Origin of the sequence: Pseudomonas sp. 31-12 (assembly GCF_003151075.1) — a bacterium.
Classification (GTDB): domain Bacteria; phylum Pseudomonadota; class Gammaproteobacteria; order Pseudomonadales; family Pseudomonadaceae; genus Aquipseudomonas.
Map to the genome: position 1 here is coordinate 3,311,827 of NZ_CP029482.1, position 115,343 is coordinate 3,427,169.

A 115,343-nucleotide genomic window follows, 5' to 3' on the forward strand; every position below is an offset into this window, starting at 1 on the left:
GGCCATGGTGGCGCTCCTTTGTGCTTATTCTTTGAGGGCTATTTCACGGCGCCAAACGACAGGCCGCGGACCAGTTGTTTCTGGCTGATCCAGCCGAAGATCAGGATCGGTGCGCAGGCCAGCGTCGAGACCGCCGACAACTTGGCCCAGAACAACCCTTCGGGGCTGGAATACGAGGCGATCAGCGCGGTCAGCGGCGCGGCTTTCGACGAGGTCAGGTTCAGCGACCAGAACGCCTCGTTCCAGCACAGGATCAGTGACAGCAGCACCGTGGACGCCAGTCCGCCCTTGGCGATCGGCAGCAGCACCCGGACCATTTCCTGCCACAGGGTCGCGCCGTCCAGGCGTGCGGCTTCGAGGATGTCTTTGGGGATGTCCTTGAAGTAGGTGTAAATCATCCAGACCACGATCGGCAGGTTGATCAGCGTGTAGATCACGATCAGCGCAATCCGTGTGTCCAACAGACCGAAACTCTTGGCCAGCAGGTAGATCGGCATCAATACGCCCACCGGCGGCAGCATCTTGGTCGAGAGCATCCACAGCAGCGTGCCTTTGGTGCGCTGGGTTTCGTAGAAAGCCATCGAGTACGCCGCCGGCACCGCGATCAGCAGGCTCAGGGCCGTGGCGTTGAAGGAAATCACCACCGAGTTCCAGGCGAAGCTGAAGTAATCGCTGCGCTCGTTGATGTGCAGGTAGTTCTCCAAAGTCGGCGTGAAGATGAACTGCGGCGGCGTGGCGAAGGCGTCGATTTCGGTCTTGAAACTGGTCAGCACCATCCAGAAGATCGGGAAGAAGATCAGGATCGCGATGGCCCAGGCCAGGGTGCCGAGCAGCAGGCTTTGCAGGCGGCGGGATTGTTGAAGGGTCATGGCGCAGGCCTCAGGTCTTGTCGGTCAGGTTTTTGCCGATCATGCGCACCAGCACGATGGCCGCGATGTTGGCGATCACCACCGCGATCAAGCCGCCGGCGGACGCCATGCCGACGTCGAACTGCACCAGCGCCTGGTTGTAGATCAGGTACGCGAGGTTGGTCGAGGCATAGCCGGGGCCGCCGTTGGTGGTGGTGAAGATTTCGGCGAACACCGAGAGCAGGAAGATGGTTTCGATCATCACCACCACCGCAATCGGCCGGGCCAGGTGCGGCAGGGTCAGGTGCCAGAAAATCGCGATCGGCCCGGCGCCGTCGAGGCGTGCGGCTTCCTTCTGTTCCTGGTCGAGAGACTGCATGGCGGTCATCAGGATCAGGATCGCGAACGGCAGCCATTGCCAGGACACGATGATGATGATCGACAGCAGCGGGTAATGCGCCAGCCAGTCCACCGGCTGCGCGCCGAACAGTTTCCAGACGTAGGCCAGAATCCCCGACACCGGGTGGAAAATCAGGTTCTTCCAGATCAGCGCCCCGACCGTGGGCATGATGAAAAACGGCGAGATCAGCATCACCCGCACGATACCGCGGCCGAGGAATTCACTGGCTTCCAGCAGTGCACTGATCAGCACACCCAGGACCACGCTGATCAGCAACACGCTGCCGACCAGCAACAGGGTGTTGGTGGCGCCCGGCATGAACCCCGAGTCGGTCAGGAAATAGGTGAAGTTCTCCAGCCCGACGAACTCGTTTTCACCGGGGTAGAGCAGGTTGTAGCGGATCATCGAAAAGTAAACGGTCATGCCCAGCGGCACGATCATCCACAGCAGCAACAACGCCACCGAGGGGCTGACCAGAAACCAGCCGGGATTGGCCAACCGGCTTTTACGCACCGGTTGGGGGATGTCCATGTGAGCTTTGGCAGTTGAAATATTCATGGCATTTAACCGATTAGGACAGACAGACGAAGATCAAAATGTGGGAGCGGGCTTTTGTGGCGAGGGAGCTCGCTCCCGCTCGACTGCGCAGCAGTCGCAGAGCTTTTGGGGGCGCTTCGCACCCCAGCGGGAGCAAGCTCCCTCGCCACAATTTGGATGGCTAGGGGTTATTTGGGATAACCGGCGCGCTTCATCTCGCGTTCAGTGGTTTGCTGGGCGGCCGCAAGCGCCTGGTCGACCGTGGTCTGGCCGATCAGCGCCGCCGAAAACAGCTTGCCGACCTGGGTGCCCACCGCCTGGAATTCAGGAATGGTCACCAACTGAATGCCAATGTAAGGCACCGGCTTGAGGGTCGCCTTGCTCGGGTCCGCCGCTTTCAGCGATTCCAGCGTGACCTTGGCAAACGGCGCTGCACTCATGTAAGCCTCGCTGTAGGTCGAGGCCCGAGTGCCGGGCGGCACGTTGGCGATGCCATCTTTTTCAGCAACCAGCGCGCCGTATTCCTTGGAGGTCGCCCAGGCACTGAAGGTTTTCGCCGCGTCCTTGGCCTTGGAACTGGTAGGGATCGCCAGCGCCCAGGAGTACAACCAGGCCGAACCTTTATCGGTTGTCTCGTGCGGCGCGTAGGTGAAGCCGACGTGCTCGCTGACCTTGCTTTGGGTCTTGTCGGTGACGAAGGAGCCGGCGACGCTGGCGTCGACCCAGATCGCGCACTTGCCGCTATTGAACAGCGCCAGGTTCTCGTTGAAGCCGTTGCTGGACGCGCCCGGCGGGCCGGACTTCTTCATCGTGTCGACGTAGAAGTTCAGCGCGTTTTTCCACTCGGGACCGGTGAATTCCGGCTTCCATTGCTCATCGAACCAGCGCGCACCGTAAGCATTGGCGACGGTGGTGATCAGCGCCATGTTCTCGCCCCAGCCGGCCTTGCCCCGCAGGCAGATGCCGTACTGTTCTTTGTCCTTATTGGTGAGTTTGCTGGCGAATTCACCGATCTGGGTCCAGGTCGGGTGCTCGGGCATGGTCAACCCGGCGTCCTTGAACAGGTCGGTGCGGTAATAGGTAATGGAGCTTTCTGCGTAAAACGGCAGGGCGTAGAGCGAGCCCTTCACCGAAAGGCCTTCACGCACCGAAGGGAATACGTCGTCGAGAGCGTAAGTCGCAGGCAAATCCTTCATCGGCTCCAGCCAGCCCTTGGCGCCCCACAGTGCGGCTTCGTACATGCCGATGGTCAGCACATCGAATTGCCCGCCTTGGGTCGCGATGTCAGTGGTCAGGCGTTGACGCAGGACGTTTTCTTCCAGCACCACCCAATTGAGCTTGATGTCCGGGTGCTCGGCCTCGAAGGTTTTCGAGAGCTTTTGCATACGGATCATGTCGCTGTTGTTGACGGTGGCGATGGTCAGGGTCTGAGCGCCGAGGCTGACGCTGCTGAGGGTCATGCAGGTGAGGGCAAGCAGAGCTTTTACAGAAGGTTGCATCGTGCACTCCTTTTCTGCACCCGATGGGGGACAGAAGGACAGTTATTGTTTTTGTGTCTTCCGACGGCAGGAAGAATGTGCACTGATTACAGCCTTCAATTGAGGATGAGACAAATCATCCATCGCACTTGAATCGATACTATTTTGCACTGGAGTTTTCAGCAGAAGGCACAGGAAAGCGCCTCTTCTTGATAGTGTGACATCGGATATGTACAGGTTTCAGGCCGTAAATACAGCACTTGTGGGAGCGGGCTTGCTCGCGACAGCAATGTCAGCCACATCAATTATGAATGTGCCGAGGCCATCGCGGGCAAGCCCGCTCCCACAAGAATTGTGTTTTTAACCTAGATTCTGTTCAGTCAACCGCTGTACCGCCAACCGCCGGTAATGCGAAGGCGTCATGCCCTTGAGCTGCTGAAAACGCCGATTGAAATTGGAAATATTGTTAAAGCCGGATTCGAAACACACATCGGTCACCGGCTTGTCGCCATCGGCCAGCAACTCGCAGGATTTGCTGATGCGCAGGCGATTGACGAACTCGATGAAGCAGCGGCCGGTAGCCTGTTTGAACACCCGACTGAAGTAAGTCGGCTTCATGCCCAAGTGCTCGGCGACTTCTTCCAGCGGCAAGTCGCGGGCGTAATGCGCAAAAATGTAATCCACCGCCCGGTTGGTGCGGTCGATGTTGTGTTCATCCGCCAGTTGCGGCGTCGTGGCGCCCGACAGTAATTGAAAGTCGTCCGACGCCGCGAGCAGCTCCAGCAGAATGAAAAAGTGCCCAAGCCGGGTCACGCCTTGAGTGTCGGCGATGCGTTGCATCAACGTCGTCGCCTGGCGGATGGTGTGCTTGCATCGAAATTCGATGCCGTATTGCGCACGCTCCAGCAAAGGGGCCAGGGATTTGAGTTCAGCGAACACCTGATGACCGCTTTCGAACAACTCATCCGTAAAGTTGACCAGCATGTCGCGTTTGGGCACGACCTCATCCTCGGCCACCTGACTGATCCAGTTGTGAGGCAGATTAGGCCCGGTCAGGAACAGGCTTTGCGGGTAAAAGTTGCCAATGTAATCACCGATGAACACCTTTCCGGAACTGGCGACGATCAGGTGCAGTTCGTATTCCTTATGAAAATGCCAGCGCACCAGCGGGCAGGGGAATCCATGCTGGCGATAGATGATCGACAACCCGTTGTGGTCGTCCATCAGTTCGTAGGAGGGGTCGGTGACTCTGGCGGTTCGGGTCATGTCAGGGCGCTTCTTATTGTCATTGCACCCTGATCATGCCTCTTTCCGGGTAAGGAATGCCAGCGTACAGCGACCCGGTGTCAGGCGGGTTCCCGATCATGCAAGGCTTCGCCGTAAACAGCTTTCATGCTGTTGGCGCTCCAGCAGTAGCGGACTATTTCCGACTCCTCGAAGAAATCCGTGCTGATGACGCTGCAGCGGGTGACCCAGTCGCGGGTGGTGTGAAACCAGTCGTTGATCTGGGTCTTGATGTGCTGGGGCCCGCCCAGCAGCGAATAGCATGTCGCCGGCAACGACCACAGAAATGTCGTATAGGGCGCGTCTATGAGCGTGGTGCGGATATGGGAATGCAGGTCGCTGGCGTCAGTGAATACCTTGCCATTCCACTTATGCGTGATTGATGGCCAGAAATTATCGCTGTACACCGCGAGATTCGGCGGTGCGGCTAGGACAATACGGCGCTGTGAACTGTCGCTCTTGAGCTGCTCGATGGTCCTGAATGCACCCCAAGCAGAGATCAGGCGCAAACGCAGGCGGCGCATCAGCAAATCATAGAGTTGCGAGTGGTCGAAAGGTTTTGACGCATCACCCAGCTGATGGAAATCGAAGAGGATGAACTCGTCGGGATTTTCATCGAGGAAAGCCGTCACCGCGTCGATCAACTCATCAAGAATGCGGTGGGATTGGTAGCCGTTGTGATGGAAATAGAACACCGGGTCTTGTGGGCCGGCGGTATAGCCGAGCCGAATATCGAACGCTCGTGCGCCATTAGCCAATTGCCAGGCAAATGAATCGTTCTGGCAGGTCGTCCAGTTACCGAGCACCACCTCGTAGTTGGGTGCCTTTTTGTCCATACCGGCATTGTGCGTGCCGGGCCAGACAAGATCGGTCAGCTTCAACCGGCCGATGTCGAGTACGTTACTCATCCACCGGCGTTTATCTAATGTGATTGCTGTATTGCGGGTCATGACAGTTCCTTGTCGTTGATTCGCTCCATCCGTGAGCGAAACCGTTCAGGTGAGGATGTGGCGACGTGCCACATCCGTATTGATCGCCTGCGTATAAAGGCTTTCATGACCCAGCATAGAACGGTGCGACAGCATTGCCAGTCGCGGAAATACTTGCTTAAAAATTGCCAATTAATGGCGCTGCAGCTAATGGGCTCATTTGGCGGCTTTACTTAAATTCACCGCTCGGCAGTACGAAACAATCTTGCTCTCTTCAATAAAATCGACGTTGATAATGTTGCACCGGGTCGCCCAGTCGCTTTTATTCGGGTCAAACCACACGCCAAGTTCATCGTGAATATCAACCGGGCCACCGAGCGCGCTGTAACTCGTCGCGGACAGAGACCACGGTGCCCATGTGCCTGGCGGATATTTCATAACTTTTATAATGTACTGTTCCAATTCGGTGGCGCTCGTAATGCCGTTGCCAGACCATTTGTGCTCGACCTGTTCAATGAATACGTTTTGATCCAGTGCCTTATTCCTGGGGGCCGCCACCAAAATGCGTTGCTCGGAACTGATTTGTCTCAGTTGACGGAGGTTGAAAGTCCGATTCTTTGCAGGGATCAATCGCCATCCCAACATGTGGACAATCATTTTGTTGAAGTAAGTAAAATCAAACGAGTCCCCACTTAACTCATGAAAATCGAGAATGATAAATTCATCGGGGTTCTGCGTCAGAAAGTTCCGGACATCGGTCACAAGGTGTCCCAAGGTGCGACCATTGCGGTAACCATTGTGATGGAGGCAGAATTTCCCAAGCCCTGGGGCGTCGGCGTCGTATGTCAATCGGATGTCCAGCGCGCGGGAACCATTGCGAAGCTGGGAGTAAAACGAGTCGTGCTGACAGGCCAGCCAATGGGCACCGGGGATAAGCGGCCAGGACGCTTTCCAGTCGCTACCGGCATTATGGGTGCCCGGCAGTGTCATCTCGAAGAGCGACAACGTATCGATGGCCGGTGTAGCGGCCATCCAGTTGTCCGTGGCGTAGTTATTCTGAACAATAGTGTCCATTTAATGCATCCTTGCATTGATGTGTTTCATTAAAATAAGTTGTGCCAAGCCTGTTGATCAAACTTGGGTTCGGCGTGTTATTTATAGAGCGGGTAACAGGCTTGGTCAATAATCGTGACGATGCAAAGTATGTATCGCCTGTGTGCCGCCGCTAAATCGGATTCCTGTTTTTAGCTTCAATCCATTGCCCCATGTATTGCGTACTTTTGTGGTGGTGATGACGCAACATGCTGCCCGTAAAGTTCTGGCTTCTTAGTTGCGACAGGTGTTGTTGGCAATGCAATAATTTTTCAATCAGGGCGGGGCCATGTTGCGACTGTCGATATCGATCAGCCAATAATACTTGCCCCCGGGATTGGGCCTCCCTCCAAAGCGCTTCTTCCTTGTAAAGCTGCACGGCGCAATCGGCGAATTCCTGCGCCGTGCGGGTCACGGCTCCAGGCCAGCGATGATCACCCTGCATGGCCTCGGCGCCGATGGGCGTCGTCACCGATGGCGTGCCACACAACATGGCGTCGACAATCTTGCCCTTGATCCCGGCGCCGAAGCGCAACGGCGCCAGGCACACACGTGCCACCGACATCACCTGCAAGGCGTCTTCTGCCCAGTTCATGATATGAAACCCTTGGGCCGGGTTATGCAGCGCGGTCGCTTTGGGCGGTGTGTAAGCGCCGTAGATATGCAACTGGGCCGAGGGCAGTTGCTCACGGATCAGTGGCCAGATGGCGGTTTTCATCCAGAGGACGGCGTCCCAGTTCGGCGCATGCCGGAAGTTGCCGATGCTCAGGAAATGCGCCCGTTGTTCGAACGGTAGCGGCGTCGAGTCCGGTACGTCGACCATCAACGGACACCAATGCAGCAAGTTGCGTGGCATTCTGAATTGCTCGACCAGCAACTCGATTTCCACTTCGGAGATCATCAGGTTCAAGTCGCAACGATACAGCGCGGCAATTTCTCGTTTGGCTAGATCAGTGTCTGCCATCAACTCGAACTCTTCGCGCAACGCTGGTACAAACAACTCGCTGAAATCATAGTTGTCGTCACTGGCCTTCAAGCGTTCCTTGAGCCGTTGATGCCGGGCATGGCGCAGGCTTTGCAAATCCGATGTTTCAAGCACACGCAACGCGTCAGGACAGTGTTTCTCTACACGCCAGCCAAATTGCTCTTCCATCAAAAACTGGTCGAACAACACGATATCCGGCGCCAGTTCGCTGATGAACGCGTCGAAGCTGCTGTTGTTCAACTCGACAGGCACTTCACGAATGCCCAGTGCTGTCAGATCAGCTCGATGCTCGCCGGTCCCGGCCGGGCTGCTGAACGTAATGTCCCAACCCTGCTGCAAGAACGTTTCGAGGATCTGCATGACATGCCCACTGGCCGCCGAAGAACGGGGCTCGGGCCAGACGTAACCAATAACCAATACTTTGGTTGCGCGGGGCTGACTCATTAACGGGTATTCCTTGGTGCGGGTAGAGGGCAGAGGAGAAACGGCAGGGCGAAACGACGAAATTCAGGCAAGCATGCCCTTGACCTTGTCCCGCAGTTGATCAATCGAGAACGGCTTGCCGATCACGTGCATACCTGCCGGCACATCAATGCTCTCGGCATAACCGCTGGCAAACAGGATCGGCAGTTCAGGGCGCAGCATCCGCGCTTGAGTTGCCAGTTCGCGGCCATCCATCACCGGCAAACCCACATCGGTCATCATCAAGTCGATGTACTGGTCTTCATCATTGAGAAACTCCAGGGCCTTTTCGCTGCCATCGGCCTCAAGGACCTTGAACTCCAGTTCCTCCAATACATCGACGATCAGCATGCGCACGATGGCATCGTCTTCTACTACCAGGATGATGGACGGGACGGAGGACATAAGAGGGCTCTCAAGTTAGGTTCAGGGGCGCCGGACGATCGAAATCGCCGGTCTCTTGCATGAGTAAGTGGCGGATCCCGACAAGTTCCCAACGCGGTGCAAAAAAGAATAGCTGCACAAGAACCGGCAAGGATAACCGCTCCCTTTGCTCCGGAGCAGCAAAATGCGGCAATTCGCACGCAAAGACATCAGAGTGTTGGATCAAGGTGCCACTTCTGGGGCAAACTCCCTGCTTTTCAACAGTTCGACAAGGCCTTCCCATGACCCCTGCGTCTTCGGTTGATGAGCAACGATTCCGTAAACTCCTGAGCCGCAACATCAGCCTGCCGCTGGGTGTCGGTGTGCTCAGCGCGGTGTTCTTTGTCTCGCTGATCACTTACCTGCTGTCGGTGATCCAGTGGGTCGAACACACCGACCGGGTGATCAATAACGCCAATGAAGCGGTGAAGCTGACCGTTGATCTGGAAACGGGGATGCGCGGCTTCCTGCTCAGTGGCGACGAACATTTCCTCGACCCTTACGAAACGGCCAAGCCGAGAATCGCGGTAGCGCTCAACACCTTGCTCGAACTCACTGCCGACAACCCGGTACAAACCGATCGTCTGCACCGGCTCCAGGCCTTGCAAAAAGACTGGGCCACCTACGCGCAGACGATGATCGAGTTGCAGCGTTCTAGCGGCGATTACCGTAGCGCGATCAAAGCGGGCCATGGCAAACGGCTGACTGACGAGATCCGCAAGCAATTCGAAGACGTGATCGACATGGAGCAGCAGTTGCGTACCACGCGCAACGAAGAAGTGCGTCGTACCACAATCTGGAGCATTTCCCTTTACCTGTTGTTCATTCTTGGTATCAGCGGGTTGCTGGCCTACATCGGTCGCCGTGACTTGCTCAATCTTTCCCAAAGCTACAGCGCCAACCTCGCAGCGCAACAGGCCAGCGCCTGGCGCCTGGAACAGCAAGCGTGGCTGCGCAATGGCCAGACTGAACTGGCCGAGCAGGTATTGGGTCAACTGTCTCTTAATGTGTTGGGGCGCAATATCCTGCAGTTCTGCGCCCAATATCTGGGCTCCGCCGTCGCGGCTATGTATGTGCGTGAAGAACATGGCGGCCTGACGCGAGTGGCGTCTTACGGTTTTTCTCGCGAGCAGGAAGAGCGTGAACAGCAAATCTACAGCGATGAGGGGATTGTCGGCCAGGTGGCGCGACTGGCTCGCTTGATCCGTCTGGATAACGTGCCCGGCGACTACTTCAAAGTCTGTTCCGGTCTCGGCGAAGGCCTGCCGCATAGCGTACTCGTGGTGCCGACCAGCGACGATGGTCGGGTCAACGGCGTGATCGAACTGGGCTTCCTGCGCCCCTTGGACGAACGCGACGTCGAGTTGCTTGAGCTGATTGCCGGCAACATCGGCACATCGATCGAGGCGGCTCGCTATCGTCAACGTTTGCAGGAAGTACTGGCCGAAACCCAGCAACTCAACGAAGAGCTGCAAGTCCAGCAGGAAGAACTCAAGACCGCCAACGAAGAACTCGAAGAGCAGTCGAGGATCCTCAAGGAATCCCAGGCTCACCTGGAAACCCAGCAAGTCGAACTGGAACAGACCAACGAGCAACTCGCCGATCAGGCGCAGATCCTGGCCGATCAGCGTGATGCGATGGACCTGAAAAACACCGAACTCAATCAAGCCCAGACCCAGCTTGAAGAGCGCGCCGAAGAGTTGCAGCGCTCAAGCAAGTACAAGTCCGAATTCCTCGCCAACATGTCCCACGAACTGCGCACGCCGTTGAACAGTTCGTTGATCCTGGCCAAGTTGCTGGCAGAAAACCCTCAGGAAAACCTCAGCACCGAGCAGGTGAAGTTCGCCGAGTCGATCTATTCCGCCGGTAATGACTTGCTCAACCTGATCAACGACATTCTCGATATTTCCAAGGTCGAGGCCGGCAAGCTGGAAATGCGCCCGGAGAACACCAGCGTTGCGCGACTGGTGGAAGGTCTGCGCGGGATGTTCGAGCCGATGGCCACAGACAAGAAGTTGAAGTTCGAAGTCGACTTGCAACCCGGTTCGCCGATGATGCTGTTCACCGACCGTCAGCGTCTGGAACAAGTCATCAAGAACCTGTTGTCGAACGCAGTGAAATTTACCGAAAAAGGCACCGTCAGCCTGACGGTGGCGTCCCAGCCAAACGACGGCATCGCCTTTATCGTCCGCGACTCCGGGATCGGTATCGCCTCCGACCAGCAGGAAAGTATTTTCGAAGCCTTCCGCCAAGCCGACGGCACTACCAATCGCCGGTATGGCGGCACGGGCCTGGGGCTGTCGATTTCCCGGGACCTGGCCGCGTTGCTGGGCGGTTCGATCAGCGTCACCAGCGAACCGGGGCAGGGCAGTGTCTTCACTTTGGTACTGCCTCAGCAATACGTTGAGCCGAACGAAGTGCCGGTCGCACCGATGCAGGCCACGCCAGTCGCCATGGCACCGAGAGCAGCAACGCCTGCGCTGGTGCCGCTGATTGCCGAAGTCGACATCCCGCGTTTCGACGATGACCGCAGCAAGGCGCCGTTCACCACCCGTTGCATCCTGGTGGTGGAAGACGAGCCGAATTTTGCCCACATCCTCTACGATCTGGCCCACGAACTGGGTTATCACTGCCTGGTTGCCCACGGCGCCGATGAAGGCTACGACCTGGCCAAGGAGTTCATTCCCGACGCCATTCTGCTGGACATGCGCCTGCCGGATCATTCCGGGCTGACCGTGCTGCAGCGCCTGAAAGAGCATGCCGAAACCCGCCATATCCCGGTGCACGTGATTTCGGTGGAAGATCGGGTCGAGGCCGCCATGCACATGGGCGCCATCGGTTATGCGGTCAAGCCGACCACACGCGAAGAGCTCAAGGACGTGTTCGCCCGCCTCGAAGCCAAGCTGACCCAGAAGGTCAAGCGGGTGCTGTTGGTGGAAGACGACGATTTGCAGCGCGACAGCATTGCGCGTCTGATCGGCGACGACGACATCGAGATCACCGCCGTCGGCCTGGCCCAGGAAGCCCTCGATCTGCTGCGTACGACCATCTTCGATTGCATGGTCATCGATCTTAAGCTGCCGGACATGCTCGGCAACGAACTGCTCAAGCGTATGTCCACCGAAGATATCTGCTCGTTCCCGCCGGTCATTGTCTATACCGGACGCAACCTGACCCGGGACGAAGAGGCCGAACTGCGCAAGTATTCGCGCTCGATCATCATCAAGGGCGCGCGCTCACCCGAGCGTTTGCTGGATGAGGTCACACTCTTTCTGCACAAAGTCGAATCCAGGTTGTCCCATGATCGCCAAAGGATGCTCAAGACCGCGCGCAGCCGCGACAAGGTCTTCGAGGGCCGCAAGGTGCTGCTGGTGGACGACGATGTGCGTAACATCTTCGCCCTGACCAGCGCGCTGGAGCAAAAGGGTGCGGTCGTGGTCATCGGCCGGAACGGTCGTGAAGCGATTGAAAGACTGAATGAAGTCGAGGACATCGATCTGGTGTTGATGGACGTGATGATGCCGGAGATGGATGGCTTCGAAGCCACCATCGAGATCCGCAAGGACCCGCGCTGGCGCAAGCTGCCGATCATCGCGGTGACGGCCAAGGCCATGAAGGATGATCAGGAGCGCTGCCTGCAGGCCGGCTCCAACGATTACCTGGCCAAGCCCATCGACCTGGATCGCCTGTTCTCGCTGATTCGCGTGTGGTTGCCGAAGATGGAACGCATTTAGTGGAACGTATTGATTCAGTGGAGCGAAGCAGCGAAATCGAATTGCGGTTGTTGATCGAGGCGATCTACCTCAAGTACAGCTACGATTTTCGCGATTACTCCGGCGCTTCGATCAAGCGCCGGGTCAATCACGCGTTGGTGCAATTTGAGTGCAATACCATTTCGGCACTGCAAGAAAAGGTGCTGCACGATCCCACCGCGTTCATGCAGTTGCTCCAATTGCTGACGATTCCGGTCAGCGAGATGTTTCGCGATCCTTCGCACTTCCTGGCTATCCGCAACGAAGTGGTACCGCTGCTCAAGACCTATCCGTCGATCAAGATCTGGATTGCTGGCTGCAGCACAGGCGAAGAGGTCTACTCGATGGCAATTCTGTTGCGCGAAGAAGGTTTGCTCGACCGCACCATCATCTACGCTACCGACATCAATCCGCGCTCGCTGGAAAAAGCCAAGCAGGGGATTTTCTCCATGGAGAACGTCCGCGCCTACACTCACAACTACCAGCAGGCAGGTGGCCAGCGTTCGTTCGCCGAGTACTACACGGCGGCATATGGCTATGCGATTTTCGACAAGACGTTATGTGAGAACGTGACCTTCGCCGATCACAGTCTGGCAACCGACAGCGTCTTTTCAGAAACCCAATTAATTTCGTGTCGTAATGTTTTGATCTACTTTAATAAAAAGCTGCAGGACCGAGCATTCGGTTTGTTCCATGAATCCCTTTGTCATCGTGGATTCCTGGTACTGGGCAGTAAGGAAACGCCGGATTTTTCGGCCTTCGGCAACCAGTTTGTGCCCTTGGTCAAACAGGAACGGATCTACCGTAAATCATGAACAGTGCAGCGGATTTGCCTTCTATAGAAGCTATTGTGATCGGCGCTTCGGCCGGTGGGGTGGAGGCGTTGCTCAACATCCTCAGCCCGTTGCGTGAAGGTTTCCTGCTGCCGATCATTGTGGTTCTGCACTTGCCCGATGAGCGTCGCAGCCAACTGGCCGAAGTCTTTGCCCGCCGGGTGGCGATGCCTGTTGTGGAAGCCAGCGACAAAACCGTCGTGGAAGCCGGAACAGTGTATTTCGCTACGCCGGGTTATCACTTGTCGGTGGAACAGGACCGCAGCTTTTCCTTGAGCCTGGAAGAGCGCGTGCACTATTCGCGTCCTTCCATTGATTTTCTGTTCGAGTCCGCTGCCGATGCCTACGGTTCAAGCCTGGCAGCCGTGTTGCTGACCGGCGCGAACCGCGACGGTGCGCGCGGGTTGGCTCAGGTCAAACACCGCGGTGGCCTGACCATCGTGCAGGACCCGGACGAAGCCCTGGTCGCGACCATGCCTCAGGCTGCGCTGGATTTGCATCAACCGGACCACATTCTCCCTTTACGCGGCATCGGCCGTCTGCTTGTCGAGCTGGAACGAATAGCATGCTGAGTAACATCCAAGCCAAACTGCTGATTGTCGACGATCTGCCGGAGAACCTGCTGGCGCTTGAGGCGCTGATCAAGCGTGAAGACCGCGTGGTCTACAAAGCCTTGTCCGCCGACGAAGCCTTGTCGCTGCTGTTGCAGCACGAATTCGCCATGGCCATCCTCGACGTGCAGATGCCGGGCATGAACGGCTTTGAACTGGCCGAGTTAATGCGCGGCACAGAGAAAACCAAGAACATCCCGATCGTATTTGTCAGTGCCGCCGGCCGTGAGCTGAACTACGCGTTCAAGGGCTACGAAAGCGGTGCCGTGGATTTCTTGCACAAGCCGCTGGATATTCACGCGGTCAAGAGCAAGGTCAATGTGTTCGTCGATCTGTATCGCCAGAGCAAGGCGATGAAGCAACAGGTCGAAGAACTGGAGCAGGCTCGCCGCGAACAGGAAGCGCTGCTCAAGCAATTGCAGACCACCCAGAACGAGCTGGAACAAGCGGTGCGCATGCGCGATGACTTCATGTCGATCGTCGCCCACGAAGTCCGTACGCCGCTCAATGGCCTGATCCTGGAAACCCAGTTGCGCAAGATGCATCTGGCCAGGAACAACGCGTCAGCGTTCACCCTCGACAAGATGCACGCCATGGTCGACCGTGACGAGCGGCAGATCAAAAGCCTGATCCGTCTGATTGAGGACATGCTGGATGTGTCACGCATCCGCACCGGCAAGCTGTCGATCCGCACGACAAAATTCGACCTCGTGCAATTGGTCAGTAACCTGTTGCAAAACTTCGCGCCACAGGTTGACGCCGCAGAGTGCTCCGTGACGTTTACCGCCGAACAGCCAGTGGTCGGCAACTGGGACGAATTTCGCATCGAGCAAGTGATTTCAAATCTGCTGACCAACGCCTTGCGTTATGGTGGCAAGAGCCGGATCGATGTGAGGGTCTACTGTCACGAGGGTCAGGCACGGGTCGAAGTGCAGGATCGCGGGATTGGTATCAGTGAAGAAAACCAGAGGCGTATTTTTCAGCAGTTCGAACGGGTGTCAGCCAAGACCGTGGTCGCGGGGCTGGGACTGGGGCTGTTTATTTCCGAACAGATCGTCGCCGCCCATGGCGGCTCCATCGCCGTCGAGAGCAAGATCAACGAGGGCGCCTTATTTCGCGTTTGTCTGCCGCTGTAGGAAATCAGCCGGATAAACGCAACCTCTGATCGACCCTATGGTCGTATCAGCAGCTATTGACCGAACAAAGGCTTCCCATGAGTGAAGATGCACAAGATGTAGTACTCATCGTCGAGGATGACCCCTCGATTCTGATGGTTTTGTCCGCTTACTTGTCGGGTGAGGGTTACCGGGTTCTGCAGGCCGAAAACGGCGAGCAGGCCTTCGAAATACTGGCGAGCAAGCCGCACCTGGACATGATGATCACTGACTTTCGCCTGCCTGGCGGGATCTCCGGCGTGCAGATCGCCGAGCCTGCCGTGAAGCTGCGACCGGAACTCAAAGTGATTTTTATCAGCGGCTATTCCCAGGAAATCCGCGAGACCGACAGCCCGATCACGCGCAAGGCGCCGATTCTCGACAAGCCGTTCGATCTGGATAAGTTGCAAGAGCTGATGCAGGACATGCTGTCGTAATCGACCCGCAGCCCTCGTCATGGGGGCTTTCAGATGCGGATCATCTCCCGCACCTTGGCCGTCAACAGGTCGAAGGTGAACGGCTTGGTGATCATCTGCATGCCAGGGTCAAGGAAGCCGCCGCGCACCGCCGCGTGTTCGGCATAACCGGTAATGAACAACACTTTCAGATCAGGCCGGTACTGCCGCCCGATTTCCGCCAGCTGCCGGCCGTTCATTCCAGGCAGTCCCACATCGCTGATCAACAGGTCGATGCGCTGGCCGGAGTCGAGAATCGGCACCGCGCTGTCGGCATCGCCTGCTTCGACGAACGCGTAGCCCAATTCACTCAATACCGCACTGACCAGCACGCGCACTGCCGGATCGTCTTCGACGATCAGTACGGTTTCACCGTCCTGGGCATGAGGCGCGTGGGCGATATTCACCCGTGTGTCCTCGACCACATCTCCGTTGTAGCGCGGTAGATACAGGCTCACTGTCGTGCCGTTGCCCACTTCACTCTCGATGGTCACGTGGCCATGGGACTGCTTGCTGAAACCGTAAATCATCGACAAGCCCAATCCGGTGCCCTGGCCAATCGGCTTGGTGGTGAAGAACGGATCAAAGGCCCTGTTGATGATGCCTTCCGGCATGCCGCTGCCTGTGTCGGTCACGCGTAGCACAACGTAATCACCCGGTTGCAGGTTGCTCTGGGCTTGGGTGAAGCTTTTGTCCAGATGTTGATTTGAAGTAGTGACCACCAGCTTTCCGCCTTCGGGCATGGCGTCGCGCGCGTTCAGCACCAGGTTGAGCAGGGCGCTTTCGAGCTGATTGGGGTCGGCCGCGGCCACCCACAAGTCCTCGCTCAACTGCATGTCCAGTTGAATGCTTTCGTTGATGCTGCGCTGCAAGAGTTCGCCCATGGACACCACCAGGGTGTTCATTTCCACGGGTTTGGAATCCAGCGACTGGCGGCGGGAAAACGCCAGCAGACGATGTGTCAGGCCCGCCGCGCGATTGGCGGAAGTCACCCCCAGATCGATCAGGCTGTCCAGGTCCTCGGTGCGGCCCCGGGCCAGGCGTCGACGCAGCAACTCGAGGCTGCCGATGATGCCGGTCAACATGTTGTTGAAGTCGTGGGCGATGCCGCCGGTGAGTTGGCCGACCGCTTCCATCTTCTGCGACTGCCTTAACGCTTCTTCGTTGTGGCGCAGTTGGGCGGTACGTTCCTCGACTTGTTGCTCAAGGGTTTCCAGAGTGTTTTGCAGCCGCAATTCGCTTTGGCTCAGGTCAATCAACCGGTCCCTGGCTTCATACTGTCGTCGTCGCCCACGCAACGCGGTGGTGACCAGGCTGATCAACGTCACCGGATGAAACGGGCGCTCGAGGAAGGTGACGTTACCCAATTGCGGGCCAAGGCGTGACGCGGGGTTCTGTTCCGGGCCGCCGTGGTGGGTCAGCAGCACGATCGGCAGGTCTGACCAGGCTGGTTGTTCCTCGATCAAGCCCAGCAGCGGTTCGAGATCGCAACCCAGCAAGGCTTCCGAAGAAATCACCAGCAGGCCGGCACCCAGCGCCAGCTCGCGGCACAGCGTGACCAGATCCCGGGTCACGATACCTTCGAATCCTGCTTCGTTGAGCATCATCAGCGCAATCTGGCTGTCGCGTCCCAGCGGCGCGAGAATGATCGCGCGCTCGGACATCGCCTCGACCGCATTCACCGGACATCATCCTGAAGGAGTGGCTGGCTGGCGCCCATATAGGTCGGTACGCCGCGCAATACGCCCTGGAACGCATCCAAAGGTTCACCGATGGTCATGCCCGTGCTGCCGATGCGGTATTCGCGAATGGTCGATTCGTGGCTGCCGGTGCGTTTCTTGATGATTGAAATGGCCCGGCGAACCTTGCCCAGGGCTTCGAAGTAACGCAACAGAATCACCGTGTCAGCCAGATAAGTAATGTCGACCGGCGCCTGCATGTCCCCGACCAGCCCATGTTGGGCGACCGTCATGAACGTCGCGGCGCCTCGGCGATTGAGGTACAGCAGCAACTCGTGCATGTGCAACACCAGCGCGTTTTCCTCGGGCATCGCCGCCTGATAGCCGTTGATGCTGTCGATGACCACGGTTTTGATATTGCGCTCATCGACACAACGACGAACCCGATGAGAGAACTCGCCGGGGGACAGTTCCGCGGCGTCGACTTGCTCGATCAAAAGGTTGCCGGTGTCTTGCAGCGCTTGCAGGTCGATGCCCATGTTTTTCATGCGCTCAAACAGCAATCCCAACTCTTCATCGAAGATAAACAGCGCGGCTTTTTCACCCCGGGCGACGGCGGCTGCAGCGAAGATCATCGAGATCAGCGACTTGCCGGTGCCGGCCGGGCCGAGAATCAGCGTGCTGGAACCAGTCTCGATGCCACCGCCAAGCAGGGCGTCCATTTCCTTGATGCTGCTGGTCAACTGCTGACGGACGTAACCGCCGCGGTGTTCTGCCGCGACCAGCCGAGGGAACACATGAACGCCATCGCCCATGATGGTGAAGTCGTGATAACCGCCACGGTACTTCTGGCCGCGGTACTTCACGACGCGGATACGCCGGCGTTCGGCGCCATAGTTGGGCGTCAGTTCTTCCAGGCGAACCACCCCGTGCGCCACACTGTGCACGGTTTTATCGAGGGATTCGGTGGTCAGGTCATCGAGCAACAGCACCGTGGCGTCATAGCGCACGAAGTAGTGCTTGATCGCCAGAATCTGCCGGCGATAACGCAGGGAACTCTGGGCCAGCAGACGGATTTCGGAAAGGCTGTCGAGGACCACCCGGGTCGGCTTGACCCGTTCGACCACTTCGAAAATCTGCTTGGTCGCTTCGCCCAGCTCAAGGTCCGAGGAATACAGGAGGCTTTGCTGATGCTCGGCATTGAGCAGACTTTCCGGCGGGGTCAGTTCGAAGATGTGGATGTTTTCATCCAGCTCCCAACCGTGGGACAAGGCCCCTTGGCGCAGTTCGCGCTCGGTTTCGGAAAGCGTGATGTACAACGAGCGCTCGCCGGCACGGGCGCCGGCCAACAGAAAATGCAATGCGACGGTGGTTTTGCCGGTACCGGGTTCACCCTCCAGCAAAAACACATGGCCGCGGGACAATCCACCGGCCAGGATGTCATCCAGACCTTCGATGCCGGTGGCGGCTTTTGCACTGAACAACTCGTTAGATGTAGACAAAAAAAACCCTCTCATGACTAGGGGAAGCGAGGCAGCAGGCCTGAAGTGCCTGAATGGACTGCCTGATCACTTGACCTTTTGCCGTGGCGACGGTTCAACCTTTTTGTTGGCGTAGCGGAGGGTGCTTTACAAGCCTTGTTGCAACGCCGGGTCGTCTGGGTTGAGCTGTTCCAGCTGCGCCAAAAGGATTTGCACGTTCTGCAGTTGTCCGCTTTCTTTCCAGTAATTGATCAACAGCAGCCGGGCCTTGCGATCGGCCGGGTGGCGCTGGACGATTTCCTGCAGCTGTTTTTGTGCCGCTTCCAGCTCTTGCTCACCGTGCAGTGTAGTCGCCAGATCGTAGCGATAGTCCTTGTTGTTCGGTTCGATCTCGACCGCTTTGGACAGACCGAGCAGGGCGAACTCGCTTTGCCCGTGATGCAGCAACCAGAGGCCCAAGGCATGTTGCAAGTAGGCCGAGTCGGGCTGCGCCTTCAACTGTTTCGCCAGCAACTGCCGCGCTGCGTCGCTTTGGCCCTGTCTGTCCAGGACATCAATCTGCATCACCAGCGCCGGCAGATTGCCCGGGTCCAGTTGCACCGTGCGTTCCAGCGCCTGCTGCGCCTCTTTCAGTTCGGCATTGTGCAGGTGCAGGCGGGCTAGTTGGTATTGGGTTTCGGCGCTGGCGGGTTGACTCTTCAGGACCTGTTCCCAGGCATCGATGGCTTGTTGCAGCGGTCCGAAATACAAGCCCAGGTCATCTGGCGACAGGCCCAGCAGTGCGTTGATCGCGGCAAACCGCACGCTTTGTTCGCTGTCATCGAGCAACGGTCCGATCAGCAGGCTGCGTTGCCCACTGGGCACCAGTCCGCTGATGCTTTTGATCGCTGCAATGCGCACGTCAGCCGAAGGGTTCTGCAGGTCTGCGTCTGCCAGTTTCAGTGCATGCGGGCTCGGGTAATTAGGCAGTTCGGCATGCAACCAGACACGGCGTTTGACCGACAGGTCAGGGCGACCCAGTTGCTGGTACAAAACTCGTGCGGCCCCCGGTTGCCCGGCGCGCGCCTGGGTCAACGCTTCGCTGTAGCCGCGCTTGATGGCTTCCGGCACCACGGGTGTCGTACTGCGCAGGAAAAACCAGGCAAGGGCGATGGCGAAAAGGACACAGAGGCTGATGAGGAAGTAACGGCGGGACTGGGGCATGCAGGAATCCGGGGGCTGGCGGCTTTTGCAAAGCTGTCAGCTTCGGTCAGGTAGGCGTGTGAGTCAAACCCTGACTCGGTTCAATGTCGACGATTTGGCCTACAGGTCGCGTCGACATTGAAACCCGTCTAAGCCCTGAAGCAGTGACTACGCTTGCTGGAGATGCCTCCACGAGTGTTCCCATGCAACCGCTGCTTCAGTACTTCAAGGCAATGCTCAACCCCGGGCAAGGGGTGCTGTTGTTCGCCTTGAGAACCATCACGGCCGGGCTGCTGACGTTGTACCTGGCTTTCCTGTTCGACCTTGACCAGCCCAAGTGGTCGATCATGGCAGTGGTCATCGTCAGCCAGCCATTGGGTGGCATGGCCCTGGCCCGCAGTTTCGGCCAGGTCATCGGTACCACGCTGGGTGCGGTAGTCGCGGTGTTGATCATGGCAATCTTTCCCCAGGCGCCGATGCCTTTCATTCTTACGCTGGCCTTGTGGCTGGCGCTCTGTACCGCCGGCGGCACCTTGTTGCGCTACACCAGTTCCCAAGCCTTTGTCCTCAGTGGTTACACCGCGGTCGTAGTCGCGTTGCTGGCGGTGCCTGATCAGGACGGCACGTTCCTGCTGGCCGTCACCCGTGTCACCGAGACGCTACTGGCGGTGGCCTGTGTTTGCGTCGTCAGCCTGCTGACCGCGCGCCCGGAGACGGTGGCCCGGAGTTACTTCGCCAAGATCGATCAAGTGATCAAGCTGCTCGCGACCCACGCAGCAGCGGTCATCCGGACCGAGGAGAGTGAGGGCGATTTCCACCGCAGGCAGATGCAATTGCTGGGTGAGATCAGCGCCCTTGACGGGCTGCGACGGCACTTGTATTTCGATGCGCCACGGTTGCGCAGTGCCAATGGTCTGGTGCAGTTGCTGGGCAATCAACTGGTGCTGCTGACCTCGCGGTTGACGGCGCTGCGCCACCAACGCGAACTGCTGGCCGAGCGCTGGAAGGGTGATCTGCCCGAAGAGATCCAGCTGCTGCGCGCGGAAGAACTGGCCTTTCTCGATGAGTTAGCGGTGAAGGGGCGCACCTTGTCGGCCGAAGCGCGGCACCATTTCACTGCGTTGCAACGGCGTTTCGATGACCAAGCCTACAAGGCCGAACAACTCACCGAGACGATGCCCGCCACCCTGCGTTCGCTGGCCTGGGCGTTGCGCTGGGAGCAGGCGCGGATGTTGGAGCAACTCGGGCAGATCCTGGAACTGAGCGACGCGATCCAGGACGGCCGCGAGGCCAGTTGCGTGTTCCGAGGCCAGGAGAATCCGCTGCATCTGGATTTCACGCTGGCGGCGATGAACGCGATTCGTGCATTTTCCGCGTTGCTGGTGGCCGGTCTGATCTGGATCGAGACCGCCTGGGACGGCGCCCGTGGCGGGATGATCGTGGTGGGGATTCTCTGTTCGCTGATGGCGACGTTCCCCCGGCCGTTGCTGGCCGCCCAGAGCTTTGCCAGGGGGTTGGGCCTGGCTTTGGTGGTGTCTGCGTTCTATCTGTTCATGCTGGTGCCGATGATCAGTGACTTCGAGTTACTCGCGTTGTTGCTGGTCCCCTTGCTGTATGCCGTCGCGGTAGGGCTTTCCAGCCCGGCCACCACCGGCACAGGCATTGGACTGGGCCTGACGACCATGTTGTTGCTGGGCCCGCAAAACGCAGGCGTCGGCCAAAACACCGCCATTCTGTGGTTCGAGTTTGCCGGTGCGTATATCTATGCCGCGGCGCTGGCGCTCAGTGTCTATGCGTTGATCTTTCCGTTCCGGCCGGTCTTGCGGATGCGCCGACTGTTCAACGAGAACTGCGAGCAGGTCTACGCCTTGCTGAAGACGCCAGCCACCGATGAGCAACAGTTTGCCTTTGAGAGCCGCATGGTCGATCGCCTTACCATGATGTTGGGCCTGTTGCCGGCCACCCACGACAAGCAATCCGGCGAACTGTTTGAAGTCAGTCTCGGCTGCATGGCACTGGGCGTAGCGTTGAACCAGCTCCGACAGCAGGGGCAAAGCAACACCTTGCTCAATACCGATCAACAAAACCGTTTGTTGGCCTCGGTCCGGGAGACCGGCAGGTTTGTCGCTGGGAGACCCGGTATTGACGTTGACCGGTTGCTCGGACACTTGCACACCTTGGGCGATGAAATGGACGACTTGCAGTTAGTCGTGCATGAACACTTGTGGTCAGTGTTCCGCATGCGGGTGGCGCTGCTGATCGTGGTGTCGTTTCTTGAACGTCATCGCAAACATTTTCAACCCGAAGAACCGGAAGGAGTGCCGGCCCTTGCCCATTGATCTGGAAATAGGTGGCGTCTACCTCCCGCCAATCGCCCAGGCCTTGCTGCTGGCCTTGCCGATTTTTCTGCTGCTGGACTGGATCCTCAGACGCATGGGTGTGCTGCGTTTCGTCTGGCATGAAGCCTTGTTCGAGGGTGCGTTGTACGCCTGCGTGTGCGCAACGCTGATCCTGGTCATGGGAGCCTGATGCCTTGAAGAAGATCCTTGCCCGACTCGCGACTGTTGCGGTGGTGTTGCTGGCCTTCGTGCTTGGCTGGTTCGCCTGGGAGCATTACACCCGCGCACCCTGGACCCGGGACGCTCGGGTTCGCGCCGATGTGGTGACGTTGTCCGCTGATATCTCGGGGCGTATCGTCAGATTGGGCGTGCAGGACAACCAGCATGTGGACAAAGGCCAGTTACTGCTGGAAATCGACCCCGCGCGCTACAACCTGGCGGTGGAGCATGCCAAACGCTCGGTCGAAGTGGCGAAAGCATCCCTCGGCCAGTCCGAAGCGACGATTGTCGCCAGCGGAGCATTGCTCAGGCAGCGTCAAAGCGAAGAGCGTCGACGCCGCACTCTCAAGGAGCGCGCCGCTATCTCTGGCGAAGAATGGGAAAAATCCAGCACGGACGTGGCGGTGGCCCAGGCCGAGTTGCTGCGTAATCAGGCCAACCTCGGTTTGGCTCAAGCCAATGTGCAACTCGCCATCGCTGCTTTGACGCAAGCTGAACTCGACTTGCAGCGCACCCGGGTCGAAGCGCCCGTCAGTGGTTATGTGACCAACCTGCTGACCCGGCAGGGCGACTACGCCACGGCGGGGGGCGCGTTGCTGGCATTGGTCGACAGCGATTCGTTTTATGTCAGCGGCTACTTCGAAGAAACCAAACTGCCGCGAATCAGGGAGGGCGACCGGGTCAGGATTGAATTGATGAGCGGCGAAACCTTCGGTGGCACCGTGCAGAGCATTGCTTTTGCGATTGCCGATCGGGAAAACCTGCCCGGTAACCGCCTGCTGGCCAACATCAACCCCAGTTACACCTGGGTCAAACTGGCGCAACGGGTGCCGGTGCGGATTCAGATAGATGCCGACTATGCCGCCAGGAACCGCTTGCGGGCCGGGACCACGGCCACCGTCACCATCCTGGAAAACCACAAATCTCAAGATCAACCCTAACCCTGTGGGAGCGGGCTTGCCCGCGATGACGGTCGAACATTCAACATTGATGGTGGCTGACCCACCGCAATCGCGGGCAAGCCCGCTCCCACAGGGATACGCGTTGCATTCGGAATGAGCAAAAAAAAGCCCCGCGACCGAATGAGGCGCAGGGCTAAAAAATTGGTTGGTTGCGGCCAACCAAAGGAGCTCTTTAAAAACTTACTTACTTGCTAGCGACCGTCTCTGGTTGCCAGCCACCGCCAAGGGTTTTGTAAATCGCGACAATGCCGCGATAGAGATCGGTTTCCGCCGAGGCTTGGGTATCTTCGGCCGCCAAGCGCTCACGTTGGGCATCCAGCAGGACGAGGAAGTCCACGGTGCCTTCGCGGTAGCGAATCTCGGCCAGGTCCGCGGCGGCACGGCTCGCTTCGCTTTGACGGATCAGCGAGATCAGTCGTTGCTGACGTTTGCCATAGTCGCTGAACGCGTTTTCCGACTCTTCCAGCGCAAGCAGCACTTGCTGTTCGTAAGTCGCCAGCGCGCCTTCGGCGTCGGCATCGGCGCCACGCAAACGGGCCCGCACGCTGCCCAGGTCAAACGCTGCCCAGGTAATGCTTGGGCCGAGCGCCCAGGCATTGGCCGCCGAGGAGCCGATTTGCGAACCTCGCCCGGCCGTAAAGCCAAGGAAGCCGCTAAGGCTGACCCGAGGGAACAAATCAGCCTTGGCCACACCGATACGGGCCGTGGCGGAGGCCAGTTTGCGCTCGGCGCTGAGGATGTCCGGACGACGTTGCAGCAACTCACCCGGATCACCGATCGGCAAAGCCTTGGCAATCGCCGGCAAGTCTTTTGGACTCAAGTCGACGGCCAGCTTGTCCGGACGCTCGCCCAGCAGGGTGGCGATACGGTTTTTCTGCCGAACCTGTTCGGCCTGCAATTGCGGCACGCTGGCTTCGACCGAGGCGAGGCGTGCATCGGCACGCTCCACGTCCAGTTGATCGCCGACGCCGGCATCACGCAGGCTTTCGGTGATCTTGCGCGATTCCTGCTGGTTGTTCAGGTTGGCCAGGGCAATCTTTTCCCGCAGTTGTGCACCGCGCAGTTGACCGTAGGCGTCCACCAGTTCGGCAATCATGGTGACTTGCAGTTGGTACAGATCGGCTTCGGCCGCTTGCTGCTCGGCGTCGCTGGATTCCAGGTTGCGCTGGATACGGCCAAACAGGTCCAGTTCCCAGGCCATGTCCAGGCCCAGGTCGTAGCGTTCGCTATTGACCCGTTTGGTGGTCTGGCCCGGAATCTGGCCTTTGCCCAAATCACTGCTGGCGCGGCTGGTGATGGTGGGCATGGCGTCATTGCTGACGTCATCGCGAATCGCCCGGGCCGCTTTCCAGCGGGCGAAGGCCACGCGCAGATCACGGTTGCCTTGCAGCGATTGAGTCACCAACTGGTTGAGGGTCGGATCTTCGAACTGCTGCCACCAGATGCCTTCGAAACGCGTGCGGTCGAAGTTTTTCTGACCGGCAGCGCCATCGGTGGCGGTGGTGATGTTTGCCGGTTCAGTCGCTGGAGTCTTGTAGTCAGGGCCGACGGCACAGGCACTCAGGGCCAGTACCAGAAGGCTCGGCAGGAAGGCTTTCAGGCTCATTGTTGCGCCTCCAGTTGCTTTTCCAGTTTTAGCGCCTTGGCCGCTTTGCGCTTTTCACCGCGCTCCACAAAGTTACGGATCAATACGTAGAACACTGGCGTCAGCAACAGGCCGAAGAAGGTCACCCCGAGCATCCCGGAGAACACCGCCACACCCATGGCGTGACGCATTTCGGCACCGGCACCGCTGGAGAAGACCAGAGGCACAACACCCATGATGAACGCGAAGGAGGTCATCAGGATCGGACGCAGACGCAGACGGCAGGCTTCCAGTACTGCGGCGAGCGGGCTGAGACCTTCGTCCTGCTGTTTATCCTTGGCAAACTCGACGATCAGAATCGCGTTCTTACACGCAAGTCCCACCAGTACGATCAAGCCGATCTGGGTGAAGATGTTGTTGTCGCCTCCCGAAGCAATGACACCGGTAATGGCCGACAGCAGGGTCATCGGTACGATCAGGATCACCGCCAGTGGCAGGCTCCAGCTTTCGTATTGAGCGGCGAGCACCAGGAACGCCAGCAATACGCAGAGCGGGAACACGAACAGCGCGGTGTTGCCGGACAGAATCTGCTGGTAGGTCAGGTCGGTCCATTCGTAGGTCATGCCGTTCGGAAGTTCTTCCTTGAGCAGTTTCTCGATGGCGGCCTGAGCCTGGCCGGAGCTGTAGCCCGGGGCTGCTGCACCGTTGATTTCAGCAGTGATGAAGCCGTTGTAGTGCATCACGCGGTCCGGCCCCGAGGTGTCGCTGACCTTGATGAAGGTCGCCAGCGGGATCATCTCGCCCTTGTTGTTACGCACTTTCAGCTGACCGATCTGGTCCGGCTCGAGACGGAACTGCTGTTCAGCCTGAACGTTGACCTGATAGGTGCGACCGAAGCGGTTGAAGTCGTTGGCATACAGCGAACCCAGGTAGATCTGCAGGGTGTCGAAGATGTCGCTGACAGCCACGCCGTGGGTCTTGGCTTTTTCCCGGTCGATGGCAGCATCGACCTGCGGCACGTTCACGGTGTAGCTGGTGAACAGGGCGGCCAGTTCCGGCACGTTGTGGCTCTTGGTGATGATGTTCATGGTTTCTTTGTACAGCTCGTCGTAGCCCAGGTTGCCCCGGTCTTCGATCTGCAGGCGGAAACCACCGATGGTCCCCAGGCCTTGTACCGGCGGCGGCGGGAAGATCGCCATGTAGGCTTCTTGAATCCCGGCGAACTGGCCGTTCAATGCACCGGCAATCGCACCGGCGGACATGCTCGGGTCTTTGCGCTCGTCGAACGGTTTCAGGGTCACAAACACGATGCCGGCGTTAGGGCTGTTGGTGAAACCGTTGATCGACAGGCCCGGGAAGGCCACCGCACTTTCCACACCCGGCTGTTTCAGGGCCAGGTCGGACATGCGCTTGATCACATCTTCGGTACGGTCCAGGCTCGAGGCGTCCGGCAGTTGCGCGAAGGCCACCAGGTATTGCTTGTCCTGGCCGGGTACGAAACCGGTCGGGGTGTGGGCGAAACCGAAGAAGGTCAGCACCATCAGGCCTGCGTACAGCAGCAGGGCGATACCGCTGCTGCGGATAACCCGCGCTACGGTGCCGACATAGCCATGGCTGGCGCGTTCGAAGAACCGGTTGAACGGACGGAACAGCCAGCCGCCCAGTAGTTTATCAAGCACTTTGGTAAAGCGATCTTTCGGCGCACTGTGGCTCTTGAGCAGCACGGCGGCCAGGGCAGGGGACAGAGTCAGCGAGTTGAACGCCGAGATCACGGTCGAGATGGCAATGGTCAGGGCAAACTGTTTGTAGAACTGGCCGGTGAGTCCGGAAATGAACGCCGCCGGGATAAATACCGCACACAGCACCAGCGCCGTCGCGATGATCGGCCCGGTCACCTCTCGCATGGCTTTCTTGGTGGCTTCGACGGGCGTTTCTCCCAGCTCGATGTGCCTTTCCACGTTCTCCACCACCACGATGGCGTCGTCCACCACGATACCGATGGCCAGTACCAATCCGAACAGCGACAGGGCGTTCAGCGAGAAGCCGAACAAGTGCATCACCGCAAATGTACCGATCAGCGAAACCGGCACCGCCACCAAGGGAATGATCGAGGCACGCCAGGTTTGCAGGAACAGAATCACTACCAGAACAACGAGGATCAGCGCTTCGAAGAGGGTGTGGACCACCGCCTCGATGGAGCCGCGCACGAAGATCGTCGGGTCATAGACGATGCTGAAATCCATGCCTTCCGGGAAGTTCCTCTTCAGCTCGGCCATTTTGTCGCGAACTTCGTTGGAGATCTCGATCGCGTTGGAACCAGGGCGCTGGAAGATCGGGATCGCCACCGCCGGCTGGTTGTTCAGCAGCGAGCGCAAGGCGTATTGGCTGGACCCCAGTTCAACGCGAGCGATGTCTTTCAGACGCGTGATTTCACCGTTGTCGCCGGAGCGAATGATGATGTTCTCGAACTCTTCTTCAGAAACCAGACGGCCCTGAGTGTTGACCGACAGCTGGAACGCAGTGGCATTCGGTGCAGGCGGTGCACCCAGTGCACCGGCAGCGACCTGACGGTTCTGTTCACGAATCGCGGTTACCACATCGGTGGCAGTCAGGTTACGCGAAGCGGTCTTGTTCGGATCGAGCCAGACCCGCAGCGAGTAGTCGCCCATGCCGAACAGTTGCACGTCACCGACACCGCCCAGACGCGCCAGCTCATCCTTGATGTTGAGCAAGGCGTAGTTGGACAGGTAGAGCATGTCGTAACGTTTGTCCGGGGAGGTCAAGTGCACAACCATGGTCAGGTCGGGCGACGCCTTGTCGACGGTGATACCGATGCGCGTCACTTCTTCTGGAAGTTTTGGCTCAGTCCGGGTCACGCGGTTCTGAACCTGTACCTGCGCGTTGTCCAGGTCGGTGCCCAGGGCAAAGGTGATGGTCAGGGTGATCTTGCCGTCAGCGGTGGATTGCGAGGACATGTACAGCATGTTCTCGACGCCGGTGATGGCTTGCTCCAAAGGAGCGGCCACGGTTTCACCGATGACTTTCGGGTTGGCGCCCGGGAAGTTGGCACGGACCACAACGGTCGGTGGCACCACTTCCGGGTATTCGCTGATCGGCAACTGGAACAGCGAGATGGCGCCGGCGATCAGGATCAGCAGCGAAAGCACCGCTGCGAAGATCGGCCGTGAGATGAAGAATTGGGAAAAATTCATCGGAGTTGTCGTCCCTTAACCGCGTGGAGTCGCAGCAGCCAGTTTCACAACCGAACCCGGCGCGACCTTGGCAGGTGCGACTTGGGGCAGGTTGCTGGCTTCCAGCGCTTGTCGTTGTTGTGCGAGTGCCGCGAGGGTTTGTTCGCTGGCCATCGGGATCACTTCAGGGGTGACCGGTGAGCCAGGGCGAACCCGTTGCAGCCCCTTGACGATGACGGTGTCATCCTTGTTCAGGCCGCTGCGCACGATGCGCAAACCTTCGATCTTCGGACCGAGCTCGACCGAGCGATAAACCGTCTTGTTGTCGGCATCCATCACCAGCACGAACTTTTTACCCAGATCGGTACCGACCGCTTCGTCGTTGATCAGCACGGCGGAGTAGGTGCCGCTACCGACCAGTTTCAGGCGAGCATACAAGCCAGGGGTGTACTGGCCGTCGGCGTTATCGAAGACCGCGCGGCCGCGGATGGTGCCGGTTTTCGGGTTGACCTGGTTGTCGACGAAGTTCATCACACCCTGGTGCGGGTTGCCGTCTTCGTTGGACAGACCGAGGTAAACCGGGGTGGTTGCACCGCGTTTGCCCTGACGCGCGAGCTGGGTGTATTTGAGGAACACGCGTTCGTCAGCGTCGAAGTAGGCGTAGACCTTGTCAGTGGAAACGACGCTGGTCAGCGCGGTGGTATCGGCGGTCACCAGGTTGCCGGCGGTGATTTCCGCACGGCTGACGCGACCACTGATGGGCGCGGTGACACGGGTGAAGCTCAGGTTCAGTTTGGCCAGGTCCAGTTGCGCCTGGAGGGCACCGACGGCGGCGCGGGCTTCTTGGGAAGCGCTGGTGCGCGAGTCAGCGAGTTCCGCGGAGATGGCGTTGCTCGCACGCAAGCGTTCACCGCGCTGGGCTTCGTTTTCGCTGCGAGTAGCGTTGGCGCGACCTTGGGCAACCAGTGCTTCGAGGCGGCGAACCTCAGCCTGGAAAGGGCGTGGGTCAATCTGGAACAGCAAGTCACCTTTCTTGACCAGTGCGCCTTCAGTGAAGGCCACTTCATCAATCTGGCCGGAGACCCGTGGACGAATTTCTACGGTTTCTGGCGCTTCAAGGCGTCCTGTGAATTCGTCCCACTCGTTGACCGGTTGTTCCAGCACCTTGGCGACACTGACTTTCGCCGCAGGCATGGTAGCGGCAGACTCCGGAGCCTTGCCGCAGGCGCTCATCACCAGTACGGCCAACATGGCCAATGGGAAGCGCAAATGTTTGAGTGACTGTTCCATGGATGCATCCGCCAATGTATTGAGATGGGCGGATGATGAGCGGCGGGGTGGTAGGGCACGAATCGAATGAAGCGAAGGTAACTATCATTCGGAATGATATAAGTCTGATGCCAGCCCTCTAGCATGCGCCTTACATTCGATGGGGATCAATTGGCTTGATGACAATTCTGTGTTGCGGGGAACGCAAAGAGCAATCTTGGAGACCGAGGTGCGGCCTTCGCGGGCAAGCCCGCTCCCACAGGGAATTGTGGTGCTAATTAAATCCCTGCAGGGGCGAGGCTTGCCCGCGAAGAGGCCATCAGCCCCCACAAAAGATCAGCATCACGCCAGGCTATCTGGATCCCCGAAGAACATCTGAATCCTGGACCGCAACCAACGCTCACCCGGGTCATTGTCCTGCGACCCACGCCAAGCCATGTGCAATTCAAAGCTGCGCACCGGCAACGGCGGGTCTTCAGCCCGCACACCGCCAGCCGCTGTCAAAGCATCGGCGGTGTAATCCGGCACCGTCGCGACAATATCGGTGCCGCTGAGGAGAGTGCTTAGCCCGTTGAACTGCGGCACTGCAAGCACCACATGACGCTTGCGACCGAGCTTTTCCAGTTCTTCATCTATAAAGCCGCTCAGGTCGCCGGCAAAGGACACCAACGCATGGGGACGGGCGCAGAAGTCATCCAGGCTCAACGGCCCCGGTACCGTGTCGGCACGCAGCAGCTTCGGCATGCTGCGGCGCAGCACTTTGCGCTTGGCGTTGGCCGGCAGGTCGGCGGTGTAGCTGACGCCGATGGAAATCTCGCCCGAGGCCAAGAGGCTCGGCATCAGGATGTAGTTGGCCCGGCGCACCACCAGCACGATACCCGGCGATTCGGCACGCAGACGCTTGAGGAGCATCGGCAATAGCGCGAACTCGACATCGTCCGACAGGCCGATGCGGAACACCGCCGTACTGGTCGCCGGATCGAATTCCGCCGCACGGCTGACGGCGGTAGAGATCGAATCCAGGGCCGGGGAGAGCAGGGCGAAGATTTCCACCGCGCGAGCGGACGGCTCCATGCTGCGCCCGGTGCGCACGAATAAAGGATCATCGAACAGCCCGCGCAGGCGCGACAGCGCCGCACTGATGGCCGGCTGGCCGAGGAACAATTTCTCCGCAGCACGGGTCACACTGCGTTCGTGCATCAATGTTTCAAAAACGATCAACAGGTTCAGGTCGACACGACGCAGGTCATTACGATTCATCTGGAGTCCTGGCAGAGTCATCAAGCTTGACGAGAGCGGCCATATGAGAACAATGGCCGGCATGAATATTACGGGGAAAGGCTGCTACTCTGCACCGAATAATTCAGTTTTCCTGGAACGGATCCTCCAGATTTTCAAGACAACCGTTGATCCAACGGATGCTGCGGAATCAATGACAGGCATGTCGACTATTAATAGCCACTGATAGTCTTGGGTAGAAAGCCCAGATAGAGTTCAGGGCATTAGAGGTTTCTTTGACGAGGTTTGCGATGTCACGCACGATCCGTTTTCACAAGTTTGGTCCAGCCGAGGTGCTCAAATGCGAAGAGCATGCGGCCGCTCTCCCTGCGCCGGGCGAAGTGCAGGTGCGCGTCGAGGCGATTGGCATCAGCTGGTACGACATTCTCTGGCGCCAGAACCTGGCCTCATCCCACGCTCGTCTGCCTTCTGGCCTTGGCCATGAAATGTCTGGCGTTGTGACCGCGGTCGGCGAGGGCGTCGATGATCTGGAAGTCGGTGACAAGGTCGCCAGCTTCCCGGCTGAAAGCCCGAACGACTACCCGGTTTACGGCGAGCAGATCGTTCTGCCTCGCTCGGCACTGACCCGTTATCCGGACGTGCTCAGCCCGATTGAAGCTGCCGTGCATTACACGCCGCTGCTGATTGCCTACTTCGCTTATGTCGACTTGGCACGGGTCAAGCCTGGCCAGTTCGCTTTGGTGACTGATGCCAGTCACTGTGCCGGTCCTTCGTTTGTGCAACTGGGCAAGGCATTGGGTGTGCGGGTAATTGCCGCCACCAAGACCGCTGAAGAACGTGAATACCTGCTGTCGCTGGGTGCCGAAAAAGTAATCGTCACTGAGGAAGAAGATCTGCTTATGCGGATCAACAAAATCACCGACAACCGCGGCGTGGACGTGGTGTTCGATGGCCTCGGCGGTCCGCAGATGTCACTGCTCGGTGATGTGCTCGCGCCTCGTGGCAGCCTGGTGTTGTACGGTCTGCAAGGCGGTAACCAGACACCGTTCCCGGCCTGCGCAGCGTTCCAGAAGAACATTCAGTTCTTCGTTCACTGCATCGGCAACTTCACCGGCAAGCCGGAACTGGGCATCATCCAGGACCAGGTCGCACTGCAACGTGCCTTGCGCGACATCAACCAGCTGACCGCCGACCGCGTGCTGCTGCCACTCAAGACTCGGGTCTTCCCGTTTTCCGAGTTTGTCGAGGCTCATCGCTACATGGACGAATGCCCGTGTCGCGAACGGGTCGCCCTGCAGGTCGAGCCGGCCTGACGTTCCTGAAAAAAGTCCGTGCTTGCACGGACTTTTGCATTGCCCCTCCGAAAATTCGAGACGTCCAGTCAATCTGCGACGAAACCGTTCAGCAACTGAACTGGTTTTTGCTCTCAATCTGTATCTTCTAATCACCTTATAAGCCCCGATAATTGAATGATTACTTTCATCTCAAGGAATGAGCTATGGCTGGGTATTGGATAGATACTTTTCATTGCGCTCCGGTAATACAAACTCAACAAATAGCGCGTTATCGATCATTTGCCGAAAAATTAATGACGACTTCTTTCTTTATTTCTCGTGCTACATGTCTGTGGGACTCTGTCGGATATTTCCTAGGACTCATCATTCAGTCGCAGGGTGCTTGCTCTGTGGGGCTTTGCAGCCATCGCAAACGAGTGGCGGCATAAGTAAGCTCGATTCATTTCAAATAATTACAGAAAACTAAGTGTTAGGATTTGATATCAAGCCCAGCACTTTAATCATGACAGGCAGCCGTTTGCGCAATGCATACAGTTGTTTGCGTGACATCGAACCTATGCGTAACAGGTAAACAATGATGACCCATACCCATGAACAGGCAATGAACTATGTTTATCAGCAAGTATTGCAGCGATTGCTGAGTTTTTTCTCTCGCGCCGAACGCACGGCATTGCAGCTGATGATTCAGCGTTTGGTGGTCGCGGCTGGGGGAATAGAGCGTATCGGAGAATACAAGGTGTTGGCGATCCAGTCCGGGGCCCGCGACAGTTGTTACACGCTTGCATTGCTGCGTGCCGCGCAACTGAGCATCGCCGGCCGAGCCCCTGCAACCTTCAAGCTGCGCGTGGCGACTTTGCGCACGAACGGAGCAAGCTCGACGGCCCTTGAAAACATCCATCGCAGTTTCAGCGCGTTGTTTCTCTACGACGATCCTCGGGTCGAAGTGGTGATGGTCGATAATCGTGAAGTCCTGCCATTCAATCATCTGGCGTCCGTCTCCGAGGCGGGCCGCGAGTCAAATCGCCTCAATCTGCTGATGGTTGGCCACCGAAGAGCCTGGACCGGGCCGCTCGATCTATGGGATGACGGGTACCTGGCAACCGGCGAGTTTTATGGGCAGATCTCTCGTTGGGATCGGGGCGTCGATGCATTGGTCAGCAGCGATACACCTCGTCAGCAAAAGCAGTTCATGGATGGGTTGGACCGTGCAGCGCAAAAGGCCGGTCTCAAGGCATCGAGTTACCCTGAATCCGGGTACGAAGAGCTTTTCGCGCGAGTGGATGAACTGGGCGGCGATTGCTATCGCGAGTTCTATGCCGGACATGGCCACGCCCAGTGGCGTCCGGCCGAATGTTTTGAGGCCTGTAGGCGCACGACCTTCATCGATATTCACGACATGCTGGTCAGCAACCTGGAAGATCGCTGGCCACTGCTCACCGATTTCCTTGGTTTTCAACCTGACGAACTGGCGGTCCAGCTCAGTGATAACGAATTCGTCAGCCTGTCGATTTTCGCGCACGTTCGGGGGCTGGAGGCTTGTTATGTTCACGGTCGCACGTATGAAGCGGGCGTTGCCGAATACGTGCAGCGGACCTTGGTGATGATGCGTCGCAAACAACTTCCCGAGCGCTTTTGCGAGCAGGCTCTGGAGAAGTTCAGCAATCCGACGACAATGTCTGACCAGCGAGCACGGGCATCAACCGAGGCCCAGAAAAACCTCGGTTTGAGCGAGGCTCAGCTCGTGTGTTTGCTGTTCGCACCCTTTGTCGAGAATGGCGCCTCGCTTGAGCGCTTTTTGCGCCAATGTCATCCCGGCATGCTTGTGGCGTTGCCCGACCTGCACCGGGCGATGCAGGGCAAGCCGGCACCCGAGCAGGTTCTGCAATGGATGGCCGACGTCAGCGGGCTGCCCGTCACTCTGATCGGCACGCTTTACCGCATGGGACCGGTGGCCCGGGGTGAGGTGCCTGGCCCTCAAGTCGGCGATACGCAAGTGCAAGCATTGGACATCGACGCGAGTACAGCTGCGAGTGGCGAACGGTCAACGGGGCATTGAGAGTGCCGGATTTTACCGCGTTCATCCGCAAGCGCCCCGTGCGTAGCGTGTTCGGTCGTTACCCATGAAAGGACCACGCGAAACCGACTTCGCCTATCAGGCGGTCTACCGTTACCTGACTAACCTCATCAACGAACCGGTCAGCGACACGCGGGTCCGCCTCCCTTCACTGCGGCAGTTGGCAGACCGATTGAGCGTGTCGATTTCGACCATCCAGTACGCCTATTCGCTACTGGAAAAGGAAGGCCGAGTGTACTCGGTCGCCAAATCCGGTTATTACGCATTGCCGGTGTCGTCCATTCGCCCGCTCAGCAGCGGCAATGACCTGCTCGAAACGGTCTATGTGAATGCCAGACGTCCGGGAATGCTGGTGTTGAGCGCGGATGAACCGGCGTTGCTGCAGCCCCTGGACAGCCCGTTACTGCTCCTCGAAAGAGAACTGCTGCGTCAATACCCGCGCCAGCCGCAAACGACTTCACAACCTTGCGGTGAACTGGAACTGCGCGCCGCCCTGGCCGCACGATATACCTCCTCTCCGGCACGCTGCTGGCACGCCGATGACGTCTATATCGGCGCCGATTTGCGTGGCGTCCTGGAGATACTGATCGCCGTGCTGTGTCTCAAAGACGCCACGGTCGTCGTCGAATCACCCTGCGACTGGACGATTTTGCGTTTGCTTCAGGACGCTGACGTTCAGGTCATCGAGCTCCCCCTGCTAAGCAATGGCAGCCTGGACCTTGAGCAGCTGACGCAATTGCTGGAGACCGAGCCGGTTCGGCTGGTCATGCTTTCATCCGGCCTCAACATGCCACGCGGTAGCGTGGCTCCTCAGAGCAACAGGCAGGCAGCCGCTCAGTTGCTGGAGCGTCATGGCAGCTGGGTGCTGGAGAACGACTGTTACGGCGAACTCGAATTCGAGTCCGACGGACTGCGGTTTCGCGATCTGCTGAACCCGGATCGGCTGATCGTCTTCTCCACCTTCGAAAAATCCATCGGGCCGGAGGCGCCTTATGGCTTTGTGCTCTCGCGGCAATTGAGCGTCGAACTGCAGCGGCACTTCTTGTTGCGCTCATTCCGCTTGTCGCCGATTCGCCAGAAAGCCATCGCACGGCTATACAGCAATGGGCGAATCGATCAGCACTTGCTGGTCCTGCGGCGGCTGCTCAAGGACCGCAAGGCGCACATGACCCAGCTGTTGCAGGAACGTCTGGGTGATGCCTTGCACTTCGTCGACCCCGTAGGTGGTGCGACGATCTGGGTGCGGTCTTTGCGTCAGGTCGATGTACGTCGGGTGTTTCAGCGTCTGCTCAAGCATCAGGTGGTGATTGCGCCGGGGGAACTGTTCAGCCTCCACGGATTGCACGCGCAACACTTGCGCCTGAGTCATACCTTCGGCGGCGACCACGACCTCCCGGCGGTCATGGGTTTGCTGGGCGATGCGTTGCGCCTGGAGTCCATTGACTGACCAGGGCCGGGGCGCGTTGGTGATTGATAACATTTCGCCCGGGATCGATAACGTCGCGCTGCGGTCAAACTGCCAGTAAACTGCATTCCTATTCCTGAACCACTCTATTCCAGAGGTTTTGCATGACACTCAGTCCTTTTGCGGGCAAACCGGCACCGGCAGAATTGTTGGTCGACATCCCGCGACTGGTAACGGCCTATTACACTGGCCAGCCTGATGCCGCTATCTCGACCCAGCGTGTTGCCTTCGGCACGTCCGGACACCGAGGCAGCTCGTTCGACCTGAGTTTCAACGAATGGCACGTTCTGGCGATCAGCCAGGCCATCTGCCTGTACCGTGAGGCCCAGGGCATCGACGGTCCGCTGTTTGTCGGCATCGACACTCACGCGCTGTCCACTCCGGCCGGCGTCAGTGCCCTGGAGGTGCTGGCCGCGAACGGCGTCACGGTGATGATTGCCGAGGGTGACGAATACACACCGACTCCGGCGATTTCCCACGCGATTCTTTGCTACAACCGTGGACGCACCTCGGGCCTGGCGGATGGCATCGTGATCACTCCGTCGCACAATCCGCCGCAAAGCGGTGGCTATAAATACAACCCCACCAACGGTGGACCGGCCGATACCCACATCACCAAGTGGATCGAAGCCAAGGCCAACGAACTGCTGAGCAACAAGCTGGCTGGCGTCAAACGCATCAGCTACGAGCAGGCGCTGAAGGCCGGCACGACCCATCGCCACGATTACCTCAACACCTATGTCGCCGACCTGATCAACGTCATTGACTTCGATGCCATCCGTGACGCCAAGCTGCATCTGGGGGTCGATCCGCTGGGCGGAGCGGGGGTGCGTTATTGGTCGGCGATTGCCGAGCATTACCGTCTGGACCTTGAGGTGGTGAACAAACAGGTCGATCCGACGTTCCGTTTCATGACCGTCGACTGGGACGGGCAAATCCGCATGGACCCATCGTCGAGCCATGCCATGCAAGGCCTGATCGGCCTGAAAGAGCGTTATGACGTCGCATTCGCCTGCGACCCGGATCACGATCGCCATGGCATCGTGACCCCGTCCGGTGGTCTGCTGGCGCCGAACAGCTATCTGGCGGTATCGATCGACTACCTGTTCCAGAACCGTCCGCAGTGGCGTGCCGACGCTGCCGTGGGCAAAACCGTGGTCAGCAGCGGCTTGATTGATCGCGTGGCCAAGCGGCTGGGTCGTCGTCTTTACGAAGTGCCGGTCGGTTTCAAATGGTTTGCTGATGGTCTGTTCGACGGTTCGCTGGGTTTTGGCGGCGAAGAAAGCGCCGGTGCCTCGTTTTTGCGCAAGGACGGCGGCGTCTGGTGCACCGACAAGGACGGCTTGATTCCGGCATTGCTTGCCGCTGAAATGACCGCTCGCACGGGTCGTGATCCGAGCCAGGCCTATCGTGCGTTGACCGATGAACTTGGCGAGCCGTTCTCGGTACGCGTCGATGCAAAGGCCAATCCTGAACAGAAAGCCTTGCTGAGCAAGCTGTCGCCAGATCAGGTCACCTCGACCCAACTGGCTGGCGAAGCGATCCAGAGCATCCTCAGCCATGCGCCGGGCAATGACCAGGCCATCGGCGGCTTGAAAGTCATGACCGAGAACGGCTGGTTTGCGGCACGGCCTTCGGGGACTGAGGACATCTACAAGATCTACGCTGAGAGCTTCGTCAGTGACGAGCACCTCAAGCAGTTGGTTGCAGAAGCTCAGACCCTGGTGGATGGCGCTATTTCTGCGAAGTGATTGAGGGACTTGTGGCGAGGGGGCTTGCCCCCGTTGGGTCGCGAAGCGGCCCCGGCATTTCCCCGGCTATACCGCGATATAGATCTGACGACTGCTTCGCAGCCGAACGGGGCGATGGGGCGTTCCGACAAGCCCCCTCACCACAAAGGTTCAGATGTAAAAAGGGGCGACCATCAACGGTCGCCCCTTTTTTTGCCCTGCATTTACCCGATCAAGCCAGATCCACCAACACAATCTCACTGTCTTCGATGGCAGTCACTCGCAACACCTGCTCATCCGCCACCGCCACACCGTCTCGGGCTTGGGCCCGCAAGCCATTGACCTCAATGACCCCGGTAGCTGGAACCAGATAAGCGCGACGACCACTGTCCAGGTGATATTCAGCGGATTCACCAGCCTTCAGGTTCGCCGCCACCAGCCGTGCATCAGCGCGGATTCGCAGGCTTTGATCATCGCCGGACTTGCCACTGGCCAGGGTCACGAAACCTTCGCGCTGACCTTTCGGGAAAGGCTTGGCGCCCCAGGAAGGGGCCAGGCCGGATTCATTCGGAATGATCCAGATCTGGAAGATCCTGGTTTCACCCGCCTCCAGGTTGTATTCGCTGTGGGCAATCCCGGTACCGGCACTCATGACCTGAACGTCGCCCGCTTCAGTGCGACCCTTGTTGCCCAGGTTGTCTTCGTGGGTAATTGCACCTTCACGAACATAGGTGATGATTTCCATGTCTCGGTGCGGATGTTTCGGGAACCCGGTGCCCGAGGCAATCACGTCGTCGTTCCATACCCGCAGGTTGCCCCAGTTCATACGTTCCGGGTCGTGGTACTCAGCGAACGAAAAGTGGTGATGGGCATCCAACCAGCCATGGTGGGCGCCGCCCAGGGATTTGAAAGGTCTGAGTTCAAGCATGATCGTCTCCTGAAAAGGTTCGTCATGGGGCTGAGCGCCTGAGCCACGAAACGAGAACCGGTGGTTGATGGCGGGCATCATCTATCAGGCACCAATCGATAAAAAGCGTAAAAAATGCCTCATCATGATCGAATTAGTTGATGTCAATTAACCTCGAAATATTCTCACCCAGCCTTCACTTCATCGTATAAGCCAATGACCTGTAAGCATTTCACTAGAACTCAACGGCAAATACGGACACCATAGCCCTCGTCAGCCTCACACCCTGGAGTCCGCCCGCGTGCCGCAACACACCCCCGATCTTCCTCCCGAACTTCGCCCCTTGGCCGAGATGCCATTGCTCAAGCGCCTGGCCGCGCGTTTCTTTGGCCATGGCCTGACTCGTCTGCGTGCGCAACACCGTGCGTCGTGGCTACACGGGCAAGCCGATGGTTTTCGCAGTGGCCATAGCGCCGGGGTCGATTACGGCTATAAGGAAGGCAAAGCCGAGGGGTTGGAAGAAGGCCGACAGGTCTTGCTGATCCGCGATTCGCGCTCAACCGAGCACCGGCCACCTAACGTCGACGAAAACTTGTTCGACGATTGGCGTCTGCCTTTGAGCGCCGAGCTGAAGAAGCGGATGAAGGCTGATGTTGCCCGACTGTTGCCCCCTCACGCCCAGCCAAGCGCCGCCCAGTGGAAGATGATTTTCAGCGACACGCCTTCGACGTCGGTGATTGCCGGGGCCGGCGCGGGCAAGTCGACGACGCTGGTACTGCGCATATTGCTGCTGACCCATTACCTGGGCTTCGAGCTGAGTTCGATGACCGTGGTGACCTTCACCCGCGAGTCGCGCAAGGACTTCATCAATAAGCTGATCGAGTTGTTTGCCTTGTGGGATCGGGCCCTGAGCCTCAAAGAGGCGCGGGATCTGGTGCGCACCTTCCACTCGCGAATTCTGCCAATGGTTCGCAGCCTGCCGGGTTTCGAGCGCCTGCAAGCGTTCGAAAACCTTAGCAATCGCGCGCAGAACGGCGATGAGGAGGTCGACAGTAACCCCTTTGACCTGCGCATCAACGACGCCCAGCGTCAGCAACTCAATGCCTGTTTTCACAGCCTGCATACCCGCGATGAGCGTTTTCGCGAACTGATAAAGCCATTGTTCCGTCATGCCTTGCAGCTCAAGGAGCTGGAGCGTGATCACCCCGACGTGCAGAAACGCATGGCGGTGACCGAGTTGGCGGCCAAGCGTGACGAAGAACTCTGCGACACGATTGAAGACCTGTGGTTTCGCGCAGGCGCGTGGCCAATTAAAGGCATCGAGCCCAATCGACAGACCTTCGACATCAATGGTGCGACCTTCCATTGTCACGGTTACATCCCGACGCTGGATGCCTGGGTGGTGCTTGGGTTTGACCCTCGGGAAAATCCGCAGGTTTGCCGCCCGAATGCCAAGTTGACCGTTCGCGCGGAATGGGCAGTAAAGCGCACCCTGTTTCAAGCTTTCTGCCGTAAGCCATTGATATGGATAGATAGTTACGAGTCTTCAAAGCGCATGTTGGCCTCCCTGGCAAGCGACGCCAGCGCCGGGCCGGGCTTCGATTACAAGGTCAAAGGCGAATTGGGATCGGCACCCTTGCTGGACTGTTTTGTGGCCGCCGCCGGGTTTATCGAAAACCTCGGCCTGGATGTTCCGAATGCCGTCAGCCAAATGAGTTTCGCCAAAGATGACCCGGACCGGTTTTTCTTCGAGGCTCTGAGTCTGTTCTGGCGCGCCCTGGAAGATCACTTGCTCGATCAGAAACCTCCGGTGATGACCTACAACCGGATGTTTGCCTTGTTCAGCGAGCATTCTCCGGAAAACCTGAAATTGCTCAGTGATGATCTCCTGAGGCCGCTATCTCATCTGATGATCGACGAATTTCAGGACGTATCGCCACAGATTGTCTCCTGGATCCGTGCCAGTCTGGCCGAGATCCGCAGTCGCGGCCCGGCGATGCACGTCGGGCGTGGTGCGCAACGCTCATCCTTGCTCTGTGTTGGCGATGACTGGCAGTCCATTTATGGCTGGCGTGGCAGTTCGCCGTCGTATTTCATGGAGTTCAACAAGGAATTCCCGTCGCCGAGCACGACTAAAGTAATGCTCAGCGACAACTACCGCAGTCATCAGCACATCATTGATGCCGCCGAGCATATCGTTCGCGCAGCGCCATCGATCGCTGGAAAGAAGGCCAAGGCTACCGGTGAACCCAAGGCACTATTGCCGGTAAACGTCATGGATCGAGACGATCAGGGCATGGCTCAACGCCTGATCCAGCACTACCGACAGGGCGATTCGATCTTAATGCTTTATCGAAAAAGCAGCGATAAGCTATTGATAGAGCAACATATTCAGTCGGTAGTTAATGTGGATTCTAGCTTGCCGTACAACGCTCGCCGCATCAAACAGCTGACATACCACAGCGCCAAGGGCCTGCAAGCTGACGCGGTGTTCTTGCTCGGTGACTGCCAGCACCTGACCAGTTCTCCTTACAAGAACCAGGTCTATCGCATGGCGGGACTTGGCAAGGCTGGCGACAACGAGCCTTACGACAACGCACAAAAAGACGAAATCCTGCGACTGGCGTATGTCGGCATCACTCGGGCAGTGAGTCATTGCTATTGGTATGTCGAAGGTCAGGACACGCAGGCGGCGAATATGCCCAAGGCATCGGACAGGGTTGGCAAGGACAAGCCGTTCTTCGCTGATCATCGCCAGGGTCAACAACTGGCCTGAACCCGAGGCCCACAAAAAAGCCCACATGATGTGGGCTTTTTGTTGGGTGTTTGACCTTCAGGCATAACTCTTGAGGGCCACGGGAGGAATGAAAGACTCAAGTTCGTCTTCCACGGCTTCGATTATTCGTTCTACGTCCGCAGCATTCATCACAGTTGCGCAAGGAATGCCTGCAATGGCGATCATGGTCTCGCCACTGGCTCGGTCAAACAGGCGGGCAATCATGCTGCCCGGCGCGTCCATGCTCGCCTCGAATCCCATGGGATGAAAATGCCAGCGCATCAGCTGGCAGGCGTTTGGAAAGGTAACTTTGCTGAATGACCCTTTATTCATGTGTTGCCCGCCTTCTTCATCGAGCGCTTCCTTTAGCTCATGTTAGGAGGGAAGAGCCTTCAATGGCTCAACCGGTGACTGCCTTTAAAAGTAGCACCCAGATGTGAAAACCATGTGATTTTTTTCAGTCCGTTTGGCGATTGGTCACGTTTTTTTGATGTGGATCACGTGCCGGGCCTGGCTCGACACTGCGCCGATTCGCTCTGGTCATTGAAGCCGTTACCGAACTTCGGCAAGCTCGGTTTTTTTCGCCGAGTCCTTTATGCACGCCGATGATGATGGCCCCCTGCAAACCCAGGCCACGGGCGAGACGGTCATGCGCTACCACCTGTGCTGGAAACACCGGGATCTGGACGGTGTGATGGCGCTTTATCACCCGGACATTCAGTACAACGACTTTTTCCAGAACCGGGTCATGGGCCTGGACGAGTTGCGCGAGTACGTGCGCGGCAGCATGCCGCGTAACCCGGATGAAGCGCTGGAGCATTCGGATCGCATACGCCTGGACGGCAACACAGCGTTCATCCAGTACAAGATGACCTTGCGCGGCGGCGAAGGGCTGGTGTCGTTCCGTTCCAGTGAGGCCATCACGGTGCGCGACGGGTTGATCTGGCGGGTCAACGAATACGCATCCCTGGTGCGCGAACAACCTCAAAGCAGCACCGCTGCGAACGTGCGCCCGGCCGCCAGTCGTCTCGGGCTTTCGCCGCGCCAGCTGAGTTTCATGGCTGAGGACTTGCAACAGTATTTCCAGCGCCAACAGCCTTATCTGGACCCCGAACTCGACCTGCAACGGGTGGCGAAGGAGTGCGGCTACAGCCGTAATCAGATTTCCTATCTGCTGAATCAAGTGCTGGGCCAGAGCTTCTATCGCTATGTGAACCAGGCACGGCTGCAACATTTGCTCGCAGCCCTGGACGCCGTCACGCCGCCGGTGCGCATTGATGAGCTGGCGTTTTCCGCCGGCTTCAATTCGTTATCGGCGTTCTACAGTTGTTTCCGCCAGCTCACCGGGCTGTCGCCCAAGGCTTACGTCAAACAAATTTCTTTGCGTGCACGCGCGCACGACAGTCCCTGAGCCCACGCACTAGGATCGACGCCATCGAAGTTTGAGTGGCGGAGTCTGGCATGTCGGCGTGGCGCACTATCAGTTTGTGGATGGATCAACTCGACGAGCCGTTGTTGGCACGTCCTGCGCTGGAGCACGACCTTGACGTCGACGTAGCCATCATCGGCGCTGGCTACACCGGACTTTGGACCGCGTATTACCTCAAGCGTCTGGCGCCAGGCCTGGACATTGCCATCGTCGAGGCGCAAACCGCCGGTTTTGGTGCGTCGGGCCGTAACGGTGGCTGGCTGATGGGCAACCTGCTGGGCGAAGACCGTCTGCTGGCCGGTTTGCCGGCGGAGCAACGTCGCGCATCCTTCGATCTGCTGCACAACATTCCTGATGAAGTAGAGATAGCCATCGAACGTGAGGGTATCGACTGCGATTATCGCAAAGGCGGCGTGCTGTACTGCGCCGCGCGTTATCCCGAACAGGAAGCCAGCCTGCGCGAATACCTCGATAAGCTGTACAGCCAAGGCCTGACCGAAAGCGATTATCGCTGGCTCAGCCCTGAGCAACTGGCGCAACAGATCAGAATTGCGAAACCCTATGGCGGTATCTATGCACCGCACGTTGCGACCATTCACCCGGCAAAGTTGGTGCGAGGCCTGGCAGAAACGGTCGAGCGAATGGGCGTTAAAATTTACGAAAACAGCGCGGTCACGCAGTGGCAGTCGGGGAGTTTGCGCACCGCCAAGGCTCAGGTTCGCAGCCGCTGGGTCGTGCCGGCGGTAGAGGGCTATTCGGTCACGCTGCCGCCACTGGGCCGCTATCAGCTGCCGGTACAAAGTCTGATTGTCGCCACTGAACCACTGTCCGCCGCGACCTGGGACGAAATCGGCTTGAGCCGTGGTCAGGCGTTCAGTGAAAGCAGTCGGCAAGTCACCTATGGCCAGCGCACGGCCGACAACCGCCTGGTGTTCGGTGCCCGGGGTGGCTATCAGTTTGCCGGCAAATTACGCCATGACTTTGACCTGACCACCAGCGAAGTGGAATTGCGGCGCTACCTGTTCGGCGAATTGTTCCCGCAACTCAAGAACGTGCGGATCACTCACGCGTGGGGCGGCAACCTGGGCATGTCCCGGCACTTCAAGCCGCACATGCTCTGCGATCACGCCAGTGGCATTGCCTTGTCTGGCGGTTATGGCGGGGAGGGCGTCGGCGCCAGCAACCTGGGCGGCAGAACCCTGGCGGACCTGATTCTGGAACGCGATACCGAACTGGTTCGCCAACCCTGGGTCATGCCCCAGGGCGGTCTCGACACACTCAGGGCCTGGGAACCCGAACCCTGCCGCTGGCTGGGTTACAACGCAATCATCCGCAGCTTCGTCCACGAAGACCAGACCCTGGCCAACCCGGCTACGGCCCCTTGGCGCCGCAAGCTGGCGAGCAAGGTGGCGGGATTCATGGAAGGTTTCATGCACTGAACAGCACGTTTTCATCTACAGGCTTAATCGACAGGTACTCCCATGGGCATCACGCAATTCAAGAACACCGCAACACTGGAACTGGAAGAGTCGAACCCCGTCGCCGTGCCGCTGGGAACACCGGTGGCGATGGCTTCGACCACCAGCGTCGAGCGCGACGATGGCGTCGAAACCGGCGTCTGGGAATGCACGCCCGGCCGCTGGCGTCGGCAGATCGTTGCCCAGGAATTCTGTCACTTCATCCAGGGCCGCTGCACCTTCACCCCCGACGACGGTGAAACCCTCTACATCGAAGCCGGCGACGCACTGATGTTGCCGGCCAACAGCCTCGGCATCTGGGACATCCAGGAAACCGTGCGCAAGACCTACGTTTTGATTTTTTGATTTTTGATCCTTTGATTGCCTGCCAATAGCGCTCCAACAAAAAAAACGGCCCATACAGGAATCGACTCATGATCCGAAAGACACTGACCCTCGCACCCTTTGCGCTTGTCGCGTCCCTGAGCCACGCGGCCGAGACCGTCAAGATCTACAACTGGTCGGACTACATCGCCCCGGACACCACTAAAAACTTCCAGAAAGAAACCGGAATCGCCTTCAGCTACGATGTCTACGACAGCAACGAAACCCTCGACGGTAAGTTGATGACCGGCAAATCCGGGTACGACGTGGTGTTCCCGTCCAACCATTTCATGGCACGGCAGATTCAGGGTGGGGCGCTCAAGAAGCTCGACAAGAGCCAGTTGCCGAACTGGAAAAACCTCAACCCGGTGTTGCTCACCGCGTTGCAGACCAACGACCCGGGCAACGAGCATGGCTTCCCGTACCTGTGGGGCAGCACTGGCATCGGCTACAACATCGCCAAGGTAAAAGCCGTACTGGGCGACAACGCGCCGGTGGATTCCTGGGACCTGATTTTCAAGCCCGAGAACATGGAAAAGCTGCAAAAGTGCGGCGTCGCTATCCTCGACAACGGCCCCGAACTGCTGCCTGCCGCGCTGAACTACCTGGGACTGCCGCATCACAGCAAGAACCCGGAAGACTACAAAAAGGCTGAAGCGCTGCTGATGAAAGTCCGGCCATACGTCAGCTATTTCCACTCATCCAAATACACCAGCGACCTGGCCAACGGTGACATCTGTGTAGCGGTCGGTTTCTCTGGCGACATCCTGCAAGCCGAAAACCGAGCGAAAGAAGCCAACAATGGCATCGACATCGGCTACGCCATTCCCAAGGAGGGCGCCGCCATCTGGTTCGACATGGTCGCCATGCCCGCCGATGCCCCGGACGAAAAGGCCGGCTACGCGTTCATGAACTACCTGCTGCGCCCGGACGTCATGGCCAGCATCAGCAATCACGTGCACTACGCCAATGGCAACCAACAAGCCGACAGCCTGATCGACCCAGCCATCAAGAACGACACCAAGGTGTATCCGAGCCCGGAGATGATGGGCAAGCTGTTCGCGCTGGAGGCCATGCCGCTCAACATTGACCGGATTCGGACGCGGGTGTGGAACAAGATTCGGACGGGGAGTTGAGGGTTCATGTTTTGTAGCGATTGCAGCGGGTCGGGCTTGATGGCGACGCTGTAGATTCCGGGCCACCTTTCAATGGATCTGGAGGCAATGGAATGCCTGTTTGTTCAAATGCGGGCCTGCTACGCACTGGCCGTTTTTCTGAGCCAGGACGTATTTATCTGCTGACGGCTGTCGTTGACCAACGGCAGCCGTTTTTTGCTGATTGGCGGTTGGGAAGGCTGGTTGCTTTGCAATTGCGCGAGGCTCAAGAAGGCGGCTGAGCTGAATTGTTAACTGGGTTGTGATGCCGGATCATCTGCATTGCCTGGTGCTACTGCACGACAAGTCATTGGCAGAGTTGATGTGCCGAATAAAATCGCGGAGCAGTTTGGCGGTCAACCAGGCGTTAGGGCGGCGAGGGCGGTTGTGGCAAAAGGGCTATCACGATCGGGCGGTTCGCAGGGAGGAGGGCGTGAAGGATCTTGCTCGATATGTCGTGGCTAACCCGATACGAGCGGGTCTGGTAACACGTGTTCATGATTACCCGCTGTGGGATGCGTTCGGCTGCGAAGCAGTCGTCAAAATCTCACACTTACTACAAATACGTCTGATATCAATCCACTGGCACACATACTAATAAGTCCGAAAAAACGAGACGCCTTCGACAAAAAATAACTTACCCATATTTAATATTTAAATACGCAATTGTCAGACAATTAGTCCGAACACCATCAACTTGAAACTATATTTCGACAGCGCAGGCATTGTTTCCGGGTACTTGCTGGAGCAGAACAATTTGACGTCAAAAAAAATGTAGACGTTTGATTTCGAATTGTGTCAGTTTTCTTTCGCCTTCATTGGGCGAGTGATAGGACGATCTCGCCAGAGATTGTCGCTATCTGACAAAAACTGTTCCATTGCTAAACAAGGAAGTGTGTTTATGTCGAAAGTTAAGAACAACGCTATTGATCTTGCCGAACAGGCTTTTTCGCCATTGCAATCATTGGCTGTGCCCAGTTCCGCGTACAACCAGATCGACAGCTTCAGCCATCAGTATGACCGGGGTGGCAATCTCACGGTCAATGGCAAACCTTCCTATTCCGTCGACGAGGCAGCAACCCAATTGCTGCGTGACGGCGCTGCCTACCAGGACAAGGACGGCAGCGGCAAAATCGAACTGACCTACACGTTCCTGACCTCGGCGTCGTCGAGCACCATGAACAAGCACGGGATTTCCGGCTTCAGTCAGTTCAGCGCCCAGCAGAAAGCCCAGGCCGTGCTCGCCATGCAATCCTGGGCCGATGTGGCCAAAGTCACTTTCACCGAGAAAGCCACAGGCGGCGACGGTCACATGACCTTCGGCAACTACAGCAGCGGCCAGGACGGCGCAGCGGCATTCGCCTACCTGCCTGGCACCGGCGCCGGTTATGACGGTACTTCGTGGTATCTGACCAACAGCAGCTACACGCCCAACAAGACGCCGGACCTGAACAACTACGGTCGTCAAACCCTGACCCACGAAATCGGTCACAGTCTGGGCCTGGCCCACCCCGGCGACTACAACGCCGGTGAGGGCGCGCCGACCTACAACGACGCGACCTACGCGGAAGACACTCGCGGTTACAGCCTCATGAGCTACTGGAGTGAAAGCAATACCGACCAGAACTTCAGCAAGGGCGGCGTCGAGGCGTATGCGTCCGGTCCGCTGCTGGACGATATTGCCGCCATCCAGAAGCTCTACGGAGCCAACACCACCACCCGCACCGGTGACACCACCTACGGTTTCAATTCCAACGCCGGTCGCGATTTCCTGAGCGCGTCTTCGTCGTCGGACAAGGTCGTGTTCTCGGTATGGGATGCGGGCGGAAAGGACACGCTGGACTTCTCCGGCTTCACCCAAAACCAGAAAATCAACCTCAATGAAGCCTCGTTCTCCGACGTTGGCGGCTTGGTGGGCAACGTTTCCATTGCCAAGGGTGCCACCATCGAGAACGCAATCGGTGGTTCGGGCAGCGACCTGCTGATTGGTAATGGCGTGTCCAATGAGCTGAAGGGCGGGGCCGGCAACGACCTCATCTACGGCGCGGGCGGTGCGGACAAATTGTGGGGCGGTACCGGTTCGGACACTTTTGTGTTCGCGGCCAGCAGTGACTCCAAGCCGGGTGTAGCGGATCAGATCCTCGATTTTGTCAGCGGCCTGGACAAGATCGACCTGACCGGCATCACCAAAGGCGCAGGCCTGCACTTCGTGAGTTCGTTCACTGGTGCGGCAGGCGATGCAGTGTTGACCTCCTCGGGCGGTAATAGCCTGTTGTCGGTGGATTTCTCCGGGCATGGCGTGGCTGATTTCCTGGTCAGCACCGTTGGCCAGGCGGCGTTCTCGGACATCGTGGCCTGATACAAGGCTAAAAGGAGCGCGACGCTTGATGCGCCGCGCTCTGTCCTTGCATCGATGTGCACTGTGCGTAAGGCTACACGCCGGAGTTGAAAGTCCTATGACCCTTAACGCCTTTACCTACAGAACGACCGCGTGGCTGTTGGCGACGCTGATGATGTTTCTTGGAGATGTAGCCATGGCAAGCAGCCTGAAATTAGCAGACCCCTCGGAACTCGCCGGGAAATGGCAGGCCACCCTGATAGCCAAGTCGGACTCGCCGGAGTCTCAGGCTTTGCAGGATAAACCGTCGAACGTTTGCGTCATTGAGCTTGTAGCGAACCAGACCCTGGGCGAGGGGGCGGATTGCCTCGGCGCGTGGCTGCATGACACTGCGGTTGGCTGGTTCCCGGAACCGGACGGCATCGCAATCACCGGCAAAGAAGGCTCAAGAATCGTGTTTTTCAGCCGACAGCATGAAGGGCTTTATCAACGCACCTTGAAGTCGGGTCTGATCATTACGCTCCAGCGCGTTGCGCCATAAGCGCAAAGTGCCGACCGACGCAAGTGTTGGATATAAAGCCCGTAGTTGCCGTTAAAAGTGACAGATCAATAACCAGGCTTTTATGTAAAGCATAAAAAGTTGTTGTTCATTTGTAAGCGCTGACTGGCAAAGAATGTCTCGACACGCGTGCGGACAGTTAATTGAAACCTCGCCAAAACAGGGCGAGGAATATCATCTCAGGAAAAATCAATGAAGATGGCGAAGGCCCCAGCCACCGCACCGTTATTCAAGGCACTGGGCGACTATAAAAGCATCCTGATCAGCGTCGGTTGTTTCACCGCGTTAATTAACGTGCTGATGCTGGTTCCGTCGATTTACATGCTCCAGGTCTACGACCGCGTGCTGTCTTCGCAAAACGAAACCACCCTGGCCATGCTGTCGCTGATGGTGGTCGGGTTTTTCGCCTTCATCGGTTTGCTTGAGATCGTACGCAGTTTCATCGTCATCCGCATCGGCAGCCAGTTGGAGCGCCGTTTCAACCTGCGGGTCTATCAGGCCGCGTTCGAGCGCAACCTGCTCAAGGGCGAGGGCAACGCCGGGCAGTCCCTTGGCGATCTGACCCACATTCGCCAATTCGTCACCGGGCCTGCGCTATTCGCGTTCTTCGATGCGCCGTGGTTTCCGGTTTACCTGTTCGTGATCTACCTGTTCAACGTCTGGCTCGGCGTTTTCGCAACCGTGGGCGCAGTGGTGCTGATCGGCCTCGCTTGCCTGAACGAGGCGATGACCAAAAAGCCCTTGGGCGAAGCTGCAGGGTTTTCCCAGAAGTCCAGCCAACTGGCCACCAGTCACTTGCACAACGCCGAAACCATTCAGGCCATGGGCATGCTCGGGGTGTTGCGCAAGCGCTGGTTCCAGGTGCATTCGCGTTTTCTCGGTCTGCAGAATCAGGCCAGCGACACCGGCGCCATCATCAGCTCCCTGAGCAAGACCTTGCGTCTGTGCCTGCAATCCCTGGTTCTGGGCTTGGGCGCTTTGCTCGTGATCAAAGGCGACATGACGGCCGGGATGATGATCGCCGGCTCGATTCTGATGGGCCGGGTCCTGAGCCCCATCGATCAACTGATCGCAGTCTGGAAACAATGGAGCGGCGCCAAGCTCGCCTATCGTCGTCTTGATTCGCTGCTGCAAGCCTTTCCACCGAGTGATGAAGCCATGGCGCTGCCGGCGCCGAAGGGGCAGATCACCTTTGAACAAGTCAGCGCCGGCCCTCCGGGGCAACGTGCCGCGACCCTGCACATGGTCAATTTCAGCCTGGGTGCCGGCGAAGTGTTGGGTGTGCTTGGCGCCTCCGGCTCCGGTAAATCGACCCTGGCCCGTGTGCTTGTCGGCGTCTGGCCAACCCTCGGCGGCACTGTGCGGCTTGATGGCGCGGACATCCATCGCTGGAACCGCGACGACCTCGGTCCGTATATCGGGTACTTACCCCAGGACATCGAATTGTTCAGCGGCAGCATCGCCGAAAACATCGCCCGGTTTCGCGAGGCCGACCCACAACAAGTCGTCGAGGCGGCGCAACAGGCCGGCGTCCATGAGTTGATCCTGCGCATGCCGCAGGGCTACGACACGGTGCTCGGCGAGGACGGCAGCGGTTTGTCCGGCGGCCAGAAGCAACGGGTGGCATTGGCCCGCGCGCTGTACGGCAAGCCAAGCCTGGTAGTGCTGGATGAACCCAATTCCAACCTCGACACCGTGGGCGAAGCGGCACTGGCCGGCGCCATCGCGCAGATGAAAGCCCAGGGCACCAGCGTGATTCTGGTGACCCATCGTTCCTCGGCCTTGGCCCAGGCCGACAAATTGCTGGTGCTCAACGAAGGTCGTTTGCAGGCCTTTGGGCCCAGCCAGGAAGTGCTCAAGGCACTCTCCGGCGCCCAGGAACAGCAACGCGAAAAAACAGCGCAAGCACCGGGCGGGCTCAGCATGAGCCGCCAGTATCAGCCCACGACAAGGAATTCGGGTGTATGACCAGCGCTCGCATGAACACTGAAAACGAAGCGACGATGGAACACGATTACATCGCTGAACGCCCGGAGCGTGATGCGCGTTTCTTCGCCCGCATGGGCTGGATTCTGGCGATCGTCGGCGCCGGCAGTTTCTTCACCTGGGCAAGCCTCGCGCCACTCGACCAAGGCATTCCGGTGCAAGGCACGGTCGTGGTCTCCGGCAAGCGCAAGGCCGTGCAATCGATGAGTAACGGCGTGGTCAGCCGGATTCTGGTGCGCGAGGGCCAAGTGGTTAAGCAGGGCCAGCCGCTGTTTCAGCTCGACCAGACTCAGGTCGCCGCCGACGTGCAATCGCTGCAGGCGCAATACCGCATGGCCTGGGCCAGCCTGGCCCGTTGGCAGAGCGAGCGGGACAACCTCAAACAAGTAAATTTCCCCGCCCAGTTGAGCAACGATCCTGATCCGCGCCTGGCCTTGGTCCTCGAGGGCCAGCGGCAATTGTTCAGCAGCCGCCGCGAAGCGTTTTCCCGCGAGCAGGCGGGCTTGCGCGCCAGCATCGAAGGCGCGAGTGCGCAACTGGCCGGCATGCGCCGCGCACGGACGGACCTGACGGCCCAGGCCAGCTCCTTGCAACAACAACTGAGCAATCTGCAGCCCTTGGCGGACAACGGCTACATCCCGCGCAACCGCTTGATGGAGTACCAGCGGCAACTGTCGCAGGTGCAGCAGCAATTGGCGGAAAACAGTGGTGAAAGCGGCCGGGTCGAGCAGGGCATTCTCGAGTCGCGCCTGAAGTTGCAACAGCACATCGAGGAATACCAGAAAGAAGTCCGCACACAACTGGCCGACGCGCAGCTCAAAAGTGTGACCCTGGAAGAGCAATTGACCTCCGCCGGCTTCGATCTGCAACACAGCGAAATCATCGCTACCGCCGACGGCATTGCGGTCAACCTTGGGGTTCACACCGAAGGTGCTGTGGTCCGCCAAGGCGAAACCTTGCTGGAGATCGTGCCGCAAGGCACTCGCCTGGAAGTGGAAGGGCACCTGCCGATCAACCTGATCGACAAGGTCGGCACCCACTTGCCGGTGGACATTCTGTTCACCGCATTCAACCAGAGCCGTACACCGCGTGTACCCGGCGAAGTCAGCCTGATCTCCGCCGACCAGATGGTCGACGAGAAAACCGGCGCGCCGTATTACGTGCTGCGCAGCAGCGTCAGCGACCAGGCCATGGAAAAACTCAACGGGCTGGTGATCAAGCCCGGCATGCCGGCGGAAATGTTCGTGCGCACCGGTGAACGTTCACTCCTCAACTATTTGTTCAAACCGCTGCTCGACCGGGCAGGCTCCGCGTTGACCGAGGAATAAGGATGTTCGGCTGTATGAATAAGCTTTCAATGCTCACAGCCACCCTGGCGTTGCTGACGTGCAACAGTGTGATGGCCGCCATGGGGCCGTTCGAGATCTACGAGCAAGCGTTGCGCAATGACCCGGTGTTCCTTGGTGCGATCAAGGAGCGCGATGCGGGCCTTGAAAATCGCATCATCGGCCGCGCCGGGCTGTTGCCCAGGATCGGTTACACCTACAACAAGGGCCGCAACACCTCCAAGGTCACGCAAATCAATGAAGGTCGGCCGGACTTCACCGAGGACCGCAACTACAGCAGCTATGGCTCTAACCTGACCCTGCAACAGCCATTGCTCGATTACGAAGCCTACGCGGCGTATCGCAAAGGCGTGGCGCAATCGTTGTTTGCCGACGAAGCCTTCCGCGGCAAGAGCCAGGAATTGCTGGTTCGTGTGCTGGAAAACTACACCAATGCGCTGTTCGCCCAGGATCAGATCGACATCGCGCTGGCCAAGAAGAAAGCCTTCGAACAGCAGTTCCAGCAGAACGAGCAGATGTTCCGTCAGGGCGAGGGCACGCGCACCGACATTCTTGAAGCCGAGTCCCGCTACGAGCTGGCGACCGCCGAGGAAATCGAGGCGCGCAACGAGCAGGATGCGTCCTTGCGCGAACTGGGCGCGCTGATTGGCGTGCCGGCCGTCGACATCACGGACCTGGCGCCGCTGGACCAGAACTTCCAGACCTTCAGCCTGCAGCCGGCCAACTTCGACACTTGGCACGAGATGGCCGTGGCCAACAACCCGAACCTGGCCTCCCAGCGCGAGGCGGTGGACGTTGCGCGTTATGAAGTCGAACGCAACCGCGCCGGGCACTTCCCGAAAGTCAGTGCGTACGCTTCCGTGCGTCAGAACGAGTCGGAAAGCGGCAACACCTACAACCAGCGTTACGACACCAACACCATCGGCATCGAAGTCAGCGTGCCGTTGTATGCCGGTGGCGGGGTGTCGGCGTCGACCCGACAGGCCAGCCGCACCATGGAACAGGCCGAGTACGAACTGGACGGCAAGACCCGGCAAACCCTGATCGAACTGAGGCGGCAATTCAGTGCCTGCCTGTCGGGGGTGAACAAACTGCGGGCTTATCAGAAAGCCCTGAAGTCGGCGGAAGCACTGGTGGTCTCGACCAGGCAAAGCATCCTGGGCGGTGAGCGGGTGAACCTGGATGCGTTAAATGCCGAACAACAACTATTTACCACCCGCCGGGATTTGGCACAGGCAAGGTACGACTACCTGATGGCCTGGACCAAGTTGCATTACTACGCCGGGACCTTGAGCGAGCAGGATCTGGCCAAGGTGGACGAGGCGTTCGGCCAGGGCCCAAGGACCCAATGATTTCCTGACGTAACACCCCTGTGGTGAGGGGATAAATCCCCTCACCACATGTTTCGCCAACTGCACAGATGCGTTGCGGCCCTTAATGGGCAACCAGAATTCTAAAAACGCCAAAAAAGCGAGAAGTGATGAACATGGACGTACAGATCAAGCCGATGTCGGTCGGCACGTTGTTGCTCTGGATTTCAGTAGCGCCCGGCTCGGCCCAGGCGCTTTATCAGGAAACCGGCACCCTGGGCGATGCCGCCAGTTGGCGTACCGCAGAATTCCAGCGCGATTGGGGTCTGGCCCGCATGCAGGCCGATCAGGCGTACGCCGCCGGCATTACCGGTAAAGGCGTAAAAATCGGCGAGCTCGATTCAGGCTTCGATGCGTCCCACCCCGAATTCGCCACCGACCGTTACCACGCGGTGCTGGCCAGCGGCAGTTACGTCGACGGTTCACTGTTCAATGTCGACGGCACCCTCAACGCCAACAACGACTCCCACGGCACCCACGTCGCCGGCACCATCGGTGCGTCCCGCGATGGCACCGGTATGCACGGCGTGGCGTACAACGCGCAGGTCTACGTCGGCAACACCAACAAGAACGATAGTTTTCTGTTTGGTCCCAATCCGGATCCGCACTACTTCAAAGCGGTCTATAACGCCTTGGCCGACGCTGGCGTGCGTGCGATCAATAACAGCTGGGGCAGTCAGCCGCCGGACGTCAGCTATCGCACCCTCGGCGATCTGCACGCCGCTTACGCGCAGCACTGGAACAAAGGCACCTGGCTAGACGAAGCGGCGGGCGTTTCCCGACGCGGCGTGATCAACGTGTTCAGCGCCGGCAACAGCGGCTACCCGAATGCCAGCGTGCGTTCGGCCTTGCCGTATTTTGAACCGGACCTGGAGGGTCACTGGTTGGCGGTTTCGGGGCTGGATCAAAGCAATCAACAGAAGTACAACCAGTGCGGCATCGCCAAGTATTGGTGCATCACCACCCCCGGCGCGAAGATCGACAGCACCATTCCCGACGGCGGTTATGCGATCAAGTCCGGCACGTCCATGTCCGCGCCACACGCCACCGGCGCTTTGGCGTTGGTGATGGAACGCTATCCGTACATGACCAACCAGCAGGCGCTGGAAACCCTGCTGACCACCGCCACCCAACTCGACGGTTCTGTCACCCAGGCGCCGAATACCCGCGTCGGCTGGGGCGTGGCCAACCTTGAACGGGCGATGCGCGGGCCGGGGCAATTGCTTGGGCGCTTCGACGCCAATCTGGGGGCAGGGCAGAGCGATGTCTGGAGCAACGACATCTCGGACAACGCATTGATCCAGCGGCAGAGCGAAGACACCGCCGAACGCAGTGCCTGGCAACAGACCTTGAGCATCAAAGGTTGGCAGAACGGTGTGCCGGCCGGTGCCAGCCAACAGGACCAGACGGATTACGCCGTCGGCATGGCTCGCGATTCAGCCGCCGCCAACCGGGTCTACGAAGGCAGCCTGATCAAGTCCGGTGCCGGTCGCTTGATGCTGACCGGTGACAATAGCTATCGCGGGGCAACCACGGTCAATGGCGGTTTGCTGTCGGTCAACGGTTCGCTGGCATCCCGTGTGACCGTCAATGACAGCGGCACGCTGGGCGGGTCGGGACGAATCGGCGCCCTGACCGCCAACCGCGGCGCTACCATCGCGCCGGGCAATTCCATCGGCACCTTGCAGGTCGCTGGCGACGTGACGTTTGCCCCCGGTTCGACCTACGCGGTGGAGCTGTCGCCGACCGACAGCGACCGCATCATCGCGGGCGGCACGGCCACCGTCAGCGGCGCGACAGTCAGCCTGTCGCTGGAAAACAGCCCGACCTTGCTCAGCACCCACCAAGTGCAAAGCCTGCTCGGTCATCAATACAACATCCTGCAAGCGGCCGGCGGCATTCAAGGTCAGTTCGGTGCGGTGCTGCCCAACTATCTGTTCATTGGCGGCAGCCTCGATTACGCCGCCACCGGTATTCAACTGAGTGTGGAGCGCAACGATACGACGTTCGCCAGCGTCGGCCAGACGCCGAATCAGCGCGCCGTTGCCTCAGCTGTGGAAGGGCTTGGAGCGGGGAATCCGGTTTACGAAAGTCTGCTGCTGTCGCCCACCGCAACGTCCGCACAGCAGGCGTTCCAGCAGTTGTCGGGGGAAATTTACCCGGCGTTGGGCTCGGTGCTGATCAACGACAGCCGTTACTTGCGTGATGCGGTCGGTGAGCGACTGATTGACGCTAAAGGTTCTCAAAGCAATGGCTGGATCAAAGCGTTGGGGGCTTGGGGCAAGACCGACGACCGCCATGACACCGCCGGTTACACCACCTCGATTGGCGGCTTGCTCGCCGGTGTCGATGGCGCGATCGACGAGCAAACCCGCATCGGTCTGGTCACGGGCTACAGCGACAGTTCCGTGAGCATGGGCTCGGGCACCCATTCATCGGCCAAGGTCGACAGCTATCACTTGGGTGCCTATGCCGGCCGCGAGTTGGGCGCCTGGCGCCTGAGTGCTGGTGGTGCCTATAGCTGGCATCGCGCCGACGTCAAACGTGACCTGCAATACGGCGACGTCAGCGCCAAACAGAAAGCTAAAGTCGATGCCGGCACCACTCAAGTGTTCGGTGAGGCGGCGTATCGCCTGAACCTGCAACCGCTGGCGCTCGAACCCTTTGCCAATCTGGCTTACGTGCACCTCGACACCGAAGGCTTCACCGAGAAAGGCGATGGCGCCGCACTGAAAAGCAGTGGCGACACGCGGGATGCGGTGCTCAGCACCTTGGGCGTGCGCGCGTTGAAAACCGTGAACCTGTCCAGCCAGCAGCAACTAGACCTGAGCGGCAGCCTCGGCTGGCAGCACAACCTGAGCAATACCGATGCTGAAGAACATCTGGCATTTGCCAGCGGCAGCACGGCGTTCTCGGTGGAAGGTTCGCCAATGGTGCGTGACGCGGCGCTGATAGGCGCCCATGCCAGCCTGGCCCTGAGCCGGGATGTTCGCGTGAACCTCGATTACACCGGCCAACTGGCCAGCCGCGAGAAAAGTCATGGCGTAGGGCTGAGCCTCAATTGGCAGTTCTGACGCGACCCTTGTAGCAGCTTCACACCATGAAAGTGTGCTTTTCAAGGCACAGGATTTCGCAACACAACTAAGGACGGTAGCTGGATGAATAAGAAGTACAACAACCTTGCCTTGCTCTGCGCGCTGGCCTCGATAGGCACCGCACAAGCGGCGCCCTACGTGGAAAGCGGTCGAGCAGGGGATCCCAACAGCTGGCGCAGCGCCGAATTCAACGCGGACTGGGGCTTGGGCGCCATCAACGCTCAGGATGCCTATGCCGCCGGTTACAGCGGCAAAGGCGTGAAACTGGGGATCTTCGATCAGCCGGTGTACGCCCAGCATCCGGAGTTTTCCGGTGCCAACAAAGTGGTCACCTTGGTCACCAGTGGTATCCGCGAATATACCGACCCGTATATCCCGGTCAAAGCCGGCGATGCGTTTGTGTATGACGGTTCACCCTCGGTCGGTTACGACGGCAAGCTCGGCTCCCACGGCACTCACGTCGGCGGGATCGCCGCGGGCAGCCGTGACGGCAACCCGATGCACGGCGTGGCGTACAACGCGCAGATCATCAGTGCCGACAACGGCGATCCGGGCCCCGAAGACGGGATCATCCTCGGCAACGACGGCGCGGTGTACAAGGCCGGTTGGGATGCGTTGATCGCCAGCGGCGCACGGATCATCAACAACAGCTGGGGCATCGGCATCACCGATCGTTTCGATCTGGGCGGCCGTGACCCGGCGTATCCGCACTTCACCGTGCAGGACGCGCAGCTGCAGTTCAATCAGATCCAACCCATCCTCGGCACACGCCAGGGCGGTGCCTACGATGGTGCGATTGCAGCCGCTCGCAGCGGCATCGTGACGATCTTCGCCGCCGGCAACGACTACAACCTCAATACCCCGGACGCCATCGCCGGCCTGGGCTATTTCGTCCCGGAAATCGCGCCGAACTGGATGACCGTCGCGGCCTTGCAGAAGAACCCGGACCTGAACAGTCCGGACCTCTACAACATCAGCACCTTCTCGTCGCGCTGCGGCTACACCGCGAGTTTCTGCGTGTCGGCACCGGGCAGCAAGATCTTCAGCGCCGTCATCGGTGGCACCAATGCCGATAACATGACCATCGGCTACGCCAACAAAAATGGCACCTCCATGGCGGCGCCGCACGTTGCGGGCGCGGTGGCGGTGCTGATGGAGCGCTTCCCGTACATGACCGGAGCCCAGGTCGCCAGCGTGCTGCGCACCACGGCCACCGACATGGGCGCACCGGGTGTCGACGCGCTGTACGGCTGGGGCATGATCAACCTGCGCAAAGGCATCGATGGCCCGGGGATGTTTGTCACCGAGCAAGACATTCCCGAAGAGTTCCGCATCCAGGGCGCCTACGGTTCCAGCCAGTTTGTCGCGGACTTGCCGGGCATCGGCGCGATCATCGATGCAGGCAAACCGACCGAGCGCGTGTGCAATGACGTGCAGTGTGGGCGGGACGTCTGGCGCAACGACATTTCCGGCCATGGCGGCCTGACCAAGCAGGGCATCGGCACGCTGGTGCTGACCGGCGCCAACACTTATGCCGGCCCGACCCTGGTCAATCAGGGCCGATTGGCCATCAACGGCTCGCTGCTCTCGTCGGTCACCGTCAATGACAGCGGGATCCTCGGCGGTAACGGCCGCATCGGCGCATTGACCGCGAAAAGCGGCGGCACCGTGGCGCCGGGCAATTCCATCGGCACCTTGCAGGTATCGGGCGACGTGACTTTCGAGCCCGGTTCGACTTACGCCGTGGAGTTGTCGCCGACCAGCAGCGACCAGATCGTCGCGGGCGGTAAAGCCGTGATCGACGGCGCGACCGTCAGCCTGTCCCTGGAAAACAGCCCGACCTTGCTGACCACCAGCGAAGTGCAATCCCTGCTCGGCAATCAATACAACATTCTGCAAGCAGCCGGCGGCATCGAAGGGCGGTTTGGCGCGGTCCTGCCGAACTACCTGTTCATTGGTGGTGCGCTCGACTACTCGGCCACTGGCATTCAGTTGGCGGTAGAGCGCAACGCCGCGTCCTTCGCCAGCGTCGGCCAAACCCCGAACCAACGTGCGGTTGCGGCTGCCGCCGAGCAATTGGGCGCGGGCAACGCGCTCTATGAAACCCTGCTGCTGTCGCCGACCGCCGCCGTCGCACAACAAGCCTTCCAGCAACTCTCCGGTGAGATTCACCCGGCGATCGGCACGTTGCTGATCAACGACAGCCGTTACCTGCGCGACGCCGTCGGCGAACGCCTGCGTGAGCGTGATCTGTTCGATGCCGCGGCACCGACCGATGACCGCAGCAACGCCTGGGTCAAAGTCCTCGGCGCCTGGGGCAAGAGCGATGGCGGGCATGACAACGCCAGCTCGAACAGCTCCATCGGCGGCTTGCTGGCCGGTGTCGACGGTCTGATCACTGAAGATACGCGGCTGGGTTTCGTCACCGGTTATAGCGACAGTTCGTTGAGCATGGGCGATGGCACGCATTCATCTGCCTCTGTCGACAGCTACCACTTGGGCGCTTACCTGGGCCATGAAATCGACTCACTGCGTTTGAGCGTCGGCGGCGCCTACAGCTGGCATCGCATCGACGTGAAACGTGACCTGCAGTTCGGCGACGTCAGCGGCAAACAGAAATCCAAGCGCGATGCGACCACCGCGCAACTGTTCACCGAAGCCGCGTATCGCCTGGACCTGCAACCGCTGGCACTGGAACCGTTCGCCAACCTGGCTTACGTGCACCTCAACCGCGACAGCTTCACCGAGAAAGGTGATGCCGCCGCGCTCAAGGGGGGCGAAGACAACCGAGACGCCGTGCTCTCGACCCTCGGTGTGCGGGCGAGCAAAGCCATTGCCCTGTCGGACAAACAGCAGCTGGAACTGTCTGGCACTCTGGGCTGGCAGCACAACCTGAGCAACACCCGTTCCGAAGACCACCTGGCCTTTGCCAACGGCAACACCGGGTTCAGCGTGCAGAGCGTGTCATTGGATCGTAACGCCGCCGTCATTGGTGCGCGGGCCGGTCTGGCGGTGGCGCAGGATGTGCGTGTGAGCCTGGATTACAACGGCCTGCTGGGCTCCAACGAGAAAGACCACGGTGTAGGTCTGACACTCGATTGGCAGTTCTGAATTCACGCAAAGGAAGCAAACAACATGGGACTGTTTGATTACAAAAATGCAGATGGCAAGGCGTTGTACAGCGACGCCATCGCGCTGACGCTGTACGCGTACACGCCCACCGGTCAGCCGCTGCCGGCTACCGGATGGGCGCCGATTGGCGCTACGCAGCTGGGTTATCAAGGCAAGGTCGGTGCTCAGGGCACCTTCTATGGCGAGAAGGACGGCTTCACCAGCGCCGAAGCCGAAGTGCTCGGCAAGTACGACGCGGCGGGCAAGCTGATCGGTATCGGCATTGCCTTCCGTGGTACCGGCGGCCTGGGGTACAGCGACACCTTCGGTGACATGAAAAACAACCTGCTGGCCGCCGTCGGCCCGGTGGATTACGCGACGAACTACGCGAAAAACGCCTTCGACAACTTGCTCAAGGACGTTGCCGCGTTTTCGATAGCCCATGGCCTGAGCGCCAAAGACGTCATGGTCAGCGGCCACAGTTTGGGCGGGTTGGGCGTCAACAGCCTCGCCGAACTGAGCGGCAACAACTGGGGCGGGTTCTTCAAGGACGCCAACTACATCGCGTTCGCTTCGCCGACCCAGAGCGCCACGGGCAAAAACGTGCTGAATATCGGCTACGAAAACGACCCGGTCTTCCGGGTGCTCGACGGCACCACGTTCAGCAGCGGTTCCCTGGGCAAGCACGATGGACATCAGGACTCGGCGACTAACAACATCGTCAACTTCAATGACCAGTACGCGTCCACGGCGCAGAACCTGGTGCCGTTCAGCATCCTCAATCCGCTGAACTGGTCGGCCCACGGCTCATTGGGTTACGCCGACGGTTTGAACCGGGTGATCGACTCGCGCTTCTACGACCTCACCGACAAGGACTCGACGCTCATCGTGTCCAACCTGGCGGAATCGTCCCGGGGCAACATCTGGGTCGAGGACCTCGGCCGCAGCGGCGAGCCGCACACTGGCGGCACCTTCATCATCGGTACCGACAGCAACGATTTGCTCAAGGGCGGCGCCGGTAATGACTTCATCGAGGGTCGCGACGGTAACGACCGGTTTCGCGATGACGGTGGCTACAACATTCTGCTGGGCGGCAAGGGTAGCAACACCTTCGAGTTGCAGAAGCCGTTGCAGAACTTCAGTGTTGCCAACGATGGCGACGGCACGCTGTACGTGCGTGATGCCTACGGCGGCCTCAGCATGACCCGCGACATCGGCGCGCTGGTGAGCAAGGAGCCGGGTTCATGGTGGGGCAGCAAGGAGGTGACTTACAGCGTCACCGCCAATGGCTTGCTCAATGGCAGCGAATTGACCCACTACAACCACTCGCTCAACGGTGACGCCTACGGCAATACACTGGCGGCCAGCGTCGACGGCGACTGGTTGTTCGGTAACGCCGGCGACGATTTGCTGCGCAGCGACAAAAGCCAGGTGACCTTTGTCGGTGGCGCGGGCAACGACGTGATGCAGGCTTCGGGTGGCAACAACACCTTCCTGTTCAGCGGCGCCTTCGGTTTTGACGCGATCAATGGCTACCAGGGCAACGACAAGCTGGTGTTCCTCGGCGTACAGGGCGCGGGGCAGGGCTACGACTACAAGCAACACGCTTCGCAGTCGGGTCATGACACGGTGCTGAAGATTGGCGATTTTGCCGTGACCCTGGTAGGCGTGGGGCTGGACGGCCTGTCGGCTTCAGGCATTACGTTTGCGTAAAGGCTGCATGCACTAAATGCTCCGGGGCGCCTCGGGAGCGAGGCGTCCTGGTTGTGAGCTATCTCTGACAATTCCAACAAAGAGAGAGGCAATACCCATGGGTGTGTATGACTACAAAAACTTCGGTACAGCCGATTCCAAAGCGTTATTCACCGACGCGATGGCGATCACGCTGTATTCCTATCACAACCTCGACAACGGCTTTGCCACCGGTTACCAGCACAACGGCTTCGGCCTTGGCTTGCCGGCGACCCTGGTCACCGCGCTTCTGGGCGGCACCGATTCCCAGGGCGTAATCCCGGGCATTCCATGGAACCCCGATTCGGAAAAAGCCGCACTGGAAGCCGTGCAAAAAGCCGGCTGGACACCCATCACCGCCTCGCAACTGGGCTATGACGGCAAGGTCGACGCTCGCGGAACGTTCTTCGGCGAGAAGGCCGGGTACACCAGCGCGCAGGTCGAGATCCTCGGCAAGTACGATGCTCAGGGCCATCTGACCGAAATCGGTATCGCCTTTCGCGGCACCAGCGGCCCGCGAGAAACCTTGATCAGCGACTCCATCGGCGACGTGATCAACGATCTGCTGGCGGCGCTCGGCCCCAAGGATTATGCGAAAAACTACGTGGGCGAAGCTTTTGGCAATCTGCTCGGCGACGTCATGGCCTTTGCCCAGACCAATGGCCTGTCGGGCAAAAACGTGCTGGTCAGCGGCCACAGCCTCGGCGGGCTGGCGGTCAACAGTCTGGCTGACTTGAGCACGGACAAGTGGTCCGGGTTCTACAAGGATTCCAACTACATCGCCTACGCGTCCCCGACCCAGAGCAGCACCGACAAAGTGCTCAACGTCGGCTATGAAAACGACCCGGTGTTTCGTGCCCTCGACGGATCATCCTTCAACCTGTCGTCGGTGGGCGTGCACGATGCCGCCAAGGCTTCGGCGACCGATAACATCGTCAGTTTCAACGACCACTACGCCTCGACAGCGTGGAATGTGCTGCCGTTCTCCATCCTCAACATCCCGACCTGGATTTCGCACTTGCCGACCGCCTATGGCGACGGCATGAACAGGGTGATCGAATCGAAGTTCTACGACCTCACCAGCAAGGACTCGACGATCATCGTCGCCAATCTCTCGGACCCGGCGCGCGCCAACACCTGGGTTCAGGACTTGAATCGCAACGCTGAAACTCACAAGGGCAGCACGTTCATCATCGGCAGCGACGGCAACGACCTGATTCAGGGCGGCAAGGGCAACGACTACCTGGAGGGTAGGGACGGCAACGACAGCTTCCGCGACGGTGGCGGCTACAACATCCTGCTGGGGGGCAAGGGCAGCAACGTGCTGGACTTGCAGCAGTCGGTGAAAAGTTTCGATTTTGCCAATGACGGCACGGGCAACCTCTACGTCCGTGATGCCAGTGGCGGCATCAGCATTACCCGGGACATCGGCAGCATTGTCACCAAGGAACCGGGGTTCCTGTGGGGGCTGTTCAAGGATGACGTGACGCACAGCGTGACGGCCAATGGTCTGGCGGTCGGCAACAACCTGACCGCGTACGCGTCATCGGTGAAGGGCGGCGCGGGGGCCGATACGCTCAAGGCGCATGCAACGGGCGACTGGCTGTTTGGTCTGGACGGCAACGATCATTTGATTGGCGGCCAGGGCAACGATGTGTTTGTCGGCGGGACGGGGAATGACCTGATGGAATCGGGAGGCGGGATCGATACGTTCCTGTTCAGCGGTGCGTTCGGCCAGGACCGGGTGCTGGGGTATCAGGCAAACGACAAGCTGGTGTTCCTCGGGGTTCAGGGGGTAGCGCCGAATGATGACTATCGGGCTCATGCCACGGCGGTGGGGCAGGATACGGTGCTGACGTTTGGCGCTGATTCGGTAACGTTGGTGGGGGTTGGGCTGGAGAGTTTGGCTGGCTCAGGGATTGTAATCGCCTGATGTTGATGTGGCGCCAGTAAGGGCCTCATCGCGAGCAGGCTCACTCCCACATTGGATCTCCAGAGTTTGCAGGATCCCTGTGGGAGCGGGCTTGCCCGCGAAGAACGATAACGCGGTAAACCTGCCTGAATTCGTGACCCAACAGTCACCTGCGGACTCCAATACCTTGCAACAACAGGATTGAGTACTGGATCAGGAGATTAAGGAACGTGAGTAACAGCAAGAAGCACCTCATCGGATTGGCACTGGCCCTGTTATCGGCAAGCGCCACCGCGGAGTTGCCTCACAGCTCGATTTTGAGCCGCTATGGCATGACGCCAGATCAACTGCCGACGCCGGCATCGCCGGAAACCGTCGAACCCCTTGAAGAGAAAAGCCGCTTTCAGCTCCAGCCGGAGCAGCCTTTTGTGACCTTTCGCTCGGAGCAAAAGCATCCGGAGATCACCGGAAATATCAGCATCGATCACGCGATGCAGCAGGAATATGACCGCTGCCAGAAGATTAATGAAGAGCTGAGAAGGCGAGGGGGGAAGTTCATTTCGTGCGATAACAGCACGCCGTGGATGCCTTAGGCTTTTGGCGTCTGTGAGGGACACATCGCGGGCTTGCCCGCGATGAACGATGACTCGGTCCTCAGTCTTCCTCGCGAACCGTGGCCACGTCGTTGGCATTGACCTTCACTTTCGCGCCAGAAATATCCTCGAACTCATAGAAGCCGTCCTTGGTCTTGGTTTTCGGCATGTCCTTGGTCAAATACTGGGTGCCGTTCTGCAACGTCACGACCGTTGGCGTGGAGCAACCGGCCAGGGCCAGGAAGGCCGCCGCTGCCAAAGGCAAACCCAGAGTCTTGATATTCATACCCACCTCTCAAATGCTTGAAATAAGCCGCTATGCCGGTTGGTGCCGTGGAACGGCAGAAAGTTCGATGGCCACCTGAAAATAAACAAATAGCGCCGCCGCTTATCCTTTTCCGTTTGCACAGGATACGCCGTAGCTGGTATCTGTACGCATAACCAGTACTCGCTTGCCATGGCCCTTTTTCCCTGTGACTGCAAATCCTCTCGACGACCCGTTCTATTACTTGAACAACTTCATGCAAGTGCTTGATTGGCTTGAACATCGCTATGCCGATGTGCTGAGCGTCGAGGAGCAAGCCTTCATCCGTGATTTCCGTCGGCAACCCCGCGAGTCCCGGGCGCTGCTGGTCAGGATGGTGATGCGCAAGGGCCTGCATTTCAGGGCCGGCAAATTGAGTTACCTCGAAATCGGTGACATTGCCAGCGCTGCCGAGCCGTTGCTGGCGGCAGGCTGGATCTCTGATCAGTCGCCGTTGCAGATCGAGGAACTGTTCGACGTTCTGCTCAAGGCCGAGATTCTTCACTGCTTCGGTGCGGTCATTGAGCAACCGAAAGGCAAGAAGACCGAATGGCTGGCGTTCCTGAGCGAGCAGTTTTGCGAAGCACAAAGCTTCGCGCAATGGTGCCCGCAGCTGAACGACCGACTGTTCACGTTGACTCTTATGGACCTGTGTGACCGCTTGCGGCTGATGTTCTTCGGCAACCTGTATCAGGATTGGTCGGAGTTCGTGCTGGCCGATCTCGGCATCTTTACCTATGAGAAAGTCGAGTTCTGCGTCGAGTCCCGAGGCTTGCGCTGCCGTGAAGACGTGGACGCCTGCCTGTTCCTGCATCACTGCCAGCAACGTTTCGAGGCCGGTGAAGACGTGGCGGTCATTGTCGAGCAGATCAACGAATTGCAACTCGATAACCCTTGGCTGCAACGACGTCGCGGCAAGTTGTTGTTCCAGATCGGTCAGCACTGCGAACGCATGGCGGATTTCTCCACGGCGCTGACGATTTACCGCGACTGCGTCTATCCCGGCGCACGCGTGCGACTTATTCGTGTGCTGGAGCGCTGCGGTGAATATCAGTTGGCCCTGCACTTGGCCATGCACGCGGAACAATCGCCGGAAAGCGCCACCGAGCATCAGCATCTGCTGCGTGTGTTGCCCAGGCTGCGGCGCAAACTGGGCGGGCCGGCGATGAAGCGGCCGTCCCCCCGGGAAATGCTGCGCCTGGACCTTCAGTTGCCAAGGACCGATCTGGCGCTGTCGGTTGAATATTACGTTCAGGCGCATCTGGCGGAGGATTCGGCGCCGGTGCATTACGTCGAGAACAGCCTGATCAACTCATTGTTCGGGCTGTTGTGCTGGCCGGCGATCTTTGCCCCGTTGCCGGGAGCGTTTTTCCACCCGTTCCAGCGCGGGCCGGTGGACTTGCTCAACGAGGACTTCCATGCGCGTCGAGCTGATTTGTTTGAGGCGTGTCTCGCCGAACTCGATGACGGCCGCTATCTAGAGACAATTCGTGAACGTTACGTCGCCAAGTGGGGCGTGCAGTCACCCTTCGTGTTCTGGGGCGCGCTGAGCGAAGAACTGCTGGATCAGGCGCTCGATTGCCTGCCCGCCGAACACCTCAAGCACTGGTTCAACCGTCTGCTGCTGGACATCAAGGCCAACCGTGCCGGCATGCCCGACCTGATCCAGTTCTGGCCGCAGCACAAGACCTACCGCATGATCGAAGTCAAAGGCCCCGGCGATCGCCTGCAAGACAACCAATTGCGCTGGCTGGAGTTCTGTCACGAACATCAGATGCCGATCGCCGTCTGCTATGTGCAATGGGCGGAGCAGAGCGCTTGAGCTACAGCATTGCGGTGCGGGCGCTGTGTGAATTCACCGCCAAGGTCGGCGACCTCGACCTGCGTTTCACCCCGTCTCCGACCGCGCTGGAGGGCATTGTCGGGCACCGCACCGTCGCCTCGCGTCGAAGCGAAGGCTATCAAAGCGAAGTCGCCCTCGAAGGTTTGTACAAAACCTTGAAGGTAAAGGGCAGGGCGGACGGCTATGACCCGGCGCAAAACTGCCTGGAAGAAGTCAAAACCTATCGCGGCGACCTGAGCAAGCAGCCGGCCAACCACCGGCAATTGCACTGGGCCCAGGCCAAGGTCTACGGTTGGTTGATGTGTCAGAAGCTGGACCTGGGGCAGATCAATCTGGCGCTGGTGTACTTCGACATCGTCAGCGAAGAGGAAACTTGCCTGGTCGAGGCCTTCAGCGCCGGGGAACTGCAGCAATTCTTCGAGCATCATGGCGAGTTGTTCCTGCAATGGGCGGAACAGGAAATGGCCCATCGCGCGGCGCGCAATCACGCGGCGCAGCAACTGGCGTTTCCCCATGCCGACTTTCGTCCGGGGCAGCGGCATCTGGCGGAATCGGTGTTCAAAGCGGTCAGCACCGGTCGTTGCCTGATGGCTCAGGCACCGACAGGCATCGGCAAAACCGTGGGCACGCTGTTTCCGATGCTCAAGGCCTTGGCACCGCAGCAACTGGACAAGGTGTTCTTCCTCACGGCGAAGACGCCGGGTCGCAAATTGGCGCTGGACGCCGCGCAAGTGATCCTTGATAGCGCCGATGCGCCGCCACTGCGGGTGTTGGAGATGATCGCCCGGGACAAGGCCTGCGAACACCCGGACAAAGCCTGTCACGGTGAATCCTGCCCGTTGGCCCAGGGTTTTTATGATCGTTTGCCAGCCGCCCGCCAAGCCGCCAGTGAGTTGAGCCTGTGGAACCAGAACGCATTGCGCGAGGTGGCATTGGCGCATGAGGTTTGCCCTTATTACCTGAGCCAGGAAATGGCCCGTTGGGCAGACGTGGTGGTCGCCGATTACAACTACTACTTCGATTTCAGTGCGTTGCTGTTCGGGCTGGCCCAGGCCAATAACTGGAAAGTCGCGGTGTTGGTGGATGAGGCGCACAACCTGGTGGAACGCGGCCGGCAGATGTACAGCGCCACACTCGATCAGTCGACCCTCAACGGGGTACGAAAAACCGCACCGGATGCGCTGAAAAAACCGTTGCAGCGGGTCAATCGTGAGTGGAATGCCCTGCATAACCTGCAATTGGCCCCGTATCAGGCGTACGACAAGGCACCGGAAAAACTCCTTCAGGCGTTGTCGTCGTGCAGCGCGAGCATCGGCGATTATCTCAACGACCACCCCCAGGGCCTGGACAGCGCCTTGCAGGGTTTTTACTTCGACATGCTGCAGTTCTGTCGCGTGGCCGAGCTCTTCGACGAGCAGTTCCTGTTCGACATCAGCAAGCGCGACCTCGAGCGCAAACAAAACCTCTCGCAACTGTGCCTGCGCAACGTGGTGCCGGCGGGTTTCATCCGCCCGCGCCTGACCGCTGCGCGCAGCACGGTGCTGTTCTCCGCGACGCTGAGCCCTCGGCATTACTACGCCGACCTGCTGGGTACGCCGCCGGACACGGTGTGCATCGATGTGGAATCACCGTTCCATGCCGACCAGTTGAAAGTGCACATCGTCAGCCAGATATCTACCCGATTTGTCCATCGTCAGGCGTCCCTCGAGCCGATTGTCGAACTGATCGCCCGGCAATTCAGCCAACGCCCCGGTAACTACCTGGCGTTTTTCAGCAGCTTCGATTATTTGCAGCAAGTGGCGCAGTTAATGGCCGAACGACACCCGCAAATCACTCTGTGGTCACAGTCCCGGGGAATGGCGGAAGGGCAACGTCAGGCCTTTCTCGATCAGTTCACGGCGCACAGCCGGGGAGTCGGTTTTGCGGTGCTGGGCGGCGCGTTCGGCGAAGGCATCGACTTGCCCGGCGCACGCCTGATCGGTGCGTTCATTGCCACGTTGGGGCTGGCGCAGCTCAATCCGGTCAATGAGCAGATGAAACATCGAATGGCGGCGATTTTCGGTGCCGGTTATGACTACACCTACCTGTATCCCGGGGTGCAGAAAGTGGTGCAGGCGGCAGGGCGGGTGATCCGCACCCAGCAGGATCAAGGCGTGGTGATGCTGATTGATGACCGCTTCGGCGATAGCAAGGTTAAACAATTGTTGCCGCGCTGGTGGGCGGTTGAGCCGACGCATTTTCACTCTATTGCGTAGGTTTTTTTACCTTTAAAAACAGTGACATATCTTGAAAGACTCGCTCATTTGAACAATCGGGGAGTACGAGCTTTATTCAAAGGGCCGGCATCACTTTTCAGCCGGTTCTTTGATAAGGAGATCAAGGTATGTCAGCTGCACCGAATTACGCTTACACCTCTGAGCAAGTTACCGCCGCATTCAATGAAATAAAAACCGAGCTGTTTCGCGGTAAAACGGCCGAGGTGACGCCCAAAATTCTGGTGGTTGCCGGATTGCAAGGGTCGGGTAAAACCTTTCTGTTGGAAAATAAACTTCTCCCGTCCGAGCGCTACGAAAATTATGTTCGCCTCTACCTGCCCAAGTATCGACAAAAACACCCCCAATACGCGGAGATGATCAAGATCAGTGTCCTGCATGCCTATGAACATACAGAGGCCTTTGTCCTGGAAGTCAGCACCAAGATCTTCACCGAAGCCTTTACCCTCAAATACAACATCATCATGGAGTGCGCGTTCGACGACATCCGTTTCGCTACGTTTGCGCCACTGGCGACGGCGGCCGACTACCAGTTCGAAACGCACATCGTTGCCTGCACGCAGGAATTCGCTCACGTATCGAGTATCAAGCGGGCACTTAAAAGCCTGGAAAGCCGTGAACTTGAACGATTTGTCACCTACAAGGACCTCGACGCCAGCATGAGCAATGCGCGAGCGATCATTCTGGCCTTTGAGGTCGCCTCGAAAGCTGTTAGCGGCTCGCAAATCTCCGTGTATGAACGCGGCCTCGGCGTATTGAATGAGAGGGCACTGCGTCTGCATAACACCTACACCAAGGCTGTCGATGGCACCCCCTCGACAGCGCCGAACCTGTACAGCGCCTATGGCAACATCATCAACAACGACATCTACACCCCTGCCGAGCGTGACGAAATGATCAAGGAGTGCCACTTGGCGTTACTCAAAACTCAAACCTACGCCCAGCTTGTCCCTGACTTCGTCTACAACGACCTGTACGCCTACATCGTCAAACACGTGTACCGATAAGTCGTATCCATTCGGCGGCGAAGCGATGACAGTCTCCCGGCCAGCGAGCGGTCAGCAACTGGCCATCACGGACGACGAAACCTCGTTGTGGCCGGTCCGCCGAATCACGCACTGCCAGGAATGGCCCACGCAGGAAATCCGTCGGACTGGACAGTGCTGCGGTGACTTCGGCTTCGACCGTTTGGGGATAGGTTCGGTAGTAGCGTCCGAGCCAGGCGGCGGTGATTGCCCAGGCAGGCAGTTCCATGGCATTGGCCACCAATGCGGTGACCTTGCGACCCTGCAACACTGAAAACCCGGAGACGGGGTCAAGCGTGCGGGCAAGCAGCAGCACGCCGTGACAGACCGCTGCGACCGGTTTGTCTGCCTTGAAAAAGTGCAGGACGATCCGTCGGGCCTGCTCGGACTCCAACAGGCTGCGCATGCCCTTGGCATGTCCGCCGGGAATCAGCAGCCCGTGGAACTCGCCGGGGTCGACATCGTCATAGGACAGCGGATTGCGAAATGTCGGGTCTTCGATCATCCGGGCGTAGCTGGCAAGGTCGGCCTTGCGTGTCATCAGTAGCGGGTTCAATGGGCCGAAGCCGATGTCCACCAGGCGCGAGTCGGCGTAGGCGGGCAGTCCCTCGGGTGACGCGAAGCGCACCTCGATGCCGGCCTGGCGCATGGCTTGCCACGGAACGCTGCTCTCAGTGGGATCGTAGTCGCAAGTCGGTAACAGAATCAGAATCATCGGGGCGCCTTGAAACCGCCAGGAATGGCGTTTGGCGTCGAGAATAGGTGGTCTGAGCGCTATGCTCCAGTGCACGACCGTTTTCTGGCTTACCAAGTCCTCGGTTTGTCGCATACTCCACAAAACAATAGTCACGGGTGTGATCGATGAGCGATATCCAGTCCAAAACCAAATCTATCGAGGAAATGCGCTTTCGCCTGCTGATTGATGCCGTGGTGGACTATGCGATTTACATGATTGACCCCGATGGCATCATCACCAGCTGGAACGCTGGCGCCAAGCGGTTCAAGGGCTATGAAGAGGCGGAGATTCTCGGTCAGCATTTCTCGCGGTTCTATACCGAAGAAGACCGACGCATCGGCTTGCCCCAGCGTGCACTGGATACGGCGACTCGCGAAGGCCGTTTCGAGAGCGAAGGCTGGCGGGTTCGCAAGGACGGCTCGCACTTCTGGTGCCACGTTGTGATCGATCCGATTATCGATCCGAACGGCAAGCTGCTGGGTTTTGCCAAGATCACCCGTGACCTGACCGACCGCAAAATGGCCGAGGAAACCCTCAAGCAAAGCGAGCAGCAGTTTCGCTTGCTGGTTCAAAGCGTCACCGATTACGCCATCTATATGCTCGCCCCGGATGGACGCCTGACCAACTGGAACCTTGGAGCCCAGCGCATCAAGGGCTACCGGCCCGAAGAAGTCATCGGCCAGCATTTTTCGATCTTCTACACCCCTGAAGACCGCGAAGCCGGGGAACCGCAACGCGCGCTGGAGACGGCTACGCGGGAGGGTCGCTTCGAAAACAAGGCCTGGCGCGTGCGCAAGGACGGTACACGGTTCTTTGCCCATGTCGTGGTCGATCCGATCTGGGGCGAAACGGGTACGTTGCTGGGTTTTGCCAAAATCACCCGTGATATCACCGAGGCCACGCTTGCACAGAAGGCCCTGGAGCAAACCCGTGAAGCGCTGTTCCAGGCGCAGAAGATGCAGGCCATCGGCCAACTCAGTGGAGGCATTGCCCACGACTTCAACAATCTGCTGACCGTCATCCTTGGCAACCTGGAAATCGTGCGCAAACGCGTGGGAGAAGATCCGAAAGTCACTCGATTGGTGGATAACGCCACCCAGGGTGCCTTGCGTGGCGTTTCCCTGACCCAGCGCATGCTGGCTTTCGCAAGGCGTCAGGAACTCCAGTCCGAATCCGTTGAGATACCTGCGCTGGTAGAAGGGATCAGCGGACTGTTGCGCAGCTCTCTCGGGCCTTCCGTACAGCTCGAAACACGCTTTTCCCCTGACCTCGTACCGGTCGTGGCCGATGTCAATCAACTCGAACTGGCGGTGCTGAACCTCGCCACCAATGCCCGGGATGCCATGCCCAACGGCGGCAAAATCATCATCAGTACCCGGACCGAAGAAATCCCCGATCAATCAACGTTAATGCTGGAGGCCGGCCAATATGTCTGCCTGAGTGTCACCGATACGGGAGAAGGGATGGATGAGGCCACGCTGGCCTCGGCCATGGACCCGTTTTTCACCACAAAAGGCGTGGGCAAGGGCACGGGGTTGGGGTTGTCGATGGTCCACGGCTTTATCGAGCAATTGGGCGGGCGATTCATTCTCAAGAGTCAGAAGGACATAGGCACCACCGCTGAACTCTGGATACCCGCAGCCACCGCTAATTCGGTCATCAAACCCGCTGTAGCGGAAATGGAAGCACCACCGGTGGCTCAATTGTGCGTATTGGTCGTGGACGATGACAGCCTGGTGTTGACCAGTACCGGCTTGCTGCTGGAGGACCTCGGCCATCGGGTGCTCAGTGCGGTGTCCGGCGTACAAGCGCTGGAGCTGTTTAACACCGAGCAGCACATTGACCTGGTCATTACCGACATGGCGATGCCACAAATGAATGGCGCGCAATTGGCGAAAGCCATCCGGACACTGAGGCCAGACCTGCCGATTATTCTCGCCACGGGTTATGCCGAGCGCCTGGAAGGTTTCGCGACCGAACTCCCGCGCTTGTCCAAACCTTATACCCAACTCAATCTGGTGGAGGTCATTGCCTTGGCCATGAAATGATTGGCACTGCGCTCAGCCGTTCGCGTTCTTCCTGAAACCGCGCAAGTTCATGGCACACAGGCAAAACTGCAACACGATCAATGCATAGGCGTGGGTGTGGTAACCCCAGATCACCCACAGCAGGTTGCTGACGATAAAACAGCTGAAGCCCCACACCCTGCGCGAGGGTGTTTGTGAGCCGATCAACCACGCTGCCAGCACCGTGACCAGCATTGCCGGCCATTGCACCCAATCAAGAGAGTCCATGCGTGTCCTTAAAGTCAGAGTCTGTATCTGAGGGGACCACGGCGGCGAAGTAGCGTTCGAGCGAACGCGCATTGAGTCCGGCTGAACTTTACTCGGAAAGGTTTCTTCTAAACGCTTTCCCAGCCCATGTGTATGTCCCGTGCCCAGAATACTGACCGAACCTGCCGCCGAAGAAGCTTTATCCGAGCACAACGCCAAGATGTTCGGCTCACCAAAGGAGCGCCTGGATTTCTACCGCCGGGAAATCCAGTACGAAACCAGCATCCTCGCCAATCGAACCGATGCTTACCTGGCAGCGCAATCGTTTCTTGTAATTGCCTTCGCGTCCTGCATGTCCAACCTCAATCCCGAGTGGGGAAAACTCTTCACCCTGGTGGTGCCGCCGTTCCTTGCGTTGCTTGGGCTGCTCAGTTCGCTGAACGCCTGGCCGGGGATTCGTGCAGCCTACGACATCATCGATCACTGGCACTTCAAGCAGAGTGAGTTGTTGCGCAGCGAGCCATTGATGGGGCTGGCTTACGATGAGTCGCCGCTTTTCAGCGAAATGGAATCGTCCCACAAGGGCTATCGTAAATCGCTGCTGTTTTCCGTGCGCACGCCATGGATCTTCGCGACGTTCTGGGTTTTGCTGGGCAGCTACGCGGTTTACATTCAGGTGACCAACCCTGGCGGCTGATCCGCACATGCAAAAAGCCCGGCAAATGCCGGGCTTCTTTACATAAGTCACCCCAATCATGCTGCCAGATTAGGCGTGCTCATTTCTTTCTTGTACTGGGCTTTCAGCGTTTCCATCTGCGCACCCAACTCTTCGAGGGTGGCTTTGCCCAGCAGCTTTTTGGCCTGAGGGAACATTTCGGTTTCTTCTTCTTCGATGTGGTGTTCCAGCAGCTCCTTGACCACTTTCACACGACCTGCGAATTCCGGGGTGGATGGGTCGGTGACTTTCAGGTCCGGCAGCACCAGCGAATCCACAGTGCGATGTTCTTCCTTGGCTTCGTAATACATGACGTCCTGTTCCTTGCCTCCGGCCTTTTTATACGCTGGATACAAGACTTCCTCTTCGAGGCGGGTATGGATGGCAATTTCCATTTCAAGCTTGGCCAGCAGTTCGGTGCGTTTTTTAACGCCACGCTCGGTGGACTCGCTCAATTGGGTCAGGATGCCCTTTACGCGTTCATGGTCGGCTTTCAACAGGTCGATGGCGTTCATGGTCGAATCTCTCAAATAGTCACGGGGATGGGCGCAAACGGTCTCATGGCCGTAGGTCGCTCATTGTCCTGCAGCATTTGTCGTGCCGACTTTGATTCATCAATAAAACCATATAAAACAACAGGTTGAAAAGGCTGATGGCAAACTGAGGTCGTGCAGGCTGCATGAGTCCGGAAATTGACTCATGCAGTTCGCGGCGTGAATTTTCCCCTCGGAAAATGTGAATTTTTAGCGTCTTGCCGCCGATCAGATTCGCACCACCGAAACCGTGCTTGCCACCTTGAGACTGAAGGGTCGCAGTCTAAGCGGTACCGGTGATGTAACACCTGACTACCAGGCAGCAAAGAACCCGGCAAATAGCCGGGCTCTTTAGTCAGTGAGCCACAGAATCAGGCGCGCCTGGTGGGCGGCGGCTCAAGCCCGGTCTTCAAGCCGCTGGCGCAACCGGTGAGAGTTGTTCACCGACATCGGGATCGGCGGGAAATCCTCGTTGAGCACGCGCAGATGCTCGATCGCTTCCTGAAACTTCAGATCAGCCTTCCTGCGCATCGCTCGATAGCGTTCAAACCGTTCCATGTCCATCTCGCCGCCCTCAAGCATCTCGAAGGCGCAGCGGTTCAACGCCTGGGCGTCTTCGAACATCTGGCGATTGCATTCCAGGGCGAACGCCCGGCAGGCTTTGATTTGATCGGGGGTTGAACATTGGATCATGACCGGCACCTTAATCTTTTTCGAGGTCCCTTTTTGAAGGCATCGTTGCCACAGTGGAACCGAACCTGTCGGGTCCCGCCGTGCTGAAAAATCAGGCGGAATTAAGGTTGTGACTACCGGGTTGCGCAGGGATTTCAAATATCTGAATGCAGAAATTCGATGGATCTAACCGTGAACAGTTAGGCAAAAAATCAAATAATCTGTTTCTTATGCCGCTCATAGCGAGCGAGGATGGGTTGCGTACTGATGCCGTGGATCAGAATGCTCAACGCAACCACGGACAAGGTCAGGTCCATACACAGCGTCGACACAGACTGGCCCAACCCGTGATTCACGGCATAGAACAGGTAAAACAGACTGCCGATGCCACGTATGCCAAACCAGCCGATCAACATTCGCTGGCGCCAATCGAGCAATCGCCCCCACGGCATCACTGCGACACTCAAAGGGCGAATCAGGAAAAACAATACCCCGCCGAGCAGCAGGGCGCGCCAATCCCAGTGAGCGATCAGCACAACGCCGAGCAGCGTAACCAGAAACACTTCCATGGCCCGCTCCACAAGGCTGCCGAAGGCGAGCATGTCACCCATCATGATGCCCGCGGCGACCTGAGTGTCTTCAAGATTGTCGGTATCGCCATGCACAGCGTGTTGCGGTTCGACGTTCTGGTGACCGACCACAGGCTGGACCAAATGCTCGGCCGGCAGTTCGTCACTGTCTGTGGAGCTGACTTCCTCCTGGCGCAATCCGAGGCCGGCGGCGAATACCGACAAAAACCCGTAGGCGTGGATCGACTCGGCTCCGACATACGCCAACGCGATCAGGGCGAGGGCGAGGTAATCGTTCGGGGACAGCGTGCTGTCATCATTCTTGATACGCAGCGCCAACGTCAGGCGCCCGATGCCGCGTCCCATCCCGTAACCCGTCAGCAAACCCGCCGGAACGGCCCAGATCAGACTGTGCAACACCCAGTCGCCAAACCAGCCGGGATTACCCTCGTGTTGCAGCAGGAGCAGGCCAAGGATCACGAACGGAAACGCAATCCCGTCATTGAGCCCGGCTTCACCGGAGAGGCCAAACCGCACGCTGTCGTCATCCCGCGCGTCGTTGACTTGGACGAGCGCGGCGAGCACCGGATCGGTAGGCGCCAGGATCGAGCCGATCAGCACTGACGCGCCCCAAGACAATTGCAGCGCGTAATGCAGCAACAAGCAGATGCCGATGATGGTCAGCAGCATGACCGGGCCGGCCAGGCCGATCGCAATCCTCCAGTTTTTATGCTTGAGCGGCGAGCGCAATTTCAGGCCACAGACAAACAACGAAAAGATCACCGCGACTTCCGTCAGGTGCTCCATCCAGATCGAAGCCTCAGCGGTGTCCAGCTTCAACAGCCCAAACCCGGCCGGCCCGATGGCAGCCCCCAGCACCAGGCACACCGCAGATGTGGTCACCGGCATCCAGCGCAGGTAGGACGAGGTCAGCGCCAGCGTCAGCAGTACTGCACCCAACACGGCCACCCATAAAATGAAACTCATGTTCGGTTCTCGCAGGGGGTGGGCCGCGTGTGTGGGCCTTTAGGGATCAACCGACCGTCGCGCGCAGGTATTCAGGCGTCAGCACGTTGAACCACAGCAGAATCATCTCAACCAGAATAGTCACCAAAACGAGAAGGCCGACGCCCCAGACGCACGCCGCATTCAGCAGGCCTTGCTCCTTGCGTTCGTGCATGAAGGTTGGCAGGCCGACAAACAGCAAAAACGTCGAGTAGAGGGAGGCGGCGCCCAATACCGCAATCGCCAGCCAGCGACTTGGGTACAGCCCGGCAAACCCGGCCAGAAAGAACGGCGTCGCGGTGTAGGCGGCAAAACCGATGCATTGATTGAGGGTCGGCCGCGCGTCGAAGGTGCGCGACATCCAGCGGATGAATCCTCCCATCACAGCCACGCCGGCGATGATGGTGATGTACAGCAGCACGCAGAGTTGCAGGGCACTTTGGGTGCTGAGCTTGACGGTTTCGTTCTCGGCCAGGCTCCAACCGACATAAGTGGTGCCGATGAACAGGCAGACGGCAGGGATCAACGCGAGCAGCAGCAAATGCGCGAGGTAATGGCGCGGGTGTGCTTCCTCTTCGCGACGAATATCCGTCCAGGCGAAGTTGGGTTGGGTGAAGAGTTTGACGATAGGTGCGGACATGACGACCTCCTCGAACGGCCCGTGATGGGGGGGCTAAACGTATTGATCAGGGAGATTTGTCAGGGGTTCATTTTTTTGCGCGCTCGCTGAGGTCTATGTAGCAACTGCCGAGCATCGCGAGGCTGCGTTCGGCTGCGAAGCAGTCGTAAACCCGGCACGTACGGTTTACCTGAAACATCGTGGCTGAATGGTTTTACGACTGCTCCGCAGCCTCGCGCTGCTCGGCAGCTGCTACAAGAAATCGATCACAGCATCGGTTTACCGCCAGTCACGCCATAGCGCTGGCCCGTGATGTAGCTAGCCTCGTCCGACGCCAGCAGCACATAAATCGGCGCCACTTCCACCGGTTGCCCCGGGCGGCCCAGCGGGGTTTGCGAGCCGAAGTGCTGCACCTCTTCATCGGGCATGGTCGATACGATCAGCGGCGTCCAGATCGGTCCCGGTGCCACGCTGTTCACACGGATGTTTTTCGGCCCAAGCATCTGCGCCAGGCCGCCGGTGAAGTTGGCGATCGCGCCTTTGGTTGTGGCGTAAGCGAGGAGAGTAGGTTTGGGCATGTCCGAGTTGATCGAACTGGTGTTGATGATCGAACTGCCGGCCTTCATGTGCTTCATTGCGGCCTGGCAAATCCGGAACATGGCCGTGATGTTCACGTCGAAGGTCATCACCCATTCTTCGTCCGGGATGTCTTCGAAATTCTCGTGAGTCATCTGGAAGGCCGCGTTGTTGACCAGAATATCGATCCGCCCAAAGCGCTCAACCGTCTTGTCCACCAGAGCCTGGCATTGCGCTTTCTGCGCGATATCGCCGGGCAGCAGCACGCATTGGCGTCCGGCCTGTTCGACCCAGCGTGCGGTTTCCTGCGCGTCTTCATGTTCATTGAGGTAGGCGATTGCGACGTCGGCCCCTTCACGGGCGAAGGCGATGGCCACCGCGCGGCCGATGCCGCTATCTGCCCCGGTGATCAGGGCGATCTTGCCGTCCAGCCGGCCCGAGCCTTTGTAGCTTTGTTCGCCACAGTCCGGGTACGGCTCCATTTTCTGTTGGGAGCCGGGAACCGGCTGGCCTTGTTTGGGAAAGGGTGGTTTTGGGTAGTCAGTCATGGCAAATCTCCGATCTCGAGGCACAGGATTCAAAGGGTTGACCCTGGTGTTTTGCCATGAGTTCGGTTGGATTTCGTGTTGCGCAAAAGCAGAAGATCGCAGCCTCGTTGCACTCGACAGCTCCTACAGGGAAACGCGAATCCCATGGAGGAGCTGTCGAGTGCAACGAGGCTGCGATCTTTGTTTTTTAGCGGTCGAGCAAGCTGCGCTCCATGTGCGCCAATCCTTCTTCCAGCAATGCCCGTGGGCAGCCGAAGTTCAGGCGCACGAATTGCCGGGCGTTATCGCCGAAATCCAGGCCAGGGCTCAGGCCGACCTTGGCATGGTCCAGGAAAAATTGCTGCGGGTTGTCCAGCCCCAGCGCCGAGCAATCGAGCCACGCCAGATACGTGCCTTGCGGGATGTTCATCGTCACACCCGGCAAACGGCTGTGAACCGCTTCCACCAGATAATCCCGATTGCCTTGCAGATACGCCTTCAAACCCGCCAGCCACGGGCCGCCTTCGCTGTAAGCCACGCGAGTCGCTTCCATGCCCAGCGGGTTGACGCTGTCGACCATGCCGCAACGGGCATGATTGACCCGCGCCCGCACCGCCGAGTCCTGAATGATCATGAAGGAGGTTTTCAATCCGGCAATGTTGTACGCCTTGCTCGCCGACATCAGGGTGATGGTGCGCTTAGCGATCTCAGGGCTGAGCGAAGCCGTGGGGATGTGCACGCGCCCGTCGAAGCACAGCTCGGCGTGAATCTCGTCAGAGATGATCCACGCGTTGTGTTCAAGGCAGATATCGGCCACCGCTTGCAGCTCTTCCCGTGGGAAAACCTTACCCAGCGGGTTATGCGGGTTGCTCAGCAAAAGTGCACCACCGCCTTTCAGTGCCTGACTCAAGGCCTCGATCTGAGTGCCATAGGTGCCGTCGGCCAACGCGTCGAACTCCAGTTCAACCTTGTTCAAACCCCAATGGCCCGGGGCATGGCGCAGCGGCGGGTAGTTCGGCACCTGGACAACCACGTTCTGTTGCGGCTCGACCAGCGCCTTCAGCGCCATGTTGAAACCCGACTCCACGCCCGGTAGGAAGATCAGTTCCTCCGGCAGTACGCGCCAGGCGTATTTGTTCCAGAGGTCGGCGACGATGGCGGCGCGCAAATTGTCCTGAGGCACGCTGTAACCGACCATCGGGTGTTCCAGGCGTTTACGCAGGGCTTGCAGGATGACCGGCGGCGCGGCGAAGTCCATGTCGGCGACCCACATCGGCAACACGTCGGCCGGGTAGCGGCTCCACTTGGTACTGCCGGTGTCGTGGCGGTCGAACACCTGATCAAAATCGAAGGTCATGCTCAGTCTCATAAAGGCCGGTTGGATATGGCGCCCATGATAATCGCCAAGCCCCGTGGGAGCGAGACGGTAATAGTCCGAACAACACAAAACCCTGTGGGAGCGGGCTTGCCCGCGATGGCGGTGGGTCAGTCAACATGATGCCGGGTGTGCCGACGCTATCGCGGGCAAGCCCGCTCCCACAGGTTGTGGTGTGATGCCTGACGACACCGTGCTGCCCGATGGTCGGTTTTCATGCAGTCAGTTCTCCCATTGGCTAGAGTTTCAAATGTCGGTAGCTACGCTGCCGGCACCGTGATCGTCCAGATAAACCCGGCAAAAGTACCGGGTCTCCACCTGATCAGGAGTGCACGATGGACCTCAACCGTCGTCAGTTCTTCAAGGTCGCTGGTATCGGCCTTGCGGGCTCGAGCCTCGGCGCGCTGGGCATGCTCCCGGCGCCTGCCTTCGCCGAGCAGGTACGCCATTTCAAACTCGCCCACACCCATGAAACCCGCAACACCTGCCCGTACTGCTCGGTCGGCTGCGGGTTGATCATGTACAGCCAGGGCGATACCGCCAAGAACGTCGCGCAGAGCATCATCCACATCGAAGGCGATGCCGACCACCCGGTCAACCGCGGCACGCTGTGCCCCAAAGGCGCGGGCCTGCTCGACTTCATTCACAGCCCCGGGCGCCTGCAGTATCCGCAAGTGCGCAAGCCCGGCAGCAGCGAGTGGACGCGCATCTCCTGGGATGAAGCGCTGGACCGCGTGGCCGACCTGATGAAGGCCGACCGCGACGCCAACTTCATCGAGAAGAACGACAAGGGCCAAACGGTGAACCGCTGGCTGACCACCGGTTTCCTCGCGGCTTCGGCGGCGTCCAACGAAGCGGGCTACATCACCCACAAGGTCATACGCAGTCTCGGCATGCTGGGGTTTGATAACCAGGCGCGTGTCTGACACGGCCCGACGGTGGCAAGTCTTGCCCCGACGTACGGCCGTGGTGCCATGACCAATCACTGGACCGATATCGCCAACGCGAATCTGATCCTGGTGATGGGCGGCAACGCAGCAGAAGCGCACCCGTGCGGTTTCAAATGGGTGACCGAAGCCAAGGCGCACAACAAGGCGCGTCTGATCGTGGTCGACCCGCGTTTTACCCGGACCGCCTCGGTGGCCGATTATTACGCGCCGATCCGTACCGGCACCGACATCGCCTTCATGGGCGGGCTGATCAATTACCTGCTGACCGAGGACAAGATCCAGCACGAGTACGTGCGCAATTACACCGACGTATCGTTCATTGTCAAAGCCGGGTATGGCTTCGAGGACGGCATTTTCAGTGGTTACGACGTGGCCAAGCGGGCGTATACCGACAAGTCCGGCTGGGGTTATGAACTCGGCGAGGACGGCTTCGTCAAGGTCGACCCGACCCTGCATGACCCGCACTGCGTCTATCAATTGATGAAGCAGCATTACAGCCGCTACAACATCGAACTGGCGAGCCAGATTTGCGGAATGCCGGTCGATGCCATGCAGAAGATCTGGGAAGAAATCGCCACCTGCTCGCAACCGGGCAAGACCATGACGATTCTCTATGCGCTGGGCTGGACCCAGCACTCGATCGGCTCGCAAATCATCCGCAGCGCGGCGATGGTGCAACTGCTGTTGGGCAACGTCGGCATGCCGGGCGGCGGCGTCAACGCCTTGCGCGGGCACTCCAACATCCAGGGGCTGACCGACCTCGGCTTGCTGTCCAACTCGCTGCCGGGCTACCTGACCCTGCCGGGTGATGCCGAGCAGGATTACACCGCCTACATCACCAAACGCACGCAAATGCCGTTGCGTCCGGGGCAACTGTCCTACTGGCAGAACTACAGCAAATTCCACGTCAGCCTGATGAAAGCCTGGTACCGCGACAACGCCACGCTGGAGAACAACTGGGCTTACGACTATTTGCCGAAACTGGACATTCCCAACTACGACATCCTCAAGGTGTTCGATTTGATGGGCCAGGGCAAGGTCAACGGCTATATGTGCCAGGGCTTCAACCCCATCGCCGCGCTGCCTGACAAAAACCGCGTGATGGCGGCACTGGCCAAGCTGAAATGGCTGGTGGTGATGGACCCGCTGTCCACCGAAACCTCAGAGTTCTGGCGCAATGTCGGGCCGTACAACGATGTGGAAACCGCCGGTATCCAGACCGAAGTGATTCGCCTGCCCACCACCTGTTTCGCCGAGGAGGACGGCTCGCTGGTCAACAGCAGCCGCTGGTTGCAATGGCACTGGAAAGGCGCCGACGGACCGGGCGAAGCGCGCACCGACGTGCAGATCATGAGCGAGTTGTTCCTGCGCCTGCGCCAGCGCTATCAAGCCAAGGGCGGCGCTTATCCCGACCCGATCCTCAAACTGTCGTGGCCGTACAAGATTGCCGACGAACCCTCGCCGGAAGAACTGGCGCGAGAAATCAACGGCTATGCCACTGCCGATTTCACTGATGCCACCGGCGCGACAATCAAGAGCAACGCGCAACTGGCCGGTTTCGGCCAGCTCAAGGACGACGGCAGCACGGCTGCCGGTTGCTGGATTTTCTGCGGCAGCTGGACCGAGACCGGCAACCAGATGGCCCGGCGCGACAACAACGACCCATACGGCATGCATCAACATCAGGGCTGGGCCTGGGCCTGGCCGGCCAACCGGCGGATTCTCTACAACCGCGCTTCGGCCGACCCGCAAGGCAAACCGTGGGACGAGAAAAAGCGCCTGGTGTGGTGGAACGGCAAAGCCTGGGGCGGCACCGACGTGCCGGACTTCAAGGCTGACACGCCACCGGAAGCCGGGATGAATCCGTTCATCATGAACCCCGAAGGCGTCGCGCGATTCTTCGCCGTCGACAAGATGAACGAGGGCCCATTCCCCGAGCATTACGAGCCGTTCGAAACCCCGATCGGTATCAACCCGCTGCACCCGCAAAACAAGAAAGCCACCAGCAACCCGGCGGCGCGGATCTTCGATTCGGTGTGGGATTCCCTCGGGGTCGCCAAGGACTATCCGTACGCGGCGACGAGCTATCGCTTGACCGAGCATTTCCACTTCTGGAGCAAGCATTGCAAGCTCAATGCGATTTCCCAGCCGGAACAATTCGTCGAGATCGGTGAAGTGCTGGCCAAGGAGAAAGGCATCGTGGCCGGCGATCGGGTCCGCGTCAGTTCCAAGCGCGGGCATATCGAAGCGGTGGCGGTGGTGACCAAGCGGATCCGTCCGTTGCAGGTCAACAATCAGGTGGTGCACCAGATCGGCATCCCGCTGCACTGGGGATTCACCGGCCTCACGCGCCACGGTTACCTGACCAACACCCTGGTGCCGTTCCTCGGCGATGGCAACACACAGACCCCGGAATCCAAGTCATTCCTGGTCAACGTGGAGAAAGTCTAAATGGCCAGCCAAGACATCATCGCCCGTTCGGCCACTACGACTGTTTCGCCTTCGGTGCGCAATCAGGAGGAAGTGGCCAAGCTGATTGACACCACCAAGTGCATCGGCTGCAAGGCCTGCCAGGTCGCCTGCTCGGAATGGAACGAGCTGCGTGACGAGGTCGGCCACAACCTCGGCACCTACGACAACCCGCAGGACCTCAGCGCAGAAACCTGGACCCTGATGCGCTTCACCGAGCATGAAACCGATGCCGGCAACCTCGAATGGCTGATCCGCAAGGACGGCTGCATGCATTGCGCCGAACCCGGTTGCCTGGCGGCGTGCCCAAGCCCGGGAGCGATCATCAAGCACGCCAATGGCATCGTCGATTTCGATCAGGACCATTGCATCGGCTGCGGTTATTGCATCACCGGTTGCCCGTTCAACATTCCACGGATCTCGCAAAAGGATCACAAGGCCTACAAATGCACCTTGTGTTCAGACCGCGTTGAAGTGGGGCTGGAACCGGCCTGCGTGAAAACCTGCCCGACCGGCGCGATCGTGTTCGGCACCAAGGAAGACATGAAGGAGCACGCCGCCGAACGCATTGTCGACCTGAAAAGCCGCGGCTTCGATCACGCCGGTTTGTACGACCCCGAAGGCGTGGGCGGCACGCACGTCATGTACGTGCTGCATCACGCGGACACGCCGACGCTCTACGCCGGTTTGCCGGGCAGCCCGACGATCAGCCCGTTGGTGGAATTGTGGAAGGGTGTGAGCAAACCCTTGGGCTTGCTGGCGATGGGCCTGGCGGTGCTGGCCGGGTTCTTCCACTACGTGCGCGTCGGCCCGCAAGTGGTTGAAGAGGATGAGTTGCCGCCGCTCAACGACCCGGCGGTGCATGAAGTCGATCCATCGGTGCACACCTTTGATCCGCGCGGGGAGGACAGACCATGATCCGCAGACAGATCCTGCGCTACACCTCGAACCAGCGTACCAATCACTGGCTGGTGGCGATTCTGTTTTTCATGGCGGCGCTGTCGGGGCTGGCGTTGTTTCATCCGGCGCTGTTCTGGCTCAGCCATCTGTTCGGCGGCGGACCGTGGACGCGCATCCTGCACCCGTTCATGGGGGTGGTGATGTTTGTGCTGTTCCTTGGTCTGGTGATCCAGTTCTTTCGAGCGAATTTCTTTATCAGCAATGACCGCTTGTGGCTCCGGCGCGTCGGGCGGGTGATGCGCAACGAAGAAGAGGACGTGCCGCCCATCGGCAAGTACAACCCGGGGCAGAAACTGCTGTTCTGGATCTTGCTGCTGTGCATGCTGGTGTTGCTGTTCAGCGGGTTGGTGATCTGGCGTGCATATTTCAGCGAATACTTCGGCATCACCTCGATTCGCTGGGCGATGCTGCTGCATGCAGTGGCCGGTTTTGTGCTGGTGCTGAGCATCATCATCCACATCTACGCCGGCCTCTGGATCAAAGGCTCGGTCAGCGCCATGGTGCATGGCGGGGTCAGCCGGGCTTGGGCGAGAAAACATCATGAACTCTGGTATCGGGAAGTGACCCGGGACGAGCACCCTGATCCGCCGATCAACAAAAAAGGATAACGACTTGGCGACGATTCTTGAGCCGGGAGAGATCGAAGCGGCGGCGGGTTCACCACCGTTCCTGCACCTGCCACCGAGCAACCTGTTCGCGTTGCGGGCGTTGCGTCTGGAGAAACTCGCGGAAGGGCACCCGCTGGCTGATTACCTGCGACTGGTGATCGACCTGTGCCGCGCCCAGCAGAACCTGTTGGACGATCCACCGTTGACTAACCCGCTTGATCCTGAACGCCTTCAAGTGTGCCAACAACACGGTTTGCCACCGTTCGCCGCCGACAGTCTGGTGCGCGAGGACACCTGGTTGGCGTATCTCGATGCCTTGTTGCAGCGATACTCGCCATCGCCACACTCTGCTGTCGAGAAAGCCGTCGCCACCTTGCGCAACGCCAATAGCGGGCAACGCAAAGCCTGGGCAATCGCCTTGGTCAGCGGCCAATATTCGATGCTGCCGGCGGCGCTGGTGCCGTTCCTCGGCGCGGCATTGCAAGCCGCTTTTAGTCACTGGCTACTGAGTACGCCAAACCTCGTACTGAAACCCGGCGACAGCCTCAGCCAGTGCCCGGCCTGTGGTTCGCCGGCCATGGCCGGAGTCATCCGTCACCGTGGCAAACACAACGGTTTGCGGTATCTGGTGTGTTCGTTGTGCGCCTGCGAATGGCACGTGGTGCGGGTCAAATGCGTGTATTGCGAACAAAGCAAAGGCCTGGAATACGTCAGCCTCGATGACGACCGCCATGCCGCCAATCAAGCGCCATTGCGCGCCGAAACCTGCCCCGGCTGCCACAGCTACCTGAAACTGCTGTACCTGGAAAACGACGCCGAAGCCGAAGCGCTTTCCACTGACCTGACCAGCCTGATGCTGGACATGCGGCTGGAACAGGAAGGCTACGTGCGCCCGGCGCCAAATCTTCTGCTGGCACCCGGAGGCGACTAAGCACAACGGCTACACTCAGGCGCGACAGTCAACGTTTGCGGGAGCGCCTGATGCCTGCCAGATCCGCCAGCCCAGCCTTGCGGCTGCCTTCCATCGACAGTTTGCTGCGCCACCCGGCGTGTCAGCCTTTGGCCGAGCGTTACGGGCGTGACGCGCTGCTGGCCAGTCTGCGGCAGTTGCTCGATGACCTGCGCGAGCCGGTGCTTTCAAGCCAACTCGACGCCATTGAACTCACTCCCGAAGTCTTGGCCGGCAGAGCCGGCGAGCGCCTGGCCCTGCGGCATCGCAGCCACGTACGCCGGGTGTTCAACCTCACCGGCACGGTGCTGCACACCAACCTCGGTCGGGCGTTGTTGCCGGACGAAGCCATCGAAGCCGTGCAAATGGCCGCCCGTTATCCGCTCAATCTGGAATTCGACCTGCACAGCGGCAAACGCGGCGACCGTGACGACCTGATCGAAGGCCTGATCCGCGAACTGACCGGCGCCGAAGCGGTGACCGTGGTCAACAACAATGCCGCCGCCGTGCTGCTGACGCTCAATAGCCTGGGCGCGCGCAAGGAAGGGATCATTTCCCGGGGCGAGCTGATCGAAATCGGCGGCGCCTTCCGCATTCCCGACATCATGGCCCGGGCCGGCGTACGGCTGCATGAAGTCGGCACCACCAACCGCACCCATGCCCGGGATTACGAGGCCGCAATCGGCCCGCGCAGTGGCCTGGTGATGCGGGTGCATGCGAGCAATTACGCCATTGAAGGCTTCACCGCCCGGGTGCCGACGGCCGAGCTGGCTGCGCTGGCGCATAAGCACGGTCTGCCACTGCTCGAAGACCTCGGCAGCGGCAGTTTGCTGGACCTGACGCGCTGGGGTTTGCCCGCCGAACCCACGGTGCGCCAGGCGCTGATCGATGGCGCGGACATCGTCACCTTCAGCGGCGACAAATTACTCGGCGGCCCTCAGGCCGGGTTGATCGTGGGTCGCAAAGACCTGATTGCGAAGATCAAAAAGAATCCGCTCAAGCGTGCGCTGCGGGTCGACAAATTAACGCTGGCGGCCCTCGAAGCGGTATTGGGTCTGTACCGCAATCCTGATCGACTGGCCGAACGGCTGCCGAGCCTGCGCCTGCTGACCCGACCGCAAGCCGACATCCTTGCTCAAGCCGAACGCCTGCAACCGTCATTGGCGCAGGCCGTGGGCGATGGCTGGACCGTCAGCGCGCTGCCGGCGCTGGGCATGATCGGCAGCGGCAGCCAACCGGTGGCGCGTCTGCCGAGCGCCGCTTTATGCCTGCGACCACAGGTCAGCAAGCGCCTGCGCGGACGGCAATTGCTGAACCTTGAGGCCGCGTTTCGTCAGCTGGCCATTCCGGTGCTGGGCCGACTTGACGACGACGCGCTGTGGCTCGACCTGCGCCAACTGGATGACGAAGCCGCGTGGCTGGCGCAACTCGATCAATTGCAGGTGCCGGGGTGATCGTCGGCACTGCCGGGCACATCGACCACGGCAAGACGTTATTGCTCCAGGCCTTGACCGGCCAGGCCGGCGACCGTCGGCGGGAAGAACGCGAACGGGGCATGACCATCGACCTCGGCTATCTCTACGCGGCGTTGGAACCGGGCGCGGCATTGACCGGTTTTATCGACGTGCCTGGTCATGAACGCTTCACCCACAACATGCTGGCCGGTGCCCAGGGCATCGATCTGGTGTTGCTGGTGGTCGCCGCGGATGACGGCGTCATGCCGCAGACCCGCGAACATCTGGCGATCGTCGAACTGCTGGGCATCCCTCGAGCCTTGGTGGCGATCAGCAAATGCGACCGGGTCGATCCTGCCCGCGTGCAGGCCGTGCGCGAGCAGATCGAAACCTTACTGGCGCCCGGACCTTTTGCCAGCGCGCCGCAGATTGCGCTGTCGAGCGTGACCGGGGAGGGCGTCGAGGCTTTGCGTCAGGCCTTATTGGATGCGCAGCGTGATGTCCTTCAGCGCAGCACGAGCGGCGGTTTTAGGCTGGCGATTGATCGTGCCTTCAGCGTGGCCGGTGCCGGTATCGTGGTGACCGGCACCGCACTGTCGGGCCAGGTTGTTGTGGGCGACACGCTGATGCTCGGTCCGCTAGGAAAAACCGTGCGCGTACGTGGCTTGCATGCGCAAAATCAAGCCGCGGACAGCGCATTTGCGGGCCAGCGAGTCGCGCTTAACCTGAGCGCCGAGCGTCTTTCACTGGAGCAGATTCACCGGGGTCACTGGCTGGTGGCGGAGTGGCTGTATGCGCCGACCCAGCGGCTGGACATCGATATGCAGTTGCTGACCAGCGAAGCCAAGCCCTTCGAGCATTTTCAGCCGGTGCATGTTCACGTGGGGACTCAGGACGTCACCGGGCGAATAGCGCTGCTGGAAGGTGCCAGCGTTGCGCCAGCCGAGCGTATGTTCGCGCAAATCCTGCTGAACGCCCCAGTGCAGGCGGTGAAGGGCGATCCTTTGATTCTGCGTGACCAAAGTGCCCAACGCACCCTCGGCGGCGGTCGGGTGCTCGACCCGTTCGCGCCGACCCGACACCGCCGCAGTCCCGAGCGATTGGCCCAGCTCCAGGCGCTCGCCACCCATGATGCTCTGGAAGATGTCCTGCCTGCGTTATTGCTGAACAGTGAAACCGGGCTCGATCCGCAGCGCCTTGAGCGCCAGTTCAACCGGCCGCGTGACACCTGGGTGCTGCCCGCCAATGTCCGTTTGATCGATACACGCCAAGGGCCGTTGCTGTTCAGCGCTGACCGCTGGGAGTCCCTGAAAGTGCCGTTGCTGGAACAGCTGGCACGCTTCCACCAACTCGAACCCGACCAGATGGGACCCGACCGGGATCGCCTGCGCCGCTTCACCGGCACTGCGCTGGACCGTCCGACCTTCATCAGCCTGCTCGACGAACTGCTCGCCAGCGGCGCCCTGCATACCAGCGGGCCGTGGCTGCATTTGCCCGAGCATCAGGTGCGCTTGAGTGAAGACAATGAAGCCCTGTGGCAACAGCTGCAGCCGGTGTTCGAACAGGCCGGGTTCAATGCCCCTTGGGTGCGTGATCTTGGTCATGACGAAGCGGCGGTGCGCCTGCTGCTGCGCAAAATGGCGAGGTTGGGATTGGTGCATCAAGTCGTCCGCGACCTGTTCTACACCGACGCAATCATCCGCCGATTGGCGGCTATGCTTGTGCAACTGGCCGCGCAGGACCCGGTGATTCAGGTCGCGGCGTTTCGCGATGCAGTGGGCCTTGGCCGTAAGCGCAGCATCCAGATTCTCGAATACTTCGACCGGCTGGGCCTGACCCGACGCTTTGGCGACAAGCGCCATCTGCGTCTCGACAATGCCTTGGCGCAACGATCAGACAACTGACTTCAAGGAAGGCAATCGCGCCCGGTGGCGCGGCCGGGCTTCAAACCCGGTTGGGGACGGCATCCGTTCCCGGGCAGGTTCGACTCCGGCTGCCTTCCGCCATTTCCAGCGCCATTGATCTCCTGTGGGAGCGAGCCTTTGTGGTGAGGGGGATAAATCCCCTCACCACACAAGCCCACTCCCACTCTGGGACGGTGGTCACTGCATTACATTCCCCTCACAGATGCCCGACGTTCAGCGGGTACTGGATGACCACGTACACCCGATCAATGTCATCGCCGGCCTGCGCCGTATTAGCCCGATGCGACACATGGGACAGTTGCAGGGACAACCCCTTGGCCTTACCGGACTGCACGATGTAGCGCAGGTCGATGTCGCGTTCCCAATGCCGGCCACCATCGCCTTGTTGTGGCACATAGTTACCGATGGACTCATCAAAAGGGTTGTAGGCGCCGCCCTTGGGCGCATGGGTGCCGTCGATCTGGCTGCCCATGACGTAGCGCGTCATGAAATTCAGGCCGGGTATCCCGAAGGTGCTCAAATCGAGGTCGTAGCGTGCCTGCCACGAGCGTTCGTGGGCGCCGTTGAAGTCGGCGTATTTGATCGAGTTGGCGAGGTAGATCGAATCGCCGCCGACAAAATCGAACGGCGTGTCGCCATTGATTTTTTGATACGCCAGGGTGAAGGCATGCGCCGCGACGGTGTACTTGCCCGAGAGGCTGAACGCGGTGTTGTCGATGGCGCCGGCCAACGCTTTGCCGGTGTCCTGCGTGTGGTAGAGGTTGGCGTCAAGCAACACCCCGGGCTGCTTCAGGTGCAGGTTGGCGTAATACTGGTGCCAGGTGTCGGTCAGTTCTGAAGCGTAGAGCGCGCCGCCGACGGGGCGTTGGGTAAACAGGTCGGTGCCGAGAAACGTAATGCCGCCGGCCTCGGTGTTGGCACCGTAGCCGTAGAAGTTGCCCTTGCCCGAAGAACTGTCCTGGTTCTTGAACGCTGTGAAATGACCGGCCACCAGATTCATGTCATCGATTTCGCGGCTGTTCAGCAGCAAGCCTGTGGCGTATTCCGGTTGCAGGCGTTTGTCCGCGGTGTCGAACACCGGGGTTTCCACCATCATTTCACCGAAGGCCAAAGTGGTTCGCGAGGCTCTGATTTTCAGCGCGCCGCCGCCACTGGAATAGCTGTCTTCGCTACGACCGTCATCATTGACGGGCAGCAATCCGGTTCCGGAATGCCCCTTGCCGCCATCCAGTTTCAACCCCCAAAAGGCATGGGCATCCAGGCCAAAACCAAGCGTGCCGGGTGTGAAACCGGATTCAAAAGTGCTGATAAAGCCTTGAGCCCATTCCGCTTTATAGCTTTTGCCTGTCGGCGAAGGGGAGCGGTAATCGCTGTTGAGGTAGAAGTTACGGCTGAGTACATCAAGCGTCGCGCCATCCACAAACCCTTGTGCGGGTTCATCCGCCAAGGCGGTTCCGGCGAATAGCATCGACAACCAAAAGGAAAGGACTTGCTTGCGAAACTTCATCGTCAATCACCACAAAGCAACGACTGCGCAATGTCCGCAGTCGCTGGCTATTTACAGGAAAAGCGCTTAGTGGCCTTCCGAGGCACCGAACATGGTTTTGGCGTAGATCAGGCCAAGACCATAGGAGCCACCGTTGGCAATCGAGGTTTTCACGGTTTCTTCGTAGGTCTCGGTACGCGCCCAGTCGCGCTGCAGTTCGAGCAGGTATTGCAGCGAGGTCATTGGGCGGGCGCCGATCTGGATCATGCGCTGCATGGCCATTTCATGGGCTTCGGTGCTGACGTCGCCACAGGCATCGGCGATCACGTAGACCTCGAAACCCTGGTCGATGGCCGACAGCGCCGGGCCGACGATGCACACCGAGGTCCACAGGCCGGCGAGGACGATTTTCTGTTTGCCGAAGGCGTTGACTTCAACGGCGATGCGCTCGTCTTCCCAGGTGTTCATGCTGGTGCGGTCGATGACGTTGTGTTCCGGGAACACTGACTTGATTTCGTCGAAGATCGGCCCGGAAAAGCTCTTCTCGGCGACGGTGGTGAGGATGGTCGAGACCTTGAAGCCCCGCGCGGCCTTGGCCACCAGTGCGGCGTTGTTGCGCAGGGTGACGGCGTCGATCGACTTGGTCGCGAAGGACATCTGCGATTGGTGGTCGATCATGATCAGGGTGTGGTCGGTCGGGGTCAGCAGGGTTTTGCCGGGAACGGCTTTGGCGATGGTCATGGCGAGGTCCTTACGGGTGAGTGAGGAGGCCATGGTTGCGTAGATTCGGGCGGGGATATTGAGTCGATGTGCTGTGTTTGGGATTTTTGCGAGGACGCGTGAAGAACGGCCCCGCACACTACCGGTCAGTGTGCGGGGCAGTCTGTCATTGCATCACATAACGCCCGGGTGCCGATTCAATCGCCGTGTATTGCGCGTTGCCCGTGTGCAGCACGGAAGCCTGGCGCTCGCCGGACTGCTCTGCGAGCCAGACGAACCAGTCATTCCACCAGCTACCGGCATGTTCCTGGGCATTCATGAACCAGGTTTCAGGGTCCTTCGTGACCCGATTGTTGGTCCAGTAATGGCGTTTTTCCTTGGCCGGCGGGTTGATGACCCCGGCGATATGCCCGGAGGCACCCAGCACAAAGCGCTTGGTCCCGGAGAGCAATTGGGTGCTGGCATAAGCGCTGCGCCACGGCACGATGTGATCATCATGCGTTGCGAGGATGTACGCCGGCGCATCGATAGCGCGCAGGTCGAGTTTGACCCCGCAGCAGTCCAGCTCGCCGGATTTCAGATCGTTCTGCAAGTAGGTGTGGCGCAGATACCAGCAGTACATCGGGCCTGGAAGGTTGGTGCTGTCGTTGTTCCAGAACAGCAGGTCAAGGGGAATCGGCTTCTGGCCCTTGAGGTATTTGTCGACGTTGTAGTTCCACCACAAATCGTTGGGGCGCAGCAGCGAGAAGGTGTTGCCCATGTCCTCGCCCTTGAACAGGCCGATGGGGCCATCCAGGCCGCCGATGGTGCGCTCGCGGTAGGCCACCAGTTGCTCGTCGACGAAGATGTCGATAGGGCCGGTGTCGAGGTAATCGAGGAAGGTGGTCAACAGGCTCACGCTGCCGATGTCCTTGTCGCCGCGCGCCGCCAGTACGGCCAGCGCCGAACTCAACAGCGTGCCGCCGATGCAGAAGCCAACGCAGTTGGGACGTTGCTCGCCGCTGATCTCGCGGGTCACTTGCAGGCCTTTGATGATGCCGGTTTCGATCAGGTCATCCCAGGTGGTGCCGGCGTGCGCCTGATCGAAGTTGCGCCACGACATCAGGAACACCGGGTGGCCTTGTTGCAACAGATGGCGAACCATCGAATTGTCCGGGCGCAGGTCGAGGATGTAGTACTTGTTGATCGACGGCGGGACGATGAACACCGGGCGCCGGTACTGGGTTTCGCTTTGCGGGTAGTACTGAATCAGCTGGAACAGTTCGTTCTCGAACACCACTTCGCCGGGCGTATTGGCCAGGTCGACGCCGACGGTGAAGGCGCCGCTGTCGCACTGGCGCATCTTGCCTTCCTGCAGGTCGCTGGCCAGGTGCAACAGGCCGGTGAACAGGCTGCCACCCTGAGTGTCGACGACGCGCTGCAAGGCATCGGGGTTGCTCGCCAAAAAGTTGCTGGGGGCTCCGGCGGCAATCGCTTGCTCCACCAGGTACAGCAGGCGCTGGCGGGGTTTCTTGTCTTTGATCGGCAGTTTATCGAGCAGCTTCAGCAGGAAACCGGCATTGAGCAGGTAGAACGCGGCGAGGGAGCCGAACAGCGGCGTGCTCCAGTTGCCGCTGGCAAAACGTCGATCTTCAAAGGAGAACGGCTGGCCGGTCAGCAGCCGCTGGCCCAGATCACCCCATTGGGTTTGATACTCGGTTTGCAGGCTTTCCAGGGTGGTGCGCGGCAGGTCGAACCACTCTTCGTATTCCTGGCCGGTGAACCATGGATTGGTGCTGACCCACAGGCGTAATTGTTGCACTGCAAAGGAGGCAATGAACGGGACTTGGCCGGACCAGAAGGTGTTGAAAGTGTGCGCGTTATTGTCCATGGAACTCCTTGCCCACATCGCAAAACCGGGCGAAAAAAAACCGCGGTGCCGGAATTCGGCACCGCGTCAGCAGTCAAGCAAGCAGTCCTGTGTTTCTTGTTTTTATCGTTCGATGACCAGGCTGACGCCTTGGCCGCCACCGATGCACAACGTGGCCAAGCCTTTTTTGCCGTCACGGCGAATCAGTTCGTGCACCAGCGACACCAGAATCCGCGCGCCTGACGCGCCGATCGGATGACCCAGCGCAATCGCGCCACCGTTGACGTTGACCTTGTTCGTGTCCCAGCCCAGTTCTTTGCCGACCGCCAGCGATTGCGCGGCGAACGCTTCGTTGGCTTCGATCAGGTCGAGGTCGTCCAGGCTCCAGCCGGCTTTCTCCAGCACCAGGCGAGTGGCCGGTACCGGGCCGATGCCCATGATCGACGGGTCGACGCCTGCGCTGGCGTAAGCCTTGATGCGCGCCAGCACCGGCAAGCCGAGGGCTTGGGCCTTGGCGGCGCTGGCCAGCAGCAACACGGCGGCGCCATCGTTGAGGGTCGACGAATTGCCGGCGGTCACGCTGCCGTCTTTCTGGAACGCCGGTTTGAGGTTGCTCAATGCTTGCAGCGTGCCGCCCGGGCGCGGTTGTTCATCCGTATCGAACACCAGCGGATCGCCCTTGCGCTGAGGGATCAGGATCGGGGTGATTTGCCCCTTGAAGTAGCCCGCTTCGATGGCGGCGGCCGCTTTCTGTTGCGAGGCGGCGGCGAAGGCGTCCTGATCTTCGCGGCTGAGGCTGTACTTCGTGGCCAGGTTCTCAGCGGTGATGCCCATGTGGTAGTCGTTGAAGGCGTCCCACAAACCGTCTTGAATCACGCTGTCCTGCAATTGCGCATGACCCAGGCGCAGACCGGTGCGTACCTTGGGCAGCACATACGGCGCCAGGCTCATGTTTTCCTGACCGCCGGCAATCACCAGCTCGGCGTCGCCGCAACGGATCGCTTGAACGGCAAGCTGAACAGCCTTGAGGCCCGAGCCGCAAACCTTGTTCAGGGTCAGGGCAGGGGTGGTAAAGGGCAGGCCGGCCTTGATCGCCGTCTGGCGTGCCGGGTTTTGCCCCGAGCCTGCGGTGAGGACCTGGCCGAGGATCACTTCATCAATTTGCGCGCCGTCCAGACCGGTTTCTTCCAGCAGACGGCGAATCACCGCGGCGCCCAGCTCGGTGGCTGGAATCGCCGACAAGGCCCCTTGAAAACTGCCGATGGCGGTACGTGTAGCGGCAACGATTACGACTTCGTTCATGCGTGACCTCATTAAAATTTTGTCCAGCGGGAACAGGGCGTCCTTGCCCTGATCGGTCTACTGCATGTTCATGCCGCCGTTCACCGAGAAGTCGGCGCCGGTGCTGTAGCCCGATTCATCGGAAGCCAGCCAGGCAACGATCGAAGCGATTTCTTCGGGTTGGCCGAGGCGCCCGACCGGGGTGGCCGCAATCATGGTGTCGAGGATGTCCGGGCGGATGGCCGCGGTCATGCTGGTCTGGATGTAACCCGGGGAGACGGTGTTGACGGTCACGCCCTTGCCGGACACTTCCCGCGCCAGGGCCATGGTGAAGCCGTGGATGCCGGCCTTGGCCGCGCTGTAGTTGGTCTGGCCGAACTGGCCGCGCTGACCGTTGATCGAGGAAATATTGATCACCCGTCCCCAGCCCTTGGCCAACATGCCTTCAATCACCTGCTTGGTGGTGTTGAATACGCCGCTCAGGTTGGTGCCGATGACCGCGTTCCAGTCCTCGGGCGTCAGCTTGCGAAAGGAGGCATCGCGAGTGATGCCGGCGTTGTTGACCAGCACATCGATCGGGCCGAACTGTTCGCGCGCCATCTCGAAGGCCTTGCGCGTCGACTCCCAATCGGTGATGTCGCCGTAGACGCATTCGAACTGATAACCGGCCGCCAGTTGAGTGGCAATCCAATCATTCTTGCGGGCGGAATCGGCGCTACAGCCGACGATGACCTTGAATCCTTCCTTGTACAGGCGCTGGCTTATCGCCGTGCCAATCCCACCCATACCACCTGTGACCAACGCAATACGACCAAGCGACTTCATAAGCTCCGTTCCTTTTTTGTTTTTGCGCTGCAAGATGGGCGATTGTTCGGTATTGGCGGGGGATGCGGAAGTGTTGGGAGGTGACGGCGTGGTGTCCAACGGTGCCACGAGCGGTTTAGTTGCATCGGGGCGACGAATGGCTCGAAACACTGGCGAAAAGTGAGGAGTACCTATACTGGGATCAATATTGGCAACGAAACAACCCGTTAGAATTTTGCTTCATCGCAGATCAGTCATGGCTCCGGACAGGATGTTCGGTTCCACAGGTCATTGAGGACGCCATGTATAGAATGAGTTCAGGCTATGCCAGCGTGCTGGTAAATACGCTCTCGGCTCAAGGACTGGATGTCGCCAGTCTGTGTCGGGAGGCTGGACTAGACATTGATCTCGCGAACAAACCAGGAGCGTTTTGCGAGCGAAAGGCCATTTATCGACTCTGGGGCCTGGCCGCTGAGGCCTCGAGCGATCCGGACATTGGCTTACGGGCCTATGGCAGTTTTCACCCCGGCAGCTTTCAGATCATCGGCTACACCATGATGTCCAGCCTGAATCTGAAAAAGGCCCTTGAACGCCTGGTTCGTTTCAGTCCGTTGATTGGCACCGGGTTCAGTCTTTTCTTTACCGCGGAACAGCAACATTACCGGTTGTCCAGCCTCGACCATCAACAGCATGGTTCGGTCAAACCGCGCCAGTACACCGATGCCGCTCTGGCGTCATTGCTGAGTTTTTGCCGCAAACTGTTGGGCGGCGACGCACCGCATCCCTTGAGCGTTGAGTTCACTTATCCCGAGCCCGAAGACATTTCCGAGCATCGACGCCTGTTTGGCCCCAACCTGCAATTCGACGCGCCTTACGACAGCATTCTGTTTGACGGGCAGGAGCTGATGCGACCGCTGAGCATGGCCAACGAAGCGCTGGCGGTGCTGCATGACAGTTTTGCCGAGGCGCAATTGGACCTGCTGTTCGGTTTTTGCATTGTCGGGCGGATTCGCGCGCTGATTACCGAGCGCTTGAGTCAGGGCCAGGGGCAGTGCGACATGGAGTCGATCGCAGCCGCCTTGAACATCAGCAAGCGCACGCTGCAACGGGCGCTGGAGAAGGAAGGGACACAATTCAAGGACGTGCTGAGCGCGGTGCGTCGGCAATTGGCCGATTTCTACCTGCGCCATTCTCACTTCAACATGAAGCATGTCGCGTATCTCCTTGGTTTTCATGACCACAGCAGCTTCAACAAAGCCTGTACCCGCTGGTTTGGCATGACACCGGGGCAGTATCGCTCCGATGTATCGTTCGAGATCGAGGAAACCGCGCCGGTGTGACGCGGTGAACTGCTCTAACATTTTGTAAACAACGAATCCTCTGTGGAGCGCGCTTTTGTGGCGAGGGGATTTATCCCCGTTCGGCTGCGAAGCAGTCGTAAAACCATTGTGCGCGGTGCACCTGATACACCGCGGTTTTCGATTTTGGGGCCGCTTCGCAGCCCAACGGGGATAAATCCCCTCGCCACAGAGCTCGCTCCTACAGGTTGCTCATCAGGGTGCAGGAGGTTTCTTCGCGCCTTTTTTGACCTTGGCCGGTTTGCGCGTTTTGGTCGGCGTTACCGGAGCAATCGGCTCAGCGACAACCGCCGGGGCCTTTTGTTTGACGGGCTCTGGTACGACCACCGGTGTTTTCGTCTTGATCGGCTCCGGATTTGTCGCCGGGGCTTTCTCCTCGACAACATCGGCTTCACCCGGTGGTTGAGTCAGGTTGAAACCCGGCAGCGGCACATCAAGCAGCGTGTGCAGCTCACACCAGAACGGGTTATCTGCGCCGCTGGTCAGCAATTCCGGGAGCAAATTGGCGACGGCCGCCAGCACCTGTTGGCGTTCTTCGACCTCGGCCAGAATCAGGGGCAAGCTGTGCAGGCTTTCCTGTGGGTGGGTGGCGACCAGGAGTTTTTGCAGGCGCAGGGTTTCGCGCAGGTCGAGTGGCTCGGCGCTGTAGTCCTGCAGCAGCACCTGCAATTGCAGGATCAGTTTCTCGACGCTTTGCTTGCCTGGCTGATCGCTGTCGCGGCCCAGCAGAAACAGGATCCGGATCAAGGCTTCCATCAAACCGCCCAGGGGCAGGGCGTCCTGAAGGCGTTCAATCAGGACTTTATCGTGCTGCTCGGCATGCGCGTGGAGATCGCGCGCCGATGTGTTGCCGCTGAGGCAGTTGAGCAGGCCATACACGCCGTAAAAACTCATTTCCTGAGCGGCATCACGCAGGTCCCGATAGCCGTTCAAGGCGTCCTGAATCTGGTTGGAAAACAGATCCTGCCAGGCCAGCAACGGATTGGACGGGCTCGCCGGATGGCGATCCTTGCTCACCTGGGCGGCACTGCCAGCCAGCCACCAGAGCGCCGGGTTCAGGCTGTTCCACATCACTTGTTGCTGGTGGAACGGGTGTGCCTTGCGCATCATTTCGGCGGTCGGCTCGTTGATTAACTGACGCAACCACGGCCGTACACATCCGTCGTAAAGCGTGTTGTTGAAATCGGAGGCACGCTCGACTAGCGCGAATTCGCGATCGTCGTCACGGGCCGGCTGCACTTCACCATGGATGTCGGTGATACGCCGTGGCTCGAAACGCACGGCGTACGGCGTTGGCGAATTTTCCGGCAGGTCATCGATGAGCATTTCATAGAGACCGCCCGGCAGTTCGTTGATCGCGTCGACGGCTCCCAGCAATTCGCGGTGTTCACGCCGCGCGACTTCGCCGGAAACAAAGATGCCCAGATGACCAATGCTCGCGTGCCGCAGGTAAACAATGGTGCGACCGGCATTTTGCAGGGCGAGGTCGCTGGGATAGACGTCGATGATCCAGTCCAGCGCCTGCTGCGGCGAAGTAATGTTGTCGCCATAGGAGCAAAACACCACCACCGGCACTTCGATGCGTTTGAGGTCGAGCCCGCTGCTCTTGCGCCCGAGGCCACCCGATAACTGATTGCCGATGAACAGGTCGTCGACAATCATCTCGATCTCTTCGCCATTGAGCAGGGTCGGGCTGCCCCACCAGCGTTCGAAATCCAGGAAGCGCGGGGCCTCGCTGTCGACTTCGCTGAACAGGTGGTAGTACTTGCCCCACAAGGCGTTGGCCGGGTCGAGGCTTTCGAAATTGCTCACCAGCCAGGTGCCGTCGAAACGGTCATTGCCCAGGTCGCTGCCCAGGCGCGCCATCCAGCCACCGCCCAGCAAACCGCCGGTGTAGCGCATCGGATTGCGGCCATTGACGCCAGCCCAATACGACAGCGGTGCACCATTGACGATGATCAGTCCCGGCAGTTCCGGGCGGGTCGCCGCCAGGCCCATCAATGCCCAACCAGCCTGGCAATTGCCAATGACCACGGGTTTGGCGCTGGCGGGATGCCGGGCGCTGACCTCTTCGATAAACCGCGCCTGGGCTTCAACGATGTCCGCCAGGGTTTGGCCCGGGCGTGGTGAATGGCTGAACGAGATGAAATAGGTCGGGTGGCCGGCGCGCAGGCTTTCGCCGATCACCGAATCCTGTTTGAAACCGCCGATCCCCGAGCCGTGGCCGCCGCGCGGGTCAATGATGATCACCGGCTGCTTTTTGCTGTCGAGCTGTTGCCCGGGGCCCGCGAGGATCTGCAACAACGAGTAGTTGACCGGGCGCGGCAGGTCTTCGCCGGCGACCAGGGTTTGATGGTTGAACTTGAGCAGCAGCGGATACCCGGCGCGTTCATGGGCCAGGGTGTTGTCGCCGCGCTGACGCAAGGTGTCCCAGAACAGCACGCTACGTTGGCCAAGGTCGGTGAGGTATTCCTGCCAGTCTGCGGCGGTTGGCTGTTTGAGCAACCCAAGGCTTGAAGGCGCGTAGGTTTTGGCCTGGCGCTGTTGCACGGCGTCAAGAACGTTGCGGGTGTTGAGGCGCTGCAGATGGTTCAGATGCTCGAACAAACCGGATGGAGCAGAGAACCCTTCATCGTGCAGCGCAATATTTTCTTCCTGACCCATCGTGGACTCCTGACACCCTGCGTGGGAACGTCGCCCTGACTACTAGAAACCAAGCCGGCCGTTCGATTATCACGAGTGTATAGGGAATGTAGGTCAAGGAAGCGAACTTTATTGTGCGCTGCACAAAATAGCCGTTGCCAAATTGTTTTGTGCGCTGCAATATTCAACCTAACGCGATGGCTGGCAGGATCGCTTCGCGTCCTCAGGTCCATCCGGGCCTTTAAGTACCAGGAGATTCAAGCATGTCTTTTTTCAATTCGGAAAAACTGCAAACCGCTCAGAAAGCCAACCTCGATCTTTTGCAGCAGATCAGCGGCAAAGTCTTCGCCAGCGTTGAACAGCTGAGCCAGTTGCAGTTCAAGGCACTGCGTGACTCCACCGAAGAGCACTTCGAAGGCGTTCGCAAGCTGTTGGCCGTGCGTGATCCACAAGGTTTTGCTGATTTGCAGGCGTCGTTCACCCAGCCGAGCGCGCAGAGCGAACGTCTGGCCGAGTTCAATCGTCAGGTTCAAGCGCTGATCGTGGGCACGCAGTCGGACATCGCCAAACTGACGGCGAGTCAAGTCGAGGCGGGCACCCAGCAGGTGAATGAGTTCGTTGAATCGATCAGCAAGAATGCACCGGCCGGTTCCGAGCCAGTCGTGGCGGCCTTCAAGTCGGGCCTGGCGAATGCCAGTACCGCGTTTGAAAGTGCACAGAAAGCCGTGAAACAGGCTTCCGATGTGGCTCAGAGCAATTTTGACGCGGCCACTGCCGCCGCCACCAAAGCAGCACCGGAAGCGGGCGCCAAGACTACCAGCGGTAACAAGTAAGTCATATCAGGCCAGTTGCACAAGCAATGGCGATGGGTTTATTCCCCATCGCCATTTTTTTTCGTCCCGTTATCGGTGCCCGGCTTGGCGCCAAACATGCCGAACAGGTTCTGGGTATTGAGGTACAAGGCCTTGGACTGGTCGACATACTGACGCATCAGGTCCTGCATGACCGGGGCCTGTTGATGCATGAAGTCGCTCCAGGCCTCGGACGACTGCGCGCCGGTCTGCGACTGAATGTCGATAACGGTCTGGATGCTTTTGTCCAGGTAGCTGCCGAGCGCGCCTTGGTACGGACCATAGAACTGGATAATCCCCATCAGCATCTCGCTGGTGAAGATCGGCTCTCCGCCGCTTTCGGCTTCCAGAATCACTTGCAGCAGGATGCTGCGCGTCAGGTCTTCGCCGCTCTTGGCATCGACCACCTGAAACGCAACTTTATCGACGACCAATTGGCGCACATCCGCCAGCGTCAAATGACTGCTGGTGTGGGTGTCATACAGTCGGCGATTGGGGTACTTCTTGATCAGACGGGGCGTGTTCCGACTGTTATCTGGCATGCGGGGCGTCTCGTGGCGAGCCTGGTTTGCAGGCATCTTAACCTACTATGGCCACTGCCGCGGGATGGGGTAGGTCGGGAGCAATATCTTCGGTGCTTCTGAGGCCGCCATCGCGGGCAAGCCCGCTCCCACAGGGATCTGGGGACACTGAAGATCCCTGTGGGAGCGGGCTTGCCCGCGATGAGGGCCGCCGACACGACGAAAAACCTGAAGAAAAAAAGGGAACCCGCCGCCAAGCGAGTCCCCCTTGTGAAGCCTGAATCGTTACCAGATCGGCAGGGTGTAGCTGACAATCAAGCGATTCTCATCCAGATCACTGCCAAAGTTGGTCGACCGCACCGTTGCATTCCGCCATTTCACGCCGACATTCTTCAGCGGGCCGCTCTGCACGACATAACCAATGTCGGTATCACGTTCCCACTCCTTGCCTTGCGGACGATTGCCGCCCAGGTCGATATTGTCGCCGGTGATATAGCGGGTCATGAAGGTGAGGCCCGGCACGCCCATGGCCGCAAAGTTGTAGTCATAACGCGCCTGCCAGGACTTTTCGTCCTTGCTGGCGAAGTCGCCGATCTGCACGAAGTTCACCAGGAACGCATCGGTGCCGTTGACGTAGGCAAAACCGGTGTCGCCGCTCATGCCTTGATAACCCAGGCCAAACGCATGCCCGCCGAGGCTGTAGGTGAACATCGCGCCAATCGCATTGTTGTCGACATTGCTGCCGCCATCATCCGTGGAGCGAGCAAAACGCAGGTCCGTTTTCAACGACTGCCCCGTGGTCACCGGCATCACGTAGGTCAGGTTCACCAGGTGCTGACTGTAGAAATTGTCGAGGTGGCCGTAGCTGTAGCCGGTGGCGAGATTGCTGGTCCACTTGTAGTTGAGGGCGGCGAAATCGAAGCTGTCACTGTCGACATGCCGCGTGGTGATGCCTTTGGCGCCGGTGCGGGTGATACCCATGTCCTCGTAGTCCGAGGAGTCACGCTGATTGACCTGGGTCAGCCGCCCGGCATCCGCCGTCAGGCCTTCAATCTCCAGCGAGGTCAACTGACCGCCCTTGAAGGTTTGTGGCAACAGCCGAGAATCGTTGGCCAATACCGTTGGCAGTTTCGGCAGCAGTGTGCCGAGTTTCAGGGTGCTTTTGGAGGCGCGCAGTTTGGCGGTCACACCCAGTTCGCCGTACTCGTCCTGCGCCCCTTTGCTCGTGTCGCGATGGCGTTTGAGCAGGCCGGAGCCTGCGCGATCAGGGCTGGAATCGAGTTTGACGCCGACCAGGCCAATCGCATCGAAACCGACGCCGATCAAACCGTCGGTGAAGCCCGACTCATAGCGCAGCAGAAAACCCTGGGCCCATTCCTCTTGTTTGGATTGGGCGGCGTTGTCCTGGCGATAGTCACGGTTGAAATAGAAGTTGCGCAGTTCGAGGCTGGCCTTGCTGTCTTTGACAAAGTCCGCAGCAGCGGGGGCCGAGAGGCTGATGACGCCGCCAGCCAGTAACAGTCGGGTAGCGAGGGTGCGGGTGTTGCGGTCCATGGTGAAGCCCCTTTGTTTTTATTATGGAAAGACAGGTCCCGCGGCCCTCGCCAGGCAGGCGAGGGCTTATCAATAAAAAAACGCGGACGCCGAATCGAGAGGAGCGTGGCGCCGCGTCGGTTCAATCGTTAGAACTGTTCGGCGCTCAGGCCGTACAACGAGGCGCTGCCGGCGAGAATGGAATGCTCCAGGCTCAACGTGCGCGGGAGCAGGCGGCGGATGTAGAAATCGGCGGTGGCGATCTTCGCGCCGTAGAACTTGGGGTCGTCGCTGAGTTTTTTCTTCGCGACCTGGGCCATGCGCGCCCAGAGCCAGGCGTAGGCGACGTAACCGAACAGGTGCAAATACTCGACCGAAGCCGCGCCGATTTCGTTGCGATTGGTCGCGGCCTGGTCTTGCAGCCAGTCGCTGAGGTTTTCCAGACGCTGCACGGCATCGAACAGTTGCACGGAGTAGGGCGCGTCGGGCTGATGGGCGAAACGACGGATCTCCCCGGTGAATTGACGCAGCGCGAAGCCGCTATCGGCCAACACTTTGCGGCCGAGCAGGTCCAGCGCCTGAATACCGTTGGTGCCTTCGTAGATCTGCGCGATGCGCACGTCACGGACCAATTGTTCCTGGCCCCATTCGCGGATGTAGCCATGGCCGCCGAAGACTTGCTGGCCGTTGATGCAGCTTTCCAGACCGGTGTCGGTGAAGAACGCTTTGGCCACTGGCGTCAGCAGCGCGACCAGGGTCTGGGCGCTGTCGCGCTCCTTGGCGTCATCGGAAAACTTCGCCAGGTCCAGTTGCTGTCCTACATAACTGGCAAACGCACGGCCACCTTCGGTCATGGCTTTCATGCTCAGCAGCATGCGCCGCACATCCGGGTGGACGATGATCGGGTCAGCCACTTTGTCCGGGGCAATCGCACCGGTCGGGGAGCGGCTCTGCACACGTTCACGGGCATACGCCACGGCGCTCTGATAGGACGCTTCGGCGCAGCCAATGCCCTGAATGCCGATGGACAGGCGCTCGTAATTCATCATGGTGAACATCGCCGCCAGGCCTTTGTTGACCTCGCCGACCAGCCAACCGCTGGCGCCGTCGAAGTTCATCACGCAGGTGGCCGAGGCCTTGATGCCCATCTTGTGTTCGATCGAACCGCAGCTCACGGCGTTGGCATCGCCGAGTGAACCGTCGGCATTGACCAGCACCTTGGGCACGACGAACAGCGAGATACCTTTCGGCCCCGCAGGCGCATCCGGCAGTTTGGCCAGCACCAGATGAACGATGTTTTCGGTCAGGTCCTGATCACCACCGGTGATGAAGATCTTGCTGCCGGTGATGCTGAAGCTGCCGTCAGCCTGAGGTTCGGCGCGGGTGCGGATGATCCCCAGGTCGGTGCCGGCGTGGGCTTCGGTCAGGCACATCGAGCCGGCCCAGCGACCTTCGTACATCGGCGGCAGGTAGATTTTTTTCAGGCTCTCGCTGGCGTGGGCATCCAGTGCCAGGCAGGCACCGGAACTCAATGCCGAATACAGGGCGAAACTTGAGTTGGCGCCGTAAAGCATTTCTTCGAACTGCACGGCGAGCATTTTCGGCATGCCCATGCCGCCGAAATCGGCGTTGCCGGAAAGGCCCACCCAGCCGCCTTCAATGAAGGTGGCATAAGCCTGTTTGAAGCCGATCGGTGTGCTGACCTGGCCATCGAGCCACTGGGCGCCTTCTTCGTCGCCGCTGCGATTCAACGGCGCAATCAGGTGCGAGGTGACTTTCGCCGCTTCCTCAAGAATGGCGTCAGCGGTGTCGGCGTCGACATTGTCGGCCAAGGCCGGCAAGCGCGCCCACAGGGCCGGGGCATCGAACACTTCATGCAGCACAAAGCGCATGTCGCGCAGCGGGGCGTTGAATTCGGGCATAACGTGAACCTCAAAAGGTGTGCGGTGGGCACGGCGCCGCAATGGCAGGCCGTGCCCTTTCAATCAATGAGCGCAAGCGCTGGCGGCACCGAGGCCGGTCTGGGCGCGAACGAACTGGTCGGCGTAGGCATCACGCTCCTTGTCGGCCCGCACGCTGCGGTCGAGTTTGGAGACGACGATGATCACGAAGAACGCCAGGGGCATGGAGAACAGTGCCGGGTGGTCGTACGGGAAAATCGCTTGGGCATGACCGAGTACGGTGACCCAGACGGCTGGCGACAGGATCACCAGCACCAGTGCGCAGATCAGGCCAGCGAAACCGCCGATGATCGCGCCTTTGGTGGTCAGGCCTTTCCAGTACATGGCCATGATCAGCACCGGGAAGTTGGTTGACGCGGCGATGCCGAAGGTCAGGCCCACCAGGAACGCAACGTTCATCTTCTCGAACAGAATGCCCAGCAGAATCGCGATGATGCCCAGGCCAACCGTGGCCATGCGCGTCACACGCATTTCCTCTTTCTGACTGGCTTTGCCTTTTTTGAACACCGTGGCGTAGAGGTCATGGGAAATTGCCGAGGCACCGGCCAGGGCCAGCCCGGACACCACCGCCAGAATGGTGGCGAAGGCCACCGCCGAGAGGAAACCGAAGAACAAGTTGCCACCGACCGCTTTGGCCAGGTGCATGGCAACCATGTTGCCGCCGCCGATCAAGGCACCGCCGACTTCACCATTAACGTAGTACTGCGGGTCGGTGCCGATGATGACCATCGCGGCAAAGCCCAGGGTGCACACAACGAGGAAGAAGAAGCCGATGAAACCGGTGGCGTAGAACACCGACTTACGCGCTTCCTTGGCGTTCGGCACGGTGAAGAAACGCATCAGGATGTGCGGCAGACCGGCAATCCCGAACACCAGGCCCAGGGACATCGAAGCGGTGTTGATCGGGTCGGCGAGCATCGAGCCCGGGCCCATGATGTTCCAGCCACTAGCGTGGGCCTGGACGGCTTTGTCGGCCAGGGTTTCGTAGCTGAAACCGAACTGCGACATGGCCATCACCGCGAGGGTGGTGCCGCCGGCGAGCAGCAACACAGCCTTGATGATCTGCACCCAAGTAGTGGCGATCATGCCGCCGAAAATCACGTAGACCAGCATCAATGCGCCAACGATCACCACGGCAACCGGGTAATCGAGACCAAACAGCAATTTGATCAATTGACCGGCACCGACCATCTGCACGATCAGGTAGCAGCACACCACCGTCAGTGAACCGAACGCGGCGAAGATCCGCACTTTGTTCTGATCCAGGCGATAGGACACGATGTCGGCGAAGGTGTAGCGGCCCAGGTTGCGCAGACGCTCGGCCATCAGGAAGGTGATGATCGGCCAGCCGACAAAGAAGCCGATGGTATAGATGAAGCCGTCGTAGCCTTTGGCGAATACCAGGCTGGACAGCCCCAGCAGCGTGGCGGCGGACATGTAGTCACCGGCAATCGCCAGACCGTTCTGGAACCCGGTGATGCCACCGCCCGCGGTGTAGAAGTCCGACGTGGATTTGGTTTGCCGCGCAGCCCACCAGGTAATCGCCAGCGTGCCCAGCACGAAGACGAAGAACATGCCGATGGCATGCAGGTTCAGCGGTTGTTTTTCCACCACGCCCACGGCCGGGGCAGCGAGGACGAGGGAGGCCGGCAACAGGCCGGCAGCGGCGAGGACGAGCTTACGAAGCAGGTTCATTACTTGCTCTCCTCGAGAATGGCGGCGCCCAGTGCATCGAAGCGGGTGTTGGCGCGGTAGACGTACCAGCCAGTCAGCAGCCAGGAAAAAATGATGATTGCCGCGCCCACTGGCATACCCAGGGTCAACATCCGATGTTCGGCGAGCGGCGCATGCAGCCACTGCGGGGCAAACGCCACGACCAGCATGAACCCGTAGTAAGTGCCCAGCACCGCAGCGCTCAGCGACCAAGCCAGGCGCGAACGGCTGCTGACCAATTGCAGGAACTTCGGATTGGTCCGAATGCGTTCGCAACGTTGGGTATCGGTTGAATGGATGTCGATCATGGGTGGCTCCACATGTGTTGTTATAGGCGTTTGAACGGGGCTGAATTCGGCGTACACGAGCCCGAAGCGGCAGGTAAGGCACCTGCCGCCGGGTGGGGACAACGTCGGTTCGGGTTAGAGCGCTTTAGCCCTGTCGCGCAGGACGTACTTCTGGATCTTGCCGGTGGATGTTTTCGGCAACAGGGTGAAAATCACCGTGCGCGGGACTTTGAAACCGGCCAGGTGCTCGCGGCAGAAACTGATGATGTCGGCCTCGCGCACGTCCTGGTGATCGGCCTTCAAGGTGACGAAGGCGCAAGGCGTTTCGCCCCATTTTTCATCGGGACGGGCGACCACGGCGGCTTCCATCACGCCCGGATGGCGATAGAGCACGCCTTCCAGTTCGATGGTGGAAATGTTCTCGCCGCCGGAAATGATGATGTCCTTGAGCCGGTCCTTGATCTCGACATAACCGTTGGGATGACACACCGCCAGGTCGCCGGTGTGGAACCAGCCGCCTTCGAACGCTTCGGCGGTGGCGGTCGGGTTCTTCAGGTAGCCCTTCATCACAGTGTTGCCGCGCATGAAGATCTCACCGATGGTCTGACCGTCGCGTGGGGTCGGTTCCAGGGTCTTCGAGTCGCCGACCATCACGCCTTCAAGCGTCGGGTAGCGCACACCCTGACGGGATTTGATCTGTGCTCGTTCTTCCAGCGGCAACTCATCCCATTCGGCATGCCAGGCGCAGAGCGTTACCGGGCCATAGGTTTCGGTCAGGCCGTAGACGTGGGTGACCTTGATGCCCATCTCTTCGACAGCGCCGATCACTTTGGCCGGTGGTGCAGCGCCGGCAACCATGGCGTTGACCGGGTGATCGATGGCCGCTTTCGCCGATTCCGGCATGTTGACCAAGGCATTGAGCACGATCGGTGCAGCGCACAGGTGCGTGATCTGATGCTCGCGGATCAGGGTGAGGATTTTCTGCGGATCGACGCGGCGCAGGAACACATGCACGCCGGCCATTGCGGTGATGATCCACGGGTAGCACCAACCGTTGCAGTGGAACATCGGCAGGGTCCAGAGGTACACCGGATGGTTGCCCATGGCCCAGGTCATCTGGTTGCCCAGCGAGTTCAGGTACGCGCCGCGATGGTGGTAAACCACGCCTTTCGGGTTGCCGGTGGTGCCGGAGGTGTAGTTCAACGAGATGGCTTGCCACTCGTCGGCCGGCCACTGCCAGGCGTAATCCGGATCGCCTTCGGCCAGCAGCGCTTCATAGTCCAGGTCGCTGACGGCCTGGCCTTCACCGTATTCCGGGTCATTGACGTCGATGACCAGCGGCGGGTGATCGAGCATGCCGATGGCGGCATGAATCACATCATGGAACTCGCGGTCGGTGATCAGCACCTTGGCTTCACCATGCTGCAGCATGAAGGCAATGGCTTCGGCATCCAGACGCACATTGAGCGGGTTGAGCACTGCACCGATCATCGGCACGCCGAAATGCACTTCCAGCATCTCGGGGATGTTGGGCAGCATCACCGCCACGGTGTCGTTCTTGCCGATGCCGCGACCGGCCAGCGCCGAGGCCAGACGACGGCAACGGGTGTAGGTCTGCGCCCAGGTACGACGGATCGAACCGTGGATCACGGCCGGGTAGTGAGGGTAAACGCTGGCTGTGCGCTCGATGAAGCTGAGCGGAGACAAAGCAATGTGATTGACAGCCGAAGGGCCTAGCCCTTGTTCATAGATCGACATGACGGGTACTCGGTGGCTGATTGTTAGCTCTATGGATGGCCTGTTCAGCGTAGCCGCTGAGGTCATCCTTTATGTCCGGTCTGCTTTATATAACAATCTGCCACACATATGGAAGTACAACCTACGCAGTATAGTAGAAGTACTATATTTGATTCTTCGGCTTCCAAATGAATGCGGCGATACCTCTAACGCCGGTATATTCTTGGCTCCCCCGGACAAAGCGGACCTGTGATGACCCTGACTCCCGTTCGATTGCACAGCTGGTTGCGCCTGCAACGCGAGGGCGTGTCCCTGGCCGCCCGGGCGGATGCGTTGTGCCGAGCGTTGCAGGAATGTCCCGAGGTACGCCGGGCGGTTTATCTGAGCTGGCAACCCAATGCGCGGATTTACAGCCACGAGGGCGCCGCCCAGCATTTCCCGCCGGGCCTCGGCGATCCGTCGCTAGCCAGCGATCAGCTGCTGTTCGATCGGCTGGGCGAAACCGGCCGCCTGGACCTGACCCAAGTGCGGCAACTCGATTGCTGGCTGTCCGGGCGGTTGCGCCGCGCCGCTATCAGTCATGGCCAGGTGTTTGATCTGGCCTTGCAGGCGGGGCAGACAGGGCTGTTGCTAGTGGAAGTCTGTGACGGCGTGAGCCTCGACTGGCTGGGCTGGGTCCAGGATTTGCTGACCACCTTGCTCAGCAGCGTCAACGGCATGCTGCGGGGGTCGCCGCTGTTAGGCCACGATCCGCAACCGAGTCTGTTGCTTGATGCACAGGGCCGGCCGCTGGAGTTCAACGCGGCGCTGCTGGCGTTGCTCGCGGAAAAGCCGCTGACCGAGGTGCTGGGTTTTCTGCCGGTCAATCACCGGGTGCTGGTGCGCGCCTGCCTTGATCAACAGCGCGCTATCGAAGGGGTTGAAGCGCAGTTCGAAGCGCAGATCCTGATCTGGACATTTATCCCCGATCCCCAGGACAACCGCGTGCTCGCCCGTTGCCGCGACGCCACGGTACAAGTGCTGGCCGAGCGCGAAGCCGCCACGGCACGCCGGTTGTATCGACTGATCATCGAGAACACCACCGACCTGATTTCCCGCCACACCCCGGACGGGCGTTTTCTCGATGCTTCGCCAGCGTCCTGGACATTGCTCGGCTACTGGCCCGAAGAGCTGCGCGGGCAAATGGCCCAGGGCCTGTTCCACGGCCAGGACCTGGCCAATCTGGTACAGCGCGCCCGGGATGCGCTGGAGCAGGACGGATATCACACGATGACGTACCGCATTCGCCACCGTGCCGGGCATTACCTGTGGTTCGAAACCGCCAGCCGGGCGATTCGCGAAACCTACACCGGCGCGGTGGTTGAAGTGGTCAGCGTGTCCCGGGACATCACCGCCCGGGTGCAGGCCGAAGAGAACAAGCGGCGTCTGGCCGAAGTGGTCGAGGCCAACACCGATCCGGTGTTGTTTATCGACCCTGAGGGGCAAGTGACTTACCTCAACCCGGCGGCGCGGCGCATCCTCGGCATCGATGAGCAGCAACCGATGCCGGCCCTGGCGCAGTTGTTCGCCAGTGCTGACCTGACACGCCTGCAACGTGACGGCTGGAGCTGCGCCGAACGTGACGGCGTGTGGAGCACCGATGCGCGGCTGCAGCCCCCCGGTGGCGGCACGTCAGTGCCGGTGTCGCTGGTGCTGCTGGCGCACCGTTCGGCCGGCGGCGAGCGTTATTACTCCTTGGTCGCCCGGGACATGACCGAGCGCGAACTGCGCGAGGTGCAGCAGCGCCGCCATCAAGACGAACTGGCGCACACCGCACGGCTGGTCACGCTGGGCGAACTGGCCTCGGGCATTGCCCACGAAATCAACCAGCCATTGGCCGCCGTGGTCAATTACGCCAATGCCAGCCAGCGCTATTTGCAGACGCTCGATTCCAACCCGCAGGCTGCCGAACGAGTGGCCCAAGGGCTGCAACGCATCACCCAACACGCCACCCATGCCTCGGAAGTGATCAAGCGTCTACGGGCATTTCTGCGCAAGGGCCAGCGGCGCATGCAAGCGCTGAATTTTACCGACGTCGCCCGCGAAGCCGTGCGTTTGTGTGCCTGGGAAGCGAGCAATTGCCAAGTGACAATCGAGGATCGACTGCCGGATAATCTGCCGCCCGTTTATGCCGACCGGGTGTTGCTGGAGCAGGTGCTGCTCAATTTGTTGCGCAACGCCATCGATGCCAACCGCGAACAACATCCGGGGCAGCCCTCGCTGATCGTGATGACGGCGGAGCAGGGCGGTGGTGCCACCGTGGAAATCCGTGTGCAAGACCAGGGGCCGGGCGTCAGCGAACCCGAACTGGAGCAGATATTTACCCCGTTCTATACCAGCAAGGCCGATGGCCTGGGCCTTGGCTTGTCCATGAGCCGCAGCATCATTGAAGGTTTCGGCGGTGAATTGCAGGCCCGACGTCAACCGGTCGGCCTGCTGATGTGTTGCCGCTTGCCGCTGGCCGGTCCAACAAAACAACAACAGGAATAATGCAATGGCAGGTGTGACGGAGCACGTGGTGTATGTGGTCGACGATGACCAGGGCATGCTCGATTCAACGGTCTGGCTGCTGGAATCGGTCGGGCTCAAGGCCTTGCCGTTCACCAGCGGCGTGGAGTTTCTCAGTGCCTGCGATGCCACGCTCGATGCCTGCGTGCTGCTCGATGTGCGCATGCCCGGCATGGGCGGTTTGAACGTGCAGGAAGAAATGCGCGCTCGGGAGCTGAACCTGCCGATCATTTTCGTCAGCGGGCATGCCGATGTGCCGATCGTGGTGCGCGCGTTCAAGGCCGGCGCCCATGACTTCATCGAGAAACCCTACAACGAGCAATTGTTGCTGGACAGCGTGCAGCAGGCGCTCAGCAACTGCGCCGCCAACCGTTCGGGCAATCATGGCCATGACGCCTTGCAGGCCCGCTTGCTGACACTGACCCCCCGCGAGCGCGATGTCTTGCTGCCGCTGGTGCAGGGTTACACCACCCGGGAAATCGCCGAGCAACTGGGCGTCAGCGCAAAAACCGTCGACCTGTATCGCTCGCGGGTGATGAAACGCATGCAGGCCAATACCTTGCCGGACCTCGTCGGCATGGCCATCGCCGCCGGGCTGGTCGATCCGTTGAAACTGCGTTGATACCTCGCGCCGGGTATTGAGCGTCTATGCTGGGCTAACCATCCCCACCGTTGCAGTGACCTGCAAGGAGGCATCCGTGGAGCCCACGCCCTTTTCCGAGAAAACGCTCGCACGCACGCTGCTCGATGTGCTGATTCGTGCCGGGTTAATCGCTGTCCTGGTGCTTTTTTGTTTCGAGATATTCAGCCCGTTCCGCGACCTGATGCTGTGGTCGCTGATCCTGGCGATCACCCTCTATCCGCTGCAAGAGCGACTCAGGGGGAGCCACAAACCAGGGCACGTGGCGACGCTGATCATTTTGATCGCAATTGTTATCCTGATGGTGCCGATCTACCTGCTGGGCACCTCGATTGCCGATTCGGTCGAGCGGGCGATGGAAGTCGTCAAGAGTGGCGGCTTTCATATTCCGCCACCGGCCCCGTCAGTCGCCAGTTGGCCGGTGGTCGGCCAGCCGCTCACTGATCTATGGATACAGGCCTCAACCAATCTGCCTGACCTGACGGAGAAGTACATACCGCAGATCAAACACGTCAGCCTGGGCCTGTTGGGCAAACTGGCCGGCGTCGGCATGGGTTTCCTGATGTTCATCGTGGCCTTGATCATCGCCGGAATCTTCATGGCCCATGGTGAAGGCGGCAGCCGCGCCGCCGTTCAGATTGCGTCAAGATTCAGCGGTCCAGTCAAGGGGCATAAAATCGCCGAACTGTGCACCGCGACCATCCGTGCGGTCGCACTGGGCGTGGTGGGTATCGCCTTTATCCAGATGCTGCTGGTCGGGCTCGGTTTTGTCTTCAAGGGCATCCCCGGTGCCGGCCTGTTGGCCTTGGCGGTGCTGCTGCTTGGCATCATGCAGTTGCCAGTGAGCCTGATTACGTTGCCAGTGATTGCCTTTGTCTTCGCCACGGAAGGCGCCAACACCGCGACCATTATTTTCGCCATCTATGTGTTCATCGCCGGCCTGGTGGACAACGTCCTCAAACCTTTGCTGTTGGGGCGCGGTGTCGATGTGCCGATGCCGGTGGTGCTGATTGGCGCCTTGGGCGGCATGGTTACCAGCGGCATCATCGGGCTGTTCATCGGCCCGGTGGTGCTTGCCGTCGGCTATCAATTATTCTGGCAATGGGTGCAGGATCAACCGCCGGAGGTTGGAGGGCCGCCACTATGACTGCGCAGGAAGATGAACTGCTGGATCAGGTGCTGATCGCCCACGGCGGTCTGGAGCGCTGGAACAGTTTCAATACCGTTCGCGCCACGCTGGTGACCGGCGGTTCGCTCTGGGGCGCGAAAGGGCTGACCCAGGACAGCGCCCCTCGCCAGATGACCGTTTGGCTGCATGAACAGAAAGCCTCGGTAACGCCCTTCGGCGGCCCGGATAAACGGACCGCCTATACACCCGACAGAATCGCCATCGAAACCACGGACGGCACGGTGATCGCCGAGCGCCAGGCACCCCGGGAATCCTTCCGCGATCACGACGTAGACACCCCGTGGGACCCACTGCATCGCGCCTACTTCAACGGCTATGCACTCTGGTCCTACCTGACCATGCCTTTCCTGTTTGCCTTGCCCGGTGTGGTGACCGAAGAAATCGAGCCGTGGCAAGAAGGATCACAACACTGGCGCCGCTTGCGGGTGCACTTCCCCGAGCACATCGCCACCCACTGCGCCGTACAGGATTTCTACTTCGGCGCAGACTTTTTGCTGCGTCGACACGACTACAACGTCGACGTCAGTGGCGCCATGCCGGCCGCCCAGTATGTGTCTGACTACATCGAAGCTGACGGGCTGCGCATGCCCGGCAAGCGGCGTGCCTACCGACGCGGGTGGGACGGCCAGGCCAACAAGGATGCGTTGCTGGTGGCCATCGACCTGAGCGAAATCGGCTATTCATAACGCACCGCGGAGGAATGAATCATGACCGTACATTCCTGGGAAAAGCTCTACCTGGATGACCTGAGCCTGGGTCAGCAGTTCGAAAGCGACAGCCTGCGCGTCCATCGCGCCTCAATGCTGGCTTTCGCTCAGGAGTACGACCCACAACCGTTTCACCTCGACCCTGAGGCCGCCGAGATGAGCCTGTTCCGTGGCCTGGCCGCCAGCGGCTGGAACACCGCTGCGTTGACCATGAAACTGCTGGTGGACAGCGTACCGTTGGCGGACGGCATCATCGGGTTAGGCATCGAACTGAGCTGGCCGACACCGACTTACCCCGATGACCTGTTGCACCTGCAATGCACCGTGCAGGCCATCGACCCGTCCAGCACCAAACCCGACCGGGGCGTGGTGACGATGTTCATGGAAACCCTCAATCAGAATGACAAGGTGGTGCAGCGAGCCACTGGCAAACTGTTGGTCTTCAGGAGACCGCCGCCTGACTGAAAAGTAGTTATAGGTTCCAGGGCACGCGCATGATGGCGCAGGCCAGATTTCACCAAGTCAGTCGAGTGCGCTCTGTCGATGGCAGGGACCGGAGGAGGCGTTGTGAAACCATTTCTGCCCAGGCCCAGCGCCTCAACGATGAACATGTTGCGTGAGGGTTGCCTGCAACGCCGTGACGCGGTGCCGCAAGAACTGACGGAACAAGCGGTCATCCCGGGCATCCCGAATGCGCGTTACTGGCTGGACCGGGACCTGACGTCGTTCATCCGGGATGCCAGCCTGGCCAATGATCGCGAGGTCGAGGCGCTCGCCGACACAGAGTTGCCCCCCGACGCGCTGCCACTGGCTTACTACCTGGCCATTTCGGGGGGCGGCGACGCCGGCACCTTTGCGGCGGGCATCATCGCCGGCTGGAGCTTGCATGGGAGCCGACCGCCTTTCAAAGTCGTCACTGGTATCAGCGCGGGCGCCCTGGTCGCACCGTTCGCTTACCTGGGGCCTGAGTACGACAACATCATTCTGGGAATCTGCAGCGCAATCGGTCCGAAAGATGTTTTCCATGCGCGAAGTGTGCTGACCCGCCTGGCCAGCGACGGCATCGCAGACAGCAAGCCGCTGGCGCGCCTCATTGCCAAGTACATCACCGCCGACGTGCTGGCGGCCATCGCCGCGCAATACGCCAAGGGACGGCTGCTGATGATCGGCACCACCGACCTCGATGCCGGACGGCCCGTCACCTGGAACATGGGTGCGATTGCTTCCAGCGGAGCACCGGGCGCGCTGCACCTGTTTCGCAACATCATGATCGCCTCGATGAGCATTCCCGGCGCCGTTTCACCGGTCATGATCGATGTGGAGGTCGACGGGCAACAGTTTCAGGAAATGCACGTCGACGGAGGCGTCCTCACCCAAGTGTTCCTTTACCCGCCGGGCACCGTAATGGCGCTGAACAGCGTGGCCGGCGCGCGTATCCGCCGGGCCCGGCATTTCTACGTCATTCGCAACGGCAAACTGGAGCCGCAGTGGGCCGGCACCAAGCGCCGGACCTTGAGCATCGGCGGCCGGGCCATCAGCACCTTGATCCAGACCCAGGGCATCAGCGACCTCAATCACATCTACCGGATTGCCCAACAGGATGGCGCGGACTTCAATCTGGCGTACATCGGCGGCGATTTTATCTGTCCGCGCAACCAGAAATTCGATGGCGAATACATGAAGCGCCTTTTCGATTACGCCTTCCAACTCAGCACGAAAGGCTATCCGTGGCATAAATCGCCGCACACCTGAGTTGTCCGAATGAAAATTATGCTGTAGTTTTTCATGAAATTATAAAAAGATAATTTCATGAGGCTTGTATGTTTCAGCAGTCCACGCAGCATGTCGCCAGCTATTACGCCCACAGTTGCGCCGATCGCCTGACCACCCGGCCAGCGCTTTGCGGCGAGCAAACCACTGAGGTGGTGATCATCGGCGCCGGCTTCAGCGGTTTGCACACTGCGCTGCGCCTGGCCTTGGCCGGCAAACGCGTGACGCTGCTGGAAGCCAGCCGCGTGGCGTGGGCCGCATCGGGGCGCAATGGCGGGCAGGCGATTCTCGGCTGGTCGTGCGACATGCCGCCCCTGGAAGCGGCGCTGGGCTACGAACGCGCGCGACGGTTGTGGGACGGCATGCGCTGGGCTGCGAAAGAGTTGCGTGAATTGCCGGCGCGTCATGGCTTCGACTGTGATTATCGCGCCGGCCATTTGTGGACATCGGTGATGCCCCGTCGGGTCGGTCTGCTCACCGAGTGGCAGCGCGAAGCCAGTCACAAGTGGGGCCACGATGGCTTGCAGTTCATCCATCGTGAGCAACTGCCGGAATGGGTGGCCAGCGAGCGTTATCAGGCCGGACTCTATGACCCCGAGGGGGGGCATCTTAATCCGTTGAAACTGGCCCTCGGCCTGGCCACCGCCATCGAACATGCGGGCGGGCGTATCCATGAACAAAGCCAGGCGTTGAGTTACCGAGAGGAGGGCGGTCAGTTCCGGGTGCACACCGAGCTCGGGTCCATTCGCGCGGATGTGCTGGTGCTGGCCTGCAATGCCTATCTTGATCGGCTCGACCCGCAACTCGCCAGTTGCGTGTTGCCGGTAGGGACTTACCAAGTCGCCACCGCACCGCTGACAGCCGAGCAGGCCACGGCGCTGTTGCCGAGCAATGTCTGCGTCACCGACAACCAGTTCGTTCTCGACTATTTCCGTCGTACGCCGGACAACCGCTTGCTGTTCGGCGGCGGCTGCACTTACCTGGGCGGCATGCCCAAGGACATTGCCGGTGCGACCCGGCCATTTCTGGAACGGGTTTTCCCGCAGCTCAAAGGCGTCGAGCTGGAATTCGCCTGGGGCGGGCATATCGACCTGACGCTTAAACGCACGCCGGACATTGGCCGTTGGGGTGATCGCTACTGGCTTCAGGGTTACTCCGGGCATGGCGTACTGCCGACGCTGGCCGCCGCCCGCGCCGTGTCCGACGCGATTCTCGGCCAGAGCGATGAACTGGCGTTGTATCAGGGCTTGAGTAACCCCAGCTTCCCCGGCGGTAAATACCTGGCCGCGCCGCTGGAAGCCATCGGCAAGGCGTGGTATCGACTGCGCGACAGCATCTGATGAATCACTTGGCGGAATTCCGGGCATGAACAAGCAAGAAGAAATCGCTGCGCTGGCGATCCTTATTCACGACCTGCGCAAGCACAAGAAATACACCTTGAAGGACTTGGCCGACCAGATCGGTCGTTCCGTCGGCTTTCTGTCACAGGTCGAACGCGGCCTGTCACGGCCCACCGTGGCCGACCTGACGGCGATCAGCGAAACCCTGGGCGTGCCGACCACTTACTTCTACAGCCTGCCCAAACCCAAGGAACTGCCGTGGGTCACCCGGCCGGATGAACGCCGTACGCTGTATTACGCCAATGGCATCACCGACATTCTGGTGTCGCCGAAGATGCGGGCGTCATTTTCCATGCTCGAAAGTCACCTCGAAGCCGGCGCCAGCAGTGGCGAGCGGCACTTGAGTGACAGCTCGGAGCAGGGCGGTTACGTGCTCGAAGGCGAGTTGACGCTGTGGCTGGGCGATGACGAGGCCGTCACCTTGCAGGCCGGCGACAGCTTTCAGTTCGACAGCCATACCCGTTGCCGCTACGGCAACCTCACCGAGCAGCTCACGCGAGTGCTCTGGGTCTACACCTGACAACCACAATAGGACCAACCATGATGGACGCTGATCTGCTGGCCGAGGTGCGCGCCTTTCGCCAACGCCACCCTGATGTACGTTATGTCGACCTGATTTCCCTGGACATTCCGGGGCACTTCTACGGCAAGCGCTATCCCGTTGAAATGCTGGAAAAGGTCGCGGCCGGCAGCGCGCTGAAGCTGCCGCAAAACTGCGTGCTGCTGGGTGTACAAGGTGGATTGTTCAAGATTGGCGACTACTGCTTTAACGACGGCGACCCGGATGCGCTGCGCCGCCTGGTGCCGGGCACACTCAAACCGGTGAGCTGGGAAGCGCAACCGCTGGGGCAAATGCTGATCACCTCGGACGGCACCGAGCAACCG

Annotated in this window: 88 protein-coding genes, 1 tRNA gene and 1 pseudogene (2 of these 90 only partly in view); 51 read left to right on the forward strand and 39 right to left on the reverse strand. The window is 59.5% G+C overall.

Annotated elements, in window-relative coordinates; all coding sequences use genetic code 11:
• The 9 genes from DJ564_RS15590 to DJ564_RS15630 form a co-directional block, all read right to left on the reverse strand.
• Positions 1-6 carry the start of an ABC transporter ATP-binding protein gene (locus DJ564_RS15590; RefSeq protein ID WP_109630999.1) on the reverse strand. 1,098 nt of this gene lie to the left of the window's left edge, so only the first 6 of its 1,104 coding nucleotides appear in the window; the start codon lies at positions 4-6; its stop codon lies off the left edge, out of view.
• A 32-nt stretch (positions 7-38) separates the two neighbouring features.
• Positions 39-869 carry a carbohydrate ABC transporter permease gene (locus DJ564_RS15595; RefSeq protein WP_109631002.1) on the reverse strand — a complete coding sequence of 277 codons (831 nt, stop codon included), beginning with the start codon at positions 867-869 and terminating at the stop codon, positions 39-41.
• 10 nt (positions 870-879) lie between these two features.
• Positions 880-1,806: a carbohydrate ABC transporter permease gene (locus tag DJ564_RS15600; RefSeq protein ID WP_109631004.1), complete on the reverse strand. Its 927-nt coding sequence runs from the start codon at positions 1,804-1,806 to the stop codon at positions 880-882.
• 167 nt (positions 1,807-1,973) lie between these two features.
• Positions 1,974-3,284 carry a sugar ABC transporter substrate-binding protein gene (locus DJ564_RS15605; RefSeq protein ID WP_109631007.1) on the reverse strand — a complete coding sequence of 437 codons (1,311 nt, stop codon included), beginning with the start codon at positions 3,282-3,284 and terminating at the stop codon, positions 1,974-1,976.
• A gap of 339 nt (positions 3,285-3,623) precedes the next feature.
• Complete coding sequence (locus DJ564_RS15610; RefSeq protein WP_109631010.1) at positions 3,624-4,529, reverse strand: AraC family transcriptional regulator; 906 nt, start codon at positions 4,527-4,529, stop codon at positions 3,624-3,626.
• Between the two features lie 80 nt (positions 4,530-4,609).
• Positions 4,610-5,497, reverse strand: coding sequence for a phospholipase (locus tag DJ564_RS15615; protein ID WP_109631013.1), 888 nt, complete (start codon positions 5,495-5,497; stop codon positions 4,610-4,612).
• Between the two features lie 195 nt (positions 5,498-5,692).
• The gene (locus DJ564_RS15620; RefSeq protein WP_109631016.1) at positions 5,693-6,550 is read right to left on the reverse strand and encodes a phospholipase; all 858 of its coding nucleotides are present in this window, start codon (positions 6,548-6,550) and stop codon (positions 5,693-5,695) included.
• 151 nt (positions 6,551-6,701) lie between these two features.
• Complete coding sequence (locus DJ564_RS15625; RefSeq protein WP_109631019.1) at positions 6,702-7,997, reverse strand: glycosyltransferase; 1,296 nt, start codon at positions 7,995-7,997, stop codon at positions 6,702-6,704.
• Positions 7,998-8,060: 63 nt separating this feature from the next.
• Positions 8,061-8,420 (reverse strand): response regulator, encoded by a 360-nt coding sequence (locus DJ564_RS15630; RefSeq protein ID WP_109631022.1) that lies wholly within the window; start codon positions 8,418-8,420, stop codon positions 8,061-8,063.
• A gap of 260 nt (positions 8,421-8,680) precedes the next feature.
• Between DJ564_RS15630 and DJ564_RS15635 the strand changes: the two genes are divergently transcribed.
• The 5 genes from DJ564_RS15635 (at position 8,681) to DJ564_RS15655 (ending at position 15,225) form a co-directional block, all read left to right on the forward strand.
• The gene (locus DJ564_RS15635; RefSeq protein ID WP_109631025.1) at positions 8,681-12,172 is read left to right on the forward strand and encodes a response regulator; all 3,492 of its coding nucleotides are present in this window, start codon (positions 8,681-8,683) and stop codon (positions 12,170-12,172) included.
• Positions 12,172-13,005, forward strand: a complete 834-nt coding sequence (locus tag DJ564_RS15640; RefSeq protein WP_109631028.1) for a protein-glutamate O-methyltransferase CheR — start codon at positions 12,172-12,174, stop codon at positions 13,003-13,005. The genes DJ564_RS15635 and DJ564_RS15640 overlap by 1 nt, the downstream gene beginning before the upstream one ends.
• Positions 13,002-13,595 (forward strand): chemotaxis protein CheB, encoded by a 594-nt coding sequence (locus tag DJ564_RS15645; protein ID WP_109631032.1) that lies wholly within the window; start codon positions 13,002-13,004, stop codon positions 13,593-13,595. The genes DJ564_RS15640 and DJ564_RS15645 overlap by 4 nt, the downstream gene beginning before the upstream one ends.
• A complete protein-coding gene (locus DJ564_RS15650; protein ID WP_109631035.1) occupies positions 13,589-14,770 on the forward strand; it encodes a hybrid sensor histidine kinase/response regulator in 1,182 nt (393 codons plus the stop codon). Before DJ564_RS15645 ends, DJ564_RS15650 begins: the two co-directional genes overlap by 7 nt.
• A 77-nt stretch (positions 14,771-14,847) precedes the next feature.
• A complete protein-coding gene (locus tag DJ564_RS15655; protein WP_109631038.1) occupies positions 14,848-15,225 on the forward strand; it encodes a response regulator in 378 nt (125 codons plus the stop codon).
• A gap of 29 nt (positions 15,226-15,254) precedes the next feature.
• Here DJ564_RS15655 and DJ564_RS15660 read toward each other — a convergent pair whose 3' ends face one another.
• The 3 genes from DJ564_RS15660 to DJ564_RS15670 form a co-directional block, all read right to left on the reverse strand.
• Positions 15,255-16,907: an ATP-binding protein gene (locus DJ564_RS15660; RefSeq protein WP_371922080.1), complete on the reverse strand. Its 1,653-nt coding sequence runs from the start codon at positions 16,905-16,907 to the stop codon at positions 15,255-15,257.
• 14 nt (positions 16,908-16,921) lie between these two features.
• Entirely contained in the window at positions 16,922-18,424 is a 1,503-nt protein-coding gene (locus DJ564_RS15665; RefSeq protein ID WP_109631044.1) for an ATPase domain-containing protein, read from the reverse strand.
• A 126-nt stretch (positions 18,425-18,550) separates the two neighbouring features.
• Positions 18,551-19,606: a tetratricopeptide repeat protein gene (locus DJ564_RS15670; protein WP_109631048.1), complete on the reverse strand. Its 1,056-nt coding sequence runs from the start codon at positions 19,604-19,606 to the stop codon at positions 18,551-18,553.
• A gap of 182 nt (positions 19,607-19,788) precedes the next feature.
• Between DJ564_RS15670 and DJ564_RS15675 the strand changes: the two genes are divergently transcribed.
• The 3 genes from DJ564_RS15675 to DJ564_RS15685 are packed head-to-tail and all read left to right on the forward strand — an operon-like array spanning position 19,789 to position 23,084.
• Positions 19,789-21,924, forward strand: coding sequence for an FUSC family protein (locus tag DJ564_RS15675; RefSeq protein ID WP_109631051.1), 2,136 nt, complete (start codon positions 19,789-19,791; stop codon positions 21,922-21,924).
• On the forward strand, positions 21,914-22,114 hold the full coding sequence (locus DJ564_RS15680) for a DUF1656 domain-containing protein (RefSeq protein WP_109631054.1): 201 nt from the start codon (positions 21,914-21,916) through the stop codon (positions 22,112-22,114). The genes DJ564_RS15675 and DJ564_RS15680 overlap by 11 nt, the downstream gene beginning before the upstream one ends.
• Positions 22,115-22,118: 4 nt before the next feature.
• Complete coding sequence (locus DJ564_RS15685) at positions 22,119-23,084, forward strand: HlyD family secretion protein (protein WP_109631057.1); 966 nt, start codon at positions 22,119-22,121, stop codon at positions 23,082-23,084.
• A gap of 205 nt (positions 23,085-23,289) precedes the next feature.
• Here DJ564_RS15685 and DJ564_RS15690 read toward each other — a convergent pair whose 3' ends face one another.
• The 4 genes from DJ564_RS15690 to DJ564_RS15705 form a co-directional block, all read right to left on the reverse strand.
• Positions 23,290-24,711: an efflux transporter outer membrane subunit gene (locus DJ564_RS15690; RefSeq protein ID WP_109631059.1), complete on the reverse strand. Its 1,422-nt coding sequence runs from the start codon at positions 24,709-24,711 to the stop codon at positions 23,290-23,292.
• Positions 24,708-27,902: an efflux RND transporter permease subunit gene (locus DJ564_RS15695; RefSeq protein ID WP_109631062.1), complete on the reverse strand. Its 3,195-nt coding sequence runs from the start codon at positions 27,900-27,902 to the stop codon at positions 24,708-24,710. The genes DJ564_RS15690 and DJ564_RS15695 overlap by 4 nt, the downstream gene beginning before the upstream one ends.
• A gap of 15 nt (positions 27,903-27,917) precedes the next feature.
• Complete coding sequence (mexE, locus tag DJ564_RS15700; protein ID WP_109631065.1) at positions 27,918-29,171, reverse strand: multidrug efflux RND transporter periplasmic adaptor subunit MexE; 1,254 nt, start codon at positions 29,169-29,171, stop codon at positions 27,918-27,920.
• 321 nt (positions 29,172-29,492) lie between these two features.
• The gene (locus DJ564_RS15705) at positions 29,493-30,410 is read right to left on the reverse strand and encodes a LysR family transcriptional regulator (RefSeq protein ID WP_008026287.1); all 918 of its coding nucleotides are present in this window, start codon (positions 30,408-30,410) and stop codon (positions 29,493-29,495) included.
• A gap of 269 nt (positions 30,411-30,679) precedes the next feature.
• On the opposite strand from DJ564_RS15705, the gene DJ564_RS15710 reads away from it, so the two are divergent.
• The 4 genes from DJ564_RS15710 (at position 30,680) to pgm (ending at position 36,974) form a co-directional block, all read left to right on the forward strand.
• Positions 30,680-31,702 (forward strand): zinc-dependent alcohol dehydrogenase family protein, encoded by a 1,023-nt coding sequence (locus tag DJ564_RS15710; RefSeq protein ID WP_109631067.1) that lies wholly within the window; start codon positions 30,680-30,682, stop codon positions 31,700-31,702.
• A 559-nt stretch (positions 31,703-32,261) separates the two neighbouring features.
• Positions 32,262-33,740, forward strand: coding sequence for a hypothetical protein (locus DJ564_RS15715; protein WP_109631070.1), 1,479 nt, complete (start codon positions 32,262-32,264; stop codon positions 33,738-33,740).
• 64 nt (positions 33,741-33,804) lie between these two features.
• Positions 33,805-35,205, forward strand: coding sequence for a PLP-dependent aminotransferase family protein (locus DJ564_RS15720; RefSeq protein WP_109631073.1), 1,401 nt, complete (start codon positions 33,805-33,807; stop codon positions 35,203-35,205).
• A gap of 122 nt (positions 35,206-35,327) precedes the next feature.
• Positions 35,328-36,974 carry a phosphoglucomutase (alpha-D-glucose-1,6-bisphosphate-dependent) gene (gene pgm / locus DJ564_RS15725; RefSeq protein ID WP_109631076.1) on the forward strand — a complete coding sequence of 549 codons (1,647 nt, stop codon included), beginning with the start codon at positions 35,328-35,330 and terminating at the stop codon, positions 36,972-36,974.
• Between the two features lie 211 nt (positions 36,975-37,185).
• Here the strand turns inward: pgm and DJ564_RS15730 are convergent, their stop codons facing one another.
• Complete coding sequence (locus DJ564_RS15730; protein ID WP_109631080.1) at positions 37,186-37,881, reverse strand: pirin family protein; 696 nt, start codon at positions 37,879-37,881, stop codon at positions 37,186-37,188.
• A gap of 280 nt (positions 37,882-38,161) precedes the next feature.
• On the opposite strand from DJ564_RS15730, the gene DJ564_RS15735 reads away from it, so the two are divergent.
• Complete coding sequence (locus DJ564_RS15735) at positions 38,162-40,636, forward strand: UvrD-helicase domain-containing protein (protein ID WP_109631083.1); 2,475 nt, start codon at positions 38,162-38,164, stop codon at positions 40,634-40,636.
• 57 nt (positions 40,637-40,693) lie between these two features.
• Here DJ564_RS15735 and DJ564_RS15740 read toward each other — a convergent pair whose 3' ends face one another.
• Positions 40,694-40,969 (reverse strand): DUF1652 domain-containing protein, encoded by a 276-nt coding sequence (locus tag DJ564_RS15740; RefSeq protein WP_109631085.1) that lies wholly within the window; start codon positions 40,967-40,969, stop codon positions 40,694-40,696.
• Positions 40,970-41,231: 262 nt separating this feature from the next.
• Here DJ564_RS15740 and DJ564_RS15745 point away from each other — a divergent pair, with 262 nt between their 5' ends.
• The 15 genes and pseudogenes from DJ564_RS15745 to DJ564_RS15815 all read left to right on the forward strand — a co-directional run bounded on the left by DJ564_RS15745 (position 41,232) and on the right by DJ564_RS15815 (position 63,101).
• A complete protein-coding gene (locus DJ564_RS15745) occupies positions 41,232-42,047 on the forward strand; it encodes a helix-turn-helix domain-containing protein (protein ID WP_109631088.1) in 816 nt (271 codons plus the stop codon).
• 50 nt (positions 42,048-42,097) lie between these two features.
• Positions 42,098-43,504 (forward strand): FAD-binding oxidoreductase, encoded by a 1,407-nt coding sequence (locus tag DJ564_RS15750; protein ID WP_109631091.1) that lies wholly within the window; start codon positions 42,098-42,100, stop codon positions 43,502-43,504.
• Between the two features lie 42 nt (positions 43,505-43,546).
• On the forward strand, positions 43,547-43,888 hold the full coding sequence (locus DJ564_RS15755) for a cupin domain-containing protein (protein WP_109631094.1): 342 nt from the start codon (positions 43,547-43,549) through the stop codon (positions 43,886-43,888).
• Positions 43,889-43,956: 68 nt separating this feature from the next.
• On the forward strand, positions 43,957-45,042 hold the full coding sequence (locus tag DJ564_RS15760) for a polyamine ABC transporter substrate-binding protein (RefSeq protein WP_109631097.1): 1,086 nt from the start codon (positions 43,957-43,959) through the stop codon (positions 45,040-45,042).
• 92 nt (positions 45,043-45,134) lie between these two features.
• Positions 45,135-45,580, forward strand: a pseudogene (locus DJ564_RS15765) (transposase); the annotation flags it as partial.
• A 381-nt stretch (positions 45,581-45,961) separates the two neighbouring features.
• A complete protein-coding gene (locus DJ564_RS15770; RefSeq protein WP_109631100.1) occupies positions 45,962-47,419 on the forward strand; it encodes a serralysin family metalloprotease in 1,458 nt (485 codons plus the stop codon).
• A gap of 97 nt (positions 47,420-47,516) precedes the next feature.
• Positions 47,517-47,939: an AprI/Inh family metalloprotease inhibitor gene (locus tag DJ564_RS15775; RefSeq protein WP_109631103.1), complete on the forward strand. Its 423-nt coding sequence runs from the start codon at positions 47,517-47,519 to the stop codon at positions 47,937-47,939.
• 210 nt (positions 47,940-48,149) lie between these two features.
• Positions 48,150-49,925 (forward strand): type I secretion system permease/ATPase, encoded by a 1,776-nt coding sequence (locus DJ564_RS15780; protein WP_109631106.1) that lies wholly within the window; start codon positions 48,150-48,152, stop codon positions 49,923-49,925.
• A complete protein-coding gene (locus DJ564_RS15785; RefSeq protein ID WP_109631109.1) occupies positions 49,922-51,271 on the forward strand; it encodes an HlyD family type I secretion periplasmic adaptor subunit in 1,350 nt (449 codons plus the stop codon). The genes DJ564_RS15780 and DJ564_RS15785 overlap by 4 nt, the downstream gene beginning before the upstream one ends.
• A gap of 2 nt (positions 51,272-51,273) precedes the next feature.
• Positions 51,274-52,641 carry a TolC family outer membrane protein gene (locus DJ564_RS15790; protein WP_109631112.1) on the forward strand — a complete coding sequence of 456 codons (1,368 nt, stop codon included), beginning with the start codon at positions 51,274-51,276 and terminating at the stop codon, positions 52,639-52,641.
• 134 nt (positions 52,642-52,775) lie between these two features.
• Positions 52,776-55,733, forward strand: a complete 2,958-nt coding sequence (locus DJ564_RS15795) for an autotransporter serine protease (RefSeq protein ID WP_109636046.1) — start codon at positions 52,776-52,778, stop codon at positions 55,731-55,733.
• A gap of 84 nt (positions 55,734-55,817) precedes the next feature.
• Positions 55,818-58,865, forward strand: coding sequence for an autotransporter serine protease (locus DJ564_RS15800; RefSeq protein WP_109631116.1), 3,048 nt, complete (start codon positions 55,818-55,820; stop codon positions 58,863-58,865).
• Positions 58,866-58,889: 24 nt separating this feature from the next.
• Positions 58,890-60,578, forward strand: coding sequence for a polyurethanase (locus DJ564_RS15805; protein WP_109631119.1), 1,689 nt, complete (start codon positions 58,890-58,892; stop codon positions 60,576-60,578).
• Positions 60,579-60,675: 97 nt separating this feature from the next.
• The gene (locus DJ564_RS15810; RefSeq protein ID WP_109631127.1) at positions 60,676-62,529 is read left to right on the forward strand and encodes a polyurethanase; all 1,854 of its coding nucleotides are present in this window, start codon (positions 60,676-60,678) and stop codon (positions 62,527-62,529) included.
• Between the two features lie 209 nt (positions 62,530-62,738).
• Complete coding sequence (locus tag DJ564_RS15815) at positions 62,739-63,101, forward strand: hypothetical protein (protein ID WP_109631130.1); 363 nt, start codon at positions 62,739-62,741, stop codon at positions 63,099-63,101.
• A gap of 61 nt (positions 63,102-63,162) precedes the next feature.
• On the opposite strand, the gene DJ564_RS15820 is transcribed toward DJ564_RS15815, so the two are convergent.
• Positions 63,163-63,387 carry a YgdI/YgdR family lipoprotein gene (locus DJ564_RS15820; protein ID WP_109631133.1) on the reverse strand — a complete coding sequence of 75 codons (225 nt, stop codon included), beginning with the start codon at positions 63,385-63,387 and terminating at the stop codon, positions 63,163-63,165.
• 187 nt (positions 63,388-63,574) lie between these two features.
• Here DJ564_RS15820 and DJ564_RS15825 point away from each other — a divergent pair, with 187 nt between their 5' ends.
• The 3 genes from DJ564_RS15825 to DJ564_RS15835 all read left to right on the forward strand — a co-directional run bounded on the left by DJ564_RS15825 (position 63,575) and on the right by DJ564_RS15835 (position 68,528).
• Positions 63,575-65,227, forward strand: a complete 1,653-nt coding sequence (locus tag DJ564_RS15825; RefSeq protein WP_109631136.1) for a VRR-NUC domain-containing protein — start codon at positions 63,575-63,577, stop codon at positions 65,225-65,227.
• Positions 65,224-67,503 carry an ATP-dependent DNA helicase gene (locus DJ564_RS15830; protein WP_109636048.1) on the forward strand — a complete coding sequence of 760 codons (2,280 nt, stop codon included), beginning with the start codon at positions 65,224-65,226 and terminating at the stop codon, positions 67,501-67,503. Before DJ564_RS15825 ends, DJ564_RS15830 begins: the two co-directional genes overlap by 4 nt.
• A gap of 128 nt (positions 67,504-67,631) precedes the next feature.
• Positions 67,632-68,528, forward strand: coding sequence for a zeta toxin family protein (locus tag DJ564_RS15835; protein ID WP_109631139.1), 897 nt, complete (start codon positions 67,632-67,634; stop codon positions 68,526-68,528).
• Here the strand turns inward: DJ564_RS15835 and DJ564_RS15840 are convergent.
• Entirely contained in the window at positions 68,509-69,261 is a 753-nt protein-coding gene (locus tag DJ564_RS15840; RefSeq protein ID WP_109631142.1) for a DJ-1/PfpI family protein, read from the reverse strand. The two genes, DJ564_RS15835 and DJ564_RS15840, sit on opposite strands and share 20 nt — an antisense overlap.
• A 146-nt stretch (positions 69,262-69,407) precedes the next feature.
• Here DJ564_RS15840 and DJ564_RS15845 point away from each other — a divergent pair, with 146 nt between their 5' ends.
• Positions 69,408-71,330: a PAS domain-containing sensor histidine kinase gene (locus DJ564_RS15845; protein ID WP_109631145.1), complete on the forward strand. Its 1,923-nt coding sequence runs from the start codon at positions 69,408-69,410 to the stop codon at positions 71,328-71,330.
• Between the two features lie 12 nt (positions 71,331-71,342).
• Here DJ564_RS15845 and DJ564_RS15850 read toward each other — a convergent pair whose 3' ends face one another.
• Positions 71,343-71,576: a hypothetical protein gene (locus tag DJ564_RS15850; protein ID WP_109631148.1), complete on the reverse strand. Its 234-nt coding sequence runs from the start codon at positions 71,574-71,576 to the stop codon at positions 71,343-71,345.
• A 139-nt stretch (positions 71,577-71,715) separates the two neighbouring features.
• On the opposite strand from DJ564_RS15850, the gene DJ564_RS15855 reads away from it, so the two are divergent.
• Complete coding sequence (locus tag DJ564_RS15855; protein WP_109631150.1) at positions 71,716-72,252, forward strand: hypothetical protein; 537 nt, start codon at positions 71,716-71,718, stop codon at positions 72,250-72,252.
• A 56-nt stretch (positions 72,253-72,308) separates the two neighbouring features.
• On the opposite strand, the gene DJ564_RS15860 is transcribed toward DJ564_RS15855, so the two are convergent.
• The 6 genes from DJ564_RS15860 to DJ564_RS15885 all read right to left on the reverse strand — a co-directional run bounded on the left by DJ564_RS15860 (position 72,309) and on the right by DJ564_RS15885 (position 78,128).
• Positions 72,309-72,785, reverse strand: coding sequence for a hemerythrin domain-containing protein (locus DJ564_RS15860; RefSeq protein ID WP_109631154.1), 477 nt, complete (start codon positions 72,783-72,785; stop codon positions 72,309-72,311).
• Positions 72,786-73,199: 414 nt separating this feature from the next.
• Positions 73,200-73,496, reverse strand: a complete 297-nt coding sequence (locus tag DJ564_RS15865; RefSeq protein WP_109631157.1) for a hypothetical protein — start codon at positions 73,494-73,496, stop codon at positions 73,200-73,202.
• A 191-nt stretch (positions 73,497-73,687) separates the two neighbouring features.
• A complete protein-coding gene (locus tag DJ564_RS15870; RefSeq protein ID WP_109631158.1) occupies positions 73,688-75,031 on the reverse strand; it encodes a sodium:proton antiporter in 1,344 nt (447 codons plus the stop codon).
• Between the two features lie 46 nt (positions 75,032-75,077).
• Positions 75,078-75,689: a Yip1 family protein gene (locus DJ564_RS15875; protein ID WP_109631161.1), complete on the reverse strand. Its 612-nt coding sequence runs from the start codon at positions 75,687-75,689 to the stop codon at positions 75,078-75,080.
• Between the two features lie 245 nt (positions 75,690-75,934).
• On the reverse strand, positions 75,935-76,792 hold the full coding sequence (locus DJ564_RS15880) for an SDR family oxidoreductase (RefSeq protein ID WP_109631164.1): 858 nt from the start codon (positions 76,790-76,792) through the stop codon (positions 75,935-75,937).
• 187 nt (positions 76,793-76,979) lie between these two features.
• Entirely contained in the window at positions 76,980-78,128 is a 1,149-nt protein-coding gene (locus DJ564_RS15885; protein ID WP_109631167.1) for a MalY/PatB family protein, read from the reverse strand.
• Between the two features lie 353 nt (positions 78,129-78,481).
• Between DJ564_RS15885 and fdnG the strand changes: the two genes are divergently transcribed.
• The 7 genes from fdnG to DJ564_RS15925 all read left to right on the forward strand — a co-directional run bounded on the left by fdnG (position 78,482) and on the right by DJ564_RS15925 (position 87,542).
• Positions 78,482-81,547 carry a formate dehydrogenase-N subunit alpha gene (gene fdnG, locus DJ564_RS15895; RefSeq protein WP_162556206.1) on the forward strand — a complete coding sequence of 1,022 codons (3,066 nt, stop codon included), beginning with the start codon at positions 78,482-78,484 and terminating at the stop codon, positions 81,545-81,547.
• A complete protein-coding gene (gene fdxH / locus DJ564_RS15900) occupies positions 81,548-82,483 on the forward strand; it encodes a formate dehydrogenase subunit beta (RefSeq protein ID WP_109631175.1) in 936 nt (311 codons plus the stop codon).
• A complete protein-coding gene (locus DJ564_RS15905; RefSeq protein ID WP_109631178.1) occupies positions 82,480-83,133 on the forward strand; it encodes a formate dehydrogenase subunit gamma in 654 nt (217 codons plus the stop codon). The genes fdxH and DJ564_RS15905 overlap by 4 nt, the downstream gene beginning before the upstream one ends.
• A gap of 4 nt (positions 83,134-83,137) precedes the next feature.
• Positions 83,138-84,064: a formate dehydrogenase accessory protein FdhE gene (fdhE, locus tag DJ564_RS15910; RefSeq protein WP_109631181.1), complete on the forward strand. Its 927-nt coding sequence runs from the start codon at positions 83,138-83,140 to the stop codon at positions 84,062-84,064.
• Positions 84,065-84,114: 50 nt separating this feature from the next.
• A complete protein-coding gene (gene selA / locus DJ564_RS15915; RefSeq protein ID WP_109631184.1) occupies positions 84,115-85,536 on the forward strand; it encodes an L-seryl-tRNA(Sec) selenium transferase in 1,422 nt (473 codons plus the stop codon).
• Positions 85,533-87,440: a selenocysteine-specific translation elongation factor gene (gene selB / locus DJ564_RS15920; RefSeq protein ID WP_109631186.1), complete on the forward strand. Its 1,908-nt coding sequence runs from the start codon at positions 85,533-85,535 to the stop codon at positions 87,438-87,440. Before selA ends, selB begins: the two co-directional genes overlap by 4 nt.
• Positions 87,441-87,446: 6 nt before the next feature.
• Positions 87,447-87,542 (forward strand) — tRNA-Sec (locus DJ564_RS15925).
• Between the two features lie 115 nt (positions 87,543-87,657).
• Here DJ564_RS15925 and DJ564_RS15930 read toward each other — a convergent pair.
• From DJ564_RS15930 to phbB, 5 genes are all read right to left on the reverse strand, one after another.
• Positions 87,658-88,968 (reverse strand): OprD family porin, encoded by a 1,311-nt coding sequence (locus DJ564_RS15930; RefSeq protein ID WP_109631189.1) that lies wholly within the window; start codon positions 88,966-88,968, stop codon positions 87,658-87,660.
• 66 nt (positions 88,969-89,034) lie between these two features.
• Positions 89,035-89,688: a hydrolase gene (locus DJ564_RS15935; RefSeq protein WP_109631192.1), complete on the reverse strand. Its 654-nt coding sequence runs from the start codon at positions 89,686-89,688 to the stop codon at positions 89,035-89,037.
• A gap of 145 nt (positions 89,689-89,833) precedes the next feature.
• Positions 89,834-91,537: a class I poly(R)-hydroxyalkanoic acid synthase gene (phaC, locus tag DJ564_RS15940; protein WP_109631195.1), complete on the reverse strand. Its 1,704-nt coding sequence runs from the start codon at positions 91,535-91,537 to the stop codon at positions 89,834-89,836.
• Between the two features lie 102 nt (positions 91,538-91,639).
• The gene (locus DJ564_RS15945) at positions 91,640-92,818 is read right to left on the reverse strand and encodes an acetyl-CoA C-acetyltransferase (protein ID WP_109631199.1); all 1,179 of its coding nucleotides are present in this window, start codon (positions 92,816-92,818) and stop codon (positions 91,640-91,642) included.
• A gap of 57 nt (positions 92,819-92,875) precedes the next feature.
• Positions 92,876-93,622, reverse strand: a complete 747-nt coding sequence (gene phbB / locus DJ564_RS15950; RefSeq protein ID WP_109631201.1) for an acetoacetyl-CoA reductase — start codon at positions 93,620-93,622, stop codon at positions 92,876-92,878.
• A 281-nt stretch (positions 93,623-93,903) separates the two neighbouring features.
• Between phbB and DJ564_RS15955 the strand changes: the two genes are divergently transcribed.
• The gene (locus tag DJ564_RS15955; protein WP_109631204.1) at positions 93,904-94,941 is read left to right on the forward strand and encodes an AraC family transcriptional regulator; all 1,038 of its coding nucleotides are present in this window, start codon (positions 93,904-93,906) and stop codon (positions 94,939-94,941) included.
• Between the two features lie 213 nt (positions 94,942-95,154).
• Here the strand turns inward: DJ564_RS15955 and DJ564_RS15960 are convergent, their stop codons facing one another.
• Positions 95,155-97,623, reverse strand: coding sequence for a DUF3141 domain-containing protein (locus DJ564_RS15960; protein ID WP_109631207.1), 2,469 nt, complete (start codon positions 97,621-97,623; stop codon positions 95,155-95,157).
• 242 nt (positions 97,624-97,865) lie between these two features.
• On the opposite strand from DJ564_RS15960, the gene phaP reads away from it, so the two are divergent.
• Positions 97,866-98,435, forward strand: a complete 570-nt coding sequence (gene phaP / locus DJ564_RS15965) for a TIGR01841 family phasin (protein WP_109631210.1) — start codon at positions 97,866-97,868, stop codon at positions 98,433-98,435.
• Positions 98,436-98,473: 38 nt separating this feature from the next.
• Here the strand turns inward: phaP and phaR are convergent, their stop codons facing one another.
• The 6 genes from phaR to DJ564_RS15995 all read right to left on the reverse strand — a co-directional run bounded on the left by phaR (position 98,474) and on the right by DJ564_RS15995 (position 106,226).
• The gene (phaR, locus tag DJ564_RS15970) at positions 98,474-98,995 is read right to left on the reverse strand and encodes a polyhydroxyalkanoate synthesis repressor PhaR (RefSeq protein ID WP_109631213.1); all 522 of its coding nucleotides are present in this window, start codon (positions 98,993-98,995) and stop codon (positions 98,474-98,476) included.
• A 264-nt stretch (positions 98,996-99,259) separates the two neighbouring features.
• Positions 99,260-100,528, reverse strand: coding sequence for an OprD family porin (locus DJ564_RS15975; protein WP_109631215.1), 1,269 nt, complete (start codon positions 100,526-100,528; stop codon positions 99,260-99,262).
• 128 nt (positions 100,529-100,656) lie between these two features.
• Positions 100,657-102,429 carry an acyl-CoA dehydrogenase C-terminal domain-containing protein gene (locus tag DJ564_RS15980; protein WP_109631218.1) on the reverse strand — a complete coding sequence of 591 codons (1,773 nt, stop codon included), beginning with the start codon at positions 102,427-102,429 and terminating at the stop codon, positions 100,657-100,659.
• Positions 102,430-102,492: 63 nt separating this feature from the next.
• Positions 102,493-104,163: a cation acetate symporter gene (locus DJ564_RS15985; RefSeq protein WP_109631220.1), complete on the reverse strand. Its 1,671-nt coding sequence runs from the start codon at positions 104,161-104,163 to the stop codon at positions 102,493-102,495.
• On the reverse strand, positions 104,163-104,489 hold the full coding sequence (locus tag DJ564_RS15990; protein ID WP_109631221.1) for a DUF485 domain-containing protein: 327 nt from the start codon (positions 104,487-104,489) through the stop codon (positions 104,163-104,165). The genes DJ564_RS15985 and DJ564_RS15990 overlap by 1 nt, the downstream gene beginning before the upstream one ends.
• A gap of 114 nt (positions 104,490-104,603) precedes the next feature.
• Entirely contained in the window at positions 104,604-106,226 is a 1,623-nt protein-coding gene (locus tag DJ564_RS15995) for an acyl-CoA synthetase (protein WP_109631224.1), read from the reverse strand.
• A gap of 231 nt (positions 106,227-106,457) precedes the next feature.
• On the opposite strand from DJ564_RS15995, the gene DJ564_RS16005 reads away from it, so the two are divergent.
• The 9 genes from DJ564_RS16005 to DJ564_RS16045 all read left to right on the forward strand — a co-directional run.
• Entirely contained in the window at positions 106,458-108,734 is a 2,277-nt protein-coding gene (locus DJ564_RS16005; protein WP_109631229.1) for a PAS domain S-box protein, read from the forward strand.
• Positions 108,735-108,738: 4 nt separating this feature from the next.
• Positions 108,739-109,374: a response regulator transcription factor gene (locus DJ564_RS16010; RefSeq protein ID WP_109631233.1), complete on the forward strand. Its 636-nt coding sequence runs from the start codon at positions 108,739-108,741 to the stop codon at positions 109,372-109,374.
• A gap of 76 nt (positions 109,375-109,450) precedes the next feature.
• The gene (locus tag DJ564_RS16015) at positions 109,451-110,539 is read left to right on the forward strand and encodes an AI-2E family transporter (protein ID WP_109631236.1); all 1,089 of its coding nucleotides are present in this window, start codon (positions 109,451-109,453) and stop codon (positions 110,537-110,539) included.
• Positions 110,536-111,267 carry a hypothetical protein gene (locus DJ564_RS16020; RefSeq protein ID WP_109631239.1) on the forward strand — a complete coding sequence of 244 codons (732 nt, stop codon included), beginning with the start codon at positions 110,536-110,538 and terminating at the stop codon, positions 111,265-111,267. Before DJ564_RS16015 ends, DJ564_RS16020 begins: the two co-directional genes overlap by 4 nt.
• Positions 111,268-111,288: 21 nt before the next feature.
• Positions 111,289-111,753: a MaoC family dehydratase gene (locus DJ564_RS16025; protein WP_109631242.1), complete on the forward strand. Its 465-nt coding sequence runs from the start codon at positions 111,289-111,291 to the stop codon at positions 111,751-111,753.
• A 102-nt stretch (positions 111,754-111,855) separates the two neighbouring features.
• Positions 111,856-113,040, forward strand: coding sequence for a patatin-like phospholipase family protein (locus DJ564_RS16030; RefSeq protein ID WP_256597417.1), 1,185 nt, complete (start codon positions 111,856-111,858; stop codon positions 113,038-113,040).
• Positions 113,041-113,108: 68 nt separating this feature from the next.
• Positions 113,109-114,398, forward strand: a complete 1,290-nt coding sequence (locus DJ564_RS16035) for an FAD-binding oxidoreductase (protein WP_109631247.1) — start codon at positions 113,109-113,111, stop codon at positions 114,396-114,398.
• A 25-nt stretch (positions 114,399-114,423) separates the two neighbouring features.
• Positions 114,424-114,978: a helix-turn-helix domain-containing protein gene (locus DJ564_RS16040; RefSeq protein ID WP_109631250.1), complete on the forward strand. Its 555-nt coding sequence runs from the start codon at positions 114,424-114,426 to the stop codon at positions 114,976-114,978.
• Positions 114,979-114,998: 20 nt separating this feature from the next.
• On the forward strand, positions 114,999-115,343 hold the 5' portion of the coding sequence (locus tag DJ564_RS16045; RefSeq protein ID WP_371921920.1) for a glutamine synthetase family protein. Its footprint extends 996 nt past the window's final position; the window shows 345 of its 1,341 coding nt (coding positions 1-345); the start codon lies at positions 114,999-115,001; the stop codon falls past the right edge of the window.

Coding starts and splice junctions, on each gene's coding strand:
- DJ564_RS15635 (WP_109631025.1), top strand. CDS start 8,681: ATGACCCCTGCGTCTTCGGTTGATGAGCAACGATTCCGTAAACTCCTG.
- DJ564_RS15615 (WP_109631013.1), bottom strand. CDS start 5,497: ATGACCCGCAATACAGCAATCACATTAGATAAACGCCGGTGGATGAGT.
- DJ564_RS15875 (WP_109631161.1), bottom strand. CDS start 75,689: ATGTCCGCACCTATCGTCAAACTCTTCACCCAACCCAACTTCGCCTGG.
- DJ564_RS15720 (WP_109631073.1), top strand. CDS start 33,805: ATGAAAGGACCACGCGAAACCGACTTCGCCTATCAGGCGGTCTACCGT.
- DJ564_RS16025 (WP_109631242.1), top strand. CDS start 111,289: ATGACCGTACATTCCTGGGAAAAGCTCTACCTGGATGACCTGAGCCTG.
- DJ564_RS16010 (WP_109631233.1), top strand. CDS start 108,739: ATGGCAGGTGTGACGGAGCACGTGGTGTATGTGGTCGACGATGACCAG.
- fdxH (WP_109631175.1), top strand. CDS start 81,548: ATGGCCAGCCAAGACATCATCGCCCGTTCGGCCACTACGACTGTTTCG.
- DJ564_RS15935 (WP_109631192.1), bottom strand. CDS start 89,688: ATGACCATCGCCAAAGCCGTTCCCGGCAAAACCCTGCTGACCCCGACC.
- DJ564_RS15780 (WP_109631106.1), top strand. CDS start 48,150: ATGAAGATGGCGAAGGCCCCAGCCACCGCACCGTTATTCAAGGCACTG.
- DJ564_RS15770 (WP_109631100.1), top strand. CDS start 45,962: ATGTCGAAAGTTAAGAACAACGCTATTGATCTTGCCGAACAGGCTTTT.
- DJ564_RS15625 (WP_109631019.1), bottom strand. CDS start 7,997: ATGAGTCAGCCCCGCGCAACCAAAGTATTGGTTATTGGTTACGTCTGG.
- selA (WP_109631184.1), top strand. CDS start 84,115: ATGCCTGCCAGATCCGCCAGCCCAGCCTTGCGGCTGCCTTCCATCGAC.
- DJ564_RS15655 (WP_109631038.1), top strand. CDS start 14,848: ATGAGTGAAGATGCACAAGATGTAGTACTCATCGTCGAGGATGACCCC.
- DJ564_RS15800 (WP_109631116.1), top strand. CDS start 55,818: ATGAATAAGAAGTACAACAACCTTGCCTTGCTCTGCGCGCTGGCCTCG.
- DJ564_RS15670 (WP_109631048.1), bottom strand. CDS start 19,606: ATGCCCCAGTCCCGCCGTTACTTCCTCATCAGCCTCTGTGTCCTTTTC.
- phaC (WP_109631195.1), bottom strand. CDS start 91,537: ATGGACAATAACGCGCACACTTTCAACACCTTCTGGTCCGGCCAAGTC.
- DJ564_RS15785 (WP_109631109.1), top strand. CDS start 49,922: ATGACCAGCGCTCGCATGAACACTGAAAACGAAGCGACGATGGAACAC.
- DJ564_RS15840 (WP_109631142.1), bottom strand. CDS start 69,261: ATGATTCTGATTCTGTTACCGACTTGCGACTACGATCCCACTGAGAGC.
- phaR (WP_109631213.1), bottom strand. CDS start 98,995: ATGCCAGATAACAGTCGGAACACGCCCCGTCTGATCAAGAAGTACCCC.
- DJ564_RS15600 (WP_109631004.1), bottom strand. CDS start 1,806: ATGAATATTTCAACTGCCAAAGCTCACATGGACATCCCCCAACCGGTG.
- DJ564_RS15880 (WP_109631164.1), bottom strand. CDS start 76,792: ATGACTGACTACCCAAAACCACCCTTTCCCAAACAAGGCCAGCCGGTT.
- DJ564_RS15695 (WP_109631062.1), bottom strand. CDS start 27,902: ATGAATTTTTCCCAATTCTTCATCTCACGGCCGATCTTCGCAGCGGTG.
- DJ564_RS15810 (WP_109631127.1), top strand. CDS start 60,676: ATGGGTGTGTATGACTACAAAAACTTCGGTACAGCCGATTCCAAAGCG.
- DJ564_RS15740 (WP_109631085.1), bottom strand. CDS start 40,969: ATGAATAAAGGGTCATTCAGCAAAGTTACCTTTCCAAACGCCTGCCAG.
- DJ564_RS15955 (WP_109631204.1), top strand. CDS start 93,904: ATGTATAGAATGAGTTCAGGCTATGCCAGCGTGCTGGTAAATACGCTC.
- DJ564_RS15610 (WP_109631010.1), bottom strand. CDS start 4,529: ATGACCCGAACCGCCAGAGTCACCGACCCCTCCTACGAACTGATGGAC.
- DJ564_RS15945 (WP_109631199.1), bottom strand. CDS start 92,818: ATGAACGAAGTCGTAATCGTTGCCGCTACACGTACCGCCATCGGCAGT.
- DJ564_RS15730 (WP_109631080.1), bottom strand. CDS start 37,881: ATGCTTGAACTCAGACCTTTCAAATCCCTGGGCGGCGCCCACCATGGC.
- DJ564_RS15850 (WP_109631148.1), bottom strand. CDS start 71,576: ATGGACTCTCTTGATTGGGTGCAATGGCCGGCAATGCTGGTCACGGTG.
- DJ564_RS15860 (WP_109631154.1), bottom strand. CDS start 72,785: ATGAACGCCATCGACCTGTTGAAAGCCGACCATGAACGCGTAAAGGGC.
- DJ564_RS15710 (WP_109631067.1), top strand. CDS start 30,680: ATGTCACGCACGATCCGTTTTCACAAGTTTGGTCCAGCCGAGGTGCTC.
- DJ564_RS15795 (WP_109636046.1), top strand. CDS start 52,776: ATGGACGTACAGATCAAGCCGATGTCGGTCGGCACGTTGTTGCTCTGG.
- DJ564_RS15650 (WP_109631035.1), top strand. CDS start 13,589: ATGCTGAGTAACATCCAAGCCAAACTGCTGATTGTCGACGATCTGCCG.
- DJ564_RS15645 (WP_109631032.1), top strand. CDS start 13,002: ATGAACAGTGCAGCGGATTTGCCTTCTATAGAAGCTATTGTGATCGGC.
- DJ564_RS15755 (WP_109631094.1), top strand. CDS start 43,547: ATGGGCATCACGCAATTCAAGAACACCGCAACACTGGAACTGGAAGAG.
- DJ564_RS15845 (WP_109631145.1), top strand. CDS start 69,408: ATGAGCGATATCCAGTCCAAAACCAAATCTATCGAGGAAATGCGCTTT.
- DJ564_RS15885 (WP_109631167.1), bottom strand. CDS start 78,128: ATGACCTTCGATTTTGATCAGGTGTTCGACCGCCACGACACCGGCAGT.
- DJ564_RS15690 (WP_109631059.1), bottom strand. CDS start 24,711: ATGAGCCTGAAAGCCTTCCTGCCGAGCCTTCTGGTACTGGCCCTGAGT.
- DJ564_RS16005 (WP_109631229.1), top strand. CDS start 106,458: ATGACCCTGACTCCCGTTCGATTGCACAGCTGGTTGCGCCTGCAACGC.
- DJ564_RS16040 (WP_109631250.1), top strand. CDS start 114,424: ATGAACAAGCAAGAAGAAATCGCTGCGCTGGCGATCCTTATTCACGAC.
- phbB (WP_109631201.1), bottom strand. CDS start 93,622: ATGAAGTCGCTTGGTCGTATTGCGTTGGTCACAGGTGGTATGGGTGGG.
- DJ564_RS16035 (WP_109631247.1), top strand. CDS start 113,109: ATGTTTCAGCAGTCCACGCAGCATGTCGCCAGCTATTACGCCCACAGT.
- DJ564_RS15750 (WP_109631091.1), top strand. CDS start 42,098: ATGTCGGCGTGGCGCACTATCAGTTTGTGGATGGATCAACTCGACGAG.
- DJ564_RS15775 (WP_109631103.1), top strand. CDS start 47,517: ATGACCCTTAACGCCTTTACCTACAGAACGACCGCGTGGCTGTTGGCG.
- DJ564_RS15675 (WP_109631051.1), top strand. CDS start 19,789: ATGCAACCGCTGCTTCAGTACTTCAAGGCAATGCTCAACCCCGGGCAA.
- DJ564_RS15820 (WP_109631133.1), bottom strand. CDS start 63,387: ATGAATATCAAGACTCTGGGTTTGCCTTTGGCAGCGGCGGCCTTCCTG.
- DJ564_RS15630 (WP_109631022.1), bottom strand. CDS start 8,420: ATGTCCTCCGTCCCGTCCATCATCCTGGTAGTAGAAGACGATGCCATC.
- DJ564_RS15835 (WP_109631139.1), top strand. CDS start 67,632: ATGTCAGCTGCACCGAATTACGCTTACACCTCTGAGCAAGTTACCGCC.
- DJ564_RS16020 (WP_109631239.1), top strand. CDS start 110,536: ATGACTGCGCAGGAAGATGAACTGCTGGATCAGGTGCTGATCGCCCAC.
- DJ564_RS15870 (WP_109631158.1), bottom strand. CDS start 75,031: ATGAGTTTCATTTTATGGGTGGCCGTGTTGGGTGCAGTACTGCTGACG.
- DJ564_RS15805 (WP_109631119.1), top strand. CDS start 58,890: ATGGGACTGTTTGATTACAAAAATGCAGATGGCAAGGCGTTGTACAGC.
- DJ564_RS15985 (WP_109631220.1), bottom strand. CDS start 104,163: ATGAACCTGCTTCGTAAGCTCGTCCTCGCCGCTGCCGGCCTGTTGCCG.
- DJ564_RS15990 (WP_109631221.1), bottom strand. CDS start 104,489: ATGATCGACATCCATTCAACCGATACCCAACGTTGCGAACGCATTCGG.
- DJ564_RS15595 (WP_109631002.1), bottom strand. CDS start 869: ATGACCCTTCAACAATCCCGCCGCCTGCAAAGCCTGCTGCTCGGCACC.
- DJ564_RS15715 (WP_109631070.1), top strand. CDS start 32,262: ATGACCCATACCCATGAACAGGCAATGAACTATGTTTATCAGCAAGTA.
- DJ564_RS15995 (WP_109631224.1), bottom strand. CDS start 106,226: ATGTCGATCTATGAACAAGGGCTAGGCCCTTCGGCTGTCAATCACATT.
- DJ564_RS15760 (WP_109631097.1), top strand. CDS start 43,957: ATGATCCGAAAGACACTGACCCTCGCACCCTTTGCGCTTGTCGCGTCC.
- DJ564_RS15660 (WP_371922080.1), bottom strand. CDS start 16,907: ATGTCCGAGCGCGCGATCATTCTCGCGCCGCTGGGACGCGACAGCCAG.
- pgm (WP_109631076.1), top strand. CDS start 35,328: ATGACACTCAGTCCTTTTGCGGGCAAACCGGCACCGGCAGAATTGTTG.
- DJ564_RS15975 (WP_109631215.1), bottom strand. CDS start 100,528: ATGGACCGCAACACCCGCACCCTCGCTACCCGACTGTTACTGGCTGGC.
- DJ564_RS15960 (WP_109631207.1), bottom strand. CDS start 97,623: ATGGGTCAGGAAGAAAATATTGCGCTGCACGATGAAGGGTTCTCTGCT.
- DJ564_RS15605 (WP_109631007.1), bottom strand. CDS start 3,284: ATGCAACCTTCTGTAAAAGCTCTGCTTGCCCTCACCTGCATGACCCTC.
- DJ564_RS15745 (WP_109631088.1), top strand. CDS start 41,232: ATGCACGCCGATGATGATGGCCCCCTGCAAACCCAGGCCACGGGCGAG.
- DJ564_RS15865 (WP_109631157.1), bottom strand. CDS start 73,496: ATGATCCAATGTTCAACCCCCGATCAAATCAAAGCCTGCCGGGCGTTC.
- DJ564_RS15705 (WP_008026287.1), bottom strand. CDS start 30,410: ATGAATCGTAATGACCTGCGTCGTGTCGACCTGAACCTGTTGATCGTT.
- DJ564_RS15790 (WP_109631112.1), top strand. CDS start 51,274: ATGTTCGGCTGTATGAATAAGCTTTCAATGCTCACAGCCACCCTGGCG.
- phaP (WP_109631210.1), top strand. CDS start 97,866: ATGTCTTTTTTCAATTCGGAAAAACTGCAAACCGCTCAGAAAGCCAAC.
- DJ564_RS15980 (WP_109631218.1), bottom strand. CDS start 102,429: ATGCCCGAATTCAACGCCCCGCTGCGCGACATGCGCTTTGTGCTGCAT.
- mexE (WP_109631065.1), bottom strand. CDS start 29,171: ATGGAACAGTCACTCAAACATTTGCGCTTCCCATTGGCCATGTTGGCC.
- DJ564_RS15905 (WP_109631178.1), top strand. CDS start 82,480: ATGATCCGCAGACAGATCCTGCGCTACACCTCGAACCAGCGTACCAAT.
- DJ564_RS15930 (WP_109631189.1), bottom strand. CDS start 88,968: ATGAAGTTTCGCAAGCAAGTCCTTTCCTTTTGGTTGTCGATGCTATTC.
- DJ564_RS15620 (WP_109631016.1), bottom strand. CDS start 6,550: ATGGACACTATTGTTCAGAATAACTACGCCACGGACAACTGGATGGCC.